Raw genomic sequence first — 113,441 nt, forward strand, 5'->3', positions numbered from 1 at the left:
CACCCGCTCGTTGCAGCTCAGAATGATGACGTGGTCGAAGTCCAGGGCCCGGGTTTCCAAGAGGCCCATCACTTGCACGTCGGCAATGGGCTCCCCGCTGAAGGGCAGGCGGGTGCGCGTCATCTGCTCGTAGAGAAACCGGCGGAAGGAGCGCACCGACAGCCGCTGCTCCCGGCAGTCGAACACCGAGTCGAGGCGCTTGACGAGGGTGAAAAACAGGTAGAGGTACTCGGCCTCAATGGCCGAATGCTGATCTTGGTACGCCTTTTTGAGCAGGTCGATGAGCGTGTAGCAGGCCGCAATGATATCGTCGCAGGTGTCCCAGGTGGCAAACAGGGCTTCCACCAGCGGGTGCTGCTGGCCGATGTCGAGCAGCTCGCTGGCGGGCAGCAGCACGGCGTTGCGCTTCACAATCTGCCGGCAGATCCGGTCGAGCAGGCCGTGGTACTGCTTGTCGGGCTGCTTGTCGAGCCAGTGCTGGTAGCGGCGCAGAAACGGGTGGCCCAGCAGCTTGCTCACGGCCAAATGGTGGTAGCGCGGCACACCGTAGCCGGTTTCGGGGCTGCCCTCCCGGATGCCGGTCAGGTGCACTTCAAACAGCAGGTCCACCAGGTTGAACAGGGGCGTGCTCTGGAAGCTCAGGCCCATCGTGACGTTGTACTCGGGTACTTCCTCGGGCGGCAGGCCGTGCAATACCGGCAGCAGCAGGGTTTCGTCGGGCAGCACCACGGCTACTTTGGCCCTGGGGTTTTCGCGGCGGGAGGCGGCCAGCAGCTGCCCGGCCACTTTGCCCTGCATGCTGGCGTTGGCCACGCCCACAAACTGAATTTCCCGTTCCAGAGTCCGCAGCAGGTTGGGCAGGCCGGTGCCGGTGTCGCCGAAAGCCTCGGCGGGCAGCTCCCAGTTGTTGCGATACTGGCGCAGGTGCTGGCCGGCGCGGTTGGGCGAGTCGTTGTCCAGGTAAAAGGCGTCGCCGTCGAAGCGCACCTCGGCCCGTCCTTCCTTCAGCAGCAGCTGAATCAGCTTTTGCTCGGCCCGCGACAACGAGCTCAGGCCCAGAAACACGTGGCGGGGCAGCGTGTCGCCGTGCCCGAGGCGGTTTTGCACCTTGTTCACGGCCAGGCGGTAGGCCAGGCCGGGGTAGGCCAGGTGGGTTTGCTCCATGCGGCGGCGCAGCTGCCAGTACACTTTCTCCAGGTCGTCCCAGAAGCGGAAGTAGGCGGCCGTGGTGCTCACCTCGGCCGGCGTATCGGCCAGCTCCCAGCGTTCCAGGGCCTTGGCCTGGGTCAGGTACTCAAACACCTTGGCCGGCGAGGCCAAGTTCTGGTCGAGGTTGGAGAAGTCCTGCACTAGAATGCCCGACCAGCCCACGAACTGGTCGAAGTCGAGCTTGGGGTCGATGCCGCGCAGAATGTCGAAGAGCAGCAGCTGCAAGGCAATGGGCTCCTCAACCTGCACGCCGGAGAGCTCCACCATGTAGTCTTCCATGGCCGCCACGCGCGGGCTCCACACCGCCGAGCCCACTTCGGCCGCCAGGCTCAGCTCATTCTTCAGGTAGACCACCGCCCGCCGCGTGGGCACCACCACCACCAGATCCGACAGCTCCGGGCCGGGAAAGCGCGTGAGCAGGTCGCGGGCGGCCTGGCTCAGAAAGGAGTCGGTGGTGGTAATGGGCAGGGTGGAGGCAACGGTTTCCATAGAAAGTAAAGATACCTTGCGGACCAGGATATCCCGCAGGTTATTCGGCCCGAGCAAGGGCGGTGGGTTTCCATTCTATCAGCCTCAACGACCAACGGTTTTCGCTAACTCCATGATACCCGAATTCTTAGCGCCTTTTGCCGAACAGCTGCAACGCTATGCCCTGCCCAGCATAAAAATAAAGGCAACTCCCCTGCGCACTACCGGGCCCGCATCGGCCGCCAGCAAGTTTGGCGGGTTGCCGTATCTGCCCTTGAGTCTATCCTATCCGCGGGACGGGAACGGAAAGCCGCTGTTGCTGCTGGCCCAGATCAACCTGGCCGAGCTGCCAGCCACCGACTGGCTGCCTGCCGCGGGCCTGCTGCAGTTTTACGTGCCCACGCATTTAGGCTGCGAAACGGATGAGTCCCGGGTGCTGTATCTCAGTGCCGCCCAGGCCGGGAAGGAAATGCAGTCGGATTTCAGCTTTCTGCCCGCCGACCACTACGAGGACAGCCCCGTCTATTGTGAGCATAGCCTGACGTTTGAGCTAACCACCGAGTACGGCGGAACAGAGGATGCCCGCTTTGAAGCCGACTTCAACGGTTTGAGCGCCCACGACTACGAAGAAACGCTCCCCGAGAGTCAGAAGCCAGAATTCGGCAAGCTGCTGGGCGGCGAAGGGCATAAACTGGGCGGCTACGCCATGTTTACCCAAAGTGACCCCCGCGCCTACAACTCGGGTACGGCCAACGACGTGCAGCTCTTGCAAATCGATATAGATGAGCAGATTATGTTCGGCGACTCCGGCGTGGCCCACTTTTTCATCAACGCTCAGGCCCTACAGAATGGGGAGTTCGGAGAGGCGTACTTCTACTGGGACTGTTGCTAGACCCGCTCCAGCGGCTTCTAGTGCCCCACGGCTACTTCGGCAGCTTCTTCCGGTACGCCCACCGGTACCACCGGGGCCACGTAGTGCCGCAACGACTTCATGGCCAGCAGCATGCTGATAACGGTAAGTACCGCCCCGGTCAGGAAAGCCGCGCCGGGAAAATGCACGGGAGCCTTGGGGCCAGTGAAAAAGGAAAACAGGTTGGTCATCAGCGGCGGGCCGATGATGGACGTGAGGCTGACCAGGCTGGTGAGGGCGCCCTGCAGCTCGCCCTGCTCGTTGCGCGGCACCTGCCCCGACATGATACCCTGCAAGGCCGGCCCGGCAATGCCGCCCAGGGAGTAGGGAATCAGAAATACGAACATCATCCAGCCCACCGGCGCAAAGGCAAACAGTGCAAAGCCCAGGGCGTAGAGGCCCAAGCCCAGAAACACCGAGCGTTTGGCGCCCAGCCAGGGGTTGAGCCGCCGGATCAGCAGGCCCTGCACCACAGCCGTCAGCGCCCCGATGGCGCCCAGGGAGTAGCCCACCCAGGCCTCATTCCAGTGGAATTTGTACATGGTGTAGTACGACCAGGTGCTCTGCGTGGAGTGGGCCGCAATGTAGACCAGCACCAACGAGCCCACCATGCCCAAGATGACGGGGTACTTCTGCAGCTGCCTGAGCGAGCCGATGGGGTTGGCCCGCCGCCAGTCGAACTTGCGGCGGTGGGCTTCGTCCAGGGATTCGGGCAGGATAAAGAAGCCGTAGAGCCAGTTAATCATCGTCAGGCCGGCGGCCACTAGGAAGGGTACGCGCGCGCCAAACTGCCCCAGCACGCCCCCGATAACCGGCCCGATAATAAAGCCCAGGCCGAAGGCGGCCCCGATCATGCCGAAGTTCTGGGCCCGCTTTTCCGGGGTGCTGATGTCGGCAATGTAGGCCGAGGCCGTCGTGAAGCTGGCCCCGGTGATGCCGGCAATGATGCGGCCCACGAACAGCCAGGTGATGGTGGGGGCAAAGGCTACGAACAAATAATCGAGCCCGAAGCCCAGCAGGGCAAACAGCAGCACCGGCCGCCGCCCGTACTGGTCGGAAAGGTTGCCCAGCACCGGCGAAAACAGGAACTGCATGCTGGCAAAAGCAAACATCAGCCATCCTCCGTAGCGGGAAGCGTCGCTGATGGTGCCCCCGGTCAGGTTGCTGATCAGCTTGGGAATGACCGGAATGATGATGCCGAACCCAATGACATCCAGCAGCAGCGTAACGAAAATGAAGCCGAGGGCGGCCTGGCGTTTGTCGGACATGGCGGTAGGCTTTGCTAATTTTTTTGGCGAAGCAAAATACTAAGTTTTTACGCAATTTAAATGCATCAGGCGAAGATAGTTGCCCTAACATGTATCAACTGACGAGTTCGTGCGTATCGGGCTTACGCCTGCGAATCGCGGAATCCGGCGTTTTGCGCGGCTATATTCTCCCATCTTTATCCTCCTGTTCGTATGCTGTTTTTCTTTGGGCTGGGTCAAACCCGGATTACGACTTCCCCTCTCGCGGGTGTTTCCTGCGCATACTGCGGCACCCCCGATGCGGTGACGGCCACGGTGTTTTCGCGCTACTTTCACGTGTTCTGGATTCCGGTAATTCCCCTGGGCAAATTCAGCCTGACCCAGTGCGGCCACTGCAAGCAGGTGCTGGAAAAAAAGGAGATGCCCGCCGCCTACCAGGCACCGGTAGCCGCCTTGCAGAGCAGCGCCCGGCTGCCCATCACCAACTACCTCGTTTTGCTGCTGATGGGCGCGCTGGTGCTGTTCATGGTGGGAGTGGGGCTCTTTCGCAAAGACGCCGAGCCAACTGCCTCGGCGGCCCCGGCCCCGGCGTTAGCCCAGCAGGAAGCTCCGGCCGCCGAGGCCGCCCCGGACCCGCTGCCCACCGTCGGGGCCGTGTTTCTGATGCCGCTGGATGGTGGACGCTACTCGCTGATGCAAGTCACCAAAACCACCCCCGACAGCGCCTACTTCCGCGTCACCGACCCGCTCCGGGGCGGGCCCGGCACGGCCAAGATTACCAGCGCCCTGCGCGACTCGGTGGCGCCGGCCAACCAGGCTACGGCCTGGAGCCGGCAGCAGTGGCAAAGCGTGCGGCAGCACAACAAGGAGTTTATGCGGCTCCGGTAACCGGCTAATCTCCGGCGCGGCAGATCGAATGCGCTAAAACACCAGGGCTTCCTCCGTGTCGAAGTAGTAGAGCACGCACTGCACGTCGGCGTAGCCCAGCTGCCGAAACAGGCCCGCGTACTGCTGCAATAGCTGCCGGTGCTGGGGCTCGGGTGGTGGAATGCGGAAGTCGATAACCGTGACGCGGCCGGGCGCGGGCCCCACGTTGGGCTCAAACACAATCCGGTCGGGCTTGTAGTCCTGGCGGCGGGTGCCTCCCACCAGAATTTCCCGCTCGGTTTCCACCGCCACGGCCAGGCTGAAGTAGTGGGCCATCTGCGGGTTTTCCACGGTGCGCCGCAGCAGGTCCAGCAAAATGCGTTTCTCCTTGCTGCTGACCAATCCCTCGGCCACGAGCTGGGCGGCCACCCGGTCGACGTCGGCGGCAATTTCGGTGCGGCGCAGGGCGTAGTGCAGCTTGCGGTTCCATTCGCGCTGCACCTGCTGGTCGTCGAAGTCGAACACCGTATTGGCGTGGCGGCGCAGGCGCAGGCGCTCCTCCCAGGGCGTGCTGCTCAGGTTGGCCAGCGAATAGGTGCGGGTAGCTGCCTTGGTTTTCAGCTGGGGCACGAAGTGGTGGCTGTTGGCCAGGGTGTAGGCCGTGCGCTCATCGTTCCAGGCACCGGTGGCGGTCAGGTAGCGGTGCAGCAGCTCGGCCACGGTTTTGGCCGGCTCAGCCGGGCCGGTCAGTTCCAGGTCCTTGCTGGCTTTGGTGGGCTTGGGCCGGCGGCTGATGGCGTAAAGCCGGTGCCGGGGCCGGGTGAAGGCCACGTAGAGCATGTTCAGGCCCTCCAGAAACGTCTTTTCCAGCTCCTCGGTGTATTGCTGCGCCAGGGGAGTGTGCAGCAAGGCCTGGGTTTGGCTGACCACCGCAATGGGCGGCATTTCCGGTACCGGCTTCTCATCCTCCGGCAACCGGCCCCAGAGCAAAGTACCCCGGTAGGGCGTCAGGCTCCAGTCGGCGAAGGGCACGATGACGACGCCGTAGGCCAGACCCTTGGCTTTGTGCACCGTGGTAATGGTTATGGCGTCGCGCCCGGCCGGAGCGTTGATGCTCAGCGCGCTTTTCTTCTGCTCCCAGTAAGTCAGGAAGTTGTTCAGGTTGTTGCCAAAGCGCAGGCTGTATTCCAGCGTCAGGTCCAGGAAGCGGAACAGGTACTCACTTTCCTCGTTGCGGCCCAGCAGCCCGAAGGTGCCCATCAGCCGCTCGGTCAGCTCGTAGAGGCCTAGGTTGCCGGTTTCCTGTTCCCGCACGTCGTAGCCCAGAGCGCGCAGCTCGTCGAAAAACGCCTGAGCCTTTTCGGCGTTGGCCAGCTCGGCAATGTGCCGGGCCCGGGCCGGGGTAGGAGCCAGCTGCCGCACCACCTTATCGACCAGCAGCAGGGCTTCGGCCCGCGCCAGGGTGTCGGCCGGCTGGTTGAGCACCCGGAACAACGCCACCAGCAAATTCACCACCTCGGCAAATTCCAACGACAGCGAATCGGCCGAAATAATGGGGTAGCCCCGCTCTTTCAGAAACTTAGCGACGCGCCGGCTAGAGTCGCGGCGGCGGCAGAGCACGGCAATGTCCTGGAGCCGGAACCCGTCCTGCAGGGCCTGCTCCACCAGTTGCAGCGTGAGGTAGAGCGTGCTGGCTTCGTAGTCGAACACCTCGTCGGGGCCCACGCCGGGCAGGGTTTCCTCGGTGTAGGCGCCCGAAACCGGGTCGTAGCGCCGGGCGGGGGCGTCGTCTTCGGTGAAGAGCAGCTCCACGTGGCCGGCCTCACCCCCCAACCCCCTCTCCCGAGGAGAGGGGGAGCCTTGTGGAGCGACCGAGGCTGAATCAAATTCTTGTTGAATTTGATTCAGGACAGAGGACAAAGCATACAGAACTTGGTCATTCGAGAAGCGAAGTACACGATAGCCAAGTTGAGTTAACTCCTGAGTGCGCCCAGTATCATATTCAGCCTGCTCTGCTGTGGCGTGAACATCGCCGTCAACTTCTATAATAAGCATCTTGCCGATACACACGAAGTCGACGATGTACGATTTGATGACGTGCTGACGACGAAATTTCTCCCCAAGTTTACTGTTTCTCAACTCCTGCCACAGGATGTTTTCCGCTTCCGTTGGCGTAGAACGCATCTGTTTTGAATAAGCTGAAGTCTTATCCCAAGTCTGCGCGTTGGCAGTTAGAACAAACTCGCCGATATCATTCCGAAACTCTTTAACGCCTTGCGTCAGGCTTCCCCTCTCCTCGGGAGAGGGGGTTGGGGGGTGAGGCTTCGTAGGAGCTTCTTGCCCAAAGTGCTCATCGTAAATGCTCTGCACCAGCGGCAGCTGCGGGTGGCTCTGGCTTACCTGCCCAAAGAAGTCGTTGTTGAACTGGATGATTTCCGGGGCCGAGCGGTAGTTGGTGTTCAAATGCTCCGGCGTCAGGGCCTGGTCCAGGGTGAAGTAGCGGTCCTGGAGCAGGCCGCGCAGCTCCTCGTCGGCCACGCGGCCGTAGAGGTACTCCGTCTGGTTTTTGTGCAACCGCAGAATCTGCTCCATCTCCCCGCCCCGCCAGCGGTAAATGGCCTGCTTGGCGTCGCCCACCGCCAGCGACAGGTTGCCGGTCGACACGGCGTTTTCCACCAGCGGCAGCAGGTTGTTCCACTGCAGCACCGACGTATCCTGAAACTCGTCGATGAGCAAATGCAGGTACCGCTCGCCCATCCGCTCGTACAAGAACGGCACCGGTTCGCGCAGCACGATGCTGGCAATGCGGCGGTTGAACTCGGCAATAAGCACCACGCCCCGCTCCCGGCTGAGCTGGTCCACGGCCTTGCTCAGTTCGCTCAAGAGCGACACGTGAAACAGGTAGGGCAGCATCCCATTCACCAGAATATAGTTGGAAAGCAGCGTGGCGCGCAGGTTTTCCAGCTCCAGGTAGTAGCGGGTCACGTCCTCCTTCACGGCGTCCACGCGCTGCTTGTCGGCGGCGGTTTTCACCTTGCCGCTGTACCACTTGTCCTGCTCGAAGGTGGCCCGCACGTAGCTGTTGGCCTCTTTATCGGGCAACAGCCGCTCTTCCCACTTCGTGAAGTAGCCGATGATGCCATTCTTGCCCTGGTACAAATCGGCCTCGGTCACGCCGGCCGTTTCCAGGGCCACAATGGCTTGCAGCGCCACCAACTGAAACTTGCCCTCAATGACCTCCTTGCGCTTGCGCAGCGTCTCGTGCAGCCGCCGGTAGTCCTGCAACGACATCTTCTGCAATTGCGTCACGGCCTCGTGCACGGGCTCACTCAGCAGAAAGCGCCCGAACTGCACCAGCTCGTCCGCGAGGTTGTTCCAGCTCCGGCCCTCGTCGGCCTTGCTCAGGGCGTAGTCGGCCAGGGAGCGGCTGAGCAGGGCCGCATTCGGGTCCCGGTTTACGCGGTCCAGCAGCAGGGCCACCGCGCTTTGCAGCACCGCGTCGCCGTCGAGCTCCACCTCAAAGGTGGCCGGCAAACCCAGCTCCCGGGTAAAGGCCTGCACGATGCGCTGCACGAAGGAGTCGATGGTACTCACGGCAAAATCGGCGTAGTGGTAGAGCACCAGCCGGAAGGTGGCCGCCGCCCGCCGCCGCAGCTCCTGCTCTCGTTCCTGGGGCGTTTCGGCGCGGCGCGGCAGCAGCCCTTCGGCGGCCAGCTCCTCGGCAATATCGCGCAGCAGCGCGTCGTCCTGGTTGTCGGCGGTGGGGTAGGCAAAGCGCCGCAACGCGCTGATAATGCGCTCCTTCATCTCGCCCGCCGCATCGTTGGTGAAGGTAATGGCCAGGATGCTCTTAAAGTAGGCCGGGTCCTCGGAGCCCAAGGCCAGCTTCAGGTATTCCTTGGTCAACTGGTAGGTTTTGCCGGAGCCGGCGGAAGACGAGTAAATGCGGAACGTGGCGGGCATTGCGGGAGGAGGAAAGCGGCCCGCAAGATAACCTATAAGTGATTACTAGTTGCGTATAAATTTTTATATTGCGACTAAGTGTTGTAAAACATTGTGGTGCTTACTTGTGTGTTTTAACACGGTAAAAATACACTTTCAAATAGCTGTTGATTGGCAATGAATCATTTCAAAATAGAAAGAAAAGCAATATATAAAGTGGCTAGTTTGATTACTGAATATGGCTGGATTTTCAGGGAGCAGCCGATTGTGGATTTAGGGGTTGATGCATTAGTTGAAACTCCTATTGGTATTGATAATAGAAATAAAATATTTGCATTGCAAATAAAAGGGGGGTGAAAGTAATTTTGTTAGAAAAAAAGATTGTATTACATTTTATTTTTCTGAAAGGCATTTTATTTATTGGAATGCTATAAGTGAAAATTTGCCATTGTTTATTGTATTACATGATCCAGTGCAAGATATTGTGTATTGGCAATATTATAATATAGAAAACATCGTTAAAACTTCAAAAAAATGGAAGATTGACTTTCCTTTAAATAATATTCTTAATACAATTTGTAAAAAATGATATTGAAAACATAATAAACAAAATTGATTCATTAGAGAATACAGAATGCTTTTTACCAGATATGTTGTTTGATGATAAATTGCATATCTTATTTGAATATAAAATTATTCATAATAAACTATATATGGTGACGAGTTGCGGAAAAGAAAACATATTATGTATTAACCTTCAGTATCTGCCTTCTTCAGAAGAGTGGGATGCTAATAAATCAATCTTTAACTGGAATAGCAATTATTATTATTCTATTCAAATGTTTGAAGAGTATATTATAAAAGAATTTGCCTTGCTGCCAAATACTATTTCTGCTTATAAAAGCTTGATGGATCAAATATTGCTGATCTGCTTTAATGGCATTGCAAGTATTGTAGAATTTGTATTTAATGACTATAATAAAAACAATGGCGTTCCTGCGTATAATGATTTTGTTAAAGCATTTGAAATTTATTCGGGTGCTTGCAATGAAAATTATGAAGTTAAAGCTCTTGATTCTATAGTTATATTTAAACTAAAAAACGAAAGTTTTGAGATAAATACTTATGAAAGTATGAAGCAATATCTAAAGAGTTATATAGAAGGTGAAAGCTATGATGAAATATATACTGAAACAGAAATGCGTATCTGGAGTGAAATTTATCTAGATCCAGGGATTGAAAAAGAATATTTTATTCCTAAAATGCTAAATGAGTGGGAAATTTATTGGTCAACACTTTATAGTTCGGTGAGGGAGAGGGTTGGTAGTACTAGTCATTTGGATGGCAGAAAAGAGGCTTCGTTGCGAAAATTAAATATGTATTTTGATTTGTATAAAGAGAGTAATGATGTTATAAGACTTGCTTGGGATTTTGATGACATGGTTTTGTATCCTATTGCGGTTATTACTATGGTGAATATTTTTGATTCAGATGTCTGTTACGATGAATATTGTGAATTGGAATTTTTTACAGGTGGAAAATGGGAAAGTATAAGCCTCAATGAAGAGGATCCTTCTGCACTTATATTCTTTATAAGACGTGAAGATATATGACTGTACTTACCATTTCGCCACCCGCAGCCGCTGCTCCACTTCCGGCGTCACCCGCTTGGGCCGCTGCGTACTGGGGTCCAGCAGTACCCACTGGGTTTCGGCCTCGCAGAGCAGCACCCCGTCGGCGGCCCGCTCGATGCGTACGAAGCGCTGCGACTGAGCCCCGCGCACTTCCCCGATCCAGGTGGTGCAGCGCAGCTCCTCACCCAGGAAGGCCGGCTTGTGGTAGCGCACCCGGTGCTCCAGCACCACCCAGATATACTGCTCCCGCTCGCCGGCCGGAAAGGCGGCCTGCCAGTGGGCGGCGGCCGTGTCCTGCACAAACCGCACGTATTGCACGTTATTCACGTGGTTCAGCTCATCAATATCGGCCTCGACTACGGTGAGTAGGCGGGCAAAGCGGAAGGACGCGGAAGCTGATTCGGACATGGGCAACGTATTAGGCGAGGAAACCGGCGAAAGGATGATCTTACTCGACTCGCTGGCCCGCCAGGTTTTGGGCGGAAGGGTCGGTGGTGCCGCTAAGGTAGCTCGGGCGGGTTCGACGTTCTGCGGGCCGCCGGCCAATGGGGCCAAAAGACGCCAGAATGCTGGCCCAAAAACCGGATTTTGGCTGCTTGGCGGGTCGTTACGGTTGGGCTGAGCAAAAAAAACTTTGAAATTCCATGCCCGATAATAGCCGCCTGCCGCCTGCAAAGGGCACTTCCGTCCGAAACCGGGGGCATTAACAGAATCATAAAGCCCGGCATGACCATCTGCTACGGCAGAATTGCGTACCTTTGATTCAAGTTTAAGATAATGTGCTTCATTATTCTGCTATTCGTTCTGCAAAGAGCTGCATCAGATAACAATGGCCACTTTGCTTGAATGACATCCATACAATATCCTCATGCAAACAGGAACGGTAAAATTCTTCAATGACACCAAGGGCTTTGGTTTCATTAAATCTGACGAAAACGGTCAGGACATCTTCGTGCACGTAAGCGACCTGGTCGACGAAATTCGCGAGAACGACAAAGTGCAATTCGACGTTGCGCAGGGCCGTAAAGGTCTGAACGCCGTAAAGGTGTCGTTGGTGTAAATCACCTTATTCACTTCTCGCAAGTGAAACAGAAAAGCCTGCCTCGTGCAGGCTTTTTTGCGTTTCGGCCGGTATGAGGGCTGGCACTGCCGAAAGCCAAAAGTGCTATTTTTGCCGGCGGCCGAACTTATAGCCCGGCTGTCGAGTTACAATGGCCCTGGTCTATATAGCGGAGTTAACAGCCTGCCTGTTGCGCCCATCGGCCGGGGAAATCCTTCCGCCCAAACCGGAATAAGAGCTAGCTAAAACGGCTGCTACGTATCTTTTCTCGCGAAAAACACGTACCTTTGCAGCCGCATTGAGAACGGCCATGTTCCGCGCAGCATAGGCTGCTGTAATCTAATAGGCTGGCCGCCTTCGTCTTCCGTCCGTTGCTTCCGTCGCTTGTCGTTGTTGTTGAGTGGGAGAGGAACGTCGCTGAATCCGCTGTTTTCAGAGCTATTGTCTCCCATTCCATCTAACACAGACATGGAAAAAGTAAAATTTGAAGAGCTGAATCTCTCTGAAGAGATGATGCGCGCCATTGCCGAGCTCGGCTATGAAGAAGCATCGCCCATCCAGACGGCGGCTATCCCCGTTCTGCTCGAAGGCAAGGACGTAATCGGTCAGGCCCAGACGGGTACCGGTAAAACGGCCGCGTTCGGCATTCCCGCCATCGAAGGCGTTGACACCAACAACCGCGCCGTGCAGGTGCTGGTGCTGTGCCCCACCCGCGAGCTGGCGGTGCAGGTATCGGGCGAAATCCAGAAGCTGGGCAAGTACAAGCGGGGTCTGGCCGTGGTGCCAATCTACGGTGGCCAGAGCTACGACCGGCAGTTCCAGGCCTTGGAGCGCGGCGTGCAGATCGTTATTGGCACTCCCGGCCGCGTAATGGACCACCTAGAGCGCGGTACGCTGAAGCTGGACCAGGTTAAGAAAATCATCCTGGACGAAGCCGACGAAATGCTCGACATGGGCTTCCGCGACGACATCGAGGTGGTACTGAGCAAGATGCCCGAAGACCGCCAGACGGTGTTCTTCTCGGCTACGATGAGCAAGCCCATCATGGAGCTCACCAAAAAGTACCAAACCAACCCGCAGATCGTAAAGGTTAACCACCAGGAGCTGACCGTTACGAACATCGAGCAGATGTACTACGAGGTGCGCAACCCGATGAAAAAGGACGTGCTGTCCCGCATCATCGACATGTACAACCTCAAGTCGACCATCGTATTCTGCAACACCAAGCGCATGGTGGATGAGTGCGTGGCCGAACTCCAGGCCCGCGGCTACTTCGCCGACGGCTTGCACGGCGACATGGGCCAGCAGCAGCGCCAGAACACGCTCGACAAGTTCCGCAAGGGCACGCTCGAAATCCTGGTGGCTACCGACGTCGCCGCCCGTGGTATCGACGTGGAAAACGTGGAAGCCGTGGTGAACTACGACCTGCCCGCCGACGAAGAGTACTACGTGCACCGCATCGGCCGCACCGGCCGCGCCGGCAAGCTGGGCAAGGCTTTCACCTTCGTGAGCGGCCGCGACATCTACAAGCTGCGCGACATCATGCGCTACACCAAGGCCAACATCAAGCAGGAGCGTATTCCGTCGTTTGAGGATGTGTCGGAGGTGAAAACCACGCTGTTCCTGGCCCAGATCAAGGAAATCATTGAGAAAGGTAAGCTGGAGAAGTACGTGGCCCGCGTGCAGCGCCTGCTCGACCAGGAAGAAGACATTACCTCCCTCGACGTGGCCGCCGCTCTGCTGCGCATGACGATGAAGGAAGACAAGCAGGCTGAAAAGAGCTTGGAAGTGGGTCGGCAGCAGGGCGCCGTGCGCCCCGGCTTCACCCGCCTGTTCGTCACGATGGGCAAGAAAGACCGGGTTCATCCCCGCGACATCGTTGACCTGATTGCCGAGAACACCGCCCTGACCGGCAGCAAAGTCGGCGACATTGCCCTCTACGACAAGTTCAGCTTCGTGGAAGTGCCCTCGGAGTTTGCCGAGGAAATCACCACCAAGCTGGGCCGCACCTCGATTCAGGGTCGTCCCGTGTCGTTTAACATTGCCACGCCCCGCCAGGAAGGCGATGCGCAGCAGGAAGGCAACACCCGCGGCCCCGGCGGCTTCGGCGGCGGCGAAGATCGTCCGCGGCGGAGCGGTGGCTACGGTGAGCGGCGCGAAGGCGGCTTCGGCGGCAACCGCGGCGGTAGCTACGGCGACCGTCGGGAAGGTGGCTTCAACCGCGGTGGCGGCTCGTTTGGTGGCAACCGCGAAGGTGGCTACCGGGGCGGCAACAGCGGCGGCAGCTCCTACGGCGGTGGCTACAAAGGCAACCGCGACGGGGGCAGCAGCTACGGTGGCGGCTACAAGGGCAAGCGCGACAACGACGGCGGCGGTTTCCGCGGCCGTAGCGAAGGCCCCGCTCCCCGCCCGCGTCAGGATTTCGACGAATAGCGCCTGAGTAAGCAGGGGTGGGGCTGAAGCTTTGCCCCGGTTTACATCCTAGATACAAAAAAGCCCCGCCGGGATTCCGGCGGGGCTTTTTCTATGCGCTACAACGTGCGCTTACTTCGCGGCTGCGGCGTCGCGCAGGGTGCGAATCTCGTTGTGGGCTTCCTGGATGCCCTGGTACTGCTTTTCAATGATGCTTTTGAGCTGCCCGGGCAGGCCCTCGGCTTTCAGGGCCGTTTGGTAGGCTTTCACGGCATAGTCTTCGCCCCGCTCGCACTCATTCAGGATGCTTTCCCGGCTTTTGCTGGTAATGGCGGCCTTCAGGTTGATGAAAGCGCGGTGAATGGTGCCTGTAACGGAGCTCTCCTCGTCGGCTTTCAGGTTGAGCTTGTGCATCTGATCTTCCAGCTCGGTCAAAAAACCGTCGCGCTGCACGGCGTATTTCTTGAATACCTGCTTCAGGTCATGATCGTCGACGTCGGTGGTGGCGGTAGAATAGCCTTTTTCGCCGTCTTTCAGCGTTTCGAGCAGTTCGTTGAGCAGGGCTTGGGTTGCTTTGGCTTCCATGAGTGGGTCAGTAAATTAGGTGTAGTAGAAACAAGGATTGTGTCTCTCTTTACTGGCTGGCAGCTCCTAGGGTTACAGAAACAAGGCAACAGCGGCAAAGCAGGAATGCTACTGCATGCCGAAAAAGTATTATCCACGACTAGCTCTGCCAAACTACCGGCCGGGGGCGCGTGGTCAGGCCAGGGGCTTGCTCATGGCCTGGCCGGCCAGATAGCCGGTGGTCCAGGCGGCCTGGAAGTTGAAGCCGCCGGTGATGCCGTCGATGTCGAGCACCTCGCCGGCGAAGTGCAGGCCCGGGTGCAGGCGGCTTTCCATGGTTTTCAGGTTGACTTCGCCCAGCACCACGCCGCCGCAGGTCACAAATTCTTCCTTGAAGGTGGTTTTGCCGCGCACGGCCAGCGGCATGCGCAGCAGCAGCTCCAGCAGCCGGTTCTGCAGCTTGCCGGCCAGCTCGCTCCAGCGGGTGTCGGCCCCAATGCCGGCCTGCTCGACCAGGGCCCGCCACAGCCGCTGGGGCAGGCCAAACAGCGGGTTGACCAGCACTACTTTCTTACCGTTTTCGTCCCGGAAGGCGTGCAGCCACTGGCGTAGGGTTTCCTCGTTGTGGGCCGGAATCCAATTGACCAGGGCCGTGCCGGTGTAGTTGAGTTCGTGCAGGCGGCGGGCCCCCCAGGCCGAGAGCTTGAGCACGGCCGGCCCGCTCACGCCCCAGTGCGTAATCAGCAGCGGGCCTTCGTAATCGAGCTTTTCGCCGACAATAACTACCCGAGCCAGGGGCACGCTCACGCCCATCAATTCCTTGAGCGGCGACTCGGGCACGTTGAAAGTAAACAGGGACGGAACCGGGGCGGCAATGGTGTGGCCCAGCTGCCGCAGCCAGTCGTAGCCCTCGGTTTTGGGCACGCCGCCGGTGGCAATCAGCAGGCGCTGGGCCGTCAGCGTCTGGGCGTGCAGGCCGGTCAGGCGTACCGCGAAGCCGCCCCCGGGCAGTGGGGTGAGCTGCTCGGCATTGGTATTGAGCAGCACCTGCACACCGGCCTGGCGGGCCGCTTCAAGCAGGGCCTGGGCAATGGTTTCCGACGAGTCGGTGGTGGGAAACATACGGCCGTCGGCTTCGGTCTTGAGTTCTACGCCGCGCCGCGCAAACCAGCGCACCGTATCCTGGGCCCCAAATTGCTGAAAGGGCTCCTTCAGCTTTTTGCCGCCCCGCGGGTAGTGCTGCACCAGCTGCGCGGCCGAAAAACAGGCGTGCGTCACGTTGCAGCGCCCCCCGCCCGACACCCGGACTTTGCTCAGCAGCTTGCCGGTTTTCTCGACCAGCAGCACCCGGGCCGCAGGGTTGGCTTCGGCGCAGGCAATGGCCCCGAAAAAGCCGGCCGCGCCGCCACCCAGCACCACGACCGTCAGTTTATCAGTATTCACGGGGCAAAGATAACCCACGGATTTCCGCCGATTTCAAATCGACCCGTTCGTTACGCTAAATCGGGCCACCCATTGTTAAAATCGACGGCCCGATTTTCCAAACGGCCCCGTTGATTTTAAAGGCAGACGGCACGATTTGCCCAGCTGCTGAGTCCCACCCAAATCCGTCGGCACCTGGTGAAATTGGGCCCTGGGCTCAGCAGTAGGCCAGCGCGGCCAGCAGGTCGTCGTGCCGGAACTGGTAGTTGAGTTTCTGCCGGATCAGGCTGCTGTCGATAATTTTGCCCCCGGCCGAGTCGGGCTGGAAAACCGGGGCGGCCAGCCCCAGCCGTTGGGCCGCCGCCGGGTAAAACTCCCGGCGCAGCAAATGCTGGTTCGCGCTGGCGTTGAAGGTGTAGCCCCAGGCCTGCTGCTGAATAATGTTGGTGAGCAGGCCAACACAATCGTGGAGGTGAATCAGGTTGACGGGCGCGTTGCCGTTGGGCACGTCCTGCCGGCCGGCCAGAAAGCGGCCCGGGGGGCGCTGTGGGCCAATCAGGCCGCTCAGGCGCACAATCGTGGTTTGCCACTGCCCGGTAGTGGAGGTAAACTGCCCTTCGGCCCGCAGCAGGTCCGACGCCGCGTCGGCCGAGGCCACGGCGTCGGCTTCGGTCATGCGGCGCGGCTCGTCGGGGTACACGCTGGTCGAGCTCACGAACAGCACGTGCCGCACGCCGGCGGCAGCCAGGGCGCTGCCCACCGGCCGCAGCAGGGCCGGGTAGCCGCCCGCGCCGGCTTTGCTGGGCGGAATGTTCAGAATTAATACCTGTACGCCGGCCAGCATGGCCCGCAGCGTGTCGGCGTCGGTGGCGCTAAATTCGGCCCCCAAGCGCAGCAGGTAGGGCGTAATGCCGGCGTCGCGTAGGGTAAGCAGCTGTTTGGGCGTAGTCGTGGAGCCCACCACGGGGTAACCGGCGGCCACCAGGGCCTTGGCCAGGGGCAGGCCGAGCCAGCCGCAGCCAAGCACGGCCACCGGGGGAAGAGAAGAAGGGGAGAGGACGCTCATGTGGGGCCAAAGGTGGGAAAAAATCCTTCTTCTCGTTTTTTATGCGGGCAAAGCCAACAAATCCCGTTCTTGCAGCTTTCCCATCCTTCCCCTTACCTCTGCTTTTCTATGTCTGCGTACTCCCAACCCATGCTCCGCGACAACGCGCTCCAAGGCAAAACCATCGTCGTGACCGGCGGCGGCACTGGCCTGGGCCGGGCCATGACCACGTATTTCCTGCAACTGGGCGCCAACGTGACCATCAGCAGCCGCAAGCTCGACGTGCTGGAAAAGACGGCCGAGGAGCTGCGCCAGCAAACCGGCGGCAAGGTGCTGGCCGTGCAGTGCGACGTGCGCAAGTACGACGAGGTGGAAGCCATGCTGCAGCGCACCATCGACGAGTTTGGCGGCGTCGACGTGCTGCTCAACAACGCGGCCGGCAACTTTATTTCGCCCACCGAGCGCCTCTCGCACAAAGCCTTCGACGTGATTGTCGACATCGTGCTGCGCGGCTCCTACAACTGCACCCTGGCTTTCGGCAAGCGCTGGATTGCCGACAAAAAGCCCGGCACCATCCTCAACATCGTCACGACCTACGCTTCCGTGGGCTCGGCCTACGTCGTGCCCTCGGCCGCGGCCAAGGCCGGTGTGCTGGCCATGACCCGCTCCCTGGCCGTGGAATGGGCCAAATACGGTATCCGCTCCAACGCCATTGCGCCCGGCCCGTTCCCGACGGAAGGCGCCTGGAGCCGCCTGTTTCCGGCCCCGCTGGCCGAAAAGCTGGACCCCGCCGCCTCGGTGCCGCTCAAGCGCGTGGGCGAATACCAGGAACTGGCCAACCTGGCCGCCTACCTCGTGTCCGACTTCTCGGCCTACGTGAACGGGGAAGTGGTGACCATCGACGGGGGCGAGTGGCTCAATGGGGCCGGCGAGTTCAACAAGCTGGAGCTGATTCCGGCCCCGATGTGGGACGAAATCGAAAAAGCCATGCGCCGCTAGGGGTAAACAGGCCTTCGGTAAAAAATTTACCAATGGATGAGTTTCCATCGATTGGAAACGTAGTGCTCAGTTTCCGGGCTACAACGGCAACGGATTAAACCATTCTTACCCTATACCTCATGGAGAATACCACAAAAAACTCCTCTGACCTGCCTCTGCACTCGTTGGAAGACACCCGGATTTCATTTAAAACGGCCCAGACCCGGATTGAATCCTGGCTCTGCGCGCTCAAAACCATTTTCGCAGATAAAGACACTGAGGCCATTCCGCGCGGGATTTATATTGGCCCCGATGATCTGAAGGCCATTCGGGAAGCCCACGGAGACGGGGTAGGAATACGGGTATACTTCGGCTTGAAAGAGCTGGAGGGGGGGGGCCAAGAGCTGTCCGGCATGGTTGTCGCCGTCGATGAAGAGGGCCGCCACGACCTGGTGGAGGACAAGGGCGGGGAACTCACGACGATTTACGATTTCACGTCGCCCTGCCCTAACTTCTGCGCCGAAGGCAGCATAATGCTTGTCGCCGTTCCCAGTGAATGTAAAGATTGATTTCATCCGGGTCAGCTATTTCTACGTCGGCGTTCTGGTGCCGGTGTCCGTTCTGATTCCGCTGCTCATAGGCGCACTCCGGCGCGTTTATGAGCAGCCGGGGTTACGGCCCATATTCGTCTACCTGATTGTTTCGGGCGTGACGAATATGCTGGCCAAGCTGCTGGGGGCCGCCCACCTCAACAACCTGCCGCTGCTGCATATTTATACCATCGTTGAGTTTCTGCTGCTGCTGGCCTATTACCGGCACTCCCTGGCCGGCAAACTTCCGGTGGGGTTGGTGTGGGGCCTGGGCCTGGCTTTTCCGGTGGTGGCAGTGCTGAATTTTTTGCTGTTGCAAAGCATTTTTGCTTTCAATTCCTACCCGCGGGCGTTGGCGTCGGTGCTGATTATTCTGCTGAGCAGCTACTATTTCCTCACCGAGGACAGCCGCAACGGGCAGCCGCAGCCGGACAGGTGGATTAATTTTGGCCTGCTGCAGTATTTCGGCAGCGCCACGGCTATTTTTGCCTTTTATAACTTGATTATCAAATACTCAAGCTTTCAGGGGCAGGTGGTAATAGGGGTGCTGCATGCTACCCTGGTGTTGATTATGTACGCCTTGCTATCCGTTGGCTTTAGGCAAACCCGAAGAAGTGGATAATATTTATGCGCTGATCGTCCTGAGCATTGTGGGCGCTTTCAGCCTGATTGTCTCGTTCGTCCTGATTCACTTTCGCAACCAGAACCGGCTGGCGGCCCAGGCCAAGCAGTTGCAGGAGGCCCGTATTCAGTACCAGCAGGAGCTGCTGGCCGCCGTGATAGAATCGCAGGAGGCCGAGCGCCGCCGCATCGGCCAGGACCTGCACGACGACGTGGGCACGGCCCTGTCGAACCTGCGCATGACGGTGGAGCTGTACCAGCACCGCACTGGCCCCGCCGCCGACCCCGCGGCCTTTATTACTTCCTGCAAAGCCATCATCGACAAAGTGATGGTGGAAGTGCGCCATATTTCGCACAACCTTTCCCCGGTTAGTCTGAACCTGTACGGCTTTACGGAGGCCGTGGAAGAGCTGGCCGACATGCTCAACAACGGCCGGACCCTGCGCTGCTCCCTCGATAACGAGGCTGCCCCCGTGCTCGATGCCCTGCCGGGCCCCCAGGCCACGGCCCTCTACCGGGTGGTGGAAGAGCTGCTCAACAATGCCGTGAAGCACTCGGCCGGCCAAAAGGTGCAGCTTAAGTTCTGGCTCGAGCCCGATGTCCTGATTTTTTCCTACCAGGATGACGGCCGGGGCATGCAGTGGGAGCCGGCCGCCAAAAAGGGCATGGGCCTGCACAATATCGAAAGCCGCCTGTCTATTCTGCAGGCAACCTACTCGGTGCAGACGGCCCCCGGTGCCGGCTTTGGCTTCGTGGCCCGTGTGCCCTTATAATCTGATAGTTGTATCTTAACCCGCCCTATGAGCTCCCCCGCCAAGATTCGTCTGGCCGTTGTCGACGACCAGAACCTGTTCCGTGAAAGCCTGATTGCCCTCATTGGCTACGAACCCGATATGGAGTACGTGGCCGAAGCCGGCGACGGGGCCTCATTCCTGGCCTTGTGCGCCACCTTGCCCGGCCTGCCCGACATCGTGCTGATGGACATGAACATGCCGGGCCTCAACGGCGTGGAGCTCAACGAAGCGTTGCAGCGCCAGTACCCAAGTATGAAGGTAATCGTGCTGTCGGTGCACACGCAGGAGCGGCTGATGGCCAAGATGATAACGGCCGGGGCCGTGGGCTACCTGGCCAAAAACTGCAACAAGGATGAGCTGCTGCTGGCCATCCGGTCGGTGCACCGCACGGGCTTCTACATGAGTCCGCAGGTGCTCAAAGCCATTCAGCAAACCCATAGCTACCGGCCCGCCCCCGGCGCTATGCTCCCGGGCGGGGCCGACCTGACCAACCGGGAAAAGGAAATCCTGCACCTGATCTGCCAGGAGTTTTCCAACGCCGAAATTGCCGACAAGCTGTTTTTGAGCGTGCGCACCGTGGAAGGGCACCGCAACAACCTGCTGCTGAAAACCGGCTGCCGCAATACGGCCGGCCTGGTGTTGTTTGCGGTGAAAAATCAGCTGCACGAAGTGCTTTTCTAGGCCAGTCGTTGCGGCTGAGGCCTGAGCCGGTAACAACGGCTCGGGCCTCAGCTAAGCCGAAGTCTACTAGCCAAAAAAGCGCTGCTTCCACCTGGAAGCAGCGCTTTTTAAGTTACGGGCCACGCTTGCGCTGGCCCCGACGCAGGGGTTAAAACTTATAGTCCTTGTATTCCTTGGTAAACTCGGCAGCCGGAATGGGCTGGTTAGCCACGACTTCCGAAAACTCGAACTTCTCGAACAGGCCTTTGTCGTCGTTTACCTGCACGACCGTGGGCAGAAAGGTTTTCTGGTCGACGCAGACGATGGTGCGGCGGCCGTAACTGTTGGGCACCAGCAGGGTTTTGCCCGCCGGCACGGTTTCGCCCGCCGACAGGTCGTTGCGCTCCATGATGCGGTATTCGCCGCAGCCAAACCGGTCGGCGATGCGCGAAATCGGCTCGGCCTTGGTGGTTTTGTAGCTCACGTAGCGAAACTGCGGGAAGTCGGAGCGGAGCACGTGGCAGGCGCGGCCGGCCACCACCGAGTCGCCGGCGTAGCGGAAGCTGTGCTCGTAGGCGTGGTCCTGGCGCAGGCTGGAGCCCTTGATCAGGTCGGCGATGGTGCCGAAGCCCGCGTTGAGCACGCTGTGGTGCTGGTTGCGCCGCATCACCGCGCCCCGGGGGTCGAGGTTGAGCGTCACGTAGGGAAAGGCGTTGGGATTCACCCAGGCGTCGCCGTTGTTCTGGCCCGTCACCCAGAGCACCTCAATGCCTTTCTGATTGCGCACGTACACTTTCAGGGGCTGAAAGGCAATTTTCATGGTGGAGCGGGCGGCCTGGTACTTATTGCCTTCCAGCCGCTCCTGGGCTTTGACGGTGCAGCGCAGGGTTTTCAGGTTTTCGATGGAGCCGGACAGGCGGGCGAGCAGCTGCTCGGTGGTAACTTTATCAGTGGTGGGAGCGGCCGGCGCGGCGGCCAGGGCGACGAGGAGGACGGCGGCAACGGCCGACAGCCGGAAAATTCGAGTCATGCAAACGTAACGTGAGAAGGATAGCAGGCGGAAAAAGTCGGCCCAGCGAAAACCGCGCCGGAGCCGAACTATAGGGTCCAGCGGCTTAATTTAGGCTAATTCGGGGAAACCGGGACGCGGTGCTGTCGAACACGAACAGCTCGTCGATTTCGACCTGGAGGAAGAAGCGGTACAGCGGAAACTGCTCCACGGTGCTGCGGATGGCCTCCTCGTTGGTGCCGTTCATGGTAATCCAGCCCCGGGTGCGGTTGGCGCTGATGGCGTAGGCCTCCACTACGTTGGCCTCAATCAGCTCGTTGATCAGCTGACGGTGCTCGGGAATCAGCGCAATGAACTCCTCATCGAAGGAACTCGGGAAGCGGACGGTGACGACAAACTTGGCCATACGGGAAGAAATCAGGTATGGGATAAACGCCGGCCAACCGGGTAAAGTTGGGCTTGTTCGGCCGGAGAGGCAACTTTTTGCCGGGAATAGCAGAATAGCGGGTATGCATTTCGCCCTGATAACGCCCAGCCACAACCGCCGCCAGTACTTGCCCGAAGCAATTGCCAGCGTGCAGGCCAGCATTCACGCGCCCCTCGATTTTTCCCGGGAGCACCTGATCTACGAAAACGGCTCCACCGACGGCTCGGCCGAGTGGCTGGCCCAAGCCGCCGCCCAGGCCGGGCCGGCGCTGCGCTACTGGAGCCACCCCGAAAAAGTGCGCGCCGGGCTGGCCCGTAACCGCCTCATTGCCCAAACCGACGCGGCGGCCTGGCTCGTGCCCCTCGACGACGACGATATTCTGCTCCAGCGCTGCCTCTACCACTACGCCCAGCTGATTGCGCAGCACCCCCGGCAGCCCTGGTTCGTGGCCGACTTCCTGCGCATGGATCAGGACCGGCGCTACCTGCCCAATGAGGATTACTACGCTTGGCGCTTCGATTCGCCCCAGGCCATGCTGCAGGCTATTTTCAAAGCCGAGCACTTCATTCAGGGCAACGTGTGCTACAGCCGCGCCCTGTTCGACCAGGTGGGCGGCTACGACGCCGAGCTGCCCATGGCCGAAGATCTGGACCTGTACGTGCGGTTTCTGCTGGCGGGCCACCTGCCGGTACTTTCGCCCCACATCAGCCACCTGCACCGCTTCCACAACAGCAACGTCAGCATCGGCGTGGACGCGGGCAAGCACAACGAAGACCTGCGGATTATTTACGACAAGTACGCCGGGCAGCTTCAACAGCTGGGCGTGGAGCGGCCGGGGTAAAACCTACTCCCGGTACACCACGCCGCCTTTCACCACCAGCTTCACCTGGCGTAGGGCCGTTATCTGCTGGGTGGGGTCGCCTTCCACGGCTACCAGGTCGGCGAGCAGGCCGGGCTGGATGCGGCCCCGGTCCAGGAGGTGAAAGATGCGGGCGTTGCCGCTGGTCTGGGCCTGCACCACCTCCAATGGGCTGAAGCCGTATTCCTGTACCAGCAGCTCGGCTTCGCGGCTGTTGTCGCCGTGGCGGAACACGCCCACGTCGCCGCCCACGGCCAGCGCTACGCCGGCCTTGCGGGCGGCCTGCACGCTCAGCCGCTTCTGCTGCATCCGCTCGGGCTCGGGTCCCTGGCCTTTTTTCCAGCCCTGGTACTGCGAAATAGCGTCGCCGGCGGCCACGGTGGGGCACAGGGCCACGCCGCGCTGCTTCATCAGCCGGAATACTTCCAAAGTGCCCCCGTCGCCGTGCTCAATGGTTTCGACGCCGGCCAGCGTGGCCCGGCGCATGCCCTCGGGCGTGGAGGCGTGGGCCACCACGGGCCGGCCGGCACCTTTGGCCGTTTGCACAATCAACGTCAGCTCGTCCTGCGAAAACGTGGGCCTTGACGGTTCGCCCTTGCCCCAGCGGTAGTCGGCGTACACCTTAATAACGTCGGCGCCCCGGCCGATTTGCTCGCGCACGGCCCGCACGATACCGTCCACGCCGTCGGCTTCCTGCGCGCCCTGGGGCACGTCCACGTCTACCGACAGCTTGGGGCCGTAGCTGCCCGTGGCCACCAGGGCGCGGGTGGCCACCAGCAGGCGCGGGCCGGGAATAAGGCCCTGGTCAATAGCTTGCTTGAGGCCCACGTCGGCGTAGTCGGCGCCCTCGGTGCCCAGGTCGCGGGCGGTGGTGTAGCCGGCCAGCAGCGTGGCGCGGGCGTGGGCCGTGGCCCGGGCCACCCGCAGCGCCTGCGACTCGAGCAGCACCTGGTCGTTCCAGGTGGTTTCGTTGTAGGGGTGGAGCAGCAGGTGCGAATGGCCTTCGATGAGGCCCGGCAGTAAGGTCTGGCCCGGCAACTCCACGGTGCGGGCCCCGGCCGGGGTGCTGATCTGATCGGCTGGCCCGGCTGCCTTGATCGTGGAACCTTCCACCAGCACCACCCAGCCCGCGTGCATAGTTTCGCCGTCGAAGACGGCGGCGGGGCGCAGCAGAAGCGAAGACGGCGGGGCGGTTGTGGCTTGTTGGGCCAGAGTCCTAGTGAAGCTGAAGAAGAAAGCCACGGCTAGGGGCCACACAATACGCATAAGCGGTGCTTTAATTTGGAGAGTATACTTGCTTACAAGGTACAGCAGCTACTCAGAATTGCCACCAGGAAGTCGGTTCCGGGTCGACCGGAAGGCCCAGCACTTGCTGTAGCAGGCGGGCAATACTGCGGGCTACGGACTCCGAATCAACCTCTATCAGATACAGCCGGCTGTCATCCGTAAGGGATAGATACAGTTCTCCGTAATATTCATCTTCTGACTGACTTCTGCCTCGGCAGGCCACCACGTTGAGAATCTCGGCGAAGGGAGCCACGGTAGTTTCTGCCACATGCTGGCGGAAGTAGGGGTGCAGATGCTCTACAGTAATCCGCCGCGCGACAATATCAATTTCGACTTCGTTTTGCAGCCGTATTATCTTGATATCCGGACCAGACTTGCGCGCCCGATATTCTCGCCACACGACAAATAACCCAAGTAGCAAGACCATGCCCAGAACAATATAATTGCTTTGCATAATGGCAACCAGGCAGAAAACGCCTCCAAAGGCCAGGCCCGCCAGCAACGCGTAGCGCTGATTAGCAGAGGTGCTTATGACGGGCTGCATCCGGATGCTCGTTTCCGAGTATCGGAAGACAAGAATACTTTGATACTGCCGCAGACTGCGGCTGATTGCCTGTAAGTCGGGGAAGAGAGGAATCAAGCTCATACATACATATAAAAATGCCCGCCAGGGAGTAAGTGCTGGCGGGCGTTTCTACACAAAGTAAGCAAAGTGGACTACGCTTTTACCTTAGCCGCTTTCTGCTTCACTTTCATCTTCTTCACTTCCTTGCCCGGTGCGGGCGTCGCCGCGCCGTTGGGGTCGCCTACCAGCGTCATTTCCTGCACCAGGTGGCTGGCACCGGCGTATTTATCCACCACAAACAGCATGTAGCGCACGTCGAGGGTGATGTTGCGCACCCGGTCGGGGTCAAACATGATGTCGCTCATGGTGCCTTCCCAGTTCCGGTCGAAGTTGGTGCCGATCAGCTCGCCGCGGCCGTTGATGACGGGGGAGCCGGAGTTGCCGCCGGTGGTGTGGTTGGTAGCAATAAAGGCCACGGGCACGGTGCCGTTCACAGCGTAAGGACCGTAGTCCTTAGCGTTGTAGAGTTCCACGAGGCGGGCGGGCACCTCAAAATCGGGGTTGGTGGGGTCGGCTTTTTCCATGATGCCGTCGAGGGTGGTGTAATAGTCGTACTTCACGCCGTCGGCGGGCTCGTAGGTGGCCACCTGCCCGTAGGCCACGCGCAGGGTCGAATTGGCATCGGGGTAGAACTTCCGGTCGGTTTGCATCTGGCGCAGGCCGGCCACGTAGGTGCGCTGCAAGAGGGCAATCTGGTCGGTGTGGGTAGTGTAAGTGGGCAGAATGGCCGCGCGGTAGTTGCCGATGATGGCAGCGGCGAGCTGGGCAGCGGGGTCTTCGCTGAGGGCGCGCACGTTGCCTTTGGCTACCTCATCGAGCACGGCCTGGGCACTGGCCTCGGTGGTGAGCTTCGACTTGGCATACAGGGCGTTGACGTAGCTGGTCCAGCCCGATTTGCCAGGGTATTGCTTCTGCAGATTCTTCACGTAGGCGGGCAGCAGGGCCGCCGGCGTGCCTTCGGCGTAGAGCGGCAGCAGGGCCACGGCTACTTTCTGGTCGGTGGCGGCGGTGTAGTTGCGGAAGAAGCCGGCCACGCCCTTCTTGGCTTTGCCCACGGCCGTAGCCAATTCTTCGGCCGTAGCTTTTTTCTCGACCAACTCCACCAGCGGTAGCAGACTGTTGGCGTAGGCCACCAGCTCGATGCCCAGAGCCGCTTCGGTTACGTAGTCGCGGGCCAGGGTGTAGTCGCGCACGGCGCGGTAGTTTTTCTCCAGCTGGGGCAGCAGGGGGCCGTAGGCGGCGCGTTGGGCTTCGGTGCCATTCTGGGCCCACTGCGTGAACTTCGCTTCCTGCTCCTGCTTGCGCGTCACGGCGTCGAGCTTTTTCAGGCCCCGGGTTTCGCCGATCCACTTTTTCCAGTAGTTGGCAATGCCGGCGTACTTGGCCGCGTACTGAATCCGCACCTTGTCGGAGGCCTTCATATCCTGGTCCAGGATGCGCAGCTTGGCGTCGCGCACCTTGATTTTGGCCGGGTTCGACAGGGAATAGACCTCATCCACGCCCCAGGAAGTCAGGTATTCGTTGGTGCGGCCGGGAAAGCCGAACACCATCGTGAAGTCGCCGGGCTTGATGCCGCTGAGCGAGATGGGCAGGTGGTGGCGGGGCTTGAAAGGCTTGTTGTCCTTGGAATAGGGGGCGGGCTTGTTGTCGGGGCCGGCGTAGATGCGGAACATCGAGAAGTCGCCGGTGTGGCGGGGCCAGGCCCAGTTGTCGGTGTCGCCGCCGAACTTGCCGATGCTGCTCGGTGGGGCGCCCACCAAACGGATGTCCTCGAACACCTCCGTCACGAACATGTAGTATTCGTTGCCGTTGTAGAAAGGGCGGATAAACGACTGGTAGTGCGTGCCCTGCACGGCGGCCTGGGCCACGCGGGCAATGTTGCCCTGCACCAGCTTTTCCCGGTCGGCCTCGGCAATATTGCTGGTGGGCACCCCGGCCAGCACCTGGCTGGTCACGTCTTCCATGCGCACGATAAACGTGGCCGTCAGGCCCGGATTGGGCAGTTCCTGGTCGCGCGTCATGGCCCAGTAGCCGTTGGTCAGGTAGTCTTTCTCCACCGACGAGTGCTGCTGAATCTGGCCGTAGCCGCAGTGGTGGTTGGTGAGCAGCAGGCCCTGGTCGGAAATAATTTCGCCGGTGCAGCCGCCGCCGAACTGCACCACCGCGTCCTTCAGGCTGCCCTGATTCACGCTGTAAATCTGCTCGGCGGTGAGCTTGAGGCCCTTGCTTTGCATGTCGGCCTCGTTGAGCTGCTTCAGCAGCAACGGCAGCCACATGCCTTCGTCGGCGCGGGCCGTGGGCAGGAAGGACAGGAGGGTAAGAGCCAGCAAAGCCAGCCGGGAGAGTAGGCGCATAGAGCAGGAGTAGGTGAGCGGAAAAGACAACCGCCGAAGCGGCAGCCGCGAATTTCGGGGTTTTTCGATGACCGGGCGTTGTTTCCCAACGTCACCAAAAAAGAAACCCCGACGCACGTGGCCGGGGTTCAGGAATCCTAAAAATTCGCGGGAGCTTCTACGAGTGACCCAGCTCGGCCACGGCGGGCGTGGCTTGGTCGGTGTCGACGGCTATAGCGGCGGGCACCAGGTCTTTTTCGGCTTCCCCGGCTTCGGCGGCGTGGGTTTTCTCCCACTCCCGGAACTTGGTGATTTCGTCCTGGAAGCTGCCCACAAACCAGCTCATCAAACTCAGATCGTCCAGGAAGCCGACCACGGGAATGAAGTCGGGCACCAGATCCAGGGGCGACAGGGTGTAGAGCAGCACGCCCAGGCCCGAGAGAATTGTCTGGGTTTCAATCTGCCGGTACGAGCCGCTCACGTAGTTTTTCACCATGCGCACCACGGTCAGCATCACGTCCAGCAGCTGCCGGAACTTGTTGTCGCCGCTTTTCTTGTCGGCCAGCTTGTTGGCTACCTCGTTCAGCACCAGCACTACTTTGAACGGGCGCCCCAGCAGCTTGCCGGCGCGGTTGATGAAGACGCTGAACAGCGCGTTTTTGGAAATGGAGAGTCCTTTTTCGGCAAGTGACGACATGGGCGAAGGGTTAAGGGAATAATTGGCCCGTGTACGCAGACGCAGCTCGGGAAGTTGGCTACCTTCGCCCCGTCACCAAGCCCGTTTCGTCTATGTCGACCACCGCCCGGCCCATCGAGGGCCAGTATCTGCCCTACTACGACACCTACATCCGCCACATTCCCGAAGGCGCCGACCCGCTGTATATGCTCGCGAAGCTGCCCGACGCGCTGCGGCAGGCCGTGGGGCAGCTCAGCGAGGAGCAGGCCCACTTTGCGTATGCCCCGGGCAAGTGGAGCATCAAGGAAATGCTGGTCCACATCATCGATACCGAGCGGATTTTTGCCTACCGCGCCCTGCGCTTCGCCCGCAACGACAAAACCGACCTGCCCGGCTTCGAGCAGGACGACTACGTGCCCGAGTCGGGGGCTAACGACCGAACCCTGAGCGACATCCTGGCCGAGTACGACACGGTGCGCGCCGCCACGCTGTCGTTGTTCCGCTCGTTTTCAGCTACCCAGCTCGACCGGACCGGCTCGGCCAACGGCGGCCCCGGCAGCGTCCGGGCCCTGCTTTTCATCATTCCCGGCCACGAGCTGCACCATTTGAGCATTCTGCGGGAGCGGTATCTGCCCCAGCTAAAGTAGCGCCGGCTTTCGCACAACACCCGCCCGCCTCGTTGCGTTAGGAATTTCAGATTTACCTTTCTACCCTAAACCATCCTACACCATGGCAAAAGCACAAGACGCCCGCAAAGAGAAGAAAAAGGAGCCGGCTAAGTCTCCCAAGGAGAAGAAAGCCGCCAAAGAAGAGAAGAAAAAATCCAAAACCAGCAGCAGCGAATAATCCGCTGCCGCTTGCCGGTAAAGCCAAAATTCCCGCTGCTTCTCGTGAGGCAGCGGGAATTTTGGCTTTCCGGGGAGGAGCTGGGCCACCCAGCTTATAGGGTGTAATACGGCTCTTTTTCCTTGTCGTGGTGGCGGATGTAGCCGTGCAGGGTCAGCTTAATCAGGGTCTGGTAAGCCCGGCGCTTGCCCAGGTTGCCCAGCCGCATGTACTGGGCCAGCGTGATGCGCGGATGTTTGCGCAGGTAGTCCAGCACGGCCAGCTCGTGGCGGTTCAGCGGTATTTTCTCGAACTGCTGGGGCTGCTGGCGCTCCAGTACCTTCTCGGTCAGGCCGCTGGTTTGCACGCTTTCGTCGCGTACCCGCACGTAGCCCCGCCAGTCGCCCTCCGCTACCTGGGCCCGGTGGGGCTTGCGGCTGCTTTCCCGCACCGTCACGATGAGCACGGTGCGGTTGTCTTCCTCTACCTCGGTAAAATCCAGTTCCAGCGGTGGGTCCACGTACTGCTCAGCCGCCAGGCGCAGCACGTATTTTTCCTCTTCCGCGTCGCGCACGCCCACAATGCGCCCGTCATCATCGACGCCCACCAGCACGTGGCCGCCGTGGGTATTGGCCAGCGAGGCCAGCGTCCGGGAAATGCGCGTAGGATGGGTCGTTTTCTTTTTGAACTCGAGCCGTTCGCCCTCGCCGCGTTTGATGAGTTCCTGCAGTTCCGACATGGGCGTAGGCTCAGGGGTGAAATGAAAAACGGGCCAGTCGGGCGCTACTCCAGCCCCGTTTCTTCGGCTGAAATCCGCCACAGGCGGCTGGCCTCGGCCCGGTTGCGGGCCGTGCCCGAGCTGCGGGCGGGCTTACTGTTCTTAAAGTAGCGCCCACTCAGCGCGGCCACTTTCGGGTCGGTGGCCAGGAAGATGCTGGTTTGGGCCCCCACCTCCGGCGTGACCATCACCGGCCGGGCCAGCAGCCACATCAGCTTCAGCAGCCGCGAGCTGCCGGGGTTTACCAGGCCCGTATCCACGATGCCGGGGTGCAGGCAGTTGGCCGTGATGCCCGTCAGCTCCAGGCGGTGGGCCAGCTCGTTGGTGAATAAGATGTTGGCCAGCTTCGAGTCGCAGTACGCCGTAAAGGAGCTGTACTTTTCCCGGTCATTCCGAAAATTCTGGGCCGGCTCAATCTCACCCAGCCAGTGCGCTTCGGAAGCCACGTTGATAATGCGGGCCTGGCCGGCCGCCTCCAGCAGGGGCAGCAGCAGGTTGGTCAGCAGGAAGGGCGCCAGGTGGTTGGTCACCCAACTCAGCTCGTGGCCTTCGTCCGTAATCGTCAGGGGCCCGGGCATAATGCCGGCGTTGTTGATGAGCACGTCCAGCTTAGAGTAGCGGCGCGTGACTTCGGCCGCCAACGTCCGCACCTCGGCCAGCACCGACAGGTCGCAGAGCAGAATGTCGGGCTGGCTTGCTGGGCTGGCCTGCTGAATCAGGGTTTTGGTTTGCTCGGCCCGCTCCGGGTTTCGGCACACCAGCACCAGGTGCGCCCCGCGCCGGGCCAGCTCCCGCGCCGTTATCTGCCCAATCCCACCCGAAGGTCCGGTAATGAGTACAGTTTTTCCATCGAGTCGGGGTAGTTCAGCAGGCGCGGCCATGAGGGCAGAAGGAAGGCGGAAAAAGCAACTGCCGGGGCATGTAGTTGCTCCGGCTTTCCCTCTAAACGATAAAACGATACCGGGAAGTTTTACTTTTTAGCGGGTAAAAATGAAAATAGGAGAAGGATGGACTGGAACTGGCCGGACATGCAAAACGGAAGCCAGAGCCCGGTGCAGAGCTGTAGCTTCCGTTTTGGAAAGAACCGGGGGAGGGCCCGACTTCGAGTTGCTTAGAAAGGCAGGTCGTTGTCGTCGTCGCCGGCGATGGGTGCCGCCGGAGCAGCGCGCAGGTTCGGGTTCTGGTTTTGGGCCGGAGCCGCCGCGCGGGGAGCAGCCTGCTGGTTGTAGCCACCGCCAGCGGGAGCACCGCCGCCCGTGCCCGCCTCAATGCGCCAGGCTTCCAGGTTGGTGAAGTACAGCATCTGGCCGTTCTTGTTGAAGCCGCGACCCCGCAGGTTGAAGGTAACTTTCACCTCGTCACCCACTTTGTAGGCGTCGATGAGGGCAGTTTTATCTTGAACCAACTGGAACTTGATATGCTCAGGGTACTGGCCATCCTGAACTTCCAGCACAAATTCGCGCTTGCGGAATTTCTCACTCACCTGCTGTTCGTCAAAAATCTCGTGCAGGCGGCCGGTAGCGTCGTAAGCCATAAAAAAAATCGTTAAGTGGGTAAATCCTTACTTCAAACGTACGAAAAAAAACGCGTTATGGCTACCCGCGCCGCCCAAAATCCGGACCGCGCAGCTGCGTATCTTTGCCTTTCGATCTTGCCCTCAGCCCACTAAAATACGCCCCATCCCATGGATTTTCCTTTTGCTTTAGCCTTGCACGGTGGTGCCGGGACCATCTCCCGCGCCCTGATGTCGGCCGAGGCCGAGCAGAACTACCGGCAGGCTTTGCAGGCGGCCCTGGAAACCGGCTACGACGTGCTGCGCCACGGTGGGGCCGCCCTCGACGCGGTAGAAGCCGCCGTCATCAGCCTCGAAGACTGCCCCCTATTCAACGCCGGCCGCGGGGCGGTGTTCACCCACGAAGGCCACCACGAAATGGATGCCTCCCTGATGGACGGCCGCGACCGGGCCGCCGGTGCCGTGACCGGCGCCCGCCACATTCAGAACCCTATTCGGGCCGCGCGCCTGGTGATGGACCAAACCGAGCACGTGCTGCTGGCCTATCCCGGCAACGAGGAGCTGGCCCGGGAGTTTGGCCTGGCCATGCAGCCCACCGAGTACTTTTTCACCCAGCACCGGTTCGACCAGCTTCAGGAAGCGCTGGCCGAAGGCCGCATGCGCCTCGACCATAGCGAAGCCGCCCAAGCCCCGCTGGAGAAGCCCGCGGCTTTCGTGGATGAAGACCCGAAGAAAAAGATGGGCACCGTGGGCGCCGTAGCCCGCGACCAGCACGGCAACCTGGCCGCCGCCACCAGCACCGGCGGCATGACCAACAAGCGCTACTCCCGCATCGGCGACTCGCCCATCATCGGCTCGGGCACCTTTGCCGACAACCGGACCTGCGCCATCAGCTGCACCGGGCACGGCGAGTTTTTCCTGCGCGCCGTCGTGGCCCACGATATTTCCTGCCTGATGGAATACCGCGGCCTGAGCCTAGCCGAGGCCTGCCGCATCGTGGTGCACGACAAGCTCGCGCCGGTAGGCGGCGAAGGTGGCCTGGTCGCCATCGACAGCTTCGGCAACATCGCGCTGCCCTTCAACTCCGACGGAATGTACCGCGCCAGCCTCAGCTCGGACGGGAATCTGTACGTGGGTATCTACAAAGACTAACGCCTGATCTTTACACCCTATATAATAAGGAGTAGAAATCTGCTTTTGTAGAGTTTAAAATCGTCAAATGCAAAACGCCGGCTCTCCCACGGGGAGCCGGCGTTTTGGGTGAAGTAGCGTCGGGAAGCTTAGGCCGTGGTGGCCTGGGCTTCGGGTGAAACTTCCGGGGTCGGCTCCGGCGACACGGTAGCAGGGGGCGCGTAGGCCGTGCGGTCGGCGTAGAACTTGCGCTGCTCGATGTCGTAGGTGTTGCCTTTGGCCAGCACGTGCAGCGTCATGTTTTCCATGGAGAGGGCCGCGCCCTTCTTGGCCGCCGCCGCGTTGTTGTGTTGCAGGTTGTGGCCGTCCATGATGATTACCAGGTTGGAACCGATGGTTTCAATCAGGTTGCCTTCCGTAATCAGTACGCCGGTATCCTCGCCCAGTCCGATGCCGATAAGCTTGGGGTGCAGGGCTACGGCTTCCAGCAGGCGGCCAAAGCGGCCCCGCTTCACGAAGTGGGAGTCGATGACCACGCTACGGTTCAGACTCAGGCCGGTCCCGATTTTCACGGCACCCTTCATCAGCGCGTCAGGCACGCTGCCGCCCATAATCATGATGTGCGACATGGCCATGGCTCCGGCGCTGGTGCCGGCAATGACGAAGTTGGGCTCGTTGTAGTAGCGGGTGGTAAGGCGGTCCAGAAACTCGGTTTCGCCGAACATCATTTTCAGGCGCGACTGGTTGCCGCCGCTCATCATCACGATGTCGGCTTCCAGTAGCCGGGCCACGTACTCGGGCTGCTGCGCGTCTTCCGGCGTGCGAATGTCGAGGATGCCCACGTTCAGGCAATTCAGCATGGCAAACGACGAGACGTAAATTTTGGCTACTTCCTCCGGAATCATGGAGGCCGTAGTAATGACCTCGATGCGCGGATTGGTTTTACCCGACTCCGTGACGACGCGCTTCAGAATACCGAGCTCAAAGAAGTTGAGGTAGTATTTCTTTTTGGTGCGCGGGTTGGGGTAAGTGCCTTTATCTTCATTGCCTCCGATGGCAATTAACTTCCCGAGAGGTTTAGGTGCTTTCAACGCGACAAATCAACTTTAATGACAACAAAAGAAAAAGAACTCCGAACGGGCAAGCAAGGTTCAGGCCACACCCGCCGAAGCTGAGCGGTAAGTTAAGCGGTTTGGCCTATCATCGTATCAAACGTGCTGGTCGCCACAGAGTGATAATTGGGCCGGGCCCGGGCGTAGATTTGCCGGGCCCGTTCCGGTCCGCCGGGCGTCGTGAGCAGCGCCTTGTAGATCGGCACCAGGAATTTGCGCCGGCCCACGGTTGTCAGAAACTGCTCCACGGCCTGGTCGGCGGGGTGGTAGCCGGCGGCCAGGGCCAGCGGAAACCACGCCGACAGAATTTCCGCGTTGCCCGACGGGGTAAACCCGAAGGCTTCGTCCAGTTCGCTCAGCTGCGCGGCCGATAAGCTTTTGGGTAAGCCGTGCAGGAAATGCACCCACTCGTGGCTGCTCCAGCCGGTAGTAGGCAGGGTAGAGGCGGCCGTGCCCTGCTGCCAGCTTTGCAGCGCGGCTTCCACCGAGGCAAAGCGCTCTGACGAAACCGGCGGTGCCCCGGCCGGAATCCCCGGGCCGTTGATCCAGGCGTCGAGCTGCAGCCGGGCTTCCAGGCCTGGTTCCCGGTCCAGCAGCTCGCGGCGCAGATAGGCCACGAAAGAATCCGTATCCATCGACTGGAAGCTGAAACGCGCGAAGTACTCCTTAATAAAGGTGTCGAGCTTTTCGCGGCCCACTAGGCTTTCCAGGGTCAGCAGCAGGTAGTCGCCCTTTTCGTAGGCAATTTCGTTGAGCCCATCGTCCGGGTCGCGGCCGGCTAGGTCGAGGTGGAGATGGGTGTCGCGGCTGTCGGCCCCGAGCTCCTCCACGGTGTGCAGCAGGCCGGTGTGCCCCAGCACCTGCAACATATCGGCGTAGGGGCGGCCGTAGAGGCGCTCCATAATCCGGCGCTCAAAGTAGACTGTAAAGCCTTCGTTCAGCCAGAAGTCGTTCCAGGTAGCGTTGGTCACCAGGTTGCCCGACCAGGAGTGGGCCAGCTCGTGGGCTACCAGGCTGGTCAGGCTCCGGTCGCCGGCCAGAATAGTAGGTGTTACAAATGTTAAACGCGGATTTTCCATGCCCCCAAATGGAAAGCTCGGGGGTAACACCAGCAAATCGTACCGGTCCCAGCGGTAGGGGCCATAGAGTTCCTCGGCTGCGCCCACCATCTTTTCCAGGTCCACAAACTCGTGGGTGGCCAGCTGCAGGGTAGTGGGCTCGGCGTAAATACCGGTGCGCGTGCTCAGGGGCGTGAACTCCACGTTGCCCACGGCCAGGGCCATCAGGTAGGAGGGAATGGGCTGCTCCATGCGGAAGAAATACTCCCCGCGCGGATCCAGCTGCTGCGGATTCTCGGCGCTCATCAGGGCCAGCAGGTGAGCCGGGGCCTGCACGCGGGCCTCGTAGGTGAAGCGCACCCCGGGCGAGTCTTGGCACGGAATCCAGGTGCGGGCCAGGATGGCTTGCGACTGGGTGAACAGAAACGGCTGCTCCCGGCCGGCGGTTTGCTCGGGGGCCAGCCACTGCAGGGCCGCGGCCGTCGGGCTGGTGGTGTACCGGATGCAGACGACCGTCGTATCGGGGCGCACCGTGATGCGCAGGGCCTGGCCCAGCACCGGGTCGTCGGCGCCCAGCGTGAAGTCGGTCGTCTCGCCGGTGGGCCCGCCCAGCCGCACCGACTCAATCAGGAGGGAGCGGGCATCGAGCCAGAGGTCGGTGGCTCCCGTGTGGTTGGTGAGGTGCCAGGTGGCCTGGCCCCGCAGGGTGCGGGCGGCGAAGTCGACCTGCAGGTCGAGGGCAAGATGGCGCACCTGGACCTGGCTGGGGCGGGCGTAGCTGTGTGGGTCGGGAGTAAAGGTCATAAGAAGCGAAGCCAAAGAAGCAGAACAAGAACTAGGCTGTACGGCAAAACCGGGGAAGGCGGCAAATATAGCCGAAAGCACCAAGTCAGATTTGCCGGGGAAAGCGGCACTCGGGTAGCGGCAAATCTGTTATCTTGCACCGTGGTGTAGTTCTGCTTGTCCGACAACCCCAGGACCTGGAAAGCAGTAGAACGCGCAGAGCGCTCCGCCGGGGGGCAGGTCAGCCAGTGGGCAATGACCGGTTCCGGCAGCGGCCATTTTTTGCCTTTCACCACACCTACTTACATGAATCAAGCAACTCGTCCGGCCTTCCTCACTGTGCTGCTGTTCTGGCTTATCAGCCTGAGCATGCTGACAACGGCGTGCAGCCAGGATCAACAAGACAAAATACAGGATGCCCTACCCGGCGGCTTAACCGCGGCCGGGGGCGCGCAGCCTACGCTCGACAGCACCTACGTCATCCGGGCTATGAATGCCGAGCCGGCCTTCAAAGACCAGCTGGAGTGGGGCAAGAAATTCTACCGGGAGCGGGACTACCGCCTGGGGTGGTTTCGGAATCATGAGCTGGTGCCCCAGGCCAAAACCCTGCTCAGCGTCATCAACAAAGCGGCGGATGAGGGCCTGGACCCGAAGGATTATAAGGTGAAGGACTTCGACAAGCTCTTCGCCGAATTTGAAAAATCAAAGTCTGACTCCACCAAGCGCAATGCGCTGGAAAAACAGATAGATGTCGCGCTGTCAGGGACTTACTTTAACTGGGCTTCCGATTTTTATCGGGGCACGGTAAACCCGCGCGAAGTAAAAAGCATCGACTGGAACGTCAAGCGCAACAAAATCAAGCTGCACAAGGCGCTGATGACCATCCTCAAGGAGCGGGAAAGTACCTATCCGTACTACGAGTTTGAGCCCCTGCACCCCGAGTATGACCGGCTGAAAAAGGTACTGGCCGACTACCGCGCCCTGCAACGCAACGGGGGGTGGCCAACGCTGCCGGCTACCACGAAGCTCAAGCCCGGCGAGACTTCCGCCGCCGTGCCGCTGCTGCGCCAGCGCCTGTTGGGCGGCGAGCCGACGGCCCCCGCCCAGCCCGCTGCTACCCCGGTACAGGCTACGGCCAACACCACTCCGGCCGCGGCGCCCGCGGCAAAATACGAGGGTGAGCTGGTCGCGGCGGTAAAGGAGTTTCAGGAGTTGAACGGCCTGAAGGCCGACGGCATCGTGAGCGGCGAAACGCTGAAGGCCCTGAACATTCCCGTCTCGGCCCGCATCGATCAGGTCATTCTGAACATGGAGCGCTGGCGCTGGATTCCCAAAAAATTTGAGGCGAGTTACCTGCTCGTTAACATTCCGGACTACAAGCTGCACGTCATCGAGAACAACAAGGAAGTTTTCGACATGCGGGTTATCGTCGGCAAGACCCTGAACGCAACGCCGGTGTTCAGCGACAAGATGGAGTACGTGGTCCTGTCGCCTTACTGGAACGTGCCGTGGAGCATCATCGACAAGGAGCTGAGGTCGAAGCTGGCTAACAACCCGTCGTACCTGGACCGGCTCGATATGGAAGTGGTGAAGGGCTACGGCAAGAAAGCCGTGGCTGTCGACCCGAGTTCCATCGACTGGGCGAGCATCAAGCAGGAGACCTTCAAGTATACCGTGCGCCGTCGGCCCGGCCCGAAGAACGACCTGGGGGAGGTGAAGTTTATCTTCCCCAACTCTAACGACGTCTACCTGCACGACACCCCGCACGACGAGCTGTTCAGCCAGGCCAAGCGCGGCTTTAGCCACGGCTGCGTTCGGGTGGCTGAGCCCCTGAAGCTGGCCGAGTACCTGCTGCGCGACAAGCCCGGCTGGGACATGCAGACCATTCAGGATACCATTGCCAACCGCAAGGAAAAGTACGTGGCCCTGAAGGAGACGCTGCCGGTATACCTGGTGTACTTCACGGCCTGGGTGGACGACGCCGGCCGGGTACACTTCCGGGATGATATCTACAATCACGACAAGGCGCTGGCGCGCGAGTATTTCAACTAGCTTCTACTCCTTCCTTCTACTCTCGTGAGGGGATAGAAAACGGGCCACCGGCAAAAGCCGGGTGGCCCGTTTTTTTATGGGTTCGCCCTACCCATCCAGCCCCAAGGTCGGGGCCGCTTCTCTGGAATAATCTAGAGCGCAAATGCCACCAACGAGGCGCTGTGGCCCAGCCCTGCCGCCGAAGAGAGATGCTGTACTGGACCGGAGGCAAAACTGAACGACGAGTACGAGTGAGGAGAACTCAGATTACAATTGTTTTACAATTGTAATTCATGCATAAGTTAGCAATATGTATTATTACAAAAGTAACCAGTAGTGCACGCGGTTATTTACAACTGTAATTGAGTCTAAGAATAGCGCTACAGCCCTATATCTTTCGTAGATTTGTTAATTCATTTCCTGTTGCCCATGGTTGAGCGTATTCGAACTCTTTTGCAAGCCCGGCAGCTGAGCCCCACTCAGTTTGCGGATGCTATTGGAGTTGCGCGCCCGATTGTAAGTCACATTCTGAGCGGCCGCAACAAACCCAGCTTGGAGGTGGTCCAGAAAGTCATCGGGGCCTTCCCTGATTTGTCGCTGCCGTGGCTGTTGAGTGGGATTGGACCTATGATAGCCAATTCCGGCCCTGTAGCGCCCGCTGTGACTGCTGAAGCTCCACTACCCACTAAGGCCAGTGCAGGCCAGGAGGCGCCTGTAAAACGCCCTCGTACGGCCCCGGCTGCTCCTGCCTCTCCCGCGCCGGGCAGCAAGGCAGTCGAGCCCGCGCCGCCGCCAGCTGAAAGTGAACCAGAGTTGCTACCAGCCCCGGCCAGAACCAACCCAACGGAATACACTCCGCCGCCCACGCCAATTCCGGCCGCAGCAGCAGTGGCCCAGACTGGTGGGCAGAGCGCCCAGGCCCCTGCCGGGCTCGATACGTCGGTGCTGGCTTTCGCCGAGCCCGGCAAGAAGATCAGGCGCATCGTCATCTTTTACCAGGACGGCACCTTCGCTGACTATCAGCCGGAATAGGAATAGATAGGGTGTGGTAGACTAGTGCAATTTGGCAGATTTCGTAAACAGCTCCATTACAGCACAGGTAACGATGCTGTGGATGCAGTGTTCGATTGACTATACATTCTCGATAGAAGCACGGATTATTCATAGATAAAATCTTGCTAAATATTATTAGCAAGGTTGTGCTTGTGTTTTTTATAAGTATTCGTTAGTCAGAATAGTTACAGGGTTTTGTTGAAGTTTGAGTTGTTGTAAAAGCGCGAATTTTTGTCTTGCCCTGATAAGTGAATTTAGTTCTATATCAGCCAAATGCTTGACGCTGGACGTTGCCGGCAGGATAAACGCCTGTAATTGCTAAGGCAGTTGACACTGACTTGCCTGGTTAAAAGCCAATTTTTCTTTACACCAACACCGCTAATGAATTTAGCGCGTTAGTGGACCGTACCTGCCCCCGCTGGGGCGGCCATAAAATAGTTGCTGGTTGAGAACGGCGGGGCGTTGATGGGCAACAGCCAGAGTTTCTTTTGTTATCAAATGTAACAAAGCTTGTGCCGGCCCTCCTAGTGAAAGCTGGCAGCGGAATGATGTTACGTTTGTAACAAGTAGTGTCGCTGGCAAGCGGCATAACCGACCTTGCAAGAGATACACTATAATGCTTGGCTGTTTTGGAGGTGGTGCTTACCTTTGAGCCATGAAAAAGTCCCGTCTGCTCTTCCTGTTCGCCGCCTGCGCCTCGTTGTTCCTTTCTTCCTGCGAGCAAGCTCCTGACCCCGAGAAGGACCCAAGCGCCGATGCTGCTTATAAGCGGAACCACCGCTCCGAACTGTACCGCGAAGCTCAGCGCAGCAACCCTCAGTAGGTAGGCGTGCCGCTACCAGCGTAGCCAAGCTCAACTGTCCGCGTTCCGATCATACAAAAGCCCCGCCCGACTGCTGTCGGCGGGGCTTTGGCATTTTCGCTGAGCTAGGCTTGAGCGGGCTCAGACCAGCACGGCCGAAACCTGAGGCGGCCGGGCACTAACCAAGTCGGCGGGAAGTTGCAGAGCGTTCAGCAGTTGGGTTTCCAGCAGTTGGGCCCAGGTTTGTAGGTACAGGACCACATCATCGCGCTGGTTGTGCCGCAGGGCATTGCGTCGCTCAAAGGGAATAGCCGCGCGAATAGCAGGGTCGGAGAGCTTTTCTAAGTGGGTCAGGTCGCTGCGGGAAAAGCCCAGGGCCAGCATTTCGTCGATGGTTTCATCGATGGGCAGGCCGCTGGTGGGGCAGTAGTCGAGCAGCTGCCGCTCCCAGTCGCCGTAGCGCTGCATGGCCCGGCTGTGAATCTCGGCTTTGGTCAGGTGGGTTACGGTTTGGGCCAGATGACCACAGTTGCAGCTACCCATGTGCCCCCACTGGTAGGGCGCTTGCGTAGCGAGGCGCTGGGCAGTGTCGCGCAGGGCCTGAATGACAGGGAATGTGCTGAGAGCCATACAAAACAGAATTAGACGGGGAATACAGAGTCAGCGCCAACGGCTGCTATCATAAGCCACGAACCACTTTTTTTGTTTCAACCCAGGACCCACCGCGCTATTTCCGCGTCCACTGTCTGCCACCAACAGCTATACTTGCGGCGTAAGGGCGTAAGAATGCTGGCACCCGACTGGCCAGAAACCGAACCGGCGCCCTGAACCACGATTCAGGACGCCGGTTGGCTAAGAAAACCAGTTTTTACGGGGTGCTACCGGCCGTTGCCGTCGCCGCGGAAGCGGCGGCGCTGCCCGCCGCCACCGCCCGAGGTGCTGCTGCCGCCGCCAGCGGGGCGGCCGCCGGCCGGGCGGTTGGCATTGGCGGAGGTAGAACGGCCGCCGCTGGCCGCCGCTGGCCGCTCACTCCGACCGGAACCGTTGCCAGCACCTCGGCCTGAGCCCTGAGCGCTGCCGCCCGCCGGCCGCGGGGCCCGGGCCTCCTGACCCCGTCCGGGGCGCGGGGCGCGGCCCGCCGGACCTTTGGGCCGCTGGATAGCCGGGCCACCGCTGAGCGGCACCGGTACCACGAACACGCTGAAATAGGGGTGGTCAGAAACTACCGGAATCTGTCGGCGAATCAGCTTCTGGATATCCTGCAGGTAGGCCCGCTCTTCCTCGTCGCAGAACGACAGGGCGACGCCGTCGGCACCGGCGCGGCCGGTGCGGCCAATGCGGTGCACGTAGGTTTCGGGCTCGTTGGGAATTTCGTAGTTGATAACGTGGGTCAGCTCGTCCACGTCGATGCCGCGGGCGGCAATGTCGGTGGCGACCAGCACGCGGGTGCTGCCGGCTTTGAAGTTGGACAAGGCCCGCTGCCGGTGGTTCTGGGACTTGTTGCCGTGGATGGCTTCGGCCGGAATGTTGGCCTTGGCCAGGGTCTTCACTACTTTGTCGGCCCCGTGCTTGGTGCGGGTAAACACCAGGACCCGCTTGATGCTCTTATCCTTCAGGATGTGCTCCAGCAACTCCGGCTTGTCGTTTTTCTGCACCATGTACACCGATTGGGTAATGGTGTCGGCGGTGCTCGAAACGGGCGTCACGGCCACTTTCACCGGGTTCGGCTTCAGGATGGAGCCGGCCAGCTCCTGGATGGCCCCGGGCATGGTAGCCGAGAAAAACAGCGTCTGGCGCGAAGCCGGCAGCTTGGGCAGGATCCGCTTGATGTCGTTGATAAAGCCCATGTCGAGCATGCGGTCCGCCTCATCGAGCACGAATACTTCGATGTGGCGCAGGTCCACGAAGCCCTGGTTCATCAAATCCAGCAGGCGGCCGGGCGTGGCAATGAGGACTTCCACGCCGCGCTTCAGGGCGTTGGTCTGGGGCAGTTGGCCCACGCCGCCGAAAATGACGGTGTGGCGCAGGGGCAGGTGCCGGCCATAGGCCGCGAAGCTTTCCCCGATCTGGATGGCCAGCTCGCGGGTGGGCGTGAGCACCATGCAGCGGATGCGGGAGTGGGAGTGGTTTTCCAGCTTGGCCGTCTGCGTCAGAATCTGCAGGATCGGCACGGTGAAGGCCGCGGTTTTGCCGGTGCCGGTTTGGGCCACCCCCAACAGGTCGCGCCCGTCGAGCACGTGCGGAATGGCTTGCTGCTGAATGGGGGTGGGGGTGGTGTAGCCTTCCTCGTGCAGGGCACGCAGGATGGGCGGAATAAGATTGAGTTCGTCGAACGTCATCAGAAAGGAAATGGAAAAGAAGAAAGGCCGCGGCACAACTTGAAACGGCCGGTGCAGCCTTTTTCTAGAAGCAGGCTGCGGGGTAGGCGTAAGAAACTTGGCGGAGAAAAGAAACTCCGGCCCCGGCCAAGCGGGAAACAACCGGAAGCGTATAAGGCAGGCGGCGCGCCAGCGGTTCTACGCGCCGAACAACGAAAAAGCCACTAATCTTACCTGTGTATGAATGTCACCGACCGTAAACTTCTCTACGATGGCCACTACAAACTTAGTCAATTGCTGGTGCAGACGGGCGGCAAGCAGCTCAAGCGGGAACGATTCGAGCCCGGCAATGCCGTAGCGGCCCTGGTGTACGACACCCAAAAGCAGCGCTACCTCTTCGTACGGCAGTTCCGCATCGGCTCCGAGTCGGAGCTGCTGGAAATCCCGGCCGGCATGCTCGACAAGGAAGGCGAGAAGCCGGAAGAGGCCATGCGGCGCGAAATCCAGGAGGAGCTGGGCTACCAGGTCGATAAGCTCACCTACATCACCAACGTGTACTCGTCGCCCGGCGGCAGCGCCGAACAGATCTGGCTCTACTACGCCGAGGTAAGCCACCAAACCGGCCCCGGCGGGGGCGCCATCGACGAAGATGAGAACATCGAGGTGGTGGCGCTCCGCTACGACGAGCTGGCCGCCGAGCCCTGGCAGGACGCCAAAACGCTGATTGCCGTGCAGTGGGTGCAGCTGCGCTGAGCAACCCGCAAAAACGAGGCTTTTACCATTTGTGAAAGCCGGATAATAAGAAGCCTGATGAGGAGTCAACCCTCATCAGGCTTCTTATTTACTCGCCAGGCGCGCTACTGAGCGTTAATAACGTACTCGAAGTCTTGCTTTAGCTTGGCGTCGGTAATAATCAGCGTCAGGGGCTGGGGCGCGTCCACTTTTACAAATGGAATAACCCGCTCGCTCTTGTACTGGTCCTGATTCCAGAACCGGCCGGTGCCGGCGGTCAGGGTTTGGGTGAATACTTCCTTGCCGTCTTTGGTCGAGGCCTTCAACGACAGGGCCGAGGGGTCGGCATTCTGAGCGCCCCGGCGGTACATGGTTACCTGCAGCTCGCCGCCGGGCGGCAGGTTCTTAAAGCGGCGCTGGTAGGTGCTGTCGGCCCAGCGGTTCATCTCGCGCATGGCGTTCAGGGCCGTTACCAGCTCGGTGTAAGGCCGGTAGGCCACGCGGGTCATGGAAGCGTCTTTTTGGGAGTCCTCATCCGTGTTTTTCGTCACGTTGAGCACCAAGGCGCACTCTTCGTCCTTCTTGGGCCGCATGTAGCGCTTGCGCTCCGGCGTAACCATCTGGGCAGAAGCGGCAAAGGAAGAAAGAAGGGTAATGAGCAGGAAAAGCTTTTTCATCAAGCAAATAAGGTAGTCGTGTCGTGGCCCGGCCACTGTGGGGCAAAGGTACGCAAGTGTCAGACAGCAGCCAGCGCGGCTTCGTTCAACCCCGGCCCTGAAACGACGCAGCCCAGGAATCGGAAGACCAAGCGCAACCAGGATGATCGGGCGTGTCTGCGGCTAGGCTCAAGCCGACGGCTAAAAAACGAAAAAGGCCCTTAGCGTAGCGCTAAGAGCCTTTTGCGGTCCGGACGGGACTCGAACCCGCGACCTCCGCCGTGACAGGGCGGCATTCTAACCAACTGAACTACCGAACCATTTCCTTCCTGAAACGCCAGCTGCGTTCCGTTGAAGTGGTGCAAAAGTAGAACAGCTTTTTAGATTCCACAACACCAGCGCCATCTTTTGGCCGAAAAAAGTTCCTCGTTAGCCGTTTGTGCCTGGTTTTAAGCGACATTAATTTTTAGGCTAGCTACTGCTTTTTAGTCCGGCCCGAGCCAATCACGCCCGTAGAGAAGTCATTAGCGCCGCCGTTCCAGCAAGACGATGGGGTCGTCGTGGTAGGTGGTGCGGGCAAATTCCCGGAAGCCGAACTTGCCGGCCAGGCGCAGGGAGGCCTCGTTGCCCGGGTCGATGATGCAGGTGATGCGTTCAGCGGGCAGGTTGGCCTCGGCCCAGCCCAGGGCGGCCCGCAGCGCCTGGCTGGCGTAACCCCGGCCGTGCACGCGGGGCGACAGTACCCAGCCTGCTTCCGGCGTGCCGCTGATGGAAGGAGTAAGGTCGCGCTGAAAATCGAAGAAGCCTACGCCGCCGAGGTAGCGGCCGGTAGCTTTTTCCTCGATGGCCCAGGAGCCGTAGCCGAGCATGGCCCAGTGGCCCAGCTGGCCCAGCAGGCGGCGCCACACGTCTTCCCGGGAGTGGGGCTTATTACCCAGAAAGCGGTAAAAGTCGGGGTCAGTGTGCATGGCCGCGGCTTCGGGCAGGTCGCTGAGGCGGGGGCCGCGCAGCAGCAGGTCGGGTGTTTCGAGCAGCGGAACGATGGCGACTGGGGCCGGGAGCAGGCTTAGGGGAGGCTTCATGGCGGCAAAGTAGCAAAAGTTGCGTACCGTTTTGGCGTCGCCCGAAAACGAAAAAGGCCCTTAGCGTAGCGCTAAGAGCCTTTTGCGGTCCGGACGGGACTCGAACCCGCGACCTCCGCCGTGACAGGGCGGCATTCTAACCAACTGAACTACCGAACCATTTCCTTCCTGAAACGCCGGCTGCGTTCCGTTGAAGTGGTGCAAAAGTAGAAGGAGCTTTGGGATTACGCAACTATGGCCCCGCTTTTTCTGGAAATAAAATGCCCTGACGGAGCTTTATGCCTGTTTTTCAGCGACATTATTTTTTCGTAAAATCATTCCGGGCCGGTGGCGGCGCGTATGGAGGCGTTTCAATTACCTTTGCTTTCGCCCGGACTACTTCGGTGGTTTGGCCGTATTCCCATTTTTGTCACCCTGACGCATTCATCCCCGGCAATGCTCCTCGATTTCGAACAACCAATTGCTGCCCTCGAAGGCAAACTCCGCGAAATGCAACAACTGGCCCTGGACAGCCAGGTAGATGTATCGGAGGCCGTAACCGCCCTCGAGGCGAAAATCAAGGCTCTTAAGAAGGAAACCTACACCAACCTCACGCGCTGGCAGCGCGTGCAGCTCTCGCGCCACCCCGACCGGCCCTACACCTTCGACTACATCGAGGGCATGACCTCCAAGTTCGTGGAGCTGCACGGCGACCGGACCGTGGGCGACGACAAGGCCATGGTGGGCGGCTTTGCCGACCTGGACGGCCGCTCGGTAATGTTCATTGGGCAGCAGAAGGGGCGCAACACCAAGGAGCGGCAGTACCGCAACTTTGGCATGGCCAACCCCGAGGGCTACCGCAAGGCCCTGCGCCTGATGAAGCTGGCCGAGAAGTTCAACAAGCCCGTCGTGACGCTGATTGACACGATGGGCGCCTTTCCGGGCCAGGAGGCCGAGGAGCGGGGGCAGGGCGAAGCCATTGCCCGCAACCTGAAGGAAATGTTCATGCTCAAGGTGCCCGTCATCTGCGTCGTCATCGGCGAGGGCGCTTCGGGCGGGGCCCTGGGCATCGGTATCGGCGACCGGGTGCTGATGCTGGAAAATACCTGGTACTCGGTGATTTCGCCCGAGTCGTGCTCCAGCATTCTGTGGCGCTCCTGGGACTACAAGGAGCAGGCCGCCGAAGCCCTCAAGCTCACGGCCAACGACATGCTGAGCGCCAAGCTCGTGGACGGCATCGTGAAGGAGCCCCTGGGCGGCGCCCACACCGCGCCGGCCAAGATGATTGACACCCTGAAGAAAACCCTGATCAAGACCCTGGACGAGCTGGAGGCCGTGCCCGCGGAGGAGCGCATCAGCCAGCGCATCGACAAGTTCTCGGCCATGGGCGTCGTGGTAGAATAACGCGGGCGGCCGACTGGCTGCCTCAGTCGTACAAAGCGTCATGCCGGGTTCCGCGGAACCCGGCATGACGCTTTTTTTATTCCTTGCTACCTTTCCCGCCCAATCCGGAACCCACCCAACCTTCCTTGTTCTATGACTGTTCATACCCTTAATACCGGCCTGTTTAAGCTCGATGGGGGCGCCATGTTCGGCGTCGTGCCCAAGTCGATGTGGCAGAAGCTGAACCCGCCGGACGCCAACAACATGTGTACCTGGGCCATGCGCTGCCTGCTGGTAGAGGATGGCAACCGCCTGCTGCTGGTCGACAACGGCATTGGCGACAAGCAGGACGAGAAGTTTCGGGGCCACTTCTACCTGCACGGTGACGCTTCGCTAGAAGCCTCGCTGCGGCAGAAGGGCTTCACCTCGGCCGACATTACCGACGTGTTTCTGACCCACCTGCACTTCGACCACTGCGGCGGCTCGGTGGTGCGCACGGCCGGCGGGCAGTTGGAGCTGGCTTTCCCGAATGCCACTTACTGGAGCAACGAAGCCCACTGGGACTGGGCCGTGACGCCCAATCCGCGCGAAAAGGCCAGCTTTCTGAAGGAAAACATCCTGCCGATTCAGGAGAGTGGGCACCTGCGCTTCGTGGGGCCTGGCGGCGTGCCGGCCGAACTCTCGCAGTTCCGGGAAATCATCTTCGCCGACGGGCACACTGAGAAAATGATGGTGCCGGTGCTGAACTACAAGGGCCGCAAGCTGGCGTTTATGGCCGATTTGCTGCCCTCGGTGGGCCACATTCCCTTGCCCTACGTGATGAGCTACGACATGCGCCCGCTAATTACGATGACGGAAAAAGAAGCCGTGCTGCGCCGGGCCGCCGACGAAAACTGGGTGCTGGTGCTCGAGCACGACCCCGCGGTGCCCTGCTGCACGGTGCAGCACACCGAAAAAGGCGTGCGCGTGGCCGAAACCTTCCGCCTCGAAGACCTTTAACCAGCCCCTCGTCGTATGCGCAAGCTCGGATTAGCCTTGTCGGGAGGGGCGGCGCGCGGTATTGCCCATTTGGGGGTGCTGCAGGCCCTGGATGAGCTGCGGCTGCCCATCGGCCACATTGCCGGGGTCAGCTCCGGGGCCATTGCGGGGGCCTTCTACGCGGCTGGCTTCGCGCCCCGGGAAATCTTCCGCCTGCTGACCGACACTCGGTTTGTGCGGCTGCTGCGGCCGTCATTCCGCCTGGGCCTGGTGCGCCTCGACCTAGTGGAAAAGCTCTACCAGCACTATTTGGGTAATGAGCCGACGTTCGAGGCGCTGCACACGCCCCTGACGCTGGTGGCTACCGACCTGGCCGCGGGGCAGACCGTGTACTTTCAGCAGGGGCCCTTGCTGCCGCCTTTGCTGGGGGCGGCGGCCGTGCCCATCGTGTGCCGGCCGGTGGAGTGGCAGGGGCAGGTGCTGGTCGATGGCGGGGTGATGAACAACTTGCCGGTGGAGCCCCTGCTGGCCCAGGCCAACCTGGTGGTCGTGGGAGTGCACTGCAACCCGATGAGCCCGGAAGCCCCGCTCACGACGCTGCGGGAAGTGGGGGAGCGGACGGCGTATCTGGCCATTTCCATGAACGTGCAGCCCCGCCTGGCCCAGTGCCACTTTATCCTGGAGCCGCCGGCCCTGCACCGCTACCGCGTCACGGATTTGCGGCGGGCTTCGGAAATATTCGATATCGGCTACGCGCACACGCTGGCGCGGGCCGAGGAGCTGCGCCGCCTGCTGGAAGAAGATCCGGTAGCCGGACAGGATTGAAATTTCTTTAGTTTTGGCCTCTGACTACTACCATTTCGGCAATAGTCACTTACCTTTTGCATGGAAAAAGCACGAAAGACCTCTACGTTCTGGTATCAGTTTTCCCGTTTCTGGTTTTGGATAACCGGTTGGCATCTAGGACCGAAGGTGCCGCCCGGCATTCCCAAAAGCATGATGATTGCCGCCCCGCACACCAGCAACTGGGACTTCATGTTTGCCCGGGCCGCGTTTTATTTGATGGACGTGGACGTGCGCTTCACGGTAAAAAAATCGTGGGTGGATATTCCGGTGCTGGGCAAGCTGATGCTGGCCCTGGGCGCGCTGCCCGTGGATCGGCAAAAAAATAACAGCCTCGTCGACGGCATGGTGCAGCTCTTCAACGAGCGGGAGGAGCTGGTCATTCTCATTACCCCCGAAGGCACCCGCGCCTACCAGCCCCGCTGGAAAAAAGGCTTCTACTTCGCCGCTATGGGTGCCAACGTGCCGATTCTGCTCGGCTACCTCGACTACAAAAACAAGGAAGCCGGCGTGGGCCCCGCCTTCTGGCCCACCGGCGACTACGAAAAAGACCTGGAGGAAATCAAGGCGTTTTACCGCACCAAGACGGGCCGGTTTCCGGAAAAAGGCGTGCGGTAAGCCGTAATCGGCTTTCTGCCCGTAAATAGGAAAAGGTACGTCCCGAAAAGGCGTACCTTTTCTGCGTAAAGCCCGCTGCCCATTGCTATGGAAAAACTGCAAACCCTCGGCCTGATTCTGTTTGGACTCGTCGTCTTCGTGTGGCGCATGGTGCAGAAAATGCGCGACACCACCCGGCGCGAGCAGCAGGAGCGGCCCCCGGCCCGCGTGCCGCTGCCCAGCACCTCCTTCGAGGAGCTGCTCAAGCAGATGCAGCAGCAAAACCAGCAGGGCAACCCCACTACGGCTCCCGCCCGCACACCCGGCGGCCGAGAGCTGCCCCACGAGGAGGCTCCCAAGGCCCGCACCCTGGAACAGCCCGCGCGCAAAGCCCAGTCGCAGGAGCGCCGCGCCACGAATGTCTCGCTCGAAAGAGCGGCTCCGGTAGCCCGCCGCAACACCGGCCTGGACCACCCGGCTCCGGACAACCCGCTGCGCCGCCCCCGCCCCACGGCTCCCGCTCCCGCCGCCCGGCGCGTCATCACCGACCGGCTCCGCACCCCGGCTGACCTGCGCGACGCCTTTATTCTGAGCGAGATTCTGAAGCGGAAATTTGAGTAGGGCGCTCTTGTTAAGAAACCTACAAACAGAAAAAGCCCGGCGAAACCGGGCTTTTTCTGGGTTAATCCTGGGTCAGTGCGTACGACACCAGATTAGCGCCCATGCGCAGGGCCGCGTCGTGGGTGGCGGGCGGGTCGTCGTAGGTGCCCACGTCTTCCCAGCCGTTGCCCAGGTCGCACTCGTAGCTGTAGAAGCAGACTAAGCGGCCTTTGTAGAGCAGGCCGAAGCCTTGGGGACGCTTGCCGTCGTGCTCGTGCACTTTGGGCAAACCCTTGGGAAACTGAAACTTCTGGTGGTAAATCGGGTGGGAGTAGGGCAGCTCCACGAACTCCAGCTCGGGAAATACCTTCTTCATTTCGGGCCGGATGAACTTGTCGAGGCCGTAGTTGTCGTCGATGTGCAGGAATCCTCCGCCAATCAGGTAGCGGCGCAGGTTTTTGGCCTCTGCCTCCGTAAACGACACGTTGCCGTGGCCGGTCATGTGCACGAAGGGGTAGGTGAACAGCTCCGGCGAATCCAGCTCCACGGTGGCCTCGTCGGGGGCAATGTTGGTGCGCAGCGTCTGGTTGCAGAAGCGGATCAGGTTGGGCAGGCTGGTTTTGTTGGCGTACCAGTCGCCGCCCCCGCCGTAGTGCAGCTTGGCAATGCGGAAGCTGGGTGCTACCGGCGCGGCCGCAGCCAGGGACAAGAGCAGCAGAAAGGAAAGCAGCAGGTTTTTCAGCATAAGGCAGCAAGAGCGTAGATGCTCGTAATAGACTACAAAGTACGGCCAAGGTGGCAAAGTTCAGTCGTGGGGCTACATTGCCGCTATACTAGTGCTTCGTGGCTGCGTTGATTGCCCGGCCGTTCAGGATTCGCGAAGTTGCCGCTATTATCTCGCTGCCGCATGAAAATTCGCCGATTGGCTTCCCTTACAATGGTGCTATTGATTGTCTGGGGCCTTGTGCACACGAGCGTTGTGGTAGCCGACGGCCTGACCGACTCCGGACAGCGGGCCGACGTGGCTGTGGTACTGGGCAACACGGTCAACCCCGACGGCTCGTTGTCGGAGCGGCTGCGGCAGCGGCTGGACTGTGGCCTGCATCTTTACCGGGCGGGGCGGGTGCCGCGGCTGCTGGTCAGCGGCGGTCTGGGCAAGGAAGGCTTTTACGAAGGCAGCAAGATGCGGGACTATCTGCGGCAGCAGGGCGTGCCGGGAAACCGGATTATCGTGGACAATAAAGGCAATACTACGGAGCTGACCGTACGCAATACCCTAAGCCTGCAGGACAGTCTGGGCTTTCGGAGCCTGATTACCGTGTCGCAGTACTACCACCTGACCCGCACCAAAATGCTGTTTCGCAAGGCGGGTTTCACTCACATCAGCAGTGCGAGCCCCCGGTACGTAGAGTGGCGGGATGTTTACTCCCTGGGTCGAGAGTTCGTGGGCTATTATCAGCAGCAGCTGTTTTAAAACCATACCATGCACTTCCCAGGTTTTTGCCGCGTTGCGCTTTGGCCCGTAAAAAGTCGTTTCTTGCCTTGTACTGCGCCTCCGGCCCACTAGTTCTATTCCTTCTAACCAACCTATTGCATGATTACCGGCAACGATTTAGTGAACCTGGGCCTGAAGCCCGGCAAGTGGTTTAAAGCCGCCCTGGAGCACATCAACACGCACAATCTGGAAGGCGACGCCCTGCAGACCTACCTCAACACGGTAAAGCCCGCCCCGGAACTGCCGCTGTTGGCTCAACCCGTGCCGTTTCACGAGAACATCCGCGCCGACTCGGCCGTGGAGCAGGCCAACATCGACTACGTGCGCCAGTCGATGCAGCTGCTCATGCGCACGCCCACGGTGGTGGCCGGTGCCATCATGCCCGACGCCTGCCCGGCCGGTCCGCTGGGCACGATTCCGGTGGGCGGCATCGTCGTCGCGCGCAACGCCATTCACCCCGGCATGCACAGCGCCGATATCTGCTGCTCGGTGATGCTGACCAACCTGGGCCAGGCCGACCCCAAAACCGTGCTCGACGCGGCCCAGCAGATTACTCACTTCGGGCCCGGCGGCCGCCCCGAAGGCCAGCAGTTTGCCTTGCCGGCCGATATTGAGGCCGAATTCCGGGCCAATCCGTTTCTGAACTCGGCGCGCAGCCTCAAGTTTGCCCGCGAGCATCTGGGCACCCAGGGCGACGGCAACCACTTTCTCTACGTGGGCATCTCGCGCAACACCGGCGACACGGTGCTCGTGACCCACCACGGCTCCCGCGGCCCCGGCGCGGCTCTGTATACGCAAGGCATGAAGGTGGCCGAACGGTTCCGGCAGGCTATTTCCCCCGAAACCGCCCCGCCCAACGCCTGGATTCCCAGCGACTCGGCGGAAGGGGAGCAGTACTGGGCCGCCCTGCAAACTATCCGGAAGTGGACCAAGCAAAACCATCTGTGCCTGCACGATGCCCTGGCCACTGAGCTGGGCGCCACCGTGCAGCAGCGGTTCTGGAACGAGCACAACTTCGTGTTTCGCGACGGGGATCTGTACTACCACGCCAAGGGCGCCACGCCGCTCGACCCCAAGTTCATGCCTGACATCACCGGGCCGCGCATCATTCCGCTCAACATGGCCCAGCCCATCTTGATTGTGGAAGGCACGACGACGGCGAATAACCTCGGGTTTGCGCCCCACGGGGCCGGCCGCAATCTGAGCCGCACCCGCCACAAGTACAGCAAGATCGGGCAAACCAAGGAAGAGCTGTTTGCCGCCGAAACCCAGGGCATCGACGCCCGGTTTTTCTTCAACCAGATTGATATTTCCGAGCTGCCCAGCGCCTACAAGGACGCCGCCGACGTGCAGCGGCAAATTACGGACTTCAACCTGGCCACGACCGTCGACGAAATCCGGCCCTACGGCTGCATCATGGCCGGCGACTGGGAGCAGGACGCGCCCTGGCGCAAGAAAAAGCTGGCCAAGGAAGCCGCCCGCCTGGCCGCCGACGACTCCCAGGCCGACGGCTCGGCGCTAACGGCTGAATAGGGGGCTGGCCAGAATCACAGCTCCCGCACCACGTGCACGGTGTGCACCGCCGCCAGCGCGGCCGTTTCGGTGCGCAGCCGCGAAGCGCCCAGCGTCACGGGCCGGATGCCGCGCTGCCGGGCCAGCTCGATTTCCTGGGGCGTAAAGTCGCCTTCGGGGCCGATAAGCACGCAGCAGCCGGCGCCTTGGGCCGCTACGTGGGATAAAGCTGTCCGCTCACCTTCTTCCAGGTGGGCAATAAACGTGGTGGTGGGCTCAACAGTAGGCACAAAGCTGGCGAAGTCGGTCAGCTCATCCAGCTGGGGCAGCCAGGCCTGGCCCGACTGCTTCAGGGCGCTGACGGCAATTTTTTCCAGGCGCTCCAGCTTCAGCTCCCGCCGCTCCGAGCGGCTGCCGCGCAGGAACGTAATCCGGTCAACCCCGATTTCCACGGCCTTTTCGACCAGCCACTCCATCCGGTCCAGGTTTTTGGTGGGCGCCACGGCTACGTGCACAAAATACGCGCGGCGCTTAACCTCCTCCTGACTAATTACGCGCAGCTGGCAGCGTTTGGGGTTGGCGTCGGCTACTTCGGCCTGAAAGATGCCACCCCGCCCGTTTACCAGCACGACAGCGTCGCCGACCCCCAGGCGCAGCACCCGCACGGCGTGCTTGCTTTCGTCTTCGGGCAGGGTATAGGTCGGGCCGTTGAGGTCGGGGGCGTAGAAGGTGTGGGGCATGGCGCAAAAGTAGGGCTTCCGGGGTTGGGAAGCGCGTAAAACGGGTGTGCCGTGGCCGACGAAGCTCAGCAGCAGAATTTTTTCTGCATCCAAGCCCGGTCCGGGTCGTAGAAGTAAGCTCCCCAACCACAACTTCTACTTTCTCCGATTATGGCCACCAAACTCAAAAAACTATCCAAGCAGGTACTTGTCATCACCGGCGCGTCCTCGGGCATCGGGCTCGTCACGGCCCGCATGGCGGCCGAAAAAGGCGCGAAGCTCGTGCTGGCCGCCCGCAGTGAAAACGCCCTGCGCCAGCTCTGCGACGAAATCAACGACGCCGGCGGCCACGCCACCTACGTGGTAGCCGACGTGAGCAACCAGGACGACGTGCGCCGCGTGGCCCAGGCCGCCCAGGCCGAGTTCGGCGGCTTCGACACCTGGATTAACGACGCGGGTGTGTCGATCTACGGCAAGCTGGAGGATATTCCGGTGGAAGACATGCGCAAATTGTTCGATACCAACGTCTGGGGCCTGATTTACGGCTCAATGGAAGCCGTGAAGCACCTCAAGCAGCGCGGCGGGGCCATCATCAACGTCGGCAGCATCCTGTCGGAAAGCACGGCCATTCTGCAAACCATTTACTCGGCCAGCAAGCACGCCGTGAAAGGCTTCACCGACGGCCTGCGCATGGAGCTGGAAATGGACGAGGCCCCGGTAGTCGTCACCCTGATCAAGCCCGCCGCCATCGACACACCCTATCCGCTGCACGCCAAAAACTACATGGAGCGCGAGGCCCAGCACGCCCCGCCCGCCTACGCCCCCGAAACCGTGGCCCGCGCTATTCTGCACTGCTGCGAGGTGCCCGAGCGCGAAATCACCGTGGGCGGCGGCGGCCGGGCCATGGTGGGTATGGCGCACCTGGCTCCGCGTCTGCTCGATAAGTTTATGGAAAACGTGTTTGCCAAGCAGGAAAAAGCCGACTACGCCCCGCGCCCCCTCCACCAGAACGGCCTCGACCACGCCGCTGGCCGCCTCGAGGAGCGCGGCAACTACCCCGGCCACACCCGGGAAACCAGCCTCTACACTACCGCCACCATTCACCCGCTGGTAACGGCCGCCGTGGCCGGGGCCGTAGGGCTAGGAGTAGCGGCTCTGGTGCGCAAATCCAAAAACGGCACCACTACCACCGCCGCCGCCGATTCTGCCGTGACGGAGGCCAACAGCGCCCAGTGGGTGGAGTAGCCCAGCTGGTCGAATAAACAGAAAGCCCCGCTGGCAGCTGCCAGCGGGGCTTTCTGTTTGGGGTAGGACCAAAGCTTAAGCCGTTACCTCGGCTACTTTGGGTGCGCCGGCCAGGATTTCCTCGTTGGCGAAGTCGGCGTATTTCTGGAAGTTGTTGACAAACTTATCGGCCAGGGCGGCGGCGGTTTTGTCGTAGGCTTCCTTGTCCGACCAGGTGTTGCGCGGGTCCAGAATGTCGGTGGGCACGCCGGGCACGGCGGCGGGCACTTCCACCCCAAAGATGGGGTGCTTGGTGAAGGTCACGTCGTGCAGCTCGCCGTTCAGGGCGGCCGTAATCATGGCCCGGGTGTAGCCCAGCTTCATGCGCGAGCCCACGCCGTAGGAGCCGCCCGTCCAGCCCGTGTTGATCAGCCACACGTTCACGTCGGGGTTCTCGTCCATTTTCTGGCCCAGCATCTCGGCGTACTTGGTCGGGTGCAGGGGCAGGAACACGGCGCCGAAGCAGGCCGAGAAAGTGGTCTGGGGCTCAGTAACACCCATTTCGGTGCCCGCTACCTTGGCCGTGTAGCCACTCATGAAGTGGTACATGGCGTGGCTCTTGTCGAGCTTGCTGATGGGAGGCAGCACGCCAAACGCATCGGCCGTCAGGAAGAAGATGTTCTTGGGAGCATCGGCTACCGAGGGCTCAATGGCGTTGTCGATGTAGCTGATAGGGTAGGCCGTGCGCGTGTTTTCCGTTACGCTCTTGTTGGCGTAGTCTACCGTGTGGGTGCCGGGTATAAAGCGGGTATTCTCCACGATGGAGCCGAACTTAATGGCGTCCCAGATCTGGGGCTCCTTCTCGCGGCTCAGGTCGATAACCTTGGCGTAGCAGCCGCCCTCGAAGTTGAAGATGCCCGCGTCGGGCGTCCAGCCGTGCTCGTCGTCGCCGATCAGGCCGCGGTTCGGGTCGGCCGACAGCGTCGTTTTGCCCGTGCCCGAGAGGCCGAAGAAGACGGCCGTGTCGCCGTCCTTGCCCACGTTGGCCGAGCAGTGCATGCTCAGGGTGTTGTGCTCGTAGGGCAGCAGGTAGTTGAGCACCCCAAAAATGCCTTTCTTCATCTCGCCGGCGTAGCCCGTGCCGCCAATCAGAATCATCTTCTTGGTGAAGTTCAGAATGGCGAAGTTGGCTTGCCGGGTGCCATCCACGGCGGGGTCGGCCTCGAAGCCGGGGGCGCAGATGATGGTAAAGTCGGGCAGCCATGACGTGTCAGCGCCTTCCGCGGGGCGCAGGAACATGTTGTAGCAGAACAGGTTGTGCCAGGCCAGCTCGTTCACCACGCGCAGCTTCAGCTGGTAGTCGGGGTTGGCGCCGGCGTAGGCTTCGCGCACGTACAGCTCCTTATCGGCCAGGTACTGCACCATTTTGGTGTGCAGCTGGTCAAACTTGTCGGCGTCGAAGGGGATGTTGATGTCGCCCCACCATACGGAGTCGGCCGTGTTGGCGTCCTTCACCACGAAACGGTCTTTGGGCGAGCGGCCGGTGAACTTGCCGGTGTCGGCCATCAGGGCACCGGTGTCGGTGAGCGTGCCTTCACCCCGGCGCAGGGCGTGCTCAACAAGCTCGGCCGGCGTCAGATTGAGGTGTACTTCGCCGGTTTGGGAGAAACCGAGTGGCTGCAAACGATTGCGGAGAGAAGTGGTAGCGGCAGTGTCCATCATGGGGCCGAAAACGGGGTGAAAATGGGTGGGAGATGGGGGAATCGCAGGACAAAAATAGACAAAAAACTGATGCTGACGCTTACAGTTGTTAGTTAAACAGAAAATTTAGCGAATATTCGCTATGCCAACAAGTCTATAGGCCCTGAAAAGCCCCCTACGGTTCGCAATTGCGAAAGTTTTGTAGCTTTACCAACGCCCGTCCGGCAGTTGCCGGCGGGTCTTTCTTTCTCCCCTCACCTTTATTTCCCTTTCATGCAAACAGCCTCCGCCGTACGCGAGCAACCTACTATGCCCGCGTCGACTGGTCATCCCAAGGGCCTGTATGTGCTCTTCGCTACCGAAATGTGGGAGCGTTTCAGCTATTACGGCATGCGCGCCCTGTTGTCGCTCTACATGATCAAGGCCCTCCTGATGAACAAGGAGATGTCCTCGCTCATCTACGGCAACTATACCAGCCTTGTGTACCTCACGCCGCTGCTGGGTGGCTACGTCGCCGACCGTTACTGGGGCAACCGCCGCTCGATTCTGGTGGGGGGGCTGCTGATGGCGGCCGGGCAGTTCTGCTTGTTTTTCAGCGCCTCCATGTTTCAGACGGGCCAGACGGCGGTGCCTTCCTCCCAGCTGCTGCTGTTCTTCCTGGGCCTGGGCTGCCTGATCTTTGGCAACGGCTTCTTTAAGCCCAATATCTCCTCGATGGTTGGTTCGCTCTATCCCAAGGGCGATTCGCGCATTGACGCGGCCTACACCATCTTCTACATGGGCATCAACCTGGGCGCGTTTTTCTCGCCCCTGGTCTGCGGCACGCTCGGCGACACGGGCAACCCGGCCGACTTCAAGTGGGGCTTCCTGGCGGCCGGTATCGGCATGCTCGTGGGTAGCCTCACCTTTGAGCTGCTGAAAAGCAAGTACGTCGTAACGGCCGAAGGTGCCCCGCTGGGCGCCAAGCCCGAGCGCACGGTGGAAGCCTCCCCGGTCGTGCCCGTGCAGACCGACGGCCCCGTCCGCTCCGAAACCATTGCCCAGCCCGCCAAGAGCTTCGCCAGCAAGCTGCCCATGCTCATTGGCCTGTTTGCGGTAGTATACGCCGCCATTGCCTGGCTGATGGACCGCGACTGGATTGGCGCGCTGGTGTTCTCGGCCATGATTGTGGCTCCCATTACCATCCTGACCGACCCCACGCTTACGGCCCGCGAGAAGCAGAAGATCTACGTGATTTTCATTCTGAGCTTCTTCGTAATCTTCTTCTGGGGCACGTTCGAGCAGGCCGGCGCCTCGCTGACCTTCTTCGCCGACGAGCAAACCGACCGGCAGCTGGGCGCGTACACCGTGCCGGCTTCGTATTTCCAGTCGGCCAATGCGTTGTTTATCATCGTGTTTGCCCCCATCTTCGCCGTGCTCTGGACCTGGATGGGCAAGCGGGGTACCGAGCCTTCTTCGCCCCTGAAAATGGCTATCAGCCTGATGCTGATGGCCGTGGGTTACCTCATCATTGCCTTCGGGGTGAAGGGCGTGGACGCCAGCACCAAGGTGAGCATGTTCTGGCTGATTACGATGTACCTGGTGCACACCTTCGCCGAGCTGTGCTTGTCGCCCATTGGTCTGGCCCTGGTAAACAAGCTGGCTCCGGCCCGCTTTGCTTCGCTGCTGATGGCCGTGTGGTTCCTGGCTACGGCGGCCGGCAACAAGCTGGCGGGTGTGCTGTCGGGCCTATATCCTCCCGGTCCCGGCGAATTTGCTAAAGCCTCCAAGGCTGGCATCAACCTGCCCGACATTCTGAACGGCACCTCCCAGGCCACGGCCGACGTCACGGCCAAGCTGACCGAGCTGGAGCTGACCTCGCACTGGCCCTCATTCCTGGGCTTCCAAATCACCAGCCTCTACGACTTCTTCCTGATTTTCGTCGGGCTGTCGGCCGTTGCTTCGCTTATCCTGTTCGTGCTCTACAAGCGTCTGAACACGATGATGGCCGAGCCGGTAGAGGCGTAGTACCTTCTATACCGATCTGTAAAAGCCCCGCTGGATTGTCCGGCGGGGCTTTTTCGTTGATCGGCTGTAACGCGCAGTTTCACTGGGCGAATCGTTGAACAAGGCGTAGGATGCCTGTATTGCGTAGCGCTGTGTGCGTCTATTGCTCATTTGCGGCCCAGCACCAGTCCGCCACCACGGCTCGCGAAGTGGAACTTCGCGTTACATGCAGCTGCTCGGACCAACAAAAAGCCCCGCCGAATAAATTCAGCGGGGCTTTTCTAATTGGTCCGAGCAGCTGGCTCGGGCGGGGCCGAATTACATCATGCCGCCCATGCCACCCATGCCGGCAGCACCACCGCCGTGGCCGTGGTCTTTGTCGGCTTCGGGCTCGTCCGAAATCACGCACTCGGTGGTCAGGAGCAGGCCGGCAATCGAGGCGGCATTTTCCAGGGCCAGGCGCGTTACCTTGGTGGGGTCGAGGATACCGGCCGCCATCAGGTTTTCGTACCGGTCTTCGCGGGCGTTGTAGCCGTAGTCGCCTTTGCCTTCGCGCACTTTCTGCACCACTACCGAGCCTTCGCCACCGGCGTTGGCCACGATGGTACGCAGGGGAGCCTCGATGGCCGTGCGGATGATGTTCACGCCGGTGCGCTCGTCACCATTGATGGTGTCAACGCCTTCCAGCGCGTCCAGGGCGCGCACCAGGGCAACACCGCCGCCGGGCACTACGCCTTCTTCCACGGCCGCACGGGTCGCGTGCAGGGCATCGTCGACGCGGTCCTTCTTCTCTTTCATCTCTACCTCCGTGGAAGCACCGATGTAGAGAATGGCCACGCCACCCGACAGCTTAGCCAGGCGCTCTTGGAGCTTCTCCTTGTCGTAGTCGGAAGTGGTGGTGCCGATCTGGGCTTTGATTTCGTTGATGCGGGCGGTGATGGTTTCCTTCTCGCCGCGACCATTGACAATCGTGGTGTTGTCTTTGTCAATGATGATCTTCTCGGCGGTGCCGAGGTACTCCAGCGTAGCGCTGTCGAGCTTGTAGCCGCGCTCTTCCGAAATAACGGTACCGCCAGTCAGCACGGCAATGTCTTCCAGCATGGCCTTGCGACGGTCGCCGAAGCCGGGCGCTTTCACGGCGGCAATCTTCAGCGAGCCGCGCAGCTTGTTGACTACCAGCGTGGCCAGGGCTTCGCCGTCTACATCTTCGGAGATGATAACCAGGGGCTTACCCGTCTGAACTACCTGCTCCAGGACGGGCAGCAGCTCCTTCATGGTGCTTACTTTCTTATCGTAGATGAGTACGAAAGGGTTGTCGAACTCGGCCTCCATTTTCTCCGGGTTGGTCACGAAGTAAGGGGAAAGGTAGCCCCGGTCGAACTGCATGCCTTCCACCGTTTTTACTTCGGTTTCCGTGCCGCGGGCTTCTTCCACGGTGATAACGCCTTCCTTGCCCACTTTGTCCATGGCGTCGGCAATCATCTGGCCGATTTCCATGTCGTTGTTGGCCGAAATAGCGCCCACCTGGGCAATTTCCGACGAGTTTTCAATCTTCTTGGACTGCGCCTTCAAGTTCTCCACCACGGCTTTCACCGCCTTGTCGATACCCCGCTTCAGGTCCATGGGGTTGGCACCGGCGGCTACGTTTTTCGAGCCGGCCGCGTAGATGGCCTGGGCCAGTACGGTGGCAGTAGTGGTACCATCACCGGCCTGGTCGGCGGTTTTGGAGGCTACTTCCTTCACCAGCTGGGCACCCATGTTCTCGATTGGGTCGCTCAGCTCAATTTCCTTGGCCACGGTGACGCCGTCCTTGGTGATGGTGGGGGCGCCGAATTTCTTGTCAATAACCACGTTGCGGCCTTTCGGGCCCAGGGTTACTTTCACGGCATTGGCCAGTTTGTCTACGCCGCGCTTCAGTTTGTCGCGGCCGTCGGTATCGAATTGGATGTTCTTAGCCATCGTATGTTAACAGAGAGGATGAATTCGGAAAGGAAAGGGTGATTTACAGGACGGCGAAAATGTCCGACTCGCGCATGATCAGGTAGTCCTGGCCATCCACGGTGATTTCCGTACCGGCGTATTTGCCATATAGCACCTGGTCGCCCACTTTCACCTGGGGCTGGATCAGCGTGCCGCTGTCGGCCACTTTGCCTTCGCCTACAGCCACTACTTCGCCACGCTGGGGCTTTTCTTTTGCTGTATCGGGGATGATGATGCCCGATTTGGTTTTTTCCTCAGCAGCAGCCGGTGCAATGATGACGCGGTCAGCCAGCGGTTTCATGCTTAGTGACATATTGTTCGTTTTGGTTGAATGGGTTGGTTGAAATGAACCTGTGCCCGCAGGCAACACTTCTTGTGCCAGCCTCCCAGAACCTGACAGAATGAACACGTTTTAGCGCTATTCTCAGTCAGGTTTTCACTGCTTCGTGCCCACGTGTCAGGGTATCGCGCAAAAAGTTGCTTCAGTCGGGAAGGAGTGGCGGCAACTGAATTCCTGGGAAAAACAAAAGCCGCTGGCTCCCCGAAAGGAACCAGCGGCTTGAAAAAACAGAGCTAAACTCAGGCTACTGAGCCGGTGTGGTGGCGGGCTGCTGAGCTGGAGCGGCGGCGGGAGCAGCGGCCGGAGCCGGAGCCGGAGCGCCGGGAGCGGCCGGGGCAGGCGTAGCCGGGGCCGTGGGCAGCTTGGCTTCCAGAGCGCGCTGCTGGTTGACGCTGCGAACCGGGCCGGCGGCGTCCGAGGTGCCATTCAGCACGTGGGTGCCCAGGGTCAGGACCATCATACCGATGGCAAAGCCCCAGGTGAGGCGCTCCAGCAAATCACCGGTCCGTTTTACGCCCATCAGGTTGGCCGCGCCGCCCGAGCCAAACTGGCTCGACAGTCCACCACCTTTGGGGTTTTGGGCCAGCACTACCAGCGCCAGCAGCAAGCATACGAAGAGAATCAGGCCAATGAGAGCGTAATACATTTACTCGGTAGATTTCAGTTGTTGAATTTGGTCGGCAAAATACGCCTTTTTTTCCGGCTGACGCACCATCAGCCGTTCATATATTTCAATTGCCTTGTGGAGCTTGCCCTGACGCACCATGATTTGGGCCAGGCTTTCGGAGGCCAGATCGGGCACGCCCTGGGTGCTGCGCACCGACAAATCGGTTTGCTCCTCGCCCGCGGCCGGCCGGGCGGCCGGGGTGCGCAGGCGGGGCTTGTTGCGCAAGAACTTGTTGATCAGGTCAAAGGACGAGGGGGCGGGCGGCGGCGCGGGCTGGTAGCGGGGGGGCTGCGCGTGCAGCAGGGCATCGGGGGCAAAGAACGTGGTACCGGGCAGGGCAATAGTAAGCTCGTCGGCCGCTTGCAGGCAGAAGCCCAGGCGGCTGCCGCCGCTGAGCGCGTAAGCCAGGAAGTCGTCGCCGCGGAAGCCGGCCGCGGCGGTTTCCGCGGCGGCAGTGGGAGCTTCGTCTTCCTGCGGCACCGGCAGCTCATACACTGCTCCGTGGGCCGGGTCGGGGAGGCCCAGGCCAAATTCAAACCGGGAAGACCCAGCCTCGGCCGGAGGGCGGATGGGCGGCGCAACCGGCGGCAGGATGTCTTCGTCGGCCGGCTCCGCAACCGGTTCCGCGGCAGGGAAGGTGGCCGCTACCGGCTCCAGATTTTCGGCGGGTACAGAAGAATCTTCGGGCAGTAGCTCGTCAGCAATAACCGCTTGATCAATAGGGGTATTTGCCGTGTCGGGCTCAAGTAGTTCCGAGCTGGAAGCGGCGTCCGTTACAGCTTCCGGCCCGGGCGTGTTTTCCGCCGGCTCCTGCTCTGCGGCGGAAGCTTCGGCTTCCTGCTCCGGAATAGCTGCCAGGATGGTAGCTTCCGGCGCGGCGGCCGGCGCCAAGACTTCAGTTGAAGCCTCAGGTGTGCGTTCCAGCGCTGTTTCTTCTAGAGCTTCCGGCTGCTGTTCGGCGGTGGGCAACTCCTCCTGAATCGGCGCCTCAGACGGCTCCGCTACCTCGATCTGCTCGGGGGTGGGTATTTCCTCTGAAGCGACAAGCGAAACGCTGTCGGCGGCGGCTGGGGCCGGAGCTACTTCCGCCGCTGCGGCTTCCGGAGCCGCAACCTCTTCTTCGGCAGGTTCTGCCGGCGCCACAGCTACGAAGGTAGCTTCCGGGCCCAGGGCGGGCGTTTCATCCCCGGGAGCGACCGGGGCCGGGGCCGCAAACTGCTCGGTAGTACTGAAGGCCGGCTGCTCGATCAGCTGGCGCAGCAACTGGCGGTCGGTGGCGTAGGTGGCGGCCCGGCGCAGGCGCTGGCCGGCCAGCATGCTGCCCTGATCGTGGGCGGCCTTGGCCAGCAGCACGTGGGCCGTCTGGCAGTAGGGAAAGGCCGCCGCCAGCTGCTCCAACTCCCGGATTTCGGTTTCCGAAATGGCGCTTACATGATCAAGAATGTGCAACAGCGACGCGCGGGTCATAGACGGAAACGGTAAGGGGAAAAAGTGACCGGCCGGGCCACCCCGGGCGCGCTCCTAATGCTACGGAACGGCTTACGGGGCGGCAAAAGTGCATCAAATTACGCAGGAAACCCACGCTAACCGGGAAAACAGCCGCTTTTCCGGCCGCCGCCTACCAGTTGGCTACCGACTTGTTGAAGGCGTCGGTGATGATGTTGAGCATGATGCGCCGCAGGGCCACGGGGTCGTTGTTGATGCGGGCAATATCCTGGGTGGCGGGAAAGTCGCCGTAGCTCTGGAAGGTTTGCTCGAAATCCTGCTTGGGGTCCTGGGTGTTGGTGTAGCGCACCCGCACCTGAATGGTCAGGCGGTTGACGCCGGCCTGGTCGACACCGTTCTGGCTTTGAATAGCGGCGGGGGCAAAGTCGTAGGCTACGATCTGGCCCTCGAACTGCAGGTCGCCGTTGCGGGGCACCAGCTTGAGGGTAGTATTACGCTGAAAATAGTCCTTGAACTCCTCAGTGAAGCGCTGAGCCAGAAAGGACGGGCCGTTGCTGGCCGTGTTCTGAAACGTCTGGATGGAAATGGTTTTCACCGCCGGATCGAGGCTGGTGCCGGTGAAGGAATACACGCTGCACCCGCTAAACAGCGGCAGCAGGGCCAGCAGCACCAGCCAGGCGGCCAGTTTCCTATAGTTGCTCCAGGTCATATTGCTTCAGCTTGCGGTAGAGGGTGCGCTCCGAAATGCCCAGGTCGTGGGCGGCGTATTTGCGCTTGTTGTGGTGCTTTTTGAGGGCCTTCATAATCATTTCCTTTTCCTTGGCCTCCAGGGAAAGGGTTTCCTCTTCCGTCTCGTGCGGAATGTCTTCCACCCGTTGCGGCTCGTCTTCGTAGGTGGCGGCGTCTTCCACCGTTATTTCCGGTCGCGGGTTGATGAAGTACTCCGTCGCGCCGCCGTCGGTGGGGCCAGAACGGGCCAGGCGGCTGTTTTCGTATACCGGGGCCACGTTCAGGTTGTTGAACAGGTGGCTGTTCTGGCGCAGCAGCTCCTGGGCTTCGGCGGGGCGCTGCCCGGCGGCCATTTCCAGCACCAGCTTTTTGAGGTCGGTCATGTCGCGGCGCATGTCGAAGAGCACCTTGTAGAGCAGGTCGCGCTCGGAGTAGCCGTTGGCTTCGGCTCCCGCGCCGGAGGCGCTCAGCAGCATGGGCAGGCGGCTGCTCTGCTCGGCGGGCAAATACTGGCGCAGGCGGGCATTGTCCACGTCCCGCTCGGTTTCCAGCACCGACATCTGCTCGGCCACGTTCTTGAGCTGGCGGATGTTGCCGGGGAAGCTGAAGCGCTGCAACTCCGTCACGGCCTCCGGGCTCAGGGCAATGGGCTTGACGCGGTACCGCTCGGCAAAATCAGTAGCGAACTTGCGGAACAGTAGGTAGATATCGTCGCCCCGCTCCCGCAGCGGTGGAACCGTAATCGGCACGGTGTTGAGGCGGTAGTAGAGGTCTTCCCGGAATTTGCCCTCGCGCACGGCGTCGAGCAGGTTCACGTTGGTAGCAGCCACCACGCGCACGTCGGTCTTCTGCACTTTGCTGGAGCCCACGCGGATAAACTCGCCGTTTTCGAGCACGCGCAAGAGGCGGGCCTGGGTGCCGAGCGGCATTTCCCCGATTTCGTCGAGGAAGATCGTGCCGCCGTTGGTCACTTCGAAATAGCCTTTGCGGGCCTCCTGGGCGCCGGTAAACGAACCTTTCTCGTGGCCAAACAGCTCGGAGTCAATCGTGCCCTCAGGAATGGCCCCGCAGTTGATGGCAATGAACTGCCCGTGCTTGCGCGGCGAGAGGGCGTGGATGATCTTGGAAAAGGATTCCTTCCCCGAGCCGCTTTCCCCGGTGATGAGCACCGTCATATCGGTGGGCGCGACCTGGGCCGCCACCTGAATGGCGTAGTTCAAGGCCGGCGCATTGCCGATAATGCCGAAGCGTTGCTTGATGGATTGTATTTCGGAAGGTGTCAAGGTCGGAAGTAGGTTTTTCGGGAGGAAGACGAAATAGAGAATGAATTACTCTATAACTATAGCATTGTAGGACCAAGCGACTAACGGCCGGCAAAGAAGTTGTCAAACTGCCTTTGCTTGCTGAAACCACCATTGCTCTTCAAAAACAGAGTTTCCGGCTCGTATTCATCAACGATGCCCGTGATGGTCTAGTCTTTAAAAATGAGGCTTGGCTTTTTATAAAAGAGGTAAGTTTTCAAGGAGACATGGTCTTCTTCAGCATCCCTAAAAAGCCGCTCAATCTCATTCTGATCAAAAACGACGCTCAAAAAGAGTTGCAGTTCCTGCAAAGTCGTGCGCAGTTTCTCCTCGATAAATAGGATCTGATAAGGCTCTACAATTTGGTAGGGCTTGCTACGCATGAACCAACCAAAAACCAACTAGACAATGTCGCCCAACAAGGCCGCGCCGGTGGTGCTCGTCACCAGCACGTTCACGTAGTCGCCTTTCTGGGCGGTGCCTTTGGGGAAGATGACCACCTGATTCTGGCTGTTGCGGCCGCTGAGCTGCTCTTCCGACCGTTTGGAGCGGCCCTCGACCAGCACGCGGTGCACGCGGCCGACCATGCGGGCGTAGCGGGCCCGGGCGTGGAGCTGCTGCCGGTCGATGACTTCCTGCAGGCGGCGCTTTTTCACCTCCAGCGGAATGTCGTCGGCCAGCTTACGGGCGGCCAGCGTGCCGGGGCGCTCGGAGTAGAAGAAGTTGTAGCCCATGTCGTACTGCACGAAGTCGATCAGGCTCAGGGTTTCCTGGTGCTCCTCCTCGGTTTCGGAGCAGAAACCCGAAATCATGTCGGTGCTGATGGCGCAGTCCTCGCCCAGAATGCGGCGGATGGCCTGCACGCGCTCCTCGTACCAGGGCCGGTCGTAGGTGCGGTTCATGAGCTTGAGCACCCGGGAGTTGCCGCTCTGGGCGGGCAAATGGATGTACTTGCAGATGTTCTCGTACTTGCCCATCGTATGCAGCACCTCGTCGGTGATGTCCTTGGGGTGGGACGTGGAGAAGCGCACCCGCAGCTCGGGGCTGATCAGGGCCACGCGCTCCAGCAGCTGGGCGAAGTTGACGAACTCCTGCCCGTCTTCGGAAGTCCATTTGTAGGAGTCCACGTTCTGGCCGAGCAGGGTCACTTCCTTGTAGCCCTGGCTGACCAGGTCGCGGCACTCCTGCACAATGCTGTGCGCGTCGCGGCTGCGCTCCCGGCCCCGGGTGAAGGGCACCACGCAGAACGAGCACATATTGTCGCAGCCGCGCATGATGCTCACAAAGGCGGTGATGCCGTTGGAGTTGAGGCGCACGGGCGTAATGTCGGCGTAGGTTTCGTCGCGCGAGAGCAGCACGTTCACGGCTTTCTGCCCACCGTCTACTTCGCGGATCAGGTTGGGCAGGTCGCGGTAGGCGTCGGGGCCCACGACGAGGTCGACGAGCTTTTCCTCCTCCAAAAACTTGCTTTTCAGGCGCTCGGCCATGCAGCCCAGCACGCCCACCAGTAGGCCGGGGTTGCGCTTTTTGTGGCTGTTGATCTGGGAGAGGCGCATGCGCACGGTCTGCTCGGCCTTCTCGCGGATGGAGCAGGTGTTGAGCAGCACCAAATCGGCGTCGGCGAGCTGCTCGGTGGTATCAAAGCCTTCCTCGAAGAGGATGGAGGAGACGATTTCGGAGTCGGAGAAATTCATCTGGCAGCCGTAGCTCTCGATGTAGAGCTTGCGCTGCCGGCCGGTGCGGGTGGCCGGGCTGACGCGCACATCCTGAGCCGGTTGGTGGTCGGCGGCGGCGGGTGCGGCGGGCGTATCCAGAAAGTCGAGGGTGAGCAGGGGCTGGGACATAGGTATCGTAAACACAGAAGGAGGGCAAAGGTAACGGTTTTTGCCCCAAAATGACAGAATGGCAGAGCTTCGTAATGTGCGAATGTGGGAAATGTGGGCAATGTGCTAAATGTCGTTCCATATCCTTGCGAGGAGATCCGACGAAGCAATGACGCATCTTCACATTCCCCACATTAAGCATTAGCACATCAGCACATTCCAACCCATTAGCACACTAAACCAAGCACCTCTCGCAGGTCCGTTACGGCGTGAAACTCCAGGCCTTCGAGCTTTTCGGGGTCGACGTGCTCGAAAATCCAGGTGGCGTGGAAGGGCACGTGCACGGCCCGGAAGCCGAGCTGGGCCACGGGCAGAATGTCGGACTTGAGCGAGTTGCCGATCATAAAAAACTCGCCGGGCAGGGCGTTGTAGCGAGTGAGCAGGCGTTGGTAGGTGGCCTCGTCCTTTTCGCTGACGATTTCCACGTAGTCGAAAAACTCGCCCAGGCCGGAGCGGGCCAGCTTGCTTTCCTGGTCGAACAGGTCGCCCTTGGTGAGCACCATCAGGCGGTGGCCGCGGCGGCGCAGCTCGGTGAGCACCTCCACTACGCCGGGCAGGGGCTCGATGGGGTAGCGCAGCAAATCCTTGCCCATGTCCAGAATCTGCTGAATTTCCAGGCCGGTTACTTTGCTGTCGGTGAGCTGAATGGCGGTTTCAATCATGGACAGCATAAAGGACTTGGCCCCGTAGCCGAAGAGCTTCATGTTCTGGCGCTGCACCTGGTTGAGCTGCTCGGTAATGCGGGCCGGGTCGGCGCAGTGGGCCAGGATTTCCAGCAGCCGGGCTTCCACCTGGTCGAAGTGGGGCTGGTTGGACCACAGGGTGTCGTCGGCGTCGAAGGCAATGAGGGAGGGAGCGGACATCGGGCAGCAAAGCAGAAAACGGGCGTGTAAGGCCACGCCGGCGGGTAAAGTTACCGAACTTGCCGCCCATGAAACAGCTGATTGACCTGCAAACCTGGAACCGGCGGGAGCATTTTGCCTTCTTCGGGGCCTTCGAAGAACCGTTTTTTGGCCTCGTAGCGCCGGTAGAATGCACCGGGGCCCAGGCCGAGGCCAAGCGCCGGGGCGTGTCATTTTTTCTGTATTACCTCTACCACGCCGTGCAGGCCGCCAACGAGGTGCCCGAGCTGCGTACTCGTATTGAAGACGGACAGGTGTATCAGTATGCGCGGGTGCACGCCTCGGCCACCCTGGGCCGCCCCGACCACACCTTCGCCTTTTCCTTTATCGAGCAAAACGATGACCTGGCGGGCTTCGTGGCGGCGGCCACCGCCGAAATGGAGGCCGTGCAGAACAGCTCCGGTCTGCGCCTGAGCCCCACCACCGCCCGCGTCGACGTGCTGCACTGCTCGGCCATCCCGTGGGTGCGCTTCACCGGCCTGACCCACGCCCGCAGCTTCGCCCACCCCGACAGCTGCCCCAAGATTTCCTTTAGCCAGCTCTACGAGGAACACGGCCGCACGTATATGAACGTGGCCGTGAACGTGCACCACGCCCTGGCCGACGGCTACCACGTGGGCCAGTTCCTGCAAGCCTTCGAGCGGAGACTGGCGGTGAATGAGCGAATGAGTGAATGAGTGAGTTGATGTTCGGGCGGCGCTGGAAGCTCAGCGGCAGTAACCGGCAGCTTCTACTCGGGAGGCATTTTTGTAAATGATTAAATGCCTCCCGAGCAGCCGGGACGGGTTGCATGAATCGCAAAAGTGCCTTCCGAGTAGGCGGGGAGGGCTACACGAATAGCAAAAGTGCCTCCCGACTACTCAGCAGGGGCTTCACGGCTTCCAAAAGTGCTTCCCGAGTACTCAGGAGATACTACAGTATTTCCAAAAATGCTTCCCGAGTACTCGGGGCAGGCTTATCCAACTCTAAAAATGTCTCCCGAGTAAAAGCAGCGCCATTAGGGCGGATTGAACGGCAAACTCACTCATTCGCTCATTCACTCATTCACCGTGGCTCCCAGCACTTCCAGCATGGCCTGGGCTTTGAGCAGGCACTCGTCGTATTCGCGGTGCGGGTCGGAGTCGTAGGTGATGGCCGAGCCGACCTGGAAGCTGAGGTAGCCGGTGTCGGCGCGGTACTGCAGGCTGCGGATGACGACGTTGAAATCGAAGTCGCCGGAGGGTAGCACGTAGCCCAGGCTGCCGCTGTAGAGGCCCCGCTTGGTGCGCTCATACTGCTCGATGAGCTGCATAGCCCGGATTTTCGGCGCGCCGGTCATCGAGCCCATCGGAAACGTGGCGCGCAGGATGTCGACCAGCCCAATGCCCGGGCGCACCGTGGCCTGCACCGTGGAAATCATCTGCCAGACGTGGCGGAAGGGGTAAAGGCCGAACAGCTCGGGCACCTGCACCGTGCCGGTTTGGGCCACGCGGGCCAGGTCGTTGCGCACCAGGTCCACTATCATCAGGTTTTCGGCCTGCTCTTTCTCGTCGGCGCGCAGCCGCTGGCGTTGCCGCTCGTCGTCGGCCGGCGTGGCCCCGCGCCGGATGGTACCTTTGATGGGCTGGGAAATCAGCTGGCTACCGGTTTGCTGCAAGAACCGCTCGGGCGAGGCGCAGAGCAGGTACCGGTCGTGCCACTTGTAAAACCCGGCAAACGGGGTGGGCGAGGCCGCCAGCAGCCGCAGAAACGTGCCGACCGGCTCCAGCTTCACTGCTTCGGCGTAGAACTCCTGGCACAGGTTCAGCTCGTACACTTCCCCATCGAGAATATCTTCCCGCACGGCTTCCACCGCCGCCAGATAGTTGTTTTTCGGCAACCGGGGCCGCACGGTGGCCACGCCGGGCCCGGCAGCCGGGGGCACGGCCGGGGCCAGAATAGCCGCCAGCACATCCGTGGTATTGCCGTGAATTTCTAGGCCTTCCGCGGTCCAGCAGAGCCAGGTTTCGGGGGTGAAAAAGTGCAGGGCCGGCCACTGTAGCCCATCGAAATGCCCGCTGGTTAGGGCCTCGACTTCGTTTTTGACGTCGTAAGTCACGAAGCCGCAGCGGGGGCCGCCGGCAGGCCGGGCCAGCCAGGTTTCCAGCCCGGCCAGGGTGGTTGGGGCGGCATCCGGGGCGTTGGTGACGGCCAGCAGCGGCTGAAAGGGACCGTGGGGGTATTCGGCGCCGTTGGGCTCGTAGTAGGCACAGCAGGCGTACTGCGCGGCCCAGTGCAGGGCGCGGGCCCGAAACTCGGCCGCCGGGCAGGGCAGCGCCGCGTACGGAACCAGGTGCGGCGGGCCCGGCGTAGGATGCGGATTGGTCACCACGTTCAATGCTTTTCCTCTTCTCTTGACTAACTAAAAACGAACAACAACCAAGAACTACCGCGGCAGCCCCGCCAGGGCCACTTTGGCTTTGGCGTCGGTGCTGTTCTTGTACTCGTGCTTGGGCGAATCCAGGGCTTTCTGGAAGTAGAGCCGGGCCATGTTCAGCTGCCCGTCGGCTTGGCAGAGGTAGCCCATCTGCAGCGCCGACTGCGGCCCGAAGTAGTAAGGGGCCTTGCCGGCCAGGGCAATGGTGCGGGTGTAATACAGGCGGGCCGAGTCGAGGCGGCCCAGGCCCTGGTAGGCCCGGGCCCGGCGGTAGGGTTCCTCCAGCTGGTCGCGCAGCAGCCCGCCGGCGGCCGTAAAGCCCCGTAGCGTGGCCAGGGCCGGCCGGTAGTAGCCGCCGTCAATCTGCAGGCGGGCCCGGGTGAGGGTGCGGTTCAGCGGCAGCTTGTCCTCGAAGAACCGCTGGGCGTAGGCGTCTTCCTCCACCACGGTGCGGCTGCCGATACCGATTTGCTGGCGGTACCGCTCGGCCGCCTGCTGGTCGCCGCTGAGCCAGGCGGCCAAATAGAGCTTGAAGGCCGCGTCCTTGCGGTAGTGCACGCCCGGGTAGTCCTGCAAAAACTGCTGATTGGCTTGCCGCGACGCCGCGTACTGCCCCCGGTAGAGCAGCAAATCGGCGGCCATGTGGTGCAGGTAGGGCACCGCCAGGTAGCCCGGGCCGGTGGGGCGGCTGCGGTAGGCGGCCAGGGCCGCATCGGTGCGGTGCAGACGCTTGTTGAGGCTGAGCAGCAGGTAGGAGTAGAGCAGGTTGTCGGGCTGCTGAGCGGCCAGCTGCTGCATGAGCTGGGCCGCCTGCTCGCCCTGCTTGTAGTAGGTTTCCTGCACCAGGGCCAGAATAATGCGGGCTTCGGGCTGAAAGTCGTTGGGGCTCTGGGCGGCCCGGCGCAGGTTTTGCACCCCGGCGTCTACGCTGCCCGGCAGCCCCAGCAGCTTCAAAAACCATCGGTAGCCCTCGGGTACGGAGCCAATCATGAACTGACACATGCCCAGGGTTTTGCGGGCCGGCAAAAAATCCGGGTAGCGCTTCACTACGGCCTGCATCTGCTGGTAGGCCTGCCGCAAGCTCCAGGCGCCCTGAATTTCGTGCTGGTACGTCACCTGGGCCGCCGCCTGGTGCAGCCTGATTTCGGCCCGGGCGTAGTCGCGCAAAGGCCCCGCCTCCCGGGACTTTTCCAGCAAGGCCAGGCGCCGGTCCTGGGCTGCCACCACGGCCTCGTAGCGGCTGGCGTCCTGGCGGATCATCAGCTCGGTGAAGTCGATGCAGTCGGCCACGAGCAGGGTGCCGGCCCCGGCGGGCCCGCGCCGGGCTTCTTCCCGGAGCAGCTGCCGGGCCGGCTCCACGCGTAGCTTCAGCAGCTCGGCGTAGGCCCGCCGCGCCCCCGGCGACAGGCTACCCGGCGGCGGCGGCGCGGTTTCCGGGGCCTGGGTGGTAGCCGTATCGTGCTGGGGGGGGCGGGCGGCCGTGGTCAGGAGCGCGAGCAGCAGCCCCAGCAGCAGCCGGAGTCCGGAAGGAAAACGCGCAGGAGGCAGAACAGGAGCCACGGAAAAAGCGGAGCAATAAAAAAGGAACGACTGCGAGGCCGTTCCTTTTTTGGGTGCGTTCGAAAAAGAAGCGCGGAAATTAAGCCGGCTGCTTCACGTCTACGTCGGCCAGAACCCGGCCGCAGTGCTCACACACGATGATTTTCTTGTGCGAGATGATGTCGGCCTGGCGCTGGGGCGGTACCGTGTTGAAGCAGCCGCCGCAGGCGTCGCGCTTCACCATCACCACGGCCAGCCCGTTGCGCACGTTGCCGCGGATACGGGTGTAGGCCGTCAGCAGGCGCTCCTCGATGGGCTTTACGGCCTCCTCGCGCTCCTCAAGCAGCTTTTTCTCGTCGGCTTCGCTTTCGCCCACGATGGTTTGCAACTCGGTGTTCTTGTTGGTCAAGTCTTTCTTGCGCTCTTCCAGGCGCTGCTTGGTACCGGCGATGTCGGTATTCTTCAGCTCAATCTGGTACTGGGCTTCCTTGATTTTCTTTTCCGAAATCTGGATTTCCAGGCGCTGCAGCTCGATTTCCTTGGCAATGGCCTCGTACTCCCGGTTGTTGCGCACGTTTTGCTGCTGGTCCTCATACTTCTTGATGAGGCCATCGGCGTCTTTGGCGTTCTGCTTGCGCTGCTTGATCTGGTCGTTCAGGGCCTGAATTTCCTCGTCAAACTTGCTTACGCGCACCTCGTAACCGGCAATTTCGTCTTCCAGGTCGCGCACTTCTTCGGGCAGGTCGCCACGGACGCGCCGGATTTCGTCGAGCTGCGAGTCGAGGCGCTGCAGGTTCAGAAGGGCTTCCAGCTTACTGGCAACGGTGGTTTCCGTGGAAGGATTAGAAATCATAACGGACAGGGTTGGTGAGGGTCTCAGCAATTAAGACCGCAAAAGTACTTTTAAAGTTGGCCGTAAGCAAATCCCGGAAGATTTCCCCGGTAAATTGCTCACTTTCGAAGTGGCCCACGTCGCAGAGCAGTAGCTGGCCCTCGGCCCCGAAGTACTCGTGGTACTTCAAATCGCCGGTGACGTAGGCGTCGGCCCCGGCCCGGCGGGCATTGCCGATCAGGAAGCTGCCCGCCCCGCCGCAGAGCGCCACGCGCTTAATCGGCCGGTCAAACTCGGTGTGCTTGACCACGGGCACGCCCAGGGCCGAGCGCAGCAGCCGGCGGAACTCGGTCGGCGACAGGGCCTCGGGCAGTTCCCCAATCATGCCCGAGCCCACGTCCTGGTGCGCGTTTTCCAGCTTCACCAGCTCGTAGGCCACTTCTTCGTAGGGGTGAGCCGCCCGCAAAGCCCGCAGCGCGGCCCCGTGCCGGTGCAGGGGCAGCAATACTTCCACGCGGTCCTCCCGCACTTGTTCGGGCTGCTCCTGGGTGCCAATAAACGGGTTGGTGCCCGCGCCGGGCGTAAACGTGCCGGTGCCCTCTACCCGGAAGCTGCACTCGGAATAGGCCCCGACCTGGCCCGCGCCGGCCGCGTACAGCGCCTGCAGCACGGCCTCGGTGTGGGTGGTGGGCACGTAGGTAACCAGCTTGCCCAGGGTGCCGCTTTTGGGGTCCAGGATGCGCAGATTCTGCAGGCCCAGCTTTTCGCCCAGCTTGCGGTTGACGCCCGGCAGCACGTTGTCGAGGTTGGTGTGGGCGGCGTAAATGGCCACGTCGTTTTTGATGGCCTTAATCAGGGTCTGCTCCACTTCCGAGGCCCCGGTCAGGCGCTTGAGGGGGCGAAACACCACCGGATGATGGGCCACCACCACGTTGCAGCCCCGCCGCAGGGCTTCGTCGAGTACGGCCGGGGTGCAGTCCAGGGCAATGAGCACGCCCCGGACCTCGGCCTGCGGGTCGCCGCACTGCAGGCCGGCATTGTCGTAGGATTCCTGGTAGGCCAGGGGCGCCACGTGCTCCAGGAGGCGGGCGAGGTCAGCAACGGTAGGCATTTCTTATAGGAGGTTGAAGGGGGAAGTTGAATCGGGGCCCGGCGGAAGTGCCCGGCCGGCCGCAAATTGCGGCTTTGCCGGCAATTGTGCCCAGTATGTGCCCGGCGGCCTTCACGCAGCCCCGGCCACCAGGGCCCGGCATTCTTGCAGCACGGCCACGTAGTGCGCCACGTGCCGGGCTAGGTCGCGGCGCTTGTACTGCATCAGGTAGCGGGGGTGGTCGAGTACGTGAATCTGGTCGAACAAGCCCAGCGCCTCATTCAGCCGCAGCAGGTGCTGCCCGTTGCGGCGGCCCAGGCACACGGCCACCTTTCGCACCAGTCCCACTTCCAGTACCTGCTGATTTAATGAGGCTTGGATGTCGGGAGTTAAAGCGCCCGTGAGCTGCGGGGAATCGTAATAGTTGTAGTTGCGGCCGTGGCGCAGCAGCACCAGCGGGTAGAGGGAGCCCAGGAAAAAATCCTGGTAAAACAGCGTGGGCCCGCCCAGCGCGGCCACCACTTCGTAGATAAACTGGCTCGACAATTCCCGGTGCCGGGGCAACTCGTTGGCAATGCCGCAGTGGTCGGCCAAAGCCACCGGGTCGGTGAAGGCCACGCCGGTGCGGCCGTTGCCGAGGCGGCCGGGGTTGATGCCCAGCAGGGCAATCCGGGGCTGGTTGTCGGGGTAGTAGCGGCGGGCAAAGCGGGTAAGCAGCTCCCGGGGCCCGGTTTCCTGGTAGGGGCTCACGGCCACGACGTCGTCGGGCAGGGGAGCGGGGAGCGGAAAAGCCGTGAGGAACTGCAGCAGACGGTCGGCAAACGTGGACATGGCGAATCGGGTAATTCCTGGGCATACGCAGAAGCCCGGCCGTCGGCAATGCCGGCCCGCTGGCGCATATTATTTCGAACCTGAAGAAGTAGGCGTACTTTTGCGGCTCTGCGCCCCCGCTGCCCCGCCATGCCCCATCCACTCGCCTTTCTGCTGCTGCCCTTTGCCTGGCTTTACGCCGGCGTGCTGCACGTGCGCAACTGGCTCTACGACCGGGGCTTAAAGGAATCGGTGGCTTTTCCGGTGCCCGTCATCAGCGTGGGCAACCTGCGCGCGGGCGGCACCGGCAAAACGCCCCACGTGGCCTGGGTGGTGCGCCAGCTGCTGGCGGCCGGCCAGCAGCCCGCCATTCTGAGTCGGGGCTACGGCCGCCGCACCACCGGCTATGGCCGCGCCGATGCCACGGCCACGGCCGCTACCATCGGCGACGAGCCCCTGCAGCATTACCAGGATTTCGGGGGGCAGGTGCCGGTGGTGGTGTGCGAAAACCGCCGCGTGGGCCTGGAAACCCTGCTGCGCGAGGTGCCCGGTACCACGGCCGTGGTGCTCGACGACGCCTACCAGCACCGGCGCGTGCAACCCACCCTGAATATCCTGCTGACCGAGCAGCAGCGCCCTTTTTACCAGGATTACGTGCTGCCGGCCGGCCGCCTGCGCGAAAGCCGTGGCGGGGCCCGCCGGGCCGACGCGGTTATCGTCACGAAGTGTGACCCGGCGCTGAGCGGGGCCGGGCAGGCGGCCATTGCGGCCCGGGTGCGGCGCTACGCCCGGCCCGGGGTGCCGGTGCTGTTTTCGGCCTATGCCTACGGGGCGCCGGTGCCGGTAGGGGCCACGCCCGCGCCGCTGGACCCCGAAATCGTGCTGCTCACCGGCATTGCCCAGCCCGGCCCGCTGCGCGACTACCTCACCCAGGCCGGCTACCGGATTACCCACCACGCCGCCTTCGCCGACCACCACGCGTTTACCGCTGCCGATATTGCGGCCCTGGCCGGGCAATTACGGCCGGGGCAAAGCGTTTTTACCACGCAAAAGGACGCGGTGCGCCTGCTGGAACCCGCGCTGCGGGCGGCGGTAGCGCCGTTGCCGGTGTTTTACATTCCCATCCAGGTTCAGTTTCTGGCCGATGGCGCTGCCCAGGTGCAGCACTTGGTTTCTTCCCTATTTCAGCCCCACGCTGTTGTCTGATCTGCTCGTTCCGTTTCGTTTCGCCGGCTCCCTGCGCCGGTTCTTTTGGGGCCTGGTGCTGGCCTGCGGCCTGCTGCTGCCCCGCCTAAGCCCGGCCCAGGTGCTCGACGACTCGACCAAGGTGCTCTACGGGGCCAAAACTACCCGCGTGCTGCGCGAGGCCGATATTCTGCGGGAGCAGTATGAAGGCCGCCTCATCGATACGACCCTGACCAACCAGATGCAGGCCCGCTACTGGTTTCACGACAGCACCTTCCAGCAGGATCTGGGCAACGTGGGCACGGCCTCGCGCCGCCTGCTCTGGGAGCCCAACCTGGAGCTGGGGGCCCGGTTTGGCCGCAACGCCTTCGATAAGTACGTGCGCAACTCGGCCACCATTCCCTTCTACGATACCCGCTCGCCCTTTACCTTCTTCCGCTTTATTCAGAGCGGGGCCGGCGAGCAGGTGTTTGAGCTCTCGTACAGCCGCAGCCTGGGCAAAAACTTCAACGTGGGCCTGGCCTACGAGCGGTTTGCCTCCAACAAATCCCTGCAGGCCACCAGCCGCCGCGAAGGGCTGGCCGAGCACAGCAACGTGCTGCTGTTTGCGCGCTACCAAACCCAGAACGACCGGTACCACGCCCTGTTCAGCATCAATACGGCCCGGCACCGGGTGGCCGAGCAGGGCGGCATCCGCTACCAGCCCACTGATTCGCTGCGGCCCCGCGCCCTGTTTGAGTATGAGCTGGAACGCGTAAACCTGACCCAGGCCCTGAACGTGGACGACCGGGACGAAGTGCGCCTGACCCACACCTACCGCCTGCTGGGCAAGGGCCTCACCGCCTACCACATCTTCGACTGGAAGCGGCAATTCAATAAGTACAGCGACGAGCGGCTGGTAACGGACCCGCTGACCCGGCAGCTGCAGTTTTACCCCGATACGCTGCTCAGCTCCTCCCTGACCAACGACCGGGCCGAGTACCGGCAGCTGGAAAATACGGTGGGCCTGATGGGCCATACCCCCGCCGTGGAATACCGCCTCTACGGCCGCTACCGCGACGCCGACCTGCAGGCCAAAAGCTACTTTGGCCGGGCCCGTAACGTGCTGCCTACATACAGTATGCACTACGCCCAGCTGTTTGTGGGCGGCACGGCCAGCTTCCGCTACCGCAAGCTGATTGCCATGGAAGTAGCCGGGGAGCTGATGCCGGTTATCACCGTGAATGAAAGCAAAGGCAAGAGCGAGTACTGGGTGCGGGCCCTGGCGCGGCTGGGACCCGTAAGCGGAGAGTTTCTGAGCTCTTCCTATTCGCCGACGCTTACCCAGCAACGCTTCCTGGGCAACCACTATTCCTGGAACCACAGCGGCACCGACGATGCCAGCAACCCCCGCGCGTACCCCGCCCTAAACCCGGTGCAGTTCAAGAATACCCTGGTCAACCAGCTCACGGGGCGGGTGGCCCAGAAGCTGGGCCGGCACTACGTGGATGCTTCCGTCAGCACCGTTACCATCAGCGACTTAGTGTATTACAGCCAGGATTCGGTAGTTACTACCAATGGGGTGGAAAGCACGTTCCGCAAGGATGGTATTCCGCTGCAGCTGTCGGCCACGAAAGTGCTGCTCATTGGCTCCTTGCGCCACCGCTTCAACCTGGGCAAGTTCTTTTTCGACAACCAGGCCACCGCGACCAGCGGCGGCTCGGGCGAGGGGCTGCGCATTCCGGGGCTGGTGGCCAACGGCAAGGTGTACTACCAGAACTACCTGTTTAAAAAGGCCCTGTTCGGGCAGATTGGGGCCGAAGTATACTACCAGTCGCGCTTCAAGGGCTATAGCTACAGCCCCAGCACCCAGCAGTTCTACGTGCAAAACCACTTCATCAGCCGCAACTTCTCGGTGGCCGACGTATTTCTGATTACCGACATTAAGACGGTTTCGGTGTTTCTGAAAGTGGCCTACATCAATCAGGGCTTCTTCGACTTTGGCAACGGCTACTTCGCCTCGCCCTATTACACGGGCCTGCCCCGGCGCTTTCAGCTGGGCATCCGCTGGCAGTTTTTCGACTAATTCTCTTTTGCACAACGCCGCCCGGCGGGCGGAAACGCTATGGACGCATCCGAATCCAAGGAAAAAACCATCCTCAAGCTCAAGCTGAACACCGACCCGCGCTGGGTGGACGTTGCCAGCAAAAACATCGAGGATATTCTCGTCGACCACGCCTACTGCGAGCAGAAGGCGGCCAGCACCGGCATTTCGCTCATTGTCAAATACCCCGAGAAAACCCGCCTGGTGGACGAGCTGACCGCGCTGGTGGCTGAGGAGTGGGCCCACTTTGAGCGGGTGCTGCTGGAGCTGCGCAAGCGGGGTTTCGAGCTGGGCCCGCAGCGGCGCGATGAATACGTGGTGCAGCTCATGACCCACGTGCGCCGCGGCGACCACCGCGACCGGCAGCTGATGGACATGCTGCTGGTCAGCGCCTTAATCGAGGCCCGGAGCTGCGAGCGGTTCAAGCTGCTGTGGAAGCACATTCCGGACCCCGAGCTCAGCAAGTTCTACTACGAGCTGATGGTGTCGGAGGCCGCGCACTTCGTGAGCTACGTGGACCTGGCCAAGGAATACCGCGACCCGAAAGAAGTGGACGCCCGCCTGCAGGAACTGCTCAAAATTGAGGGCGACATCATCACCAACCTGCCCGTGCGCGACGATAGAATGCACTAAAGCATTCAAGATCAGGATTATTACCACAAAATGAAGCCCGGGGGTAGTGCTTTAGGGAAAGCGTCGTATTTTTCGGATCATGAAGACACTGTATACGCTAGCGCTATTCCTTTTCGTCGCCACCACCGCCCTGGGCCAGGCTACCGGCCCGGTGGTTGATTTCTGCGGTCAGCAGTACGAAGTGCCGGCCGGCGCCACGCTGGTCAGCCCCTACGAGGTGAGGGCCGACAAGTACGACCTGGTGCTGATGTACGTGAACTACCCCGAACTGCGCAACGGGGCGCCGGCCGAGTATACCAAGCAGCGCATGAAGAAGGTGAAGGGGAAGGACCTGCAGGAAATAGCCTGCTTTATTCAGGGCACACCTGCTAAAGCGTTTAAGTACCATTACGAGACGGAAAAAGGCCCCGTCTACGAACTGCTGGCCTACGGAGTAACGAAGGGACAGGCGACCATGATTCAGCTCACCCTGGACGTGGACCCCTACAACAACGTCGAAATTCCGGAGTTTGCCCGCCAGTTCGTGCACTTCGACAAGTAACCAAGAGCCTGGATTAAGCAGCAGTAGAAAGCCCCGCTTGCGCCGTGTTAGCGCAAGCGGGGCTTTCTACTGCCGGGCTCGGAGGCCAGGATCAGGCCCGGGGCAGGTCCGGGGTGCGGGAGTGCAGCAGGCCCGGCGGCACCGACAGCTCGCCCGTGTGCGGGTCGATGATGCCGTTGCGCTCCTCCTCGATGTTGGTGGCCTGGGTGTACACGTCGCCGGCAATGGGGCGGGCCCGCAGCTCCTGCTTGAACTGCCGGATCCGCTCGGTGCGCTCCTCACCGGCCTGGGGGCCGCCGTAGTCGGCAAAGCCGAAGCCGCCCCACTCGCTGACAATCAGTGGCTTTTGCCGGCGGTAGAAGAATGGGTCGCCGATGACCAGGGGGAAGGCGGCCACGCCCACCAGCTCCCCGGCCACGAGGCGGTCGAGTAGGTTGCGCCAGTGGGGCAGGTCGGGGGTGTAGAGGTGGGCCGTGAGCAGGTCCGACTTCAGCCGTCCTTCCGCCGAAATATGCTGCCACCCGTCGTTATCGACCACCAGAAACTGCGGGTGCTCGATCTGCATGAAGTGATACATATCGGTGATGTAGCGGCGCGTGTCGGGGTTGACGGCAATGTCCTGGCAGCCCCAGTCCTCGTTGTAAAGGCTCCAGATAACCACCGAGGGGTGCGACTCAATCAGGGCCAGCATGCGCAGCAGCTCTTCCTTGTGGTTTTGGCGGCTGCGCGGGCTGGAGGCGTGGGGGCTGGGCACTTCCACCCAGAGCAGCAACCCCAGCTCGTCGGCCAGGTTGTAGATGCGCGGGTCGACGCCGGCAATGTGCACCCGCACCAGGTTGCAGCCCAGCTGCTGCATGGCGTGCATGTGGCGCTGCATTTCCTCGTAGGTGGCCGTGCCGGGCTGGTAGAGGATGCCGTCGAGGTAGGTGGGCTCGTTGTTGAGGTACACGTGCCGGCCCCGCGACTCAATTTTGCGCAGGCCGAAGTGAGTTTCAATCTGGGCCGGGTAGCCCTCCGCGTCGATGAGCTGGGCGACGAGCTGGTAGAGGTTGGGCTCCTGCGGGGCCCAGAGCCGGGCTCCGGGCATCTCCAGCACCACGCGCTGCTGCTTCTGGCCGGCCTCGAGGCGCAGGGGAAAGTCGGAAGTGTAGAGCGGCGGCGTGCCGTTCTTGCGGCCCCGCTCGTACACTTGCAGCCGCAGCGTATACAGGCCCGGGTCGTGGATGCGGGTGGTGAGGTTGAAGCGCACCAGCTGGTCTTCCACCACGCTGTCGACGCCCACGCGGGAGCGGAGGCGGTTGCGCTCCACCATTTCCAGCCACACGCTGCGCACGGCCCCGGTGAAGGTCTGGTACCAGATGCCGCCGCGCTTGTAGATGTGCGACTCCTGCTTGCCCCGGGTGGTTTCCGCGTCCATCGTGTCGGCGATGCGCACGGTCAGGCGGTTGACCGAGTGCAGGTTTTCTTCCCGCAGCTCGTAGGAAAACGAGGTATACTCGCCGTAGTGCACGTCTTCGCCCTCGATGGTGCGCAGCTGCCGGCCGTTGAGCCACACCCGCGTCTCGTAGCCGCAGGCCCCGAACGTCAGCTGAAACATGGACCGCAGCAGGGGCTCCTCGATTTCGGGCAGGGTAAACTCCCGCTCGTACCAGGCCACTATCTTGTCTTGCCACGCGGAAGGCTGGGTCTGGCCCTTGGCCTGGGCCATGTGGGTTTCGATGGAGCCGGGCCACTGGGCGGAGTGCTCGTAGTGGTAGCCCAGGTGCCAGCCGTCGCGCAGGCCGCTGTCGTCGGGGTCGAGGGCGAACTTCCACTCCCCATCGAGCAGCACGTGGTTGTTGAGCCGCAGGACGGCCCGCGGCAGGGGGTTGGGCAGTTCCTCAATCGGCTTGGTTTCTTCCTGGCTGGCCGACAGGCCGTAGTTGATGTGCTCAAGGTTCATACGCGGGGCGTTAGTGAGGAAAAAGCCGGCCAGAAGCCGCGCCGGCCAAGGTAGCGTTCTATCCCAGGTGCTTACGGAGCTCAGGAGCAAAAAGGCTTGTTTCCGCCGCGGCCGCCGGAAAAATACTCGTCCGTAGCCGCTGCCTGGGTTGCCTGCGCCGTTCCCAATGAGGCACAAAAAAGCCCGACCGGAATCGGTCGGGCTACGGTGGCGGGCCGGGAGCCGGGCTTAGGTTTTCTGCTTTTTCTTCTTGGCCGCCGGAAACAGAATGTTGTTCAGAATCAGGCGGTAGCCGGGCGAATTGGGGTGCAGGGCCAGGTCGGTGGGCTCTTCCTCCACCAGGTGCTGGTAGTCTTCCGGGTCGTGGCCGCCGTAGAACGTCCAGGTACCCTTGCCCAGCGTGCCGTGCATGTAGCGCACTTCACCCGAGGCCTTGTTGTCGCCCATCACCACCACATCAGACTTGATGAGCTGCTTGCGGAAGGCCGTGGTCTGGCCCATAAAGCCCTTGATGGTCTTTTCGTGGTCCTGGGTCAGCATGGTGGGCACTGGGTCGTACTTGGCCGAGAAGGTGAAGAGCTGGAAATAGTCGTTGTCTTCGTACACGCCCCGCTCGCCGGGCTGCATGTCGATGTTGCTGTACTCGTACTGGTAGGGGTCGCGCACGATCTGGAAGTCCTTGAAGGCCAGGGTGCGGTTGAAGTTGAACTTGGATTGGGCCGTGGGGTCGGCCGGGTCGCCGTCGTACATGCTTTCCACCATGTCGAGGCCCAGGCCGGCCAGGGCAATGTCGTAGGTGTCGGTGGCCGAGCACATGGCAAACTGGAACCCACCGCCGGCAATAAACTCCTGCATCCGCGTCACCACGGCGCCTTTCATCTGGCTGACTTTGGCGAAGCCGTGGCGCTTGGCGGCGGCTTCGGCGTCGCGCTGCTGCTGCTGGTACCAGGGCCGGTTGCGGTAGGAGGCGAAAAACTTGCCGTACTGGCCTGTGAAGTCCTCGTGGTGCAGGTGCAGCCAGTCGTACTTGGGCAGCACCCCATTGAGCACGTCGTCGTCGTAAATTTCGGTGTAGGGAATTTCGGCGTAGGTCAGCACCAGCGTCACCGCGTCGTCCCAGGGCTGCTTGCCCTTGGGCGTGTACACCGCAATTTTGGGGGCCTTCTCCAGCTTCATGACGTCCATGTTGGCGTTGGGGTCGGCAATTTCGGCCAGGATGCTGCCGTACTGAGCCTCGGAAATCACCTGGTAGGTGATGCCGCGCACGGCCAGCTCATTTTCCAGGCCCTGGGCGTTTTCGCAAGCAAAGCTGCCCCCGCGGTAGTTCAGCAGCCAATCCACCTCCACCTGCCGGGCCAGCAGCCAGTAGGCAATGCCGTAGGCTTTCAGGTGCTCTTTCTGCACCTGGTCCATCGGGATGAAGACGTGGTTGGCCCAGGCCGCGGCCGGCGCGCCCAGGCCGGTGGCCAGCAGCAGCAAAAAAGGCAGAAGTCGTTTCAGTACCATCGGGTTCTGCTAAGTCGGGGGGAGGGGAAAGTAACCGTACAACAAACCGACGCGGACAATTCCGTCGGGGTTGCTGAATCGGGCGGGCCGGACCTAAACAAATGTAGCGAAAAGGGGGCGGAGTTTGCCGGAAAGCCGTTACCTTGCAGAGCCAGCCAATAGCCTGAAATCCGCGTTTACGCCCGATTTAGCCCTTTTTGGCGTCTTGTTCTCGGTCGATTATTGTCGTTGTCGCTATGCACCTGCTCGAAAACATCAAGGAGGCTTTTCGCTCTATTCACAGCAATTTGCTGCGCACCATCCTGACGGCCCTGATCGTGAGCATCGGCATTATGTCCCTGGTGGGCATTCTGACGGCCATCGACGCCATCAAATACTCGCTGAATCAGACCTTTGCCAGCCTGGGGGCCAACTCCTTCGAGATCAAAGCCAAGGGCTATACCAACCGCGTCCGGCGCGGGGGCGTGCAGGGCAAAACCTACCCGGCCATTACTTACCTGCAGGCCAAGCAGTACAAGGCCCAGATCGGGGAAGAAGGGCAGGTGGGCATTTCGGCCTTCATCAGCGGAGCCACCGAGGTGAAGTCCAACGGCCTGAAAACCAATCCGAACATGAGCGTGGTGGCCGGCGACGAGAACTACCTGCAGATCCAGAACTATAACCTCTCGCGGGGCCGGGCCTTTTCCTCGATTGAGCTGGAAAACGGCACCAACGTGGCCATCGTGGGCAAGGAAATCACCGACAAGCTGTTTCCCAACCAGAGCCCGGTCGACAAGTACATCTACCTGCTGGGCCGCCGCTTTCAGGTGGTGGGCGAGCTGGAAAAAAGCGGCAGCACGATGGGCGGCGGCGGCGCCGACCGGATGGTGCTGATTCCCCTGGAAACCGGCAACCAGATGCCCCGGCAGCGCGCCCTGACCTACGACGTGAAAACGGCCACCCTGCAGCCCGAAAACCTGACCTACCTCACGGGCATGGCCACCGGCGTGATGCGCGCCGTGCGCCACGACCAGTTGGGCCAGGAAGACAGCTTCGACGTGGAGCGCAGCGACTCGCTGGCTGGCAAGCTCGACTCCTTGTCGGGCAACCTGCGCATGGGCGGCGGGCTGGTGGGCTTCATCACCCTGCTCGGGGCCAGCATTGCCCTGATGAACATCATGATGGTGTCGGTGACGGAGCGCACCCGCGAAATCGGGATTCGTAAGGCCTTGGGCGCTACCTCCCGCCAGATTCGCCAGCAGTTCCTGATTGAGGCCATCGTCATCTGCGTGCTCGGCGGCCTGCTGGGCATCCTGCTCGGCGTTACGATGGGCAACTCCATTTCGCTCCTGATCGGCGAAGGGGCCTTCCTGGTGCCCTGGTTCTGGATGACGATGGGCCTGACGATCTGCATCGCCGTGGGCCTGGCCTCGGGCTATTATCCCGCCAGCAAAGCCGCCGGCCTCGACCCGATTGAGTCCCTGCGCTACGAGTAGTCTGACTGATTAGAACGTCGAAACAGAACGTCATGTCGAGCGAGAGCGAGACATCTCGCGTGCTGACGGGGCCAACGCCAGCTGTCTTGTTAAGCGCAGTTGATGCTTGATGAAGTGCCCCTTGCCCGTAGCGTGTCTCCTCTCTGCTTGCGGGAGGGAATAGTCGGCCCGGCGTTCTGTAACACGCTGTCAATATTCCCAAACTGCTCCCCAAACGTGCTGCCGAACGGTAGCAATTCCGGCCAATGAAAAAACTAGCGCGCTGGCTGCTGGGGGTGGGAGTGGGGCTGGGCGTATGCCCTGAAGCCGCCGCCCAAACCCGGCCCGGCGAACAGGCTCAGGTGTACACCGTCACCAACGGCGGCGAGGGTGTACACTTTGAGATTCCCCAGGTCCGGCTGTCCAATGCCGCCGTGGCCCGGCGTATCAACCGGCAGCTGCTGCGCCTCGTGACCGACTATAGCAGCGCCGTCGACTCAACGGCCAGCCCGCGGCGGCAGCTCACCCAACTGGCCCGCGAGTGCTGCTACGACGAGGAAAGCCGCGTCTGGCTGGCGGCGGGCAGCGGCCTGACCGGCATGACGTATGAGGTGCTGCTCAATCAAAATTATCTGCTCTCCTTCCAGTTTCAGCGGTCAGACCAAGGCCTCGAACAGCCCGGCACGAGCCATCTGACGTTCGATTTGCGCACTGGTCGGCTGCTGACGCTGGCCGAATTAGTCGCGGATTCGCCTGCCCAATTGGAGCGGCGACTGGGGTACGCCATCAGCCGCCGCCTGCGCGACGAGCTAGCCGACGTAGTGGCCACGTATGGCGACTCCGCGTTGATCACTGAGGTAGCGCAACTCTACGGCATTACGGAGTGGAATACCACCCCGCAGCGCGGCTTGCATCTGGATACCAGCCCGGGAGCCAATGCCGGTGCGGAGGAAGCTAAAGTGTACCCCACCGAGTTTGCGCTCCGCCCCGACGCGCTGCTGCTGTTTTATTCTATCGGTATGGCGCGGCTTAAATTCGAGTTTCTGCCCGACGAAACCTACGTGTTTCCCTTCGCGCGGCTGCGGCCTCGCGCTATCCTGCGGCCCTTGCTGCAAGCAAGACCGGTTGAGAAAAAAGCGGCGAGTAAATCCAAATAGCAAATGTTTGTATACATTTGAGCAATAAAATCATTTGGATATATGGAACAGGTGGCAACCGTCGGGCAACGATTCAGTGAGCTTATTGCTCATTTGGGTATATCAAAGAATGCCTTTGCTAACTCACTGGATAAAACCGCAACGGTCATCCAGCACATTGTAGATGAGCGCAATAAGCCAGGATTTGACCTTTTGTGTAAAGTATTTGACGTGTATCCAAATGTATCAAAAGACTGGTTGTTGCAGGGTACTGGCCCCATGCTGGCAGCCGGCAGCCCAGCAGCGGCGGAGCCGGTAAAAGCCCGGGCAGTAGCCAATCTGAAAGCCGACAATCAGCGCGTGGCAGTTACTACGGTGGCCGCACCGGAGCCTGTGGTAGAAGCCCATCCTGCGCCTGCGCCCGCGCCCGCACCCGCCCCGGCTGTAGCCGTTGAGCCAGCCACTGCCCCGGAGCAGCCATTCGTCGCGCAACCTGTTTTCTCTGAGCCAGTAGCCGCGCCAGTTGCCGCCGCGCCGAGTCTGACGGAGGTTGCCGCACCGGCTGCACCACCTGCGCCAGTAGCAGCGCCACCGGTGCCGGCAGCGCCCGACACCAGCTGGCAGACGGCGCTGTACACGCAGCAAATGGCCCATCAACTGGCTATGGCGGAGCTGCGCAACCAGCATTTGCAGGAGCAGCAGCGAATGATGCAGCAAATGATGGATCTGATGAAGCAACAAATGTTTAAATAGTGCTTTAGCTCATTTGGATATACAAAAAGCCCCGTCAATTAACTTGACGGGGCTTTTTTCTTTCCGGCACTTGCCGGGCAGCAGCAAAAATATCAGTGCTGAAAAACTTCCACGCCGATTTCCTCGGCTTCCATCAGGTTCTGCGGGTTCACGGCCGTTAGGCGCAGGCGCTTCATTTCCCCTACCAAGAGCGGGTCGTATTTGGCCACGACGCGAATGTAGTTGGGCGTAAAGCCTTCCATCTGCCCGTTAGTCACGTCGTCTTCGAACAGCACGGCGGCTTCGAGGCCGAGGTGCTGCTCGTAGAAGAAGCGCTTCTTCTTTTCCGAGAGGCCGCGCAGCTGCGTCGTCCGCTCGTGGCGGTGGCGGTCCTGCACGCGGCCGGGCAGCGTAGGGGCCAGCGTGTTTTCGCGCTCCGAGTACGGGAATACGTGCAGGTAGCTCACGTCCAGATCGTTCAGGAACTGGTAGGTTTCCAGAAAATCGGCCTCCGTTTCGCCGGGAAAGCCCACGATGACGTCGACGCCGATGCAGGCGTGGGGCATTACTTCCTTAATCAGGGCCACGCGCTCCTGGTACAGCTCCCGGCGGTAGCGGCGGCGCATCAAACCCAGAATCTTGTTGGAGCCCGACTGCAGCGGAATGTGGAAGTGGGGCATAAACCGCTTGGAACGGGCCACGAAGCGGATAATGTCGTCGGTGAGCAGGTTGGGCTCGCAGCTGCTGATGCGGAACCGCTCAATGCCGTCCACCTCGTCGAGGGCCTGCACCAAGTCGTAGAAGTCTTCGAGCCGCTCCCGGTCGGGGCCCTGCAGGCCGAAGTCGCCCAGGTTCACGCCCGTCAGCACGATTTCCTTCACACCGGTTGCGGCCAGCTTTTGCACCCGTTCCACCACGCTTTGCACGCTGCCCGAGCGGCTCTTGCCCCGGGCCAGCGGAATGGTGCAGAACGAGCAGGAATAGTCGCAGCCGTCCTGCACTTTCAGGAAGGTGCGGGTTCGGTCGCCGTAGCTGTGGGCGGCGTGAAACTCGGTGGCGGCCGCAATGGGCGAGGCGTGCACGTGGCCGGGCGCCCCGGCGGCGGGCTTCTCAAACCCGGCCAGAATATCGACCAGCTGAAACTTCTCGGCCGCGCCCAGCACGGCGTGCACGCCGGGAATTTCGGCAATTTCCTGGGGCTTGAGCTGGGCGTAGCAGCCCACGATGGTCACGAAGGCCTCCGGGTTGTGCTTCAACGCCTCCTTCACCACCTTGCGGCACTTGCGGTCGGCGTGGTCGGTGACGGAGCAGGTATTGATGACATAGATGTCGGCCGCGTCCTCGAAGGGCACTTTGCGGAAGCCCCGCTCCTCAAACTGCCGGCCGATGGCCGACGTTTCGGAGAAGTTGAGCTTGCAGCCCAGCGTATAAAAGGCAACTTTTCTGGTTTCCATAAGCAAGACCACAAAGATACAGCTTCGAAAGTTCAGGCGTTTCCCCGGCCCGAAAATAAGGTGATTAGGCGGAAGGAAGCGGCTGGCCAAGGCCGGGCCCGGCGGCTCCCAGGCGCTGCTCCACCAGCGCCATCAAACCCAGTAGGTCAGCTTTATTCAGCTCCGCGGCCGTAATAAAGGAGTGGAGCCGGCCGGCGTCATCCTGAAAAAACACCGCGGGCAGCACTTCCTGAGTCCGTGCCGGAAAGGCGGCGCGGAACTCGTCGCGGTGCAAAAAACGCGCGGCCACGGGCAAGGAGCCGACGAAGGCTTTCCACTCGGGCCGCACGCGGGTGCCGTGGGTGACGGCGCACAGCGCACAGGAGTAGGTGGCGGGCGACAACAGCTTGTGCGCCAGATCCAGCACGCTGTTCACCAGTCCGGTGTCGGCATTATAGACGAAAACGAGCTGCGGCATAGTTGACCTTCCAACGCATCGGTAGAAAAAAGAGCCGCGCTATTTGCCCAGAAACTCGCCGAACGACACCTGCTCGTAGGCCTGCCCCTGGTGCAGCTGCTGGTTGCCAAGCACCGTCGAATCCTGGGCGATGATGTGGTGGGGCACGTTGTCATACGTCACGGTGCCGGCGGGCGTGACCATGCCGAAGCCGTCGGTGAAGCAGTAGAAGGCGAAGGGCCGGCGCAGGGGCCGCAGCAAATCGTGGCTCCAGGTGTAGCTGCCGCTGGGCAGGCGCAGCTGGTTGAGCAGGGTAGTGGCAACGTCGGTTTGGGAGCCAATCCGGTCGATGACCAGGCCCCGGGCTTCGGGCCGCAGCGCCCCGCCGGCCAGCACCAGCGGAATCCGGAATTTGCGGAAGCTCTCGTTCGGGTCGTTGCCGGGCAGGGTGTGGCCGTGGTCGGCCACGAGCACCAGCAGGGTGTTGTCCCACCAGGGCTGCTGCCGGGCCTGGCGCAGAAAGCGGCCCAGGGCCCAGTCGGTATAATACACGGAGTTGCGGAACAGTGCCGTTTCGTCGGTGCCCTGGAACTTGCGCGGAATCGGAATCTCAAACGGCTCGTGGCTGCTCAGGGTAAAGGCCGTGACGAAAAACGGGCTGGGCTGGGTTTTTAGATCCCGCAGCACCCGGTCGAACAGCACGTGGTCGTGGGCGCCCCACTTCGAGTTTTGCTGGCGGGTGGGGAAGTCGGCGCGCTCCGTGAAGCCGTCGTAGCCGGCCGCCACCAGGTAGCTTTTCATGTTGGCAAACGCCAGCTCGCCTCCATAATAATAGTGAGACTTGTAGCCGACCTGCTCCAGGGAGCGGCACAGGTGGGGCAGCTGCTCGGTTTTGCGCGGGTACTTAATAATGCTGGTGGCCGGCTGGCTGGGGTAGCCGCTGAGCAAAGCCACCAAACCCTTCTGGCTTCGGTCGCCGGCCGCGTAGAGGTTGCTGAACAGCACCCCGGTGCGGGCCAGGCTGTCGAGGTTGGGCGTCACGCCCACTTCGCCACCGGTGCTGGCCACGAGCTTGCCGGTGAAGCTTTCCAGAATAATGAACAGGACGTTGGGCCGGGTGGTGCGCAGCAGGCGCGTGGTGTCGGGCTGGGCGCTGGCCGGCGCGTAGAGCTGGCGCACGGTGCGCGCGGCCACCGAGTCGGGCATAAACTGGTAGGGGTTGGGGCCGCCGTCGGTCAGCAACGCCGAGTTGGCCACGTTCCAGGGCACGTTCAGGGCCGCGTGGTTGGCAAAGGGCACCGTGGAGAAGTATACGTCGCTCTGATTGATGGGAATCTGCTGCACGCCCCCGCGCAGGGGCACGATGAGCAGAGCCAGGTACAGCACGCTGGCCAGCACGGCCCGGGGGCGGCCAAAGTGCGCGGGCAGCGCCGGCACCGGGCCCACTATCTTGTTATACAGCCACCAGCCCAGCCCCAGCAGCGCGGCCAGAATACCCGTTAATAAGAGCAGGGGCGCACTGCCGGCCGAGGCCGCCATTTCGCCCGGCGAGTTCAGGTACTGCAGGGGCGTGGCGTCGAGGCGGAAGCCCCAGGCCCGGTACAGCTCCAGGTCAGCGACGGTGAAGAAGGCCACCACCACGCCCAGCACGGCCGTGTAGAAGCGCAGCAGGCGCTGGGGAAAGAAGCGGGCGGGCAGGGCACTGCCCACGGCAAAGAGCACAAACGGCAGCACGCTCAGGTAGGCCGTGGCCGACGCGTCGAGCCGCAGACCGTAGGCAAAGATGCGCGCGAGGCTGCCGGTGGGCAGCCCCGCTACTTTCGACGCGTGGTACAGCAAAAACGTAGCCTTCGCCGCGACGAAGAACACCAGCCAGAACAGAAAGTAGCGGGGCTGGAAGGCAAAGCGGTTTCTCACGGGGCAAAGGTAGGAGGAAAGCCAGTGGCTATTGAAACCCGGCCCGGCCGCCGACGGCGCTCCTGCGTTGCACAGTAAGTAGCTTTTGAAGGGGTGGTTGGTGAATAAAAAGGGTGAATTTTTCAAAAACCACCTTCGAATAGATAGTGCCTGGGTGTAAAATCAGGTAGTTTGTCGAAAAATTGCTCATATTTGAAGGGTGGTAGTTGCAAATAACGAGTGAGTGCTCTTACATTTGCCTCTGTCAATTACCCAATAGTGCTTTCCGTTTCAACAGTACATGGCAATTCTCCGCTTCAAAGCTCTTGAGTTAGTCGACCAGCGCAAGCCGCAGGCCGTTGTTACTTCCGACGAGCGTCGCTCCGACAGCTTCGGCAAGAACGTGTTCAACCTGGACGCCATGCGCGCTACCATGCCGGGCGAATACTTCAAGAAGCTGCAAGCCGCTATCAAACAAGGCTCGCCGGTGGAGCGCTCCGTGGCCGACGCCGTGGCTTCGGCCATGAAAACCTGGGCTATGGCCAAGGGCGCCACGCACTACACGCACTGGTTTCAGCCCCTGACCGGCTCGACGGCCGAGAAGCACGACTCCTTTTTTGACCTGAACTCCGACGGCCGCCCGGTTGAGAACTTTAAAGGTTCGGCCCTGGTGCAGCAGGAGCCCGATGCCTCGTCGTTCCCCAACGGTGGCATCCGCAATACCTTCGAGGCCCGCGGCTACACCGCCTGGGACCCGACTTCCCCCGCCTTTATCATCGAAACGGCCGGCGCCAAAACCCTGTGCATCCCCACGATTTTCGTGGCCTACACCGGCGAAGCCCTCGACTACAAAGCCCCGCTGCTCAAGTCGCTGGCGGCTTTGGAGCAGGCCGCCGTGGACGTGTGCCAGTACTTCGACAAGGACGTGAACCGCGTGAGCACCACGCTGGGTATCGAGCAGGAGTACTTCATCGTCGATAAGGCGCTGTTCGACGCCCGCCCCGACCTAGTGATGACCGGCCGCACGCTGTTTGGCCACGCCCCGGCCAAGGGCCAGCAGCTCGAAGACCACTACTTCGGCTCCATTCCGAGCCGGGTGCACGCCTTCATGCTCGAGTTTGAGGAGGAAGCCAATCGCCTCGGTATTCCGCTGCGCACCCGCCACAACGAGGTGGCCCCCAACCAGTACGAGTGCGCCCCCACCTTCGAGGACGCCAACCTGGCCGTGGACCACAACCAGCTGCTGATGGACATCATGGACCGCGTGGCCGAAAAGCACAACTTGAAGGTGCTGCTCCACGAGAAGCCTTTCTCGGGCGTCAACGGCTCGGGCAAGCATAACAACTGGGCCATGAGTACCGACACCGGCGTGAACCTGCTGGCACCCGGCCGCCGCCCCAAGGAAAACCTGCAGTTCCTGGCCTTCTTCATCACGACCATCAAAGCCGTGCACCGCTACGGCGATTTGCTGCGCGCCAGCATTGCCTCGGCTTCCAATGACCACCGCCTCGGCGCCAACGAAGCCCCCCCGGCCATCATGTCGGTGTTCGTGGGCTCGCAGCTGAACTCGGTGCTGGATGAGCTGGAGCGCACGGCCAAGCTGCCGCTCGACAAAGGCGACAACATCTACCTCAAGCTCGGCATCGATAAGATTCCGGCCATTCTGCTCGACAACACCGACCGTAACCGCACCTCGCCCTTCGCCTTCACCGGCAACAAGTTCGAGTTCCGCGCCGTGGGCTCGTCGGCCAACTGCTCCTCGTCGATGACGGTGCTCAACACCATCGTGGCCGAGCAGCTCATCGAGTTCAAGGAGTCGGTAGACGCGCTGATTGAGCAGGGCAAAAAGAAGGAAGTGGCCATCGTGGAGGTGCTGCGCGAGTACGTTATCAGCTCCAAGAACATCCGCTTCGAAGGCAACGGCTACTCCGACGAGTGGAAGGAAGAAGCCGAGAAGCGGGGCCTGTCGAACATCCCGACCACGCCCCAGGCCCTCGACGCCCTGGTGCGCGAAGATGCCGCCGACCTGTTTGCCCGCCACAACATCTTCTCGCACGTGGAGCTGCACGCCCGCCACGACATCTTGCTGGAAGACTACATGAAGAAAATCCAGATCGAGAGCCGCGTGATGGGCGACTTGGCCGTGAACCACATCATCCCGACGGCCGTGGCCTACCAGACCAAGCTCATCACCAACGTGCGCGGCCTGCGCGAGCTGGGCCTCGACGATGAGCTGTCGCAGGTGACGGTGGATACCATTAAAGCCATTTCGCGCCACATCAGCACCATCAAAACTCAGGTGGATGAGATGATCAACGCCCGCAAGGTGGCCAACAAGATTGAAGATACCCGCGAGCGTGCCATTGCGTACTGCGACACGGTAAAAGTACATTTCGACACCATCCGCCGCTCCGTCGACAAGCTGGAGCTGATGGTGGCCGATGAGGACTGGCCTTTGGTAAAGTACCGCGAACTTCTGTTCCGGCACTAAGTCCAGGGGTTAGAGTCAGACCGGAGTTGGGTGGGAATTTTCTCCGGCTCTGATTTCACTAAAAGCCGTTCCGGGTGGGGCGGCTTTTTTTGTGCGTATAAGTTGTTGGCAAAGAAGCGCGCCGCGCCATGTAGGGCCTTGTTTCGAGAAGATTAGTCTGCCTCGGGGCTCGGGTAGTGGTTAAGTATCACGGAGGTTAGCGCGTGCAGACCTTCGTGCTCACGTAGTAGCCTTGCGAAGAATTCAATTCCGGGTCCAGGCGGGAATCTACCTCATAGACGAGTTTATTCGAAGTTACTTCGAGAATATGCCAGTCCGGCTTGCCAATAAACCGGACCATATCGTTGTCCTTCGTGTAGGAGATGGTAGGGTAGGCCACCGCATTGGGGTGATACCAGGTGAGAATTCCATCTTTGAGGAGAAAATAATCGGCAGGTTCAGTACCACTGCTGCCACCGATATAACCTCCGTTTGCCGCGTAGTTCTTGCTGTCATAGGTCTGCGGAGTCCAGCGGCCTTCTAGGGAGGGCGCGGGCTCTTCTGCCGTGTCTTTCTTACAGGCGGCCGTGAGCAGCGTCAGACACAGCAGAAACAGGGGGAGCAGGCGGGGCATAGGCTAGCGCGTGTAGGTATTTGTTCCGTCCCGGTATCCGGCACTCGTTACGAAAACCCTCGGATAGGAGAGGACGAGCTTGTGTGCGGTTAATTCGACAATGTGAGCTTCTCGCTCTGGTGTGCCATGCAGTCGAAGCTTGTTCTGTTCTCTTGTATACTGTTCGACAGGGTCAATGACATTACCGGTCACCGTATTTATATAATAAACGGTATTGGGGGTGATGACCATAAGGGGTGGGTTTGGGCCAGGCGGAGACACCTTTTCACTGAGTAGTGTGCCAGCAGTGTCATACTCTTTGGAATAAAACTGAGTAATCATCCAGCGGCCTTCCAGCGGCGGCTCAGGCGCAGCAGCATCTTTCTTACAGGCGGTCAGCAGCGTCAGGCACAGCAGGAGCAAGGGGAGCAGGCGGGGCGTAGGGAAAAGTAAGGTGAACATACAGGAAGCAGCTTGCACTACGAAGCATATAAGGTAGAAGAACACGGCTATCAGCCGGCTGCTGCGTATCTAAAGGTTCCAAACTTAGCTTCTTCTTTCGTCAATAGACTGCTTTGTTGCCTAATAAAGAATCGATTTGGCTCTGACAACAAGAATACAGAACAACGCCCCGACAATCGTCGGGGCGTTGGCTGAGGTAAAGACCAAACCCATAGCCGGGTTCCACCGAGAATTACTGTACCCGAATCAGGAACTTGCCATTGCTCAAGGACTTGGCGTTGCCCGTGTCCCGGTCGATGCCGGTGAAGGTGAACGTGCCGGCCACCTGGGAGGTCGTGGCTTCCGTAACGACGATGGTGCCGGCCCCGATAACCGTACCGTTGCCGGAGGGGTTGGCCCCGGCGTAGTACACGGCCGTGGCGACGTTGTTGGTCAGCACGCTGTACAACGCGCCGGCCGTCGCCGTGGGGCTGAAGGTGTAAGTGCCTACCGTTTTGGGAATAGTCAGGGAAATATAGTTGCTGTTTACCCCGCCGAGGTTGTAGTAAGCGCCCACCTGATAGGAATCAGGAGCAGTCTGGATTTGCATGCTGCTGGACGTCAGGTTGGCGTTATCGACCGTCCAGCTGATGCCGGGCGTGGCCGGGGCGGGCGTTGGCTCGTCGTCGGAGGAGGAGCAGGCGGCGGTGGCAACCAGCAGCAGGGCAGTGGTGGCGCGGGCGAGAAAAGGATACGTCATGGGTAACGATAATAAAGTTGAGCAGAAAAGTCGCGCCCGCAGCAAGAACCACGCCGCACTAGCGGCAAGCCGGTAGTAGGGCCGCGGAATGGGCGCTAACGAAATAGAGCCCGCAAGGAGCGGACTGCCGCCAGCAAACGGTTTTCGCAGTATCTTCGGGGAAAGCAGCTATGTATGGAGCCAGAGAAAAGCGAAATCAGCGTTGATAGGGCCCCGGAGGCCCCAACACCGGCCGCCAAGCTGGGCAAGCGGGAGAAACTAAGCAACACGCTCGTGGCGGGAGCCGCCACCACGGCCACCAAGCTGCTGCCCCTGCTGGAGCTGGTGGAGAAAATCCGGCCCCACGTCGAAAACGACTCGGTGTTTACCTCCCGCCGCGAGAAGATGAAGGCCCAGCTCACGCTGATTCAGGGCCAGCTGAAAAGTGAGCGTCCCCGGCGCGAGGCAGTGGTGCACGCCTTCCAGACCCTGGGCGAGTTTGTGGTGGAAGAGTCGCGGGAGGTCAGCAAGGATGAGGTGAAGGAGTCGGCCAAGCGCTTCGTGCTGCTGGCCCTCAAAACCGCCCCCGACCTGCTGCGGGCCGCGCACACGGCCGGCTTGTTTTCCTGATAAATCTTCTCATAACGAAAGGCCGGCTGCCCATCAGTTCAGCTCCAGGCGCTGGGTTGCCAGGTAACCATTGGGCCCTTCCAGGCGCAATACGTACAGCCCCGCCGGGTACTGACTTACCTCGAAAGGTACTTTCCCACCACCCGCTGCCACTGATTGGCGGCACACGGTGCGGCCCGTGGCATCCATCAGCGCGAGGCGCAGATGGATGCGCGGAGCCTGCTCCGGAAGATGCAGCGTAACTTGCCCGTGCGCCGGGTTGGGCGATACGCGCAACTCTTGCCGGGTGCCGGCCCGCGCCCGCGCTGAGAGGGTGGTGCCGCGCAGCTTTACAATCCAGAAATCACTGTTGCCATAACTGGGCTGAGTTTTGTCGCCGCTAATGCCCGAATCAGAGGTGCCGGCGATGAGCAGCCCATTATCGGTGGCAGACTGCGGACTGGTAATAGCAATACACTGATCCAGGGCTGCGCCACCGAGGGTCAGATCCCAGCGCAGGTTGCCGGCCCCATCCACGTTGATAAGCCAATAGTCAGTCACGCCCCGGCTGGCCTGCGTCTTGCTCCCGCTGATGCCCGACGACGACAAACCGCCCACCAGCAGGCCCCCGTCGCTGGTTAGCTGCACCGTGCGGGCATCCTCGTTGGCGCTGCCCCCGAAGCTGCGGTCCCAGATTTTCTGGCCGGTAGCATCCAGCTTCACGATCCAGTAATCGGATATTCCTAAAGTATTGTTTTCCTGGGTTTTATCGCCGCCGATGCCGGAGGTCGAGATGGCCGCGAGCAGGTAGCCGCCGTCGGGGGCTTGCTGCACGCCCACAATTTCCTCGTAGGCGTAACTACCCAGCGTCCGGTCCCATTGCTTGTTGCCCAAGGCATCTATTTTCACTACCCAGCCATCGTAGTGGCCGCGGCTATCCTGGGTTTTGTCGGCCCAGGCGTCGGAGTTGGAAAAGCCGCCCAGAATGGCGCCGCCGTCGCGGGTCAGCGTCAGGCTGTTGGCGTTATCATGGCCACCACCGCCGTAGGTTTTATCCCAAAGCTTGGTGCCATTCGCGTCAAGCTTCACTATCCAGTAGTCGTAGCTGCTAGATATGGCGGGCTGCGTTTTGTCGGGGCTGCTGTTCGAATTGGAGCCACCGAGGAGCAGGTAGCCCCCGTCGCTGGTTTGCTGCACGGCGCTCAGCGCGTCGGTGTACAGGCCTCCGAACGACCGGTCCCAGAGCTTGGTGCCATTCGCATCGAGCTTCAGCACCCAGTAGTCAGCACCGCCTTTGTTGGCTTGGGTTTTGTCGCCCCCGATTCCGGAGGTAGAGCGGCCCCCCACAATATAGCCCCCGTCGCGGGTTTGCTGCACGGCCACCAGGTGCTCGTTGTCGGGTCCGCCGAAGGTTTTATCCCACATTTTATTGCCGTTGGCGTCGAGCTTTACCAGCCAGTAATCGGTGCCCCCGCGGCCGGCCTGGGTTTTATCTCCGCTGATGGATGAACCTGAGTTGCCGCCCAGGATAAAGCCGCCGTCGGTTGTGGGCTGCGCGGCCCCCAAGGATTCCGCGGAGGTACCACCCAGGGACTTATCCCACTGTTTGGCGGGCGCCTGGGCCGCAACGGGCTGCGGTAGGGCAGACGCACTAATAAGAGCAGCGCCCAGTGAGAGGCGGAGTAAACGTTGGCACATTGGGCTAGATAGATAATTCGACGACAGATCCGGCAAGTTAACGCGTAGCGGGCACTCCTCAGCGCCTGTAGCTGCCTGGCCCAGGCTGCGCGGCGCCGCCGCTTTTGCCTTACCGGCTGGCGGCTTCGGGGCCCGCCGGCGGCAGCTGGGCCGGCAGCGGGGTGTCGTCGGGCAGCACTTCGGCGCCGCTGCCGGCGTCGGGCACCAGGGTTTTGAGGGCGGCGCGCTTTAGCTCCTCGAGGCGGCGCAGCGCATCGGTAACGGTGGCGTGGGTGCGTACTTTCTCAAAGAAGCCGCTGGAGACGCCGACTTTCATCAGCCGCTCCAGCACGAAGGGCAGAATCCAGCCCACTACGTTGGTGGCCAGCACCCCGCGCAACCCGATGCGCACCAGCAGGCGGGCGGCCATCCGTTCGAGCAGCAGGGCTTTGGCGGCGGGCAGGGCTTTGTCGGCCAGAAAATCAGCTACGAGCTGCACGTTGCCCTTTTGAATTTCGGCCCGCAGAATATCCTGAATGGAATCCAGCGCCTTTTGGGCCACCAGCCGGAACAGGCGGCCGGTTTGCCAGGCCGCCAGGCCCGTGGCGCGGGCTGCCGTTAGCAAGGGAGGAAGAAAGGGGGGCTTTTTCATGGGAGAACTGCGCTTTTTCCTGCTACGCAGCCAAGCAAAGAACGGCTAAAAATGGGTCATCCGGGCCAGCGCACGGCCCGCGGCGGCGGAATCGGAGCGGAATATTAGCAGCTTGCGGCCTTCCTCCGAAGCTGGACTGCGTATACTGGCCGCAATCCAGGGCCAACGGTGGCTTTTATTTCCCGCTTATGCTTTCCCCCCCCGATTACCAAGCCCTGTTTGAAGCCTTACCGGACCTGCATCTGGCCCTGACGCCGGAGCTGATTATCGTGGCGGCTTCGGCCGGGGCCGCCCGCGTGGCCGGCCGGCCGCTGGCGGCCCTGCTGGGGCAGGCAGCCCCCGCCGCCTTGGCCGGCTCTGCCCTCGACGTGCTGCCCGAGGCGCTGGCCCGCGTCCGGGCACGGGGAGCCGCCGACGAGGCTACCAGCGGCGGCTGGTACCACCGCGCCTGGCCGGTGCTGGGCGCGGCCGGCGAGATTCGCTACTTCCTGTACCGGGCCGAGGCGGTGCGGCCCGCGGCTACTCCGGCCGTGCAGACCCTGCTCGATACCCTGCCGGTGGTGGTGTGGCTCAGCGGCCCCGCGGGCCTGGCGGGTTCTCAGTGCCGGGGCTGGCTGGCCTACACCGGCTATGGGGCCGACCAGGCCCGGGACCTGGGCTGGCTGACGGCCGTGCACCCCGACGACCAGGCCCGCGCCCGCCAGTGCTGGACTCAGGCGCTGGCCGAAGGGCGCGAATATGCCCTGGAATACCGCCTGCGCCGCCACGATGGAGCCTACCGGTGGCAGCTGGTGCGGGAAGTGCCCACCCACGATGCCGCCGGCCACCTAGTTTCCTGGACCGGTACCATGCTGGATATTCAGGAGCAGAAGGAGGCCCAGCAGCGCCTGGCCGACCAGGACCGCCACCTCCAGCAGATCCTGAGCCAGGTGCCGGCCCACATTGCCACGCTGCTGGGCCCCGACCACGTGTATGGCTTTCTGAATGAGAAAGGCAACCAGCTGTTTGGCGGCAACGTGCGGCTGGGGACGCCCGCCGCGCTGGCCGTGCCCGCGCTGGTTACCAACGGCTACATCAAGCTTGTCGACGAAGTATACCGCACCGGGGAGCCGTTTCGGCTTTCGGAAATGCCCCTGACGCAGCCCCCGGCCCCTGACGGCTCGGTGGCCACTCTGTATTTCGACGGGGTATTCCAGCCCCTGACCGACGAGCAGGGCCAGACCCAGGGCATTCTGGTGTTCGGCATCGACGTGACGGAGCGGGTGCTGGCCAAGCAGCGCACGGCCGAGCTGATGGAGGAAATCCGGGAGCAGGACGCGCAGTTTCGCACGATGGTCGAGTCGGTGCCGCTGTTCGTCTACATCACCGACGCCGCGGGCCGCATGCTCTACATCAACCCCCAGCGCTACGCCTTCACCGGGCAGGCGCCCGACCCGGCGTTTCGGCACTGGCAGGAAGCCCTGCACCCCGACGACTGGCGGCAGCTGCGCGCCGATTTTATCCGGGGCCGCAAGCTGGGCCAGGCTTGGAGCGGGGAGTACCGCCTGCGCCGCCACGATGGGGAATACTGCTGGCAACTGCTACGAATCGTGCCCCTGCGGCGGCCCGACGGTACCGTGACCCGCTGGTACGGCTCCAGCATCGACATCGACGAGCAGAAGCGCCGGCAGCACCAGCAGCGGCGCGAAGATCAGCGCCTAAGGCAGATCCTGGGGCAGGCGCCGGCCATTCTGGCTACGGTAGAAGGGCCCGACCACCGCTATGCGTTCTTCAACGACAGCCACCAGCAGCTACTGGCCAACCGGGCGGAACTGGGGCAGCCCCTGGCCGCGCTGGCGCCCGAGCTGGTCGAACAGGGCTTCGTGGCCCGGCTCGACCACGTGTACCAGACCGGCGAAACCTTCGTGGGCCACGAGGTGCCGCTCCAACCCCTGGGCCAGCCCGAGTGTTTCCTGGACCTGACCCTGCAGGCCCTGCGCGATGAGCAGGGGGCCGTCGCCGGGGTGCTCACCTTCGCCGTCGACAGCACCGAGCGGGTGCGGGCCCGCCGCAGTGCCGGGGCGCTGGCCGCCGAAGTAAGCCGGCGCGACATGCGCCTGCGCCGCATGACCGAAGCCCTGCCGGCCGTCTCGTTTATCTGCGCCGCCGATGGCACCCTGGAGTACCTGAGTCCGCAGTGGTACCACTACACGGGCCAGAAGTCCGAGCTGACCGGCCGGGATATTTTTACCGCCCTGGTGCACCCCGACGACCAGCCCGCCCTGCGCCAGGCGTTGCGGGAAGTTTTCAGCCAGGGCCGGCCCTGGGATTTTGAGTACCGCCTGCGCCGCCACGACGGGCAGTACCGCTGGCAGCTAAGCCGGGGCGTCGCCGAGTTTGACGCCGAGGGCCAGGCGCTGCGCTGGTACGGCACGATGGTCGATAACCACGAGCAGAAGGAGTTGCAGAACGAGCTGCGCCGTAGCGAGGAAAAGTTTCGGTTTATGGCCGACTCAACCCCGGCCATCATCTGGACGGGCACCCCCGAAGGCGCCATTGACTACTGCAACCGCCCCTTTCTCGACTACACCGGCCTGCGCCCCGCCGATAGTATGGGCCCGGGCTGGCTGCAGGCCGTGCACCCCGACGACGTGGCCACCACGGCGGCCCACTGGCAGCGCAGCGTGAGCACGGGCCATGAGTATGAGGTGCAGCACCGGCTGCGCCGCCACGATGGGCATTATCACTGGCAGCTGGTGCGGGCGCTGCCCCTGCGCGACGCCGAGGGTCGCATCCTGAAATGGTACGGCTCCAGCATCGACGTGCAGAACCAGCGCGAGATGCAGCAGCAACTGCAGGCCCGCAACGAGCAACTGGCCCGCACCAACACCGACCTGGACAACTTCGTGTATACCGCCTCCCACGACTTGCGGCAGCCCATCGACAACATGGCCGGTATCTTCGAGGAGCTCACCCGTACGGCCTACTTCCGCGACCCAGAAGCCATCAAGCTCATTACCATGTTTGAGCGGGCCCTGCAACAGATTCACCAAACGATTCACGACCTCTCCGACGTGGTGCAGCTCCAGCGCCGCCACGCCCTGGTGCCGGCCGAGGCCGTGGCCCTGGAGCCCCTGACCCGGGAAGTTATCGGCAGTATGCAGGAGCAGGGCAACGAGGTCGGGGCCCGGTTCGAGCTGGATTTCCGGGCGGTACCGACCGTGCATTTCGTGCGGGCCAACCTGCAAAGTATCCTGTACAATCTGCTCAGCAACTCCCTGAAATATGCCGCGCCTGGCCGCCCGCCCCGGGTCCGCATCTTCACCAGCCTGCTCGACGGCGTGCCGGTGCTGACCGTGGCCGACAACGGGCAGGGCATCGACTTGGAGCGGCACGGCACGGAGCTGTTCCAGCTGTTCCGGCGCTTTCACGAGGACGTGGAAGGCTCGGGTATGGGGTTGTACCTGGTCAACCGCATGGTGCAGCTCAACGGGGCCTGGCTCGAGGTCGACAGCACGGTGGGCGTCGGCTCCACCTTCCGGATCTTCTTCCGGAGCTATGAAAATGTGCCTGACAAGTAGCTGATCTGTAACTGCTTGTTCCTTTTAATAACAACCTTTGCTGTAAGCTGCTTATGTCGCTCGTAAACACCATCGTCATTTCCCGCCCCGGCGGCCCCGAAGTGCTGCTGCTCCAGCCGCAGCCCCGGCCCGTGCCCGCTCCGCACCAGGTGCTGGTCAAAGTCAGGGCCGCCGGCGTGAACCGCCCCGACGTGCTGCTGCGCCAGGGCAAGTACGGCGGGGCCGAGGACGTGACCGGGCTGGTGCCGGGCCTGGAGCTGGCCGGCACGGTGGAGGAGTGCGGCGCCGAGGTAATCCGCTGGCACCCCGGCGACGCGGTGTGCGCCCTGCTGCCGGCCGGGGCCTACGCCGAATATGCCGTGGTGGACGCCCGGCACTGCCTGCCCGTGCCCCCCGGCTGGACCATGACCCAGGCCGCCAGCTTGCCCGAAACCGTGTTTACCGTGTGGCACAACGTCTTTCAGCGCGGCGGGCTGCAGCCCGGCGAAACCCTGCTGGTGCACGGCGGCAGCAGCGGCATCGGCATCACCGCCATTCAGCTGGCTAAGGCCCTGGGCGCCGAGGTGCTGGCTACGGCCGGCTCCGAGGAGAAGTGCCGGGCCTGCCAGGAGCTGGGCGCTGCCCGCTGCGTCAACTACAAGGCCGAGGACTTTGCCGAGGCCTTCCGCACCACCGGGGCCGACGTGATTCTGGACATGATTGGCGGCGACTATATCCCGAAAAACCTGGGGCTGCTGCGCGACGATGGGCGGCTGGTGTTCATCAACGCCATGCGCGGGCCCACCGCCGAGTTCAACGCCCTGGACGTCATGCGCCGCCGCCTGACCATCACGGGCAGCACCCTGCGCCCCCGCAGCGCCGAGTTTAAGGCCGCCCTGGCCGCCGAGGTCGAAAAGCACGTGTGGCCCTTGCTGGCCGCCGGCAGCTTCCGGCCCGTCATTTACCGCACGTTTCCGCTGGCCGAAGCCGCGGCGGCCCATCAGCTGATGGAAAGCAGCGAGCATATCGGCAAAATCGTGCTGGAAGTAGACGCCTGAACCGGGTCTCTTGCGTTGCGGGAAGCCCGCCGTCAGATCGGTTAACCCGGCGAGTTACCTGGTGGCTCGTTGCAGATAGTACACCTGCAATTGCCGGCGAAGCTGGAAGCCCAGCCGCTGATAGAGGGCCAGTGCCCCGGTGTTGGTAGCCAGCACGTGCAGAAACGGCCGGTGGCCCGCCGCCTGCATTTCCCGCAGCAGTTGCCCGACCAGCAGGCCCGCGTAGCCTCTGCCCAGGTACTCGGGGTGGGTGCACACGGCGCTAACTTCCGCGTACGGCTCGGGGCGCAGCCGGTGCCCGGCCATAGCCACCAGCCGCGCCCCGTCGAAGATGCCGTAATAAGTGCCCAGCTCGATGGTGCGGGACCGGAACGGGCCGGGGTTGGTTAGCGCCGTCAGGGCCAGCATGGCCGGCACGTGCTGCTGGGTCAGGGGCCGCAGGACCGGGCCCGGCTGGGGCGCGGGGGCGGGCCGGGAATACACCAGTTGCAGCAAATCTTTCTGGGCCAGCGGCTGCCAGGCATCGGTCAGGGGGAGCGGGCCGGGGGTGAAGAGCACCACCGGCTGGCCCGCCGGCACGAGGTCGAGCAGGCAGGTCAGGTCGGTGGCGCGGTTGTCCTGCAGGCCCGCCAGGGGCCCCACTTCCGGCGGAAAGCACCGGGCCGACGCGCTGCCCAAGGCCAGGTGCTGGTTGCCGGTCGTCAGCGCGTGCCAAATCGGGTTGTCGAGAAGGTGTGCCAAGGCGTGTTGGGCGGCGGTATAGTGCGAAGGTACGCCAAACCGGGCTTTTGACTGCCTGTTTCGCCCCGTTTCGCCATGTCACAATTTCACCGAAAGTGACCTTGCCCGGGCCCCGCGGCCAAGCGAGTTTTGTGGCACCATTCTACTCTCCTTTCCACAACCTCCTTTACCACGAAGCCCCAGCCATCCGGCTGGGGCTTTTTTGGCGGTGCGGCGTGGTAGTCACAACGCATGCTGTGCGAAGCCGAGGAGCTACCCCCGCAAAACGCCCGCTGCCAGCTAGACCAGTCGCCACAAATCCGGGCTTCTCTCCATCGGCCCTGGGTGCCCGGCCCGTAGTTCCCACGCTACGGACCCGGCGACTGATTTGTAACGACTGATTAGTCTGGCAGCGGAAGCGCCGGGCCGGAAAATGGGCCGGGAGCCAACTCAACTAAGTAAAAGACGGGGCACAGGTTCTACTGCAACGGGTCGAAAGCGCCGCCCCAGGTGTTGTTCTGCGCCATAGCCGGGTTGTTGTCGATGGCCGACTGCGGAATGGCGAAGAAGTAGTACTGCGGCTTCCAGTTGATGGCGTAGCGCGTATCGAGGCTCTTGAAGGCGATGGTGAAGTAGTTGGTGTACACCTGGTCGAGGTCGAGGTTGTCGCGGTTGGTGGCGAAGTCGGCCGGGGCGTTGCTTTTCAGGGTGATGGTCACGCCCTGCCGCCGCTTGCCGTTGAGCACGCTCTCAATCTTTTTCCAGCGCCGCAGGTCCCAGAACCGCTTGCCTTCGAAGGCCAGCTCAATCTGCCGCTCATACAGGATGGCGTCGAACATCTGAGCCCGGCTCATGCCCGGGGCCAGGCCGTAGTTGCCGTCCCCAGCCTCGATGCCGGCCCGCTGCCGGATGGCTTTGAGCTGGGCGTAAGCCTCGGTGAGGTTGCCGGCCCCGCAGGCGCTTTCGGCCAGGTTCAGCAGCACCTCGGCGTAGCGGATTTCAATCCAGTCCATGCCCGAGAACTGCACCTCGTTCACGCCCAGGGTGGGGCTCACGGCCTTGCGGGTGTAGAAGCCCGTGTTGCTGGCCTTGGGCTCCACCGTCGTCGAGCCTTTGAAGTAAGTCCAGATTTTCAGGCTGGAGTTGCCGTTCATGGGCCACACCGCGCCGTTGTAGGCAATGGTTTTGCCGAAGCGCGGGTCCCGGTTTTTGTAGAACAGCTGATCGGAGTAGGCGTACTTGGTCGATTCGCCGGGCTTCTTGCCGTCCAGCATCGGGAAGGCTTTCACCAGCTCCCAGGTGGGCTGATTGGAGCCGCCGGCCGTGCCGGTGTAGGAGGGACGCGTCTGGTTGTCGTAGCTGTTGCTTTTCTTGTTCGGGTCGGCGGTGGCGTTGTTGAAGCCCGTCACGAGCACGGCTTCCGGGTTGTTGATCTCCTGAAACCACAGCTGGTCGAAGGAGGCGTTCAGGCCGAAGCCGTTGGCGGAAAGTAGCGTTTTGGCCTGCTGGCTGGCCGTAAAGGCGGTCTGCCACTTGGCCACGTCGTCGTTGGGGTTGAACTGGGGACTGGCCGCGTACAGCAGGGCCCGGGCCTTGAAGGCCGCCGCGGCCCCTTTCGTGACGCGGCCCCAGTCGCCGGAGTTGGTCCACTTGCCGGGCAGGTAGGCAATAGCCGTGTCCAAGTCGGCCACGATGCGCGAGAAAGTGGCGCTGGTCGTGTTGCGGGGCAGGTAGGCGGCCGCCTTGGCTTCCACGCCCACGGCGTCGAGCGGGTTGGTTACCAGCGGCACGCCGCCGTAGATGCGCACGAAGTCGAAGTAGCGCCAGGCCCGGAAGAACAGGGCCTGGGAGCGGAGCCGGTCCTTGGAATCCTTCGACAGCGGCGAGCGGTCCAGGGCCCGCAGGAAGGAGTTGATGGTGCGGACTTTGCCGTAGTTGTTATTGGCGGCCAGGGCCGTGCCGAAGTCCGTGACGGTGTTGATCTGCACGGTGCCTTCGAAGTAGACGCTTTCCCCGGCGGCTTCATCCGACAGGATGCTGGGGTTGGTGCTGCCCAGGCCCACGCCGCTCTGGCCAAACCAGGTGGGCAGGTTCTGGTCGTAGATGTAGCTCAGGTTCAGGGTGGCCAGCGACTCATCCTGGAAGATCAAATCTTCGCTGGCGGCGCTCAAATCCATTTTGTCCAGGGTGTCTTCGCAGCCGGCGAGGGCCAGCCAGGCGGTGCAGGCGAGCAGGGCGGTGAGGCGGGGGAATTTCATGAGTTCATCCAACGATTAGAAGCCAACATTCAGACCCAGCGACAACGAACGGAGCGTGGGGTAGGCATCGTAGCTGCCCGAGTAGACTTTGTAGTTGTAGGGGTTGTAGAAACTGACGGCGTTGAGAGCGGTGGCGAATACTTTCACGCTGCTCATGCCCAGGCGGTTGGTGAGCGGGGTGGGCAGGCTGTAGGAAATCGTGGCGTTGCGGATGCCGGCCGACGTGGAGCTTTTAAACCAGAACTCCGAGGTGCGGTCGTAGCTGTTGCTGGTGAACGGGGCCGGGTACTTGGCGCCCTGGTTTTCCGGGGTCCAGTGGTCGGTCCAGAACTCGGGCCGGTTGGAGGTGGCGGTAGCAGCCTTGCGGGCGGCGCTTTCCACCGTGGCCTGGCCGCCGAAGGAAATGCCCATCGTGAGCTGAATGGTCAGGCCCTTGTAGGTGATGCTGGGGTTCACGCCCACGCCGTAGTGGTTCTGCTCCTTCTTGGTCAGGTAGGTCTGGTCGTCCTCGGTAATCTTGCCGTCGGGGGCGGTGTAGTTGCCCGAGGCGTCTTTGGGGCCGCGGATGTCCTGGTAGTAGAGCATGCCGGGCTTGGGCGCGTCGCCGAAGAGGGTGTAGCCTTTGTTGCTTTCCAGGAAGGCATCTACCTCGCCCTGGTTGCGGAACATGCCCAGGTAGCGGTAGCCCACCACGCCGCGGTCGGTGGAGCGGCCCGTGGGGTCGTCCCACTGCCCGATTTTGCCGCGCTCCACGTCGACCTTAATCTGCTTGTTGTCGTTCCACGACAGGAACGTGTTCAGGCGGTAGGAGAAGTCGCCGCCGAGGTTGTCGCCGTAGCCCAGCGACACTTCGTAGCCGAAGCCGTCCACGGTCGAGAAGTTCTCGGAGGGCAGGGGCGCCCCGATCAGCAGCGGAGCCGAGGCCGAGAGGGCCGTGAGCATGTTGTAGCGGTGGTCGTAGAAGCCGTCGACCGTAAACGAGAGCTTGTTGTTGAGGAAGCGCGCGTCGAGGCCGGCGTTGTACTTGGTGTTGTCGTCCCAGCGGGCGGCGCGGTTGGCCAGCGCGTTGTTGGGCGTGGCCGTCAGGGAGCGGTCGGCGTTGCCGCCGAACACGGCGCCTTTGCCGGTTTCAATCTTGTAGTTTTCCTGCCAGTTGTAGGCGCGGGTGGCGTCGCCGCCGAGCATGCCCACCGAGCCGCGCAGCTTCAGGAAGTTCACCCGCTCACTGGCCGGGAAGAAGGACTCTTCCGACAGAATCCAGCCCGCCGACAGCGAGGGGAAGAAGCCCCAGCGGTATTCCGGGGCGAAGTTCGTGGAGCCGTCGTAGCGCATGGCCAACTCCAGCAGGTACTTGTTGGCGTAGCTGTAGTTGAGGCGGCCGGCGTAGGACAGAATGCCGGACTCGGTCTGGCTTTCGTAGGAATAGGTGGTGCCCGTGGCGAAGCGCACGTTGTCGAGGCCGCCGGGAATGGGGCTGGTTCTGTAGGTTTCGGCCTCGTCGAAGAAGGTTTCCGACTGCTCGAAGAAGGCAATGGCCGATATCAGGTGCTTGCCAAACTGCCGGTCGTAGTTCAGGTAGCCGTTCAGCTGGTAGCTGTTGGTGTAGCTGGGCACCAGGCGCACGATGTCGCCGTTGCTGAGGAAGTTCTGCTTGGTAACCGTGCCGCCGTAGATGTGCTTATGCTCGCCGAGCATGGAGAACTGGTACACCGGGAAGCGGGTGCCGTACTGCTTGCCGAAGTTGTTGTCCATCGTCTTGCTGAACAGCACGCGGGCTTTCAGGCCCTTGATGAACGGCAGCTCATAGTCCAGGTTGGCCGTGATATTCAGGCCGGTGTTGCGCTGGGAGGTGTAGTTGTCCGAGTTCTGAATCTCGAAGAAGTGGAAGGAGTCGAAGCCCGTGCCGCTGGACAGCTGCACCGGCAGCCCGTTCACGTAGGGCTGGTTGAACATGGGCGTGTAAAGCAGGCCGCGCATGTCGTTTTCGGCGTTTTCGCCCCCCACCTTCAGGTAGTACATGCGCTTCTGGTACAGGTCGCCGCTGAGCGAGAGGCCGGCTTTCAGGCCCTTGGCCACCTGCACGTCGGTACTGGCCCGGAACGTCCACTTGTTGGCGTTGATGTTGTCGAAGTTGGCGTTCTGGTAGTTGTACGACAGGCCGGCGAAGTACGTCATCCGGTCGGTGCCGCCGCTCACGTTCAGGGCGTGGCGCGTCACGATGGCCGGCTTCCAGGCCGCTTTCAGCCAGTTGTAGTTGTTGTTGGCGAAGTACTGCAGCTCGTCGGGCGTGTAAATCGACGCGTCGGTGAGCGGGCGGCCCCGGTAGATGTTGTAGTCGTTCAGGTAGGTAGCCAGCTGCACGCCGTCCATCATGCTGGGCAGCCGCACGGCGTCGGCCTGGCCCACCGAGCCGCTGTAGGAAAACTTCGGCGGCCCTACTTTGCCCCGCTTGGTGGCCACTACCACCACGCCCTGGTTGGAGCGGGCGCCGTAAATGGCCGCCGCCGCATCCTTCAGCACTGAAATGGCCTCCACTTCCGACTGGTCGAGCAGGTTGAAGTCTTCCTCCGTGCGCACCACGTTGTCAATCACGTAGAGCGGGCGGGTGGTGCCGCCGTCCTTGGTCAGCACAATCGGGTTGCGGACCGTAATCTGGCCTTTGTCGCCGGGGCGGCCGGTGCCGCCGCTCACGCTCACGCCGGGGTTCTGGCCCACCAGGGCCGTGGAGAGGCTACCCACCGGCAGCTCCTCAATGGCCTTCATGTTGACCGAGGCCACCGAGCCCGTCAGGCTTTCCTTGGTCTGGGTGCCGTAGCCCACTACCACCACCTCGTTCAGCTTCGAGGTTTCTTCCTGCAGCGTAACCTCCAGCGTGGTGCGGCCCCCCACCGTTATTTCCTGCTTGGCAAAGCCGATGGAGCTGATGACCAGCACTTCGTTGCCGGTCGGCAGGTTGATGCGGAACACGCCCTGGGCGTCGGTGGTGGTGCCGGTGGTGGTGCCCTTGAGCACCACGCTGGCGCCCGGAATGCCTTCCCCCTTGGCGTCGCGCACGGTGCCCGTGATATTGAGGAAAACCGGGGTGGCTGCCGCTGGCTTAGCCGGTCGGGCCGGCAGGGCCGCGGTAGCCGGGGCGCCGGTGCCGAGCAATAATCCGACGAGCAGCGTGTAGGCCGCCCCGTGCCGCAAGGGGTGTGAGGGGGTAGGGAAGAGGGGTAGAAAACGAGTCATAGCAAAGATGTGGTGGGAAATGCTTGCTCAGAAGAAGGTGCGGAAACTTACTTGCCGGCCTCGGCCTTTTCGCGGGCCAGGCGGGCCTGCCAGTCCTTGCCGGCCTGGTTCATGTCGATGCCGGCGGCCGAAAGGTAGTTGTTGATCTTGCCTTTGTACTTGCCAAACCAGGCGTGCTTTTGCTCCGAGGTGCCGGCGTCCATGGCCTTTTCGCGGGCTTCGGTCAGCCAGGCCAGGATCTGGGTTTTCTGCTCCTGGGTCAGGTCGGGCAGCATGTCCTGGTAGGCCCGCACCGTGATGGGCAGCACCCCGTAGGTCATGCCGTCCTTGACCTGCTCTACCTGGGCCACGCTCAGCTTCTGGCCTAGCCGGCGCAGGTACTTGGTGTGCAGCTTGGCCAGGGCCTGGTCGGTTTGGGCGTCGAGCTGCTTGATTTCGGCTTCGGTGGCGGGCGTCTTGGGCTGGGCTTTCAGGGTGGCCAGCTGGGTTTTGCGCTGCTCGTGCACCTGGTTTAGCTGCCGGTACTGGTCGGCGATGATGTCGCGCACCTGGGTGGCTTTCTTGGCTTCCAGCGGCCCCAGCTTGTCGACAATCTTGGTGGCTCGCTCGGTGATGGTGCGCGTGTAGGCCGCCTCTTTGGATTCCGGGGCCGGCGTGGTTTGCGCGGCCGCCCAGCCGGCGGAAGTGGCTACCAGAAGTCCGGCCAACAGCAGCCGGGGAAGGGTAGAAGACATGGGGTAGTGCGTAACTGCTTAAAGGTGAAGCAATTTATGCACTATCTAAAGAGCGTATCTACAGGTTTTAGCCAACTTATTATACAATCTTAGCATGTGGCCCCCGGCCGGGTGAGTGTTGGCTAACTCAGGCTGAGGTATTTAGCCCGCCATGCGGCCCTCAAACCGCCCGGCCGCACTTTCTGAGCGGCTTTTGCCGGGGGCAGCCCGTTGCACGGCGGGGCTGGTCAGCCGGCCTGGAAAATGGACTTCAGATAGGCCGCGTTGGCCCCGAAGTTCCGCTTCACGTTGCGCGGATCGGTGGCGTCGCGCGAGCGTTCAATCACCAGCCAGCCCTGCCAGTTCATGTCGGCCAGGGTCTGCTTTACCTTGCGCAGGTCGAGGCGGGGGTTGTTTTCCAGCCACACGCCGTCCTCATCGGTACAGTGAATCTGACAGATCCGCTTGCGGCCCAGGGTTTTAAGCTCCTGGTGCAGGTCGCGGCCTTCCTTGAGGGGGTTGGAGAAGTTGAAGTAGATCTGGATGTGCTTCGAGCCGATTTCGCGCAGCAACTCCACTTCGCCCTTGGCATCGAGCGAGGTTTCGATGCCCACTACCACGCCGGCTTTCCGGGCCATGTGGCCCACCACCTTCAGCCGCTCCACGATGGCGGGGCGCAGCTCGGGGTTCTTCACCAGGTCGCCCTGGGTGCCCAGGGGCAGGAAGGCCACCTTCACGTGCATGGCCCGCATCGTGTCGAGGCAATCTTGCACCATGCGCTGGTAGGTGGGGCGGGTGGCAAACGACTGGGCGTAGAAGCCGGTCATGGCCAACGAGCAGATTTCCAGGTTCAGCTCCCGGGCCTTGTCCAGAAACTGCTGCCGGATTTCAGGCTTGGCCAGCTGGCTGTCAAAGGTTTCGCGCTGCCCCAGGCCGCCCATATCCACCTCCACACCGTCGGCCCCGATATCCTTGGTCAGCTGCAGGGCCCCCAGCTTCTGCCGCTTCAGAATCATCAGATCTACCACGGCAATCTTGTAGGTGAGCTTTTTACGGCGGGCGGGGTAAGCCGCCCGGGGCAGCAGCAGGCCGGCGGCTAGCACGGCCCCGGCCCGCAGAAAGTCGCGGCGGCCAAGTGGGTTCTGAAACATACTAAGACGAGGTTAGTGAAGACTCACTTCGGGGTGCGGGCCGTTGCTGCGGAAGGGCCGGGCGGGCAGGCCGGCTTTGGAAAACAGGTTGGGCTGGGCGGCTTCGTCCCAGCCGAAGCGCACGGCCGCGGGGGCGGGTACGGCCGGGGCCGTCACCACTACTTTTTTGCCCCTGATGCGGGCCTGGGCCGGGTGAAACACGCCGTCGGCTCCGGCCAGCTCAAAGTAGGTCAGCGGCTTTTTGTCCTGGCTGATCAGGCGGCTGCGCCGGGGCGCGAAGGTCACCGTCACGGTCCGGCCTTTCACCTGCATGCCCTGGTACACCGGGCCCGCGCCTTCCACGTCCTTGCGGCCGTAGGTGGCCGCCAGCGCCAGCCGGGCCAGCCGCCGCCCGATTTCCCACTTGAAGGGCGGGTGAATGTCGCTCAGGTTGGTGGCCAGGTCGGTCGTCACAATCAGGCCGGTGTGGGGCACTTGTAGCACGGCCTCCTGCGCCTCCCGGAACCGGGGCAGCGTTTCGCGGGTCAGCGGCGCTTTGGGCTCCTTCGACTCCGAATACTTAAACGGGGCCAGCTGCACGTAGTAAAACGGCAGGGTGGCATCCTGCCAGGCCGTGCGCCAGCTTTCAATCAGGGTTTGCAGCTTGTGGGTGTAGCTGGTGGTTTCGGCCAGAAAGCAGTTCGATTCGCCCTGGTACCACAGAAAGCCGCGCACCGCCAGCGGGGCCAGGGGCCGGATCATGGGCTCGTAGAACTTGCCCGGGTCCCCGTCGACCTTCTGGCTGGCGTAGTACGGGTCCTGGGCCAGGGCTTCGGCCGGAATCCAGGGCTCGATGCGGGAGCCGGGCACGGCCGAGGAAATCATGCCGATGGGCACGCGCAGGTGAGCGTACAGCTCCTGGGCAAAGAAATAGGCCGGGGCCGAAAACGAGCGAAGCGCCGAATCCTGGGCAATGCTCCAGCCCCGGTGCAGCGAATCAGGCTTGCTGAGCTCCTTGCGGTTGACCAGAAAGATGCGCAGCGCCGGGTTGTGGGCCCGCTCCAGCTCCGTAAGCGGCCCGGTATCAGCGCCGGGCGGCAGCGTCACCTTGCTGTTCTTGCGCATCGTGTATTCCATGTTCGACTGCCCCGAGGCCAGCCAGACTTCCCCCACCAGAATATCCCGCAGCCGGATGGTGTTGCGGCCGGTAATGACCAGATCGGCGGGTTTGTCGGAGGCCGGCAGGGGCTGGAGCGTCACGCGCCAGTGGCCGGCGGCATCGGTGGTGGTGCGCTGCTGCTGGCCGGCAAGCTGCACCGTAACTTCCTCGCCCGGCGCGGCCCAGCCCCAGATGGGCAGGGGCTTTTCGCGTTGCAGCACCATGTGGTGGCCCAGCACCCGCGGCAGCACCACGCGGGCCCGGGCGGGGTGGGCCAGGCCGCTCAGGGCCAGCAGCAAGCCAAGTAGAAAGCGTGGGTTCATGCTATTTTTTCAGGAGCCAGACGACCTCCGCGCCGGCCGCGGCGGGCAGGGTGAGAGTGGTGCCGGCCTTCACGGTTTCTCTGGTGTCAGTCAGCTGGCCGGTTTTGGGGTTGATGCGGCGCACGACGAACGTGCCCTTCAGCGCCGATAAATCCAGCTGCACGGGCGCGCCACTTTCCCGGTAAAGCACAAATCCGGTTGTATGGTCGCTCAGGGCCCACTGGCCGGCGGGCTTGCCCGGCAGCTCCACGGGCGTCATGGCGGCTACGGCGCGGGCAAAGCCCGCATCGGCCACGCGCGGCACGCTGGCCATCGAGCCGCCGGCCAGCAGCACGGCCCACCCAAAGGCGTCGGCGCCGTCGGCCGAGTAGAGCACGGCTTTGGCGGGAAACTGCTGGCGGTATTCGCGCACGGCCCGGTACACCTGCTCAAACGAGCTGCGCTTGGGCTTGAGCAGGCGGGCGTGCTGGCGCGGGGCCAGGTTCTGGCCGCCGAGCGGGGCGTAGGCGCTGCCGTCGGACTGGTAGTGCCAGTAATTGATGTCAATCACGTCGATGACGGCGGCGCGGGCGGGGTCGGCCAGGATGGCGTCCTGCACGTCCTTGGTGGTGCTCAGGGCAATGGTGGCGTGCTGGCCGGTTTCGGCTTCCCACTCCTTAATGGTATCGAGCCAGAACTGCACGAAGGACAGCGGCCCGGTAAATTCGGCCCCAATCAGGTGAATCACGCCGGTTTTGCCCACGAAGTTATTGAGGCACTGGCGGATGTAGGCCCGGTGCAGGGGCCGGCGCACCGGGTCCGTCACGTCGTAAAACTGCTCGGCCATGAAAATCCGCTTGTCGCCGGCGTAGGGCGCGGGCTCGGGAAAGCCGGTGTTATTGACGTTGTTGACCGGCCGCCAGGGAAAATCGGCGTAGTGAGCCCCGGCCTCGATGATGTTGTGCTGAAAATAGTGCTGGTTAAGCAGTACGAGGCCTTTCTGGTCGGCCAGGTCGGCAAATTCGGCCAGGCGACCCCAGTACCACTTGTTGTACTTGGTCAGGTCGTAGCGGCTCAGGCCGTCCCAGGCGGTGCCCTGCCCGCTACGGGCGAAGGGCAGCTCGTAGAACGGCGGCCACACCTCCCCATCCATGCGCTTCACCCGCTCGTGGTCGTCGCGCCGCCGCTCGTACCACAGGCCGTAGTTGTGGCTCAACGCCAGGACGTTGCCGATGCGCATAGAGTCGGTCATTTCCGGCAGCTCGTCGGTGAGGCCGGGGCCGCTCAGGCCGGGCACGAAGCGCGTGACGTGGGGCTTGGGGCTTTTCAGACCGTAGGGCCGGGCGCTGCCGTTCCACCACGGCACTTCCTGCCGCCGGCCCGTCAGCAGGGCGTCGCCGCGCACCACCACGCCGTTGGTTACGCGCAGCGGGGCGGCGTACGCGGGTTTGGCCGCGGGCTTCACTTTCAGCTTGTCGATGCTCGGGGCCGTGGTTTGGGTGGTAATAGGCTGCCGGCCGGGCGCGGCCTGAATAAAGGCCAGCACGGTGGGGGCGGCCTGTGCCGAGAGCTTGGTCAGCTCCTGGGCCACCGCCACGGGCGGACTGCTGGAGGCTTCGGTGGCAATGGGCAGCAGCACGGTGCGGCCGGCCACGGCGGCCCCGAGGCGGTCCTGGAGCTGGGCGTAGTAGAGGCTGCGGGGCCGGATATGCTCGTTGGACTGGTCCCAGTGGCCGTTGCCGGCAAATTGGGCCCAGGTGCCGAACGCCCAGTTCTGGGCCGTGGGCGGCTGGTAACAATCGACGCGGGCGGCGGTGCACTGCCAGAACACGCTGTTGGCCGCCGCCCAGCCAGCTCCCTGTCCGTCCTGCTCCCGGTTGCCGAAGCGCAGGGCCTGCCCGTATTCCTTTACGATGTCGAACAGGGTGCCCGCCGCCCAGCTGTCGATGCCGCCGCTGAAGCTGTAGGCGTCTTCGGCCTCGCACTGCACGAAGGCATTGGGGCCGGCGGCGCAGTAGCCCACGGCAAAATCGTGGTAGCCGGCTTGGGCATACAGGCGCTGAAACAGGGTTTGTTGGCCTTTGGTGAGAAACGTGTTGCGCCGCTCGCCCCCGATTTCCGACACCGGCTCGGTGGAAATACAGTCTTCCACGGTGAGGCGGCGCACGTTTTCGTGGGCCAGCACCGCCGAGCCGGCAAAGTGCCGGAACGTGACCTGCCGCACCCAGGCGTCCTGCACGTTGTCGAGCACCACGGCCATCCAGCGGTGGTCCTCATCCTTGGGGTTAGCCGCATCCACTACCGATTCCAGCCGCAGATTCTCCACGCCCACCTGCGTGAGCAACCCCGGCCAGGTGTAGCGGGCCACGGTGCCGCCGCCGTATTTCTGGTCGAGGGCCGTGGTAAGGGGCGCGTCCAGGGTAATGCCGCTGGCCTCGACGCTCACCACCTGCCGGTCCCAGAACAAGTCGCGCTGCCCGGGCTTCCAGCCCAGCGCCGACTCGCCCCCGCCAAACGACTGGGTGCCCAGGGCCTGAATCCAGGCGGCCGTGCTGGGCCGCTGCACCCGCACCCGGTCGCCAACGCGGAAGGTTGCCGCGTTGGCGACCCGCAGCACGCGGGCATTCACGGGCACGTAGGCGTCGGTGATGGGCTGGGCCGTTTCCAGCTTCCGGTCGCCTCGGCCGGCCAGGGTCAGCAGGTTGTCGCGGGAGTAGCCGGTGCCGATAAGCAGGGTGCCCGCGTCGTCCAGGCCGCTGCCGCGCAGCACCACGCCCGAGGCCCGCAGCCGCAGGCGGCCGGCCACCTCGTGTCGGCCCTTGCCCAGCAGCACCGCCCCGCGAAATCCATCTTTGCCCAGGGGCAGGGCCGCCACGTAGTCCAGCGCGGCCTGGATGCGGGCCGTGGCGTCGCCGGGCAGCGCGGGCACCAGCACCTTGATGGGCACCAGCGGAATGGCCTGCTCGCCGGCCCGGTAGCCGCAGTAGGAAAAGTCGGGGATGCGGTTGCCCAGCGAGTCGGGGGCGTACACCAGCCGGCCGTCCTTATCGGTCGAAATGGGCGGCTGGGGCTTGACGACTGGCTTTTTGCCCTGCGCCACGGCCGGTGCGGTGCTGGTAGCCAGTACGATAAACAGAGCCGGGAGGAAGCGTGGTACGGGCACGGTGGGCAACGGGGGCGGTGGAAGGAATGCGGCGAAATGCTAAAAGCTAGCTCCCCTCCTCAGATGACTCCGCGCATAAAGCGGACCGGGGTTAGAAGTGGTTGACCGGAGCGTTAGAGCCAGGTTTAGATTCTAGCTCTAGATTTCGTTCTGCGGTTTCAACCACCCCCAACCCCTCCTCATCTGAGGAGGGGAGCTATTTTTTAGCCTCTAACTTAAACACTAATTGATAGGCTCTGGCGCCTAGGTGGGCTTCACTTCCTTTACCGGCACCACGCTGTTGAGGTACACCTCGATGTTGGTGTAGCCGTCTTTGCCGCGCACCTGGCTGGCGTCAGAGGCGTCGTTGGGGTTGAGCTTGTTCTTCTTCTCGTACTGGTCGGGCATGCCGTCCTTGTCCGAGTCCTGGTAGGGCTGGCCGGCGTAGGTGGGGTAGCCGCCCACCTGGCTGATGTCGGTGATGATGCCCTGCTTGTAGGAGTCGATGGGCAGGCGGCGGTGCTTGAACTGGGTGTCGGGCAGCTTCACGCCTTCCTTGTAGGTGATTTTGCCGGTGCGCACCTGCTCAATCACGCGCGCATCGACCGGGTCGCGCTTGGGCAGGGTGGCCCCGGCGTTTTCCAGCACGTAGGCGTAGGCCTTTTCGGTGGGCAGAATGGTGATGTCGGGCATGGGCAGGGGCGAGTTCACGCGCATGTCGGCGGTGTACTTGCCCGCGTCGGCCATTTCTTCCACCTGCACGCCGCCGTTCCAGTTGTCCTTGGTTACCTTCTCGTTGCCCTCCATGATGTTGCCACTGACGTAGGCGCGGCCGTAGACCTGGTACTTGAGCTTGCTGCGGCCCGATTCGGGCTTCAGGATGCGGTGGCCCACCGGCGAATCCTTGGGCGTGAGGGGGCCGGGCTTGTAGTAGTTGTTGATGATGTTGTACATGGCCCGGTAGTCGCCGCCGTCGGTGGAGCGGTGCACCCAGTTGAACATGACGTTGTTGGCGAAGTTGAACACCCCGTTCCAGCCGATGGAAGGGTTGCGGCCGGCGTTGTCGGCCCACAGGTTGCGCATAAAGGTGCAGTTCTCGCCGCCCAGGGTGCTGCCAAAGGCGTGGTTCCAGGTGTCGAGGGCCTCGGAGAAGATGCTGTTTTGAATCGTGATGTTGACCGTGCCCAGCTTCTGCTCGGCAATGCCGGTGCTGTCGTTGTACATGTGGCGGTACATCGACATGTTCTCGTCCAGGCCCCAGGAGGCCGAGACGTGGTCAATCATGATGTTGCCCACCGGGTTGCCGCCGATGGCGTCGTCGCGGCGGCCCACGTTGGTTTCGCCGCGGCGGAAGCGCATGTAGCGCACCACCACGTCGTGGGTGTTCAGCCACACCGACTCGCCGGCCACGCAGACCCCGTCGCCGGGGGCGGTCTGGCCCGCAATGGTGATGTAGGGCGCCCGGATAATGAGCGGGGTTTTCAAACGGATGATGCCGGCCACGTTGAAGACCACGATGCGGGCCCCGCCCTGCTCGCAGGCCTCG

The 113,441-nt window shown here is 61.8% G+C and carries 98 protein-coding genes, 2 tRNA genes and 1 pseudogene (2 of these 101 cut by a window edge); 42 read left to right on the forward strand and 59 right to left on the reverse strand.

Annotated elements, in window-relative coordinates; genetic code table 11:
• On the reverse strand, positions 1-1,698 hold the 5' portion of the coding sequence (locus tag E5K00_RS02600; RefSeq protein WP_135461390.1) for a PD-(D/E)XK nuclease family protein. Its footprint begins 1,269 nt before the window's first position; the window shows 1,698 of its 2,967 coding nt (coding positions 1-1,698); its start codon is at positions 1,696-1,698; its stop codon lies off the left edge, out of view.
• Positions 1,699-1,810: 112 nt separating this feature from the next.
• Here E5K00_RS02600 and E5K00_RS02605 point away from each other — a divergent pair, with 112 nt between their 5' ends.
• Positions 1,811-2,569: a YwqG family protein gene (locus E5K00_RS02605; RefSeq protein WP_167856726.1), complete on the forward strand. Its 759-nt coding sequence runs from the start codon at positions 1,811-1,813 to the stop codon at positions 2,567-2,569.
• A gap of 17 nt (positions 2,570-2,586) precedes the next feature.
• On the opposite strand, the gene E5K00_RS02610 is transcribed toward E5K00_RS02605, so the two are convergent.
• Positions 2,587-3,855 carry a TCR/Tet family MFS transporter gene (locus E5K00_RS02610; RefSeq protein WP_135461394.1) on the reverse strand — a complete coding sequence of 423 codons (1,269 nt, stop codon included), beginning with the start codon at positions 3,853-3,855 and terminating at the stop codon, positions 2,587-2,589.
• Between the two features lie 192 nt (positions 3,856-4,047).
• Here E5K00_RS02610 and E5K00_RS02615 point away from each other — a divergent pair, with 192 nt between their 5' ends.
• Complete coding sequence (locus tag E5K00_RS02615; protein ID WP_135461396.1) at positions 4,048-4,722, forward strand: zinc ribbon domain-containing protein; 675 nt, start codon at positions 4,048-4,050, stop codon at positions 4,720-4,722.
• Positions 4,723-4,755: 33 nt separating this feature from the next.
• Here the strand turns inward: E5K00_RS02615 and E5K00_RS02620 are convergent, their stop codons facing one another.
• On the reverse strand, positions 4,756-8,664 hold the full coding sequence (locus E5K00_RS02620) for a DUF559 domain-containing protein (RefSeq protein ID WP_135461398.1): 3,909 nt from the start codon (positions 8,662-8,664) through the stop codon (positions 4,756-4,758).
• A 156-nt stretch (positions 8,665-8,820) separates the two neighbouring features.
• Between E5K00_RS02620 and E5K00_RS02625 the strand changes: the two genes are divergently transcribed.
• The 3 genes from E5K00_RS02625 to E5K00_RS02635 all read left to right on the forward strand — a co-directional run bounded on the left by E5K00_RS02625 (position 8,821) and on the right by E5K00_RS02635 (position 10,256).
• Positions 8,821-9,000, forward strand: a complete 180-nt coding sequence (locus E5K00_RS02625; protein ID WP_135461400.1) for a DUF4365 domain-containing protein — start codon at positions 8,821-8,823, stop codon at positions 8,998-9,000.
• Between the two features lie 28 nt (positions 9,001-9,028).
• Positions 9,029-9,232: a DUF4365 domain-containing protein gene (locus tag E5K00_RS23300; RefSeq protein WP_135463649.1), complete on the forward strand. Its 204-nt coding sequence runs from the start codon at positions 9,029-9,031 to the stop codon at positions 9,230-9,232.
• 61 nt (positions 9,233-9,293) lie between these two features.
• Positions 9,294-10,256, forward strand: coding sequence for a hypothetical protein (locus E5K00_RS02635; protein ID WP_135461402.1), 963 nt, complete (start codon positions 9,294-9,296; stop codon positions 10,254-10,256).
• 6 nt (positions 10,257-10,262) lie between these two features.
• On the opposite strand, the gene E5K00_RS02640 is transcribed toward E5K00_RS02635, so the two are convergent.
• Positions 10,263-10,685 carry an acyl-CoA thioesterase gene (locus E5K00_RS02640; RefSeq protein ID WP_135461404.1) on the reverse strand — a complete coding sequence of 141 codons (423 nt, stop codon included), beginning with the start codon at positions 10,683-10,685 and terminating at the stop codon, positions 10,263-10,265.
• 460 nt (positions 10,686-11,145) lie between these two features.
• Here E5K00_RS02640 and E5K00_RS02645 point away from each other — a divergent pair, with 460 nt between their 5' ends.
• Complete coding sequence (locus tag E5K00_RS02645) at positions 11,146-11,337, forward strand: cold-shock protein (RefSeq protein WP_135461406.1); 192 nt, start codon at positions 11,146-11,148, stop codon at positions 11,335-11,337.
• Between the two features lie 468 nt (positions 11,338-11,805).
• Positions 11,806-13,770, forward strand: a complete 1,965-nt coding sequence (locus tag E5K00_RS02650; protein ID WP_135461408.1) for a DEAD/DEAH box helicase — start codon at positions 11,806-11,808, stop codon at positions 13,768-13,770.
• A 111-nt stretch (positions 13,771-13,881) separates the two neighbouring features.
• On the opposite strand, the gene E5K00_RS02655 is transcribed toward E5K00_RS02650, so the two are convergent.
• From E5K00_RS02655 to E5K00_RS02665, 3 genes are all read right to left on the reverse strand, one after another.
• Positions 13,882-14,334, reverse strand: coding sequence for a ferritin-like domain-containing protein (locus tag E5K00_RS02655; RefSeq protein ID WP_135461410.1), 453 nt, complete (start codon positions 14,332-14,334; stop codon positions 13,882-13,884).
• Between the two features lie 174 nt (positions 14,335-14,508).
• Positions 14,509-15,756 (reverse strand): BaiN/RdsA family NAD(P)/FAD-dependent oxidoreductase, encoded by a 1,248-nt coding sequence (locus tag E5K00_RS02660; protein ID WP_245328192.1) that lies wholly within the window; start codon positions 15,754-15,756, stop codon positions 14,509-14,511.
• A 196-nt stretch (positions 15,757-15,952) separates the two neighbouring features.
• Positions 15,953-16,801 (reverse strand): NAD(P)H-binding protein, encoded by an 849-nt coding sequence (locus E5K00_RS02665; RefSeq protein ID WP_135461412.1) that lies wholly within the window; start codon positions 16,799-16,801, stop codon positions 15,953-15,955.
• Between the two features lie 108 nt (positions 16,802-16,909).
• Here E5K00_RS02665 and E5K00_RS02670 point away from each other — a divergent pair, with 108 nt between their 5' ends.
• The 5 genes from E5K00_RS02670 to E5K00_RS02690 all read left to right on the forward strand — a co-directional run bounded on the left by E5K00_RS02670 (position 16,910) and on the right by E5K00_RS02690 (position 20,444).
• The gene (locus E5K00_RS02670) at positions 16,910-17,779 is read left to right on the forward strand and encodes an SDR family oxidoreductase (protein WP_135461414.1); all 870 of its coding nucleotides are present in this window, start codon (positions 16,910-16,912) and stop codon (positions 17,777-17,779) included.
• Between the two features lie 119 nt (positions 17,780-17,898).
• Complete coding sequence (locus tag E5K00_RS02675; RefSeq protein WP_135461416.1) at positions 17,899-18,327, forward strand: hypothetical protein; 429 nt, start codon at positions 17,899-17,901, stop codon at positions 18,325-18,327.
• Positions 18,311-18,970: a hypothetical protein gene (locus tag E5K00_RS02680; protein WP_135461418.1), complete on the forward strand. Its 660-nt coding sequence runs from the start codon at positions 18,311-18,313 to the stop codon at positions 18,968-18,970. The genes E5K00_RS02675 and E5K00_RS02680 overlap by 17 nt, the downstream gene beginning before the upstream one ends.
• On the forward strand, positions 18,963-19,742 hold the full coding sequence (locus E5K00_RS02685) for a sensor histidine kinase (protein WP_167856727.1): 780 nt from the start codon (positions 18,963-18,965) through the stop codon (positions 19,740-19,742). Before E5K00_RS02680 ends, E5K00_RS02685 begins: the two co-directional genes overlap by 8 nt.
• Before the next feature lie 27 nt (positions 19,743-19,769).
• Positions 19,770-20,444, forward strand: a complete 675-nt coding sequence (locus tag E5K00_RS02690) for a response regulator transcription factor (RefSeq protein ID WP_135461422.1) — start codon at positions 19,770-19,772, stop codon at positions 20,442-20,444.
• A gap of 148 nt (positions 20,445-20,592) precedes the next feature.
• Here the strand turns inward: E5K00_RS02690 and E5K00_RS02695 are convergent, their stop codons facing one another.
• Together E5K00_RS02695 and E5K00_RS02700 are read right to left on the reverse strand one after the other, a co-directional pair.
• The gene (locus E5K00_RS02695; RefSeq protein WP_135461424.1) at positions 20,593-21,453 is read right to left on the reverse strand and encodes a LysM peptidoglycan-binding domain-containing protein; all 861 of its coding nucleotides are present in this window, start codon (positions 21,451-21,453) and stop codon (positions 20,593-20,595) included.
• Positions 21,454-21,538: 85 nt separating this feature from the next.
• Positions 21,539-21,838, reverse strand: a complete 300-nt coding sequence (locus tag E5K00_RS02700) for a hypothetical protein (RefSeq protein ID WP_135461426.1) — start codon at positions 21,836-21,838, stop codon at positions 21,539-21,541.
• 103 nt (positions 21,839-21,941) lie between these two features.
• On the opposite strand from E5K00_RS02700, the gene E5K00_RS02705 reads away from it, so the two are divergent.
• Positions 21,942-22,700, forward strand: coding sequence for a glycosyltransferase family 2 protein (locus E5K00_RS02705; RefSeq protein WP_167856728.1), 759 nt, complete (start codon positions 21,942-21,944; stop codon positions 22,698-22,700).
• Positions 22,701-22,703: 3 nt separating this feature from the next.
• Here the strand turns inward: E5K00_RS02705 and E5K00_RS02710 are convergent, their stop codons facing one another.
• The 4 genes from E5K00_RS02710 to E5K00_RS02725 all read right to left on the reverse strand — a co-directional run bounded on the left by E5K00_RS02710 (position 22,704) and on the right by E5K00_RS02725 (position 27,660).
• Positions 22,704-23,984 (reverse strand): metal-dependent hydrolase family protein, encoded by a 1,281-nt coding sequence (locus tag E5K00_RS02710; protein ID WP_135461430.1) that lies wholly within the window; start codon positions 23,982-23,984, stop codon positions 22,704-22,706.
• A 52-nt stretch (positions 23,985-24,036) separates the two neighbouring features.
• Positions 24,037-24,651, reverse strand: coding sequence for a hypothetical protein (locus E5K00_RS02715; RefSeq protein WP_135461432.1), 615 nt, complete (start codon positions 24,649-24,651; stop codon positions 24,037-24,039).
• Between the two features lie 71 nt (positions 24,652-24,722).
• Positions 24,723-26,984, reverse strand: coding sequence for a S46 family peptidase (locus tag E5K00_RS02720; RefSeq protein ID WP_135461434.1), 2,262 nt, complete (start codon positions 26,982-26,984; stop codon positions 24,723-24,725).
• Between the two features lie 157 nt (positions 26,985-27,141).
• Entirely contained in the window at positions 27,142-27,660 is a 519-nt protein-coding gene (locus E5K00_RS02725) for a YkvA family protein (protein ID WP_135461436.1), read from the reverse strand.
• A gap of 92 nt (positions 27,661-27,752) precedes the next feature.
• On the opposite strand from E5K00_RS02725, the gene E5K00_RS02730 reads away from it, so the two are divergent.
• Complete coding sequence (locus E5K00_RS02730) at positions 27,753-28,286, forward strand: DinB family protein (protein WP_135461438.1); 534 nt, start codon at positions 27,753-27,755, stop codon at positions 28,284-28,286.
• 75 nt (positions 28,287-28,361) lie between these two features.
• Here the strand turns inward: E5K00_RS02730 and E5K00_RS22735 are convergent, their stop codons facing one another.
• The 4 genes from E5K00_RS22735 to E5K00_RS02745 form a co-directional block, all read right to left on the reverse strand.
• On the reverse strand, positions 28,362-28,574 hold the full coding sequence (locus E5K00_RS22735) for a hypothetical protein (RefSeq protein ID WP_167856729.1): 213 nt from the start codon (positions 28,572-28,574) through the stop codon (positions 28,362-28,364).
• Between the two features lie 5 nt (positions 28,575-28,579).
• Complete coding sequence (locus E5K00_RS02735) at positions 28,580-29,203, reverse strand: AlbA family DNA-binding domain-containing protein (RefSeq protein ID WP_135461440.1); 624 nt, start codon at positions 29,201-29,203, stop codon at positions 28,580-28,582.
• A gap of 44 nt (positions 29,204-29,247) precedes the next feature.
• Positions 29,248-30,123, reverse strand: a complete 876-nt coding sequence (locus E5K00_RS02740; protein ID WP_135461442.1) for an SDR family oxidoreductase — start codon at positions 30,121-30,123, stop codon at positions 29,248-29,250.
• A 230-nt stretch (positions 30,124-30,353) separates the two neighbouring features.
• The gene (locus E5K00_RS02745; RefSeq protein ID WP_135461444.1) at positions 30,354-30,776 is read right to left on the reverse strand and encodes a DUF3127 domain-containing protein; all 423 of its coding nucleotides are present in this window, start codon (positions 30,774-30,776) and stop codon (positions 30,354-30,356) included.
• 150 nt (positions 30,777-30,926) lie between these two features.
• Between E5K00_RS02745 and E5K00_RS02750 the strand changes: the two genes are divergently transcribed.
• The gene (locus E5K00_RS02750) at positions 30,927-31,907 is read left to right on the forward strand and encodes an isoaspartyl peptidase/L-asparaginase family protein (RefSeq protein ID WP_135461446.1); all 981 of its coding nucleotides are present in this window, start codon (positions 30,927-30,929) and stop codon (positions 31,905-31,907) included.
• Positions 31,908-32,035: 128 nt separating this feature from the next.
• On the opposite strand, the gene E5K00_RS02755 is transcribed toward E5K00_RS02750, so the two are convergent.
• Both E5K00_RS02755 and E5K00_RS02760 read right to left on the reverse strand, forming a co-directional pair.
• The gene (locus tag E5K00_RS02755) at positions 32,036-32,977 is read right to left on the reverse strand and encodes a cyanophycinase (RefSeq protein ID WP_135461448.1); all 942 of its coding nucleotides are present in this window, start codon (positions 32,975-32,977) and stop codon (positions 32,036-32,038) included.
• A gap of 92 nt (positions 32,978-33,069) precedes the next feature.
• Positions 33,070-34,860 (reverse strand): M1 family metallopeptidase, encoded by a 1,791-nt coding sequence (locus tag E5K00_RS02760; RefSeq protein ID WP_135461450.1) that lies wholly within the window; start codon positions 34,858-34,860, stop codon positions 33,070-33,072.
• A 285-nt stretch (positions 34,861-35,145) separates the two neighbouring features.
• Between E5K00_RS02760 and E5K00_RS02765 the strand changes: the two genes are divergently transcribed.
• The 4 genes and pseudogenes from E5K00_RS02765 (at position 35,146) to E5K00_RS22740 (ending at position 38,746) form a co-directional block, all read left to right on the forward strand.
• Positions 35,146-36,891: a L,D-transpeptidase family protein gene (locus E5K00_RS02765; RefSeq protein ID WP_135461452.1), complete on the forward strand. Its 1,746-nt coding sequence runs from the start codon at positions 35,146-35,148 to the stop codon at positions 36,889-36,891.
• Positions 36,892-37,299: 408 nt separating this feature from the next.
• Positions 37,300-37,467: pseudogene (locus E5K00_RS23305) on the forward strand (helix-turn-helix domain-containing protein); the annotation flags it as partial.
• Between the two features lie 291 nt (positions 37,468-37,758).
• Positions 37,759-37,902, forward strand: coding sequence for a hypothetical protein (locus E5K00_RS23035; protein WP_245328193.1), 144 nt, complete (start codon positions 37,759-37,761; stop codon positions 37,900-37,902).
• A gap of 676 nt (positions 37,903-38,578) precedes the next feature.
• The gene (locus E5K00_RS22740; protein ID WP_167856731.1) at positions 38,579-38,746 is read left to right on the forward strand and encodes a hypothetical protein; all 168 of its coding nucleotides are present in this window, start codon (positions 38,579-38,581) and stop codon (positions 38,744-38,746) included.
• A gap of 120 nt (positions 38,747-38,866) precedes the next feature.
• Here the strand turns inward: E5K00_RS22740 and E5K00_RS02775 are convergent, their stop codons facing one another.
• Both E5K00_RS02775 and E5K00_RS02780 read right to left on the reverse strand, forming a co-directional pair.
• Entirely contained in the window at positions 38,867-39,355 is a 489-nt protein-coding gene (locus tag E5K00_RS02775) for a hypothetical protein (protein WP_135461457.1), read from the reverse strand.
• Between the two features lie 248 nt (positions 39,356-39,603).
• A complete protein-coding gene (locus E5K00_RS02780; RefSeq protein ID WP_135461459.1) occupies positions 39,604-41,064 on the reverse strand; it encodes a DEAD/DEAH box helicase in 1,461 nt (486 codons plus the stop codon).
• A 219-nt stretch (positions 41,065-41,283) separates the two neighbouring features.
• On the opposite strand from E5K00_RS02780, the gene E5K00_RS02785 reads away from it, so the two are divergent.
• Positions 41,284-41,796 carry an NUDIX domain-containing protein gene (locus E5K00_RS02785; protein WP_135461461.1) on the forward strand — a complete coding sequence of 171 codons (513 nt, stop codon included), beginning with the start codon at positions 41,284-41,286 and terminating at the stop codon, positions 41,794-41,796.
• A 104-nt stretch (positions 41,797-41,900) separates the two neighbouring features.
• Here the strand turns inward: E5K00_RS02785 and E5K00_RS02790 are convergent, their stop codons facing one another.
• The 4 genes from E5K00_RS02790 to E5K00_RS02805 all read right to left on the reverse strand — a co-directional run bounded on the left by E5K00_RS02790 (position 41,901) and on the right by E5K00_RS02805 (position 43,672).
• Positions 41,901-42,452, reverse strand: coding sequence for a hypothetical protein (locus E5K00_RS02790; RefSeq protein ID WP_135461463.1), 552 nt, complete (start codon positions 42,450-42,452; stop codon positions 41,901-41,903).
• Between the two features lie 225 nt (positions 42,453-42,677).
• Positions 42,678-42,751 (reverse strand) — tRNA-Asp (locus tag E5K00_RS02795).
• A 204-nt stretch (positions 42,752-42,955) separates the two neighbouring features.
• On the reverse strand, positions 42,956-43,513 hold the full coding sequence (locus tag E5K00_RS02800; protein WP_135461465.1) for a GNAT family N-acetyltransferase: 558 nt from the start codon (positions 43,511-43,513) through the stop codon (positions 42,956-42,958).
• Between the two features lie 85 nt (positions 43,514-43,598).
• Positions 43,599-43,672, reverse strand: a tRNA-Asp gene (locus E5K00_RS02805).
• A gap of 276 nt (positions 43,673-43,948) precedes the next feature.
• Between E5K00_RS02805 and E5K00_RS02810 the strand changes: the two genes are divergently transcribed.
• The 5 genes from E5K00_RS02810 to E5K00_RS02830 all read left to right on the forward strand — a co-directional run bounded on the left by E5K00_RS02810 (position 43,949) and on the right by E5K00_RS02830 (position 47,914).
• On the forward strand, positions 43,949-44,896 hold the full coding sequence (locus tag E5K00_RS02810) for an acetyl-CoA carboxylase carboxyltransferase subunit alpha (protein WP_135461467.1): 948 nt from the start codon (positions 43,949-43,951) through the stop codon (positions 44,894-44,896).
• Between the two features lie 132 nt (positions 44,897-45,028).
• The gene (locus tag E5K00_RS02815; RefSeq protein WP_135461469.1) at positions 45,029-45,874 is read left to right on the forward strand and encodes an MBL fold metallo-hydrolase; all 846 of its coding nucleotides are present in this window, start codon (positions 45,029-45,031) and stop codon (positions 45,872-45,874) included.
• A gap of 15 nt (positions 45,875-45,889) precedes the next feature.
• Positions 45,890-46,678 (forward strand): patatin-like phospholipase family protein, encoded by a 789-nt coding sequence (locus E5K00_RS02820; protein ID WP_135461471.1) that lies wholly within the window; start codon positions 45,890-45,892, stop codon positions 46,676-46,678.
• 171 nt (positions 46,679-46,849) lie between these two features.
• A complete protein-coding gene (locus tag E5K00_RS02825; RefSeq protein WP_317128867.1) occupies positions 46,850-47,314 on the forward strand; it encodes a 1-acyl-sn-glycerol-3-phosphate acyltransferase in 465 nt (154 codons plus the stop codon).
• Between the two features lie 87 nt (positions 47,315-47,401).
• A complete protein-coding gene (locus tag E5K00_RS02830) occupies positions 47,402-47,914 on the forward strand; it encodes a hypothetical protein (RefSeq protein ID WP_135461475.1) in 513 nt (170 codons plus the stop codon).
• Between the two features lie 61 nt (positions 47,915-47,975).
• Here E5K00_RS02830 and E5K00_RS02835 read toward each other — a convergent pair whose 3' ends face one another.
• A complete protein-coding gene (locus E5K00_RS02835) occupies positions 47,976-48,638 on the reverse strand; it encodes a DUF4159 domain-containing protein (protein ID WP_135461477.1) in 663 nt (220 codons plus the stop codon).
• Positions 48,639-48,857: 219 nt separating this feature from the next.
• Between E5K00_RS02835 and E5K00_RS02840 the strand changes: the two genes are divergently transcribed.
• Both E5K00_RS02840 and E5K00_RS02845 read left to right on the forward strand, forming a co-directional pair.
• Entirely contained in the window at positions 48,858-49,367 is a 510-nt protein-coding gene (locus E5K00_RS02840) for a YdcF family protein (RefSeq protein ID WP_210114268.1), read from the forward strand.
• Positions 49,368-49,487: 120 nt separating this feature from the next.
• Positions 49,488-50,921: an RtcB family protein gene (locus E5K00_RS02845; protein WP_135461481.1), complete on the forward strand. Its 1,434-nt coding sequence runs from the start codon at positions 49,488-49,490 to the stop codon at positions 50,919-50,921.
• Positions 50,922-50,935: 14 nt separating this feature from the next.
• On the opposite strand, the gene E5K00_RS02850 is transcribed toward E5K00_RS02845, so the two are convergent.
• A complete protein-coding gene (locus E5K00_RS02850) occupies positions 50,936-51,640 on the reverse strand; it encodes a 16S rRNA (uracil(1498)-N(3))-methyltransferase (RefSeq protein WP_135461483.1) in 705 nt (234 codons plus the stop codon).
• Between the two features lie 150 nt (positions 51,641-51,790).
• On the opposite strand from E5K00_RS02850, the gene E5K00_RS02855 reads away from it, so the two are divergent.
• Positions 51,791-52,864, forward strand: a complete 1,074-nt coding sequence (locus E5K00_RS02855; protein WP_135461485.1) for an SDR family oxidoreductase — start codon at positions 51,791-51,793, stop codon at positions 52,862-52,864.
• A gap of 75 nt (positions 52,865-52,939) precedes the next feature.
• On the opposite strand, the gene pckA is transcribed toward E5K00_RS02855, so the two are convergent.
• Positions 52,940-54,562 (reverse strand): phosphoenolpyruvate carboxykinase (ATP), encoded by a 1,623-nt coding sequence (gene pckA / locus E5K00_RS02860; protein ID WP_394346323.1) that lies wholly within the window; start codon positions 54,560-54,562, stop codon positions 52,940-52,942.
• Positions 54,563-54,817: 255 nt separating this feature from the next.
• On the opposite strand from pckA, the gene E5K00_RS02865 reads away from it, so the two are divergent.
• Positions 54,818-56,551 carry a peptide MFS transporter gene (locus tag E5K00_RS02865; protein ID WP_245328194.1) on the forward strand — a complete coding sequence of 578 codons (1,734 nt, stop codon included), beginning with the start codon at positions 54,818-54,820 and terminating at the stop codon, positions 56,549-56,551.
• 297 nt (positions 56,552-56,848) lie between these two features.
• On the opposite strand, the gene groL is transcribed toward E5K00_RS02865, so the two are convergent.
• The 6 genes from groL to E5K00_RS02895 all read right to left on the reverse strand — a co-directional run bounded on the left by groL (position 56,849) and on the right by E5K00_RS02895 (position 62,975).
• Positions 56,849-58,489, reverse strand: coding sequence for a chaperonin GroEL (gene groL / locus E5K00_RS02870; RefSeq protein WP_135461489.1), 1,641 nt, complete (start codon positions 58,487-58,489; stop codon positions 56,849-56,851).
• A 43-nt stretch (positions 58,490-58,532) separates the two neighbouring features.
• Positions 58,533-58,823 (reverse strand): co-chaperone GroES, encoded by a 291-nt coding sequence (gene groES / locus E5K00_RS02875; RefSeq protein ID WP_135391854.1) that lies wholly within the window; start codon positions 58,821-58,823, stop codon positions 58,533-58,535.
• Between the two features lie 271 nt (positions 58,824-59,094).
• Entirely contained in the window at positions 59,095-59,496 is a 402-nt protein-coding gene (gene secG, locus E5K00_RS02880) for a preprotein translocase subunit SecG (RefSeq protein ID WP_135461491.1), read from the reverse strand.
• The gene (locus E5K00_RS02885; protein WP_135461493.1) at positions 59,497-60,984 is read right to left on the reverse strand and encodes a hypothetical protein; all 1,488 of its coding nucleotides are present in this window, start codon (positions 60,982-60,984) and stop codon (positions 59,497-59,499) included.
• A 151-nt stretch (positions 60,985-61,135) separates the two neighbouring features.
• Positions 61,136-61,672, reverse strand: coding sequence for an LptE family protein (locus E5K00_RS02890; RefSeq protein ID WP_135461495.1), 537 nt, complete (start codon positions 61,670-61,672; stop codon positions 61,136-61,138).
• A complete protein-coding gene (locus tag E5K00_RS02895) occupies positions 61,653-62,975 on the reverse strand; it encodes a sigma-54 interaction domain-containing protein (RefSeq protein WP_135461497.1) in 1,323 nt (440 codons plus the stop codon). Before E5K00_RS02895 ends, E5K00_RS02890 begins: the two co-directional genes overlap by 20 nt.
• Positions 62,976-63,088: 113 nt before the next feature.
• Between E5K00_RS02895 and E5K00_RS02900 the strand changes: the two genes are divergently transcribed.
• Positions 63,089-63,334, forward strand: a complete 246-nt coding sequence (locus E5K00_RS02900) for a hypothetical protein (RefSeq protein WP_135461499.1) — start codon at positions 63,089-63,091, stop codon at positions 63,332-63,334.
• Between the two features lie 60 nt (positions 63,335-63,394).
• On the opposite strand, the gene miaB is transcribed toward E5K00_RS02900, so the two are convergent.
• A complete protein-coding gene (gene miaB, locus E5K00_RS02905; RefSeq protein WP_135461501.1) occupies positions 63,395-64,837 on the reverse strand; it encodes a tRNA (N6-isopentenyl adenosine(37)-C2)-methylthiotransferase MiaB in 1,443 nt (480 codons plus the stop codon).
• A 206-nt stretch (positions 64,838-65,043) separates the two neighbouring features.
• Entirely contained in the window at positions 65,044-65,739 is a 696-nt protein-coding gene (locus E5K00_RS02910; RefSeq protein WP_135461503.1) for an HAD family hydrolase, read from the reverse strand.
• 68 nt (positions 65,740-65,807) lie between these two features.
• Between E5K00_RS02910 and E5K00_RS02915 the strand changes: the two genes are divergently transcribed.
• Positions 65,808-66,455 (forward strand): chloramphenicol acetyltransferase, encoded by a 648-nt coding sequence (locus E5K00_RS02915; protein ID WP_135461505.1) that lies wholly within the window; start codon positions 65,808-65,810, stop codon positions 66,453-66,455.
• 359 nt (positions 66,456-66,814) lie between these two features.
• Here E5K00_RS02915 and E5K00_RS02920 read toward each other — a convergent pair whose 3' ends face one another.
• The 5 genes from E5K00_RS02920 to E5K00_RS02940 all read right to left on the reverse strand — a co-directional run bounded on the left by E5K00_RS02920 (position 66,815) and on the right by E5K00_RS02940 (position 72,465).
• Positions 66,815-68,125 carry an anthranilate synthase component I family protein gene (locus E5K00_RS02920; RefSeq protein ID WP_245328195.1) on the reverse strand — a complete coding sequence of 437 codons (1,311 nt, stop codon included), beginning with the start codon at positions 68,123-68,125 and terminating at the stop codon, positions 66,815-66,817.
• Positions 68,126-68,182: 57 nt separating this feature from the next.
• Positions 68,183-69,733 (reverse strand): DUF3808 domain-containing protein, encoded by a 1,551-nt coding sequence (locus E5K00_RS02925; protein ID WP_135461507.1) that lies wholly within the window; start codon positions 69,731-69,733, stop codon positions 68,183-68,185.
• Between the two features lie 79 nt (positions 69,734-69,812).
• Complete coding sequence (locus E5K00_RS02930) at positions 69,813-70,565, reverse strand: zinc ribbon domain-containing protein (RefSeq protein WP_135461509.1); 753 nt, start codon at positions 70,563-70,565, stop codon at positions 69,813-69,815.
• On the reverse strand, positions 70,555-71,655 hold the full coding sequence (locus E5K00_RS02935; protein WP_135461511.1) for a Nif3-like dinuclear metal center hexameric protein: 1,101 nt from the start codon (positions 71,653-71,655) through the stop codon (positions 70,555-70,557). Before E5K00_RS02935 ends, E5K00_RS02930 begins: the two co-directional genes overlap by 11 nt.
• Positions 71,656-71,766: 111 nt before the next feature.
• Positions 71,767-72,465 carry a uracil-DNA glycosylase family protein gene (locus E5K00_RS02940; protein WP_135461513.1) on the reverse strand — a complete coding sequence of 233 codons (699 nt, stop codon included), beginning with the start codon at positions 72,463-72,465 and terminating at the stop codon, positions 71,767-71,769.
• A gap of 129 nt (positions 72,466-72,594) precedes the next feature.
• On the opposite strand from E5K00_RS02940, the gene lpxK reads away from it, so the two are divergent.
• The 4 genes from lpxK (at position 72,595) to E5K00_RS02960 (ending at position 76,886) form a co-directional block, all read left to right on the forward strand.
• Positions 72,595-73,650, forward strand: coding sequence for a tetraacyldisaccharide 4'-kinase (gene lpxK, locus E5K00_RS02945; RefSeq protein WP_135461515.1), 1,056 nt, complete (start codon positions 72,595-72,597; stop codon positions 73,648-73,650).
• Positions 73,643-75,694: a putative porin gene (locus E5K00_RS02950; RefSeq protein ID WP_167856732.1), complete on the forward strand. Its 2,052-nt coding sequence runs from the start codon at positions 73,643-73,645 to the stop codon at positions 75,692-75,694. Before lpxK ends, E5K00_RS02950 begins: the two co-directional genes overlap by 8 nt.
• A 39-nt stretch (positions 75,695-75,733) precedes the next feature.
• A complete protein-coding gene (gene miaE, locus E5K00_RS02955; protein ID WP_135461519.1) occupies positions 75,734-76,345 on the forward strand; it encodes a tRNA-(ms[2]io[6]A)-hydroxylase in 612 nt (203 codons plus the stop codon).
• A gap of 79 nt (positions 76,346-76,424) precedes the next feature.
• Entirely contained in the window at positions 76,425-76,886 is a 462-nt protein-coding gene (locus E5K00_RS02960; RefSeq protein ID WP_135461521.1) for a hypothetical protein, read from the forward strand.
• Between the two features lie 91 nt (positions 76,887-76,977).
• Here the strand turns inward: E5K00_RS02960 and E5K00_RS02965 are convergent, their stop codons facing one another.
• Both E5K00_RS02965 and E5K00_RS02970 read right to left on the reverse strand, forming a co-directional pair.
• Positions 76,978-78,828, reverse strand: a complete 1,851-nt coding sequence (locus E5K00_RS02965) for a glycoside hydrolase family 2 protein (RefSeq protein ID WP_135461523.1) — start codon at positions 78,826-78,828, stop codon at positions 76,978-76,980.
• Between the two features lie 228 nt (positions 78,829-79,056).
• Positions 79,057-80,334 carry an asparagine synthetase B gene (locus E5K00_RS02970; protein ID WP_135461525.1) on the reverse strand — a complete coding sequence of 426 codons (1,278 nt, stop codon included), beginning with the start codon at positions 80,332-80,334 and terminating at the stop codon, positions 79,057-79,059.
• A gap of 236 nt (positions 80,335-80,570) precedes the next feature.
• Here E5K00_RS02970 and E5K00_RS02975 point away from each other — a divergent pair, with 236 nt between their 5' ends.
• From E5K00_RS02975 to E5K00_RS02985, 3 genes are all read left to right on the forward strand, one after another.
• Entirely contained in the window at positions 80,571-81,809 is a 1,239-nt protein-coding gene (locus tag E5K00_RS02975; RefSeq protein ID WP_135461527.1) for an ABC transporter permease, read from the forward strand.
• 245 nt (positions 81,810-82,054) lie between these two features.
• Positions 82,055-82,945, forward strand: coding sequence for a hypothetical protein (locus E5K00_RS02980; protein ID WP_135461529.1), 891 nt, complete (start codon positions 82,055-82,057; stop codon positions 82,943-82,945).
• A 42-nt stretch (positions 82,946-82,987) separates the two neighbouring features.
• Complete coding sequence (locus E5K00_RS02985) at positions 82,988-83,677, forward strand: helix-turn-helix transcriptional regulator (protein ID WP_135461531.1); 690 nt, start codon at positions 82,988-82,990, stop codon at positions 83,675-83,677.
• 92 nt (positions 83,678-83,769) lie between these two features.
• Here the strand turns inward: E5K00_RS02985 and mtaB are convergent, their stop codons facing one another.
• From mtaB to E5K00_RS03000, 3 genes are all read right to left on the reverse strand, one after another.
• Complete coding sequence (gene mtaB / locus E5K00_RS02990; protein ID WP_135461533.1) at positions 83,770-85,110, reverse strand: tRNA (N(6)-L-threonylcarbamoyladenosine(37)-C(2))-methylthiotransferase MtaB; 1,341 nt, start codon at positions 85,108-85,110, stop codon at positions 83,770-83,772.
• A gap of 64 nt (positions 85,111-85,174) precedes the next feature.
• A complete protein-coding gene (locus tag E5K00_RS02995; RefSeq protein ID WP_135461535.1) occupies positions 85,175-85,567 on the reverse strand; it encodes a hypothetical protein in 393 nt (130 codons plus the stop codon).
• A 39-nt stretch (positions 85,568-85,606) separates the two neighbouring features.
• A complete protein-coding gene (locus E5K00_RS03000; RefSeq protein WP_135461537.1) occupies positions 85,607-87,463 on the reverse strand; it encodes an LTA synthase family protein in 1,857 nt (618 codons plus the stop codon).
• 280 nt (positions 87,464-87,743) lie between these two features.
• On the opposite strand from E5K00_RS03000, the gene E5K00_RS03005 reads away from it, so the two are divergent.
• Positions 87,744-89,933, forward strand: a complete 2,190-nt coding sequence (locus tag E5K00_RS03005) for a glutamine synthetase III family protein (protein WP_135461539.1) — start codon at positions 87,744-87,746, stop codon at positions 89,931-89,933.
• Positions 89,934-90,129: 196 nt separating this feature from the next.
• Here E5K00_RS03005 and E5K00_RS03010 read toward each other — a convergent pair whose 3' ends face one another.
• The 3 genes from E5K00_RS03010 to E5K00_RS03020 form a co-directional block, all read right to left on the reverse strand.
• Positions 90,130-90,546, reverse strand: a complete 417-nt coding sequence (locus tag E5K00_RS03010) for a hypothetical protein (protein ID WP_135461541.1) — start codon at positions 90,544-90,546, stop codon at positions 90,130-90,132.
• 3 nt (positions 90,547-90,549) lie between these two features.
• A complete protein-coding gene (locus E5K00_RS03015; protein ID WP_135461543.1) occupies positions 90,550-90,987 on the reverse strand; it encodes a hypothetical protein in 438 nt (145 codons plus the stop codon).
• 232 nt (positions 90,988-91,219) lie between these two features.
• On the reverse strand, positions 91,220-91,726 hold the full coding sequence (locus tag E5K00_RS03020) for a hypothetical protein (RefSeq protein ID WP_135461545.1): 507 nt from the start codon (positions 91,724-91,726) through the stop codon (positions 91,220-91,222).
• Positions 91,727-91,900: 174 nt separating this feature from the next.
• On the opposite strand from E5K00_RS03020, the gene E5K00_RS03025 reads away from it, so the two are divergent.
• The gene (locus tag E5K00_RS03025; RefSeq protein WP_135461547.1) at positions 91,901-92,335 is read left to right on the forward strand and encodes a hypothetical protein; all 435 of its coding nucleotides are present in this window, start codon (positions 91,901-91,903) and stop codon (positions 92,333-92,335) included.
• A 33-nt stretch (positions 92,336-92,368) separates the two neighbouring features.
• On the opposite strand, the gene E5K00_RS03030 is transcribed toward E5K00_RS03025, so the two are convergent.
• Positions 92,369-94,012 (reverse strand): T9SS type A sorting domain-containing protein, encoded by a 1,644-nt coding sequence (locus tag E5K00_RS03030; RefSeq protein WP_135461549.1) that lies wholly within the window; start codon positions 94,010-94,012, stop codon positions 92,369-92,371.
• Between the two features lie 109 nt (positions 94,013-94,121).
• Entirely contained in the window at positions 94,122-94,643 is a 522-nt protein-coding gene (locus E5K00_RS03035) for a hypothetical protein (protein ID WP_135461551.1), read from the reverse strand.
• A 188-nt stretch (positions 94,644-94,831) separates the two neighbouring features.
• On the opposite strand from E5K00_RS03035, the gene E5K00_RS03040 reads away from it, so the two are divergent.
• Complete coding sequence (locus E5K00_RS03040; RefSeq protein WP_135461553.1) at positions 94,832-98,203, forward strand: PAS domain-containing sensor histidine kinase; 3,372 nt, start codon at positions 94,832-94,834, stop codon at positions 98,201-98,203.
• Between the two features lie 53 nt (positions 98,204-98,256).
• Positions 98,257-99,240, forward strand: coding sequence for an NAD(P)H-quinone oxidoreductase (locus tag E5K00_RS03045; RefSeq protein WP_135461555.1), 984 nt, complete (start codon positions 98,257-98,259; stop codon positions 99,238-99,240).
• A 54-nt stretch (positions 99,241-99,294) separates the two neighbouring features.
• Here E5K00_RS03045 and E5K00_RS03050 read toward each other — a convergent pair whose 3' ends face one another.
• From E5K00_RS03050 to E5K00_RS03085, 8 genes are all read right to left on the reverse strand, one after another.
• Positions 99,295-99,981, reverse strand: coding sequence for a GNAT family N-acetyltransferase (locus E5K00_RS03050; RefSeq protein WP_135461557.1), 687 nt, complete (start codon positions 99,979-99,981; stop codon positions 99,295-99,297).
• A 458-nt stretch (positions 99,982-100,439) separates the two neighbouring features.
• Complete coding sequence (locus E5K00_RS03055; RefSeq protein WP_135461559.1) at positions 100,440-102,218, reverse strand: RagB/SusD family nutrient uptake outer membrane protein; 1,779 nt, start codon at positions 102,216-102,218, stop codon at positions 100,440-100,442.
• Positions 102,219-102,233: 15 nt separating this feature from the next.
• Positions 102,234-105,449 carry a SusC/RagA family TonB-linked outer membrane protein gene (locus E5K00_RS03060; RefSeq protein WP_135461561.1) on the reverse strand — a complete coding sequence of 1,072 codons (3,216 nt, stop codon included), beginning with the start codon at positions 105,447-105,449 and terminating at the stop codon, positions 102,234-102,236.
• Between the two features lie 47 nt (positions 105,450-105,496).
• Complete coding sequence (locus tag E5K00_RS03065; protein ID WP_135461563.1) at positions 105,497-106,183, reverse strand: DUF3826 domain-containing protein; 687 nt, start codon at positions 106,181-106,183, stop codon at positions 105,497-105,499.
• A gap of 227 nt (positions 106,184-106,410) precedes the next feature.
• Entirely contained in the window at positions 106,411-107,313 is a 903-nt protein-coding gene (locus tag E5K00_RS03070; protein ID WP_135461565.1) for a sugar phosphate isomerase/epimerase family protein, read from the reverse strand.
• A gap of 12 nt (positions 107,314-107,325) precedes the next feature.
• Entirely contained in the window at positions 107,326-108,774 is a 1,449-nt protein-coding gene (locus E5K00_RS03075; RefSeq protein WP_210114269.1) for a sialate O-acetylesterase, read from the reverse strand.
• A gap of 1 nt (position 108,775) precedes the next feature.
• On the reverse strand, positions 108,776-111,916 hold the full coding sequence (locus tag E5K00_RS03080) for a DUF6298 domain-containing protein (RefSeq protein ID WP_167856733.1): 3,141 nt from the start codon (positions 111,914-111,916) through the stop codon (positions 108,776-108,778).
• A gap of 243 nt (positions 111,917-112,159) precedes the next feature.
• Positions 112,160-113,441 carry the 3' portion of a pectate lyase family protein gene (locus E5K00_RS03085; RefSeq protein ID WP_135461569.1) on the reverse strand. Its footprint extends 356 nt past the window's final position, so 1,282 of the gene's 1,638 nt are visible here — the last part of the coding sequence; its start codon lies off the right edge, out of view — the gene reads right to left on this strand; the stop codon is at positions 112,160-112,162.

It is taken from the genome of Hymenobacter aquaticus (genome assembly GCF_004765605.1).
Lineage (GTDB): Bacteria > Bacteroidota > Bacteroidia > Cytophagales > Hymenobacteraceae > Hymenobacter > Hymenobacter aquaticus.

What these genes read in the sequence shown, in the direction of transcription:
- E5K00_RS02725 (WP_135461436.1), bottom strand. Translation starts at nt 27,660, where the DNA reads ATGTCGTCACTTGCCGAAAAAGGACTCTCCATTTCCAAAAACGCGCTG.
- mtaB (WP_135461533.1), bottom strand. Translation starts at nt 85,110, where the DNA reads ATGGAAACCAGAAAAGTTGCCTTTTATACGCTGGGCTGCAAGCTCAAC.
- E5K00_RS03065 (WP_135461563.1), bottom strand. Translation starts at nt 106,183, where the DNA reads ATGTCTTCTACCCTTCCCCGGCTGCTGTTGGCCGGACTTCTGGTAGCC.
- E5K00_RS02650 (WP_135461408.1), top strand. Translation starts at nt 11,806, where the DNA reads ATGGAAAAAGTAAAATTTGAAGAGCTGAATCTCTCTGAAGAGATGATG.
- E5K00_RS02675 (WP_135461416.1), top strand. Translation starts at nt 17,899, where the DNA reads ATGGAGAATACCACAAAAAACTCCTCTGACCTGCCTCTGCACTCGTTG.
- E5K00_RS02825 (WP_317128867.1), top strand. Translation starts at nt 46,850, where the DNA reads ATGATGATTGCCGCCCCGCACACCAGCAACTGGGACTTCATGTTTGCC.
- E5K00_RS02890 (WP_135461495.1), bottom strand. Translation starts at nt 61,672, where the DNA reads ATGACCTGGAGCAACTATAGGAAACTGGCCGCCTGGCTGGTGCTGCTG.
- E5K00_RS02635 (WP_135461402.1), top strand. Translation starts at nt 9,294, where the DNA reads ATGTTGTTTGATGATAAATTGCATATCTTATTTGAATATAAAATTATT.
- E5K00_RS02965 (WP_135461523.1), bottom strand. Translation starts at nt 78,828, where the DNA reads ATGAACCTTGAGCACATCAACTACGGCCTGTCGGCCAGCCAGGAAGAA.
- E5K00_RS03070 (WP_135461565.1), bottom strand. Translation starts at nt 107,313, where the DNA reads ATGTTTCAGAACCCACTTGGCCGCCGCGACTTTCTGCGGGCCGGGGCC.
- E5K00_RS02625 (WP_135461400.1), top strand. Translation starts at nt 8,821, where the DNA reads ATGAATCATTTCAAAATAGAAAGAAAAGCAATATATAAAGTGGCTAGT.
- E5K00_RS02610 (WP_135461394.1), bottom strand. Translation starts at nt 3,855, where the DNA reads ATGTCCGACAAACGCCAGGCCGCCCTCGGCTTCATTTTCGTTACGCTG.
- E5K00_RS02790 (WP_135461463.1), bottom strand. Translation starts at nt 42,452, where the DNA reads ATGAAAAAGCTTTTCCTGCTCATTACCCTTCTTTCTTCCTTTGCCGCT.
- E5K00_RS02640 (WP_135461404.1), bottom strand. Translation starts at nt 10,685, where the DNA reads ATGTCCGAATCAGCTTCCGCGTCCTTCCGCTTTGCCCGCCTACTCACC.
- E5K00_RS02865 (WP_245328194.1), top strand. Translation starts at nt 54,818, where the DNA reads ATGCAAACAGCCTCCGCCGTACGCGAGCAACCTACTATGCCCGCGTCG.
- E5K00_RS02940 (WP_135461513.1), bottom strand. Translation starts at nt 72,465, where the DNA reads ATGTCCACGTTTGCCGACCGTCTGCTGCAGTTCCTCACGGCTTTTCCG.
- E5K00_RS03010 (WP_135461541.1), bottom strand. Translation starts at nt 90,546, where the DNA reads ATGCCCCGCCTGCTCCCCCTGTTTCTGCTGTGTCTGACGCTGCTCACG.
- lpxK (WP_135461515.1), top strand. Translation starts at nt 72,595, where the DNA reads ATGCCCCATCCACTCGCCTTTCTGCTGCTGCCCTTTGCCTGGCTTTAC.
- E5K00_RS02960 (WP_135461521.1), top strand. Translation starts at nt 76,425, where the DNA reads ATGAAGACACTGTATACGCTAGCGCTATTCCTTTTCGTCGCCACCACC.
- groES (WP_135391854.1), bottom strand. Translation starts at nt 58,823, where the DNA reads ATGTCACTAAGCATGAAACCGCTGGCTGACCGCGTCATCATTGCACCG.
- E5K00_RS02730 (WP_135461438.1), top strand. Translation starts at nt 27,753, where the DNA reads ATGTCGACCACCGCCCGGCCCATCGAGGGCCAGTATCTGCCCTACTAC.
- E5K00_RS02970 (WP_135461525.1), bottom strand. Translation starts at nt 80,334, where the DNA reads ATGGTACTGAAACGACTTCTGCCTTTTTTGCTGCTGCTGGCCACCGGC.
- E5K00_RS03040 (WP_135461553.1), top strand. Translation starts at nt 94,832, where the DNA reads ATGCTTTCCCCCCCCGATTACCAAGCCCTGTTTGAAGCCTTACCGGAC.
- E5K00_RS02985 (WP_135461531.1), top strand. Translation starts at nt 82,988, where the DNA reads ATGGAACAGGTGGCAACCGTCGGGCAACGATTCAGTGAGCTTATTGCT.
- E5K00_RS02785 (WP_135461461.1), top strand. Translation starts at nt 41,284, where the DNA reads ATGAATGTCACCGACCGTAAACTTCTCTACGATGGCCACTACAAACTT.
- E5K00_RS02980 (WP_135461529.1), top strand. Translation starts at nt 82,055, where the DNA reads ATGAAAAAACTAGCGCGCTGGCTGCTGGGGGTGGGAGTGGGGCTGGGC.
- E5K00_RS03020 (WP_135461545.1), bottom strand. Translation starts at nt 91,726, where the DNA reads ATGACGTATCCTTTTCTCGCCCGCGCCACCACTGCCCTGCTGCTGGTT.
- E5K00_RS02700 (WP_135461426.1), bottom strand. Translation starts at nt 21,838, where the DNA reads ATGGCCAAGTTTGTCGTCACCGTCCGCTTCCCGAGTTCCTTCGATGAG.
- E5K00_RS03035 (WP_135461551.1), bottom strand. Translation starts at nt 94,643, where the DNA reads ATGAAAAAGCCCCCCTTTCTTCCTCCCTTGCTAACGGCAGCCCGCGCC.
- E5K00_RS02615 (WP_135461396.1), top strand. Translation starts at nt 4,048, where the DNA reads ATGCTGTTTTTCTTTGGGCTGGGTCAAACCCGGATTACGACTTCCCCT.
- E5K00_RS03055 (WP_135461559.1), bottom strand. Translation starts at nt 102,218, where the DNA reads ATGAAATTCCCCCGCCTCACCGCCCTGCTCGCCTGCACCGCCTGGCTG.
- E5K00_RS02830 (WP_135461475.1), top strand. Translation starts at nt 47,402, where the DNA reads ATGGAAAAACTGCAAACCCTCGGCCTGATTCTGTTTGGACTCGTCGTC.
- E5K00_RS02810 (WP_135461467.1), top strand. Translation starts at nt 43,949, where the DNA reads ATGCTCCTCGATTTCGAACAACCAATTGCTGCCCTCGAAGGCAAACTC.
- E5K00_RS02935 (WP_135461511.1), bottom strand. Translation starts at nt 71,655, where the DNA reads ATGCCTACCGTTGCTGACCTCGCCCGCCTCCTGGAGCACGTGGCGCCC.
- E5K00_RS03025 (WP_135461547.1), top strand. Translation starts at nt 91,901, where the DNA reads ATGGAGCCAGAGAAAAGCGAAATCAGCGTTGATAGGGCCCCGGAGGCC.
- E5K00_RS02670 (WP_135461414.1), top strand. Translation starts at nt 16,910, where the DNA reads ATGTCTGCGTACTCCCAACCCATGCTCCGCGACAACGCGCTCCAAGGC.
- E5K00_RS03005 (WP_135461539.1), top strand. Translation starts at nt 87,744, where the DNA reads ATGGCAATTCTCCGCTTCAAAGCTCTTGAGTTAGTCGACCAGCGCAAG.
- E5K00_RS02745 (WP_135461444.1), bottom strand. Translation starts at nt 30,776, where the DNA reads ATGGCTTACGACGCTACCGGCCGCCTGCACGAGATTTTTGACGAACAG.
- E5K00_RS02690 (WP_135461422.1), top strand. Translation starts at nt 19,770, where the DNA reads ATGAGCTCCCCCGCCAAGATTCGTCTGGCCGTTGTCGACGACCAGAAC.
- E5K00_RS02620 (WP_135461398.1), bottom strand. Translation starts at nt 8,664, where the DNA reads ATGCCCGCCACGTTCCGCATTTACTCGTCTTCCGCCGGCTCCGGCAAA.
- E5K00_RS03060 (WP_135461561.1), bottom strand. Translation starts at nt 105,449, where the DNA reads ATGACTCGTTTTCTACCCCTCTTCCCTACCCCCTCACACCCCTTGCGG.
- E5K00_RS02975 (WP_135461527.1), top strand. Translation starts at nt 80,571, where the DNA reads ATGCACCTGCTCGAAAACATCAAGGAGGCTTTTCGCTCTATTCACAGC.
- E5K00_RS02995 (WP_135461535.1), bottom strand. Translation starts at nt 85,567, where the DNA reads ATGCCGCAGCTCGTTTTCGTCTATAATGCCGACACCGGACTGGTGAAC.
- E5K00_RS02910 (WP_135461503.1), bottom strand. Translation starts at nt 65,739, where the DNA reads ATGTCCGCTCCCTCCCTCATTGCCTTCGACGCCGACGACACCCTGTGG.
- pckA (WP_394346323.1), bottom strand. Translation starts at nt 54,562, where the DNA reads ATGGACACTGCCGCTACCACTTCTCTCCGCAATCGTTTGCAGCCACTC.
- E5K00_RS22740 (WP_167856731.1), top strand. Translation starts at nt 38,579, where the DNA reads ATGAAAAAGTCCCGTCTGCTCTTCCTGTTCGCCGCCTGCGCCTCGTTG.
- E5K00_RS02695 (WP_135461424.1), bottom strand. Translation starts at nt 21,453, where the DNA reads ATGACTCGAATTTTCCGGCTGTCGGCCGTTGCCGCCGTCCTCCTCGTC.
- E5K00_RS02915 (WP_135461505.1), top strand. Translation starts at nt 65,808, where the DNA reads ATGAAACAGCTGATTGACCTGCAAACCTGGAACCGGCGGGAGCATTTT.
- E5K00_RS02740 (WP_135461442.1), bottom strand. Translation starts at nt 30,123, where the DNA reads ATGGCCGCGCCTGCTGAACTACCCCGACTCGATGGAAAAACTGTACTC.
- E5K00_RS02720 (WP_135461434.1), bottom strand. Translation starts at nt 26,984, where the DNA reads ATGCGCCTACTCTCCCGGCTGGCTTTGCTGGCTCTTACCCTCCTGTCC.
- E5K00_RS02605 (WP_167856726.1), top strand. Translation starts at nt 1,811, where the DNA reads ATGATACCCGAATTCTTAGCGCCTTTTGCCGAACAGCTGCAACGCTAT.
- E5K00_RS02780 (WP_135461459.1), bottom strand. Translation starts at nt 41,064, where the DNA reads ATGACGTTCGACGAACTCAATCTTATTCCGCCCATCCTGCGTGCCCTG.
- E5K00_RS03075 (WP_210114269.1), bottom strand. Translation starts at nt 108,774, where the DNA reads ATGAACCCACGCTTTCTACTTGGCTTGCTGCTGGCCCTGAGCGGCCTG.
- E5K00_RS02835 (WP_135461477.1), bottom strand. Translation starts at nt 48,638, where the DNA reads ATGCTGAAAAACCTGCTGCTTTCCTTTCTGCTGCTCTTGTCCCTGGCT.
- E5K00_RS02705 (WP_167856728.1), top strand. Translation starts at nt 21,942, where the DNA reads ATGCATTTCGCCCTGATAACGCCCAGCCACAACCGCCGCCAGTACTTG.
- E5K00_RS02885 (WP_135461493.1), bottom strand. Translation starts at nt 60,984, where the DNA reads ATGACCCGCGCGTCGCTGTTGCACATTCTTGATCATGTAAGCGCCATT.
- E5K00_RS02820 (WP_135461471.1), top strand. Translation starts at nt 45,890, where the DNA reads ATGCGCAAGCTCGGATTAGCCTTGTCGGGAGGGGCGGCGCGCGGTATT.
- E5K00_RS02715 (WP_135461432.1), bottom strand. Translation starts at nt 24,651, where the DNA reads ATGAGCTTGATTCCTCTCTTCCCCGACTTACAGGCAATCAGCCGCAGT.
- E5K00_RS03015 (WP_135461543.1), bottom strand. Translation starts at nt 90,987, where the DNA reads ATGTTCACCTTACTTTTCCCTACGCCCCGCCTGCTCCCCTTGCTCCTG.
- E5K00_RS02765 (WP_135461452.1), top strand. Translation starts at nt 35,146, where the DNA reads ATGAATCAAGCAACTCGTCCGGCCTTCCTCACTGTGCTGCTGTTCTGG.
- E5K00_RS02855 (WP_135461485.1), top strand. Translation starts at nt 51,791, where the DNA reads ATGGCCACCAAACTCAAAAAACTATCCAAGCAGGTACTTGTCATCACC.
- E5K00_RS02930 (WP_135461509.1), bottom strand. Translation starts at nt 70,565, where the DNA reads ATGATTTCTAATCCTTCCACGGAAACCACCGTTGCCAGTAAGCTGGAA.
- groL (WP_135461489.1), bottom strand. Translation starts at nt 58,489, where the DNA reads ATGGCTAAGAACATCCAATTCGATACCGACGGCCGCGACAAACTGAAG.
- E5K00_RS03045 (WP_135461555.1), top strand. Translation starts at nt 98,257, where the DNA reads ATGTCGCTCGTAAACACCATCGTCATTTCCCGCCCCGGCGGCCCCGAA.
- E5K00_RS02815 (WP_135461469.1), top strand. Translation starts at nt 45,029, where the DNA reads ATGACTGTTCATACCCTTAATACCGGCCTGTTTAAGCTCGATGGGGGC.
- E5K00_RS02735 (WP_135461440.1), bottom strand. Translation starts at nt 29,203, where the DNA reads ATGTCGGAACTGCAGGAACTCATCAAACGCGGCGAGGGCGAACGGCTC.
- miaB (WP_135461501.1), bottom strand. Translation starts at nt 64,837, where the DNA reads ATGTCCCAGCCCCTGCTCACCCTCGACTTTCTGGATACGCCCGCCGCA.
- E5K00_RS02655 (WP_135461410.1), bottom strand. Translation starts at nt 14,334, where the DNA reads ATGGAAGCCAAAGCAACCCAAGCCCTGCTCAACGAACTGCTCGAAACG.
- E5K00_RS02850 (WP_135461483.1), bottom strand. Translation starts at nt 51,640, where the DNA reads ATGCCCCACACCTTCTACGCCCCCGACCTCAACGGCCCGACCTATACC.
- E5K00_RS02845 (WP_135461481.1), top strand. Translation starts at nt 49,488, where the DNA reads ATGATTACCGGCAACGATTTAGTGAACCTGGGCCTGAAGCCCGGCAAG.
- secG (WP_135461491.1), bottom strand. Translation starts at nt 59,496, where the DNA reads ATGTATTACGCTCTCATTGGCCTGATTCTCTTCGTATGCTTGCTGCTG.
- E5K00_RS02710 (WP_135461430.1), bottom strand. Translation starts at nt 23,984, where the DNA reads ATGCGTATTGTGTGGCCCCTAGCCGTGGCTTTCTTCTTCAGCTTCACT.
- E5K00_RS02760 (WP_135461450.1), bottom strand. Translation starts at nt 34,860, where the DNA reads ATGACCTTTACTCCCGACCCACACAGCTACGCCCGCCCCAGCCAGGTC.
- E5K00_RS03030 (WP_135461549.1), bottom strand. Translation starts at nt 94,012, where the DNA reads ATGTGCCAACGTTTACTCCGCCTCTCACTGGGCGCTGCTCTTATTAGT.
- miaE (WP_135461519.1), top strand. Translation starts at nt 75,734, where the DNA reads ATGGACGCATCCGAATCCAAGGAAAAAACCATCCTCAAGCTCAAGCTG.
- E5K00_RS02800 (WP_135461465.1), bottom strand. Translation starts at nt 43,513, where the DNA reads ATGAAGCCTCCCCTAAGCCTGCTCCCGGCCCCAGTCGCCATCGTTCCG.
- E5K00_RS02665 (WP_135461412.1), bottom strand. Translation starts at nt 16,801, where the DNA reads ATGAGCGTCCTCTCCCCTTCTTCTCTTCCCCCGGTGGCCGTGCTTGGC.
- E5K00_RS02775 (WP_135461457.1), bottom strand. Translation starts at nt 39,355, where the DNA reads ATGGCTCTCAGCACATTCCCTGTCATTCAGGCCCTGCGCGACACTGCC.
- E5K00_RS02750 (WP_135461446.1), top strand. Translation starts at nt 30,927, where the DNA reads ATGGATTTTCCTTTTGCTTTAGCCTTGCACGGTGGTGCCGGGACCATC.
- E5K00_RS02645 (WP_135461406.1), top strand. Translation starts at nt 11,146, where the DNA reads ATGCAAACAGGAACGGTAAAATTCTTCAATGACACCAAGGGCTTTGGT.